General features: G+C 47.5%; 103 protein-coding genes, 1 pseudogene and 1 riboswitch (2 of these 105 running past the window's edge). Of the genes and pseudogenes, 70 read left to right on the forward strand and 34 right to left on the reverse strand.

Annotated elements, in window-relative coordinates; genetic code table 11:
• A protein-coding gene (locus AC3WT9_RS21745) for a BglG family transcription antiterminator (RefSeq protein WP_341380270.1) crosses the window boundary here: on the forward strand, positions 1 to 14 show its 3' end. It extends 1,921 nt beyond the left edge of the window; 14 of the gene's 1,935 nt are visible here — the last part of the coding sequence; the start codon falls outside the window, past its left edge; its stop codon occupies positions 12 to 14.
• Between the two features lie 305 nt (positions 15 to 319).
• Positions 320 to 2,302 carry a fructose-specific PTS transporter subunit EIIC gene (locus tag AC3WT9_RS21750; protein WP_341380269.1) on the forward strand — a complete coding sequence of 661 codons (1,983 nt, stop codon included), beginning with the start codon at positions 320 to 322 and terminating at the stop codon, positions 2,300 to 2,302.
• 257 nt (positions 2,303 to 2,559) lie between these two features.
• Here AC3WT9_RS21750 and AC3WT9_RS21755 read toward each other — a convergent pair whose 3' ends face one another.
• From AC3WT9_RS21755 to AC3WT9_RS21780, 6 genes are all read right to left on the reverse strand, one after another.
• Complete coding sequence (locus AC3WT9_RS21755; protein ID WP_341380267.1) at positions 2,560 to 5,184, reverse strand: family 16 glycosylhydrolase; 2,625 nt, start codon at positions 5,182 to 5,184, stop codon at positions 2,560 to 2,562.
• 176 nt (positions 5,185 to 5,360) lie between these two features.
• Entirely contained in the window at positions 5,361 to 6,887 is a 1,527-nt protein-coding gene (locus AC3WT9_RS21760; protein ID WP_492407966.1) for a response regulator, read from the reverse strand.
• Between the two features lie 12 nt (positions 6,888 to 6,899).
• On the reverse strand, positions 6,900 to 8,741 hold the full coding sequence (locus AC3WT9_RS21765) for a sensor histidine kinase (RefSeq protein WP_341380266.1): 1,842 nt from the start codon (positions 8,739 to 8,741) through the stop codon (positions 6,900 to 6,902).
• A gap of 135 nt (positions 8,742 to 8,876) precedes the next feature.
• Complete coding sequence (locus AC3WT9_RS21770) at positions 8,877 to 10,544, reverse strand: extracellular solute-binding protein (protein WP_341097380.1); 1,668 nt, start codon at positions 10,542 to 10,544, stop codon at positions 8,877 to 8,879.
• 50 nt (positions 10,545 to 10,594) lie between these two features.
• On the reverse strand, positions 10,595 to 11,479 hold the full coding sequence (locus tag AC3WT9_RS21775; protein ID WP_341097379.1) for a carbohydrate ABC transporter permease: 885 nt from the start codon (positions 11,477 to 11,479) through the stop codon (positions 10,595 to 10,597).
• A 15-nt stretch (positions 11,480 to 11,494) separates the two neighbouring features.
• Positions 11,495 to 12,415, reverse strand: a complete 921-nt coding sequence (locus tag AC3WT9_RS21780; RefSeq protein WP_341380265.1) for an ABC transporter permease — start codon at positions 12,413 to 12,415, stop codon at positions 11,495 to 11,497.
• Between the two features lie 153 nt (positions 12,416 to 12,568).
• Between AC3WT9_RS21780 and AC3WT9_RS21785 the strand changes: the two genes are divergently transcribed.
• Positions 12,569 to 13,309: a glycoside hydrolase family 16 protein gene (locus AC3WT9_RS21785; protein ID WP_341380264.1), complete on the forward strand. Its 741-nt coding sequence runs from the start codon at positions 12,569 to 12,571 to the stop codon at positions 13,307 to 13,309.
• 186 nt (positions 13,310 to 13,495) lie between these two features.
• Here AC3WT9_RS21785 and AC3WT9_RS21790 read toward each other — a convergent pair whose 3' ends face one another.
• Positions 13,496 to 14,641, reverse strand: a complete 1,146-nt coding sequence (locus AC3WT9_RS21790; protein ID WP_341380263.1) for a response regulator — start codon at positions 14,639 to 14,641, stop codon at positions 13,496 to 13,498.
• A gap of 445 nt (positions 14,642 to 15,086) precedes the next feature.
• Between AC3WT9_RS21790 and AC3WT9_RS21795 the strand changes: the two genes are divergently transcribed.
• The 3 genes from AC3WT9_RS21795 (at position 15,087) to AC3WT9_RS21805 (ending at position 22,262) form a co-directional block, all read left to right on the forward strand.
• Complete coding sequence (locus tag AC3WT9_RS21795; RefSeq protein WP_492407947.1) at positions 15,087 to 18,740, forward strand: S-layer homology domain-containing protein; 3,654 nt, start codon at positions 15,087 to 15,089, stop codon at positions 18,738 to 18,740.
• A gap of 202 nt (positions 18,741 to 18,942) precedes the next feature.
• A complete protein-coding gene (locus AC3WT9_RS21800; RefSeq protein ID WP_341380261.1) occupies positions 18,943 to 22,059 on the forward strand; it encodes a hybrid sensor histidine kinase/response regulator in 3,117 nt (1,038 codons plus the stop codon).
• Between the two features lie 53 nt (positions 22,060 to 22,112).
• Positions 22,113 to 22,262 (forward strand): hypothetical protein, encoded by a 150-nt coding sequence (locus tag AC3WT9_RS21805; RefSeq protein WP_341380260.1) that lies wholly within the window; start codon positions 22,113 to 22,115, stop codon positions 22,260 to 22,262.
• 86 nt (positions 22,263 to 22,348) lie between these two features.
• Here the strand turns inward: AC3WT9_RS21805 and AC3WT9_RS21810 are convergent, their stop codons facing one another.
• Positions 22,349 to 22,588 (reverse strand): hypothetical protein, encoded by a 240-nt coding sequence (locus AC3WT9_RS21810; RefSeq protein ID WP_341380259.1) that lies wholly within the window; start codon positions 22,586 to 22,588, stop codon positions 22,349 to 22,351.
• A 267-nt stretch (positions 22,589 to 22,855) separates the two neighbouring features.
• Between AC3WT9_RS21810 and AC3WT9_RS21815 the strand changes: the two genes are divergently transcribed.
• The gene (locus AC3WT9_RS21815; protein ID WP_341380258.1) at positions 22,856 to 23,755 is read left to right on the forward strand and encodes a hypothetical protein; all 900 of its coding nucleotides are present in this window, start codon (positions 22,856 to 22,858) and stop codon (positions 23,753 to 23,755) included.
• A gap of 26 nt (positions 23,756 to 23,781) precedes the next feature.
• Here AC3WT9_RS21815 and pdxR read toward each other — a convergent pair whose 3' ends face one another.
• Positions 23,782 to 25,212: a MocR-like pyridoxine biosynthesis transcription factor PdxR gene (gene pdxR, locus AC3WT9_RS21820; RefSeq protein ID WP_341380257.1), complete on the reverse strand. Its 1,431-nt coding sequence runs from the start codon at positions 25,210 to 25,212 to the stop codon at positions 23,782 to 23,784.
• A 223-nt stretch (positions 25,213 to 25,435) separates the two neighbouring features.
• Here pdxR and AC3WT9_RS21825 point away from each other — a divergent pair, with 223 nt between their 5' ends.
• On the forward strand, positions 25,436 to 25,984 hold the full coding sequence (locus tag AC3WT9_RS21825; protein WP_341380256.1) for a pyridoxamine 5'-phosphate oxidase family protein: 549 nt from the start codon (positions 25,436 to 25,438) through the stop codon (positions 25,982 to 25,984).
• 200 nt (positions 25,985 to 26,184) lie between these two features.
• Complete coding sequence (locus AC3WT9_RS21830) at positions 26,185 to 26,946, forward strand: leucine-rich repeat domain-containing protein (protein ID WP_341380255.1); 762 nt, start codon at positions 26,185 to 26,187, stop codon at positions 26,944 to 26,946.
• 173 nt (positions 26,947 to 27,119) lie between these two features.
• Here AC3WT9_RS21830 and AC3WT9_RS21835 read toward each other — a convergent pair whose 3' ends face one another.
• Positions 27,120 to 27,866, reverse strand: a complete 747-nt coding sequence (locus tag AC3WT9_RS21835; RefSeq protein ID WP_341380254.1) for an SDR family oxidoreductase — start codon at positions 27,864 to 27,866, stop codon at positions 27,120 to 27,122.
• A gap of 155 nt (positions 27,867 to 28,021) precedes the next feature.
• Between AC3WT9_RS21835 and AC3WT9_RS21840 the strand changes: the two genes are divergently transcribed.
• The 4 genes from AC3WT9_RS21840 (at position 28,022) to AC3WT9_RS21855 (ending at position 31,127) form a co-directional block, all read left to right on the forward strand.
• The gene (locus AC3WT9_RS21840; RefSeq protein ID WP_341380253.1) at positions 28,022 to 28,945 is read left to right on the forward strand and encodes an AraC family transcriptional regulator; all 924 of its coding nucleotides are present in this window, start codon (positions 28,022 to 28,024) and stop codon (positions 28,943 to 28,945) included.
• Positions 28,946 to 29,161: 216 nt separating this feature from the next.
• Entirely contained in the window at positions 29,162 to 30,133 is a 972-nt protein-coding gene (locus AC3WT9_RS21845) for a helix-turn-helix transcriptional regulator (RefSeq protein WP_341380252.1), read from the forward strand.
• 101 nt (positions 30,134 to 30,234) lie between these two features.
• Positions 30,235 to 30,753 (forward strand): DinB family protein, encoded by a 519-nt coding sequence (locus AC3WT9_RS21850; protein WP_341380251.1) that lies wholly within the window; start codon positions 30,235 to 30,237, stop codon positions 30,751 to 30,753.
• Positions 30,754 to 30,824: 71 nt separating this feature from the next.
• Positions 30,825 to 31,127, forward strand: a complete 303-nt coding sequence (locus AC3WT9_RS21855; RefSeq protein ID WP_341380250.1) for a hypothetical protein — start codon at positions 30,825 to 30,827, stop codon at positions 31,125 to 31,127.
• A gap of 83 nt (positions 31,128 to 31,210) precedes the next feature.
• On the opposite strand, the gene AC3WT9_RS21860 is transcribed toward AC3WT9_RS21855, so the two are convergent.
• Positions 31,211 to 32,395: an MFS transporter gene (locus AC3WT9_RS21860; RefSeq protein ID WP_341380249.1), complete on the reverse strand. Its 1,185-nt coding sequence runs from the start codon at positions 32,393 to 32,395 to the stop codon at positions 31,211 to 31,213.
• Between the two features lie 22 nt (positions 32,396 to 32,417).
• Positions 32,418 to 33,428 carry an alpha/beta fold hydrolase gene (locus tag AC3WT9_RS21865; RefSeq protein WP_341380248.1) on the reverse strand — a complete coding sequence of 337 codons (1,011 nt, stop codon included), beginning with the start codon at positions 33,426 to 33,428 and terminating at the stop codon, positions 32,418 to 32,420.
• A gap of 133 nt (positions 33,429 to 33,561) precedes the next feature.
• On the opposite strand from AC3WT9_RS21865, the gene AC3WT9_RS21870 reads away from it, so the two are divergent.
• Together AC3WT9_RS21870 and AC3WT9_RS21875 are read left to right on the forward strand one after the other, a co-directional pair.
• Positions 33,562 to 34,488 carry a LysR family transcriptional regulator gene (locus tag AC3WT9_RS21870; RefSeq protein WP_341380247.1) on the forward strand — a complete coding sequence of 309 codons (927 nt, stop codon included), beginning with the start codon at positions 33,562 to 33,564 and terminating at the stop codon, positions 34,486 to 34,488.
• A gap of 148 nt (positions 34,489 to 34,636) precedes the next feature.
• Positions 34,637 to 35,515, forward strand: coding sequence for a MerR family transcriptional regulator (locus AC3WT9_RS21875; RefSeq protein ID WP_341380246.1), 879 nt, complete (start codon positions 34,637 to 34,639; stop codon positions 35,513 to 35,515).
• 25 nt (positions 35,516 to 35,540) lie between these two features.
• Here the strand turns inward: AC3WT9_RS21875 and AC3WT9_RS21880 are convergent, their stop codons facing one another.
• Genes AC3WT9_RS21880 through AC3WT9_RS21900 form a run of 5 tightly spaced genes read right to left on the reverse strand, consistent with a single transcriptional unit; the run spans position 35,541 to position 39,818 of the window.
• The gene (locus AC3WT9_RS21880) at positions 35,541 to 36,941 is read right to left on the reverse strand and encodes a HAMP domain-containing sensor histidine kinase (RefSeq protein ID WP_341380245.1); all 1,401 of its coding nucleotides are present in this window, start codon (positions 36,939 to 36,941) and stop codon (positions 35,541 to 35,543) included.
• Complete coding sequence (locus AC3WT9_RS21885; protein WP_038598089.1) at positions 36,929 to 37,591, reverse strand: response regulator transcription factor; 663 nt, start codon at positions 37,589 to 37,591, stop codon at positions 36,929 to 36,931. Before AC3WT9_RS21885 ends, AC3WT9_RS21880 begins: the two co-directional genes overlap by 13 nt.
• Before the next feature lie 29 nt (positions 37,592 to 37,620).
• On the reverse strand, positions 37,621 to 38,379 hold the full coding sequence (locus AC3WT9_RS21890) for a lantibiotic immunity ABC transporter MutG family permease subunit (RefSeq protein WP_341097352.1): 759 nt from the start codon (positions 38,377 to 38,379) through the stop codon (positions 37,621 to 37,623).
• A 1-nt stretch (position 38,380) separates the two neighbouring features.
• Positions 38,381 to 39,109 (reverse strand): lantibiotic immunity ABC transporter MutE/EpiE family permease subunit, encoded by a 729-nt coding sequence (locus AC3WT9_RS21895; protein ID WP_341097350.1) that lies wholly within the window; start codon positions 39,107 to 39,109, stop codon positions 38,381 to 38,383.
• A gap of 1 nt (position 39,110) precedes the next feature.
• Positions 39,111 to 39,818 (reverse strand): lantibiotic protection ABC transporter ATP-binding protein, encoded by a 708-nt coding sequence (locus tag AC3WT9_RS21900; RefSeq protein ID WP_341380244.1) that lies wholly within the window; start codon positions 39,816 to 39,818, stop codon positions 39,111 to 39,113.
• A gap of 136 nt (positions 39,819 to 39,954) precedes the next feature.
• Here AC3WT9_RS21900 and AC3WT9_RS21905 point away from each other — a divergent pair, with 136 nt between their 5' ends.
• The 8 genes from AC3WT9_RS21905 (at position 39,955) to AC3WT9_RS21940 (ending at position 46,464) form a co-directional block, all read left to right on the forward strand.
• Entirely contained in the window at positions 39,955 to 40,287 is a 333-nt protein-coding gene (locus AC3WT9_RS21905) for a helix-turn-helix domain-containing protein (RefSeq protein ID WP_341380242.1), read from the forward strand.
• 67 nt (positions 40,288 to 40,354) lie between these two features.
• Positions 40,355 to 41,026, forward strand: coding sequence for a hypothetical protein (locus AC3WT9_RS21910; RefSeq protein WP_341097344.1), 672 nt, complete (start codon positions 40,355 to 40,357; stop codon positions 41,024 to 41,026).
• A 21-nt stretch (positions 41,027 to 41,047) separates the two neighbouring features.
• Positions 41,048 to 42,025 (forward strand): phosphotransferase enzyme family protein, encoded by a 978-nt coding sequence (locus tag AC3WT9_RS21915; RefSeq protein WP_341097342.1) that lies wholly within the window; start codon positions 41,048 to 41,050, stop codon positions 42,023 to 42,025.
• Positions 42,026 to 42,109: 84 nt separating this feature from the next.
• Positions 42,110 to 42,841 carry an SMI1/KNR4 family protein gene (locus AC3WT9_RS21920; protein ID WP_341380239.1) on the forward strand — a complete coding sequence of 244 codons (732 nt, stop codon included), beginning with the start codon at positions 42,110 to 42,112 and terminating at the stop codon, positions 42,839 to 42,841.
• Between the two features lie 250 nt (positions 42,842 to 43,091).
• On the forward strand, positions 43,092 to 43,784 hold the full coding sequence (locus AC3WT9_RS21925; protein ID WP_341097340.1) for a response regulator transcription factor: 693 nt from the start codon (positions 43,092 to 43,094) through the stop codon (positions 43,782 to 43,784).
• A gap of 83 nt (positions 43,785 to 43,867) precedes the next feature.
• Complete coding sequence (locus tag AC3WT9_RS21930; protein WP_341380236.1) at positions 43,868 to 44,791, forward strand: ATP-binding cassette domain-containing protein; 924 nt, start codon at positions 43,868 to 43,870, stop codon at positions 44,789 to 44,791.
• Entirely contained in the window at positions 44,784 to 45,545 is a 762-nt protein-coding gene (locus tag AC3WT9_RS21935) for an ABC transporter permease (protein WP_341380234.1), read from the forward strand. The genes AC3WT9_RS21930 and AC3WT9_RS21935 overlap by 8 nt, the downstream gene beginning before the upstream one ends.
• 22 nt (positions 45,546 to 45,567) lie before the next feature.
• Positions 45,568 to 46,464, forward strand: coding sequence for a sensor histidine kinase (locus AC3WT9_RS21940; RefSeq protein ID WP_341380232.1), 897 nt, complete (start codon positions 45,568 to 45,570; stop codon positions 46,462 to 46,464).
• 135 nt (positions 46,465 to 46,599) lie between these two features.
• Here AC3WT9_RS21940 and AC3WT9_RS21945 read toward each other — a convergent pair whose 3' ends face one another.
• Positions 46,600 to 47,628 carry a helix-turn-helix domain-containing protein gene (locus AC3WT9_RS21945; protein WP_341380231.1) on the reverse strand — a complete coding sequence of 343 codons (1,029 nt, stop codon included), beginning with the start codon at positions 47,626 to 47,628 and terminating at the stop codon, positions 46,600 to 46,602.
• Positions 47,629 to 47,897: 269 nt separating this feature from the next.
• Here AC3WT9_RS21945 and pnuC point away from each other — a divergent pair, with 269 nt between their 5' ends.
• The 5 genes from pnuC (at position 47,898) to AC3WT9_RS21970 (ending at position 53,855) form a co-directional block, all read left to right on the forward strand.
• Positions 47,898 to 48,575, forward strand: a complete 678-nt coding sequence (gene pnuC / locus AC3WT9_RS21950) for a nicotinamide riboside transporter PnuC (protein WP_341097331.1) — start codon at positions 47,898 to 47,900, stop codon at positions 48,573 to 48,575.
• A complete protein-coding gene (locus AC3WT9_RS21955) occupies positions 48,572 to 49,582 on the forward strand; it encodes an AAA family ATPase (RefSeq protein ID WP_341380229.1) in 1,011 nt (336 codons plus the stop codon). Before pnuC ends, AC3WT9_RS21955 begins: the two co-directional genes overlap by 4 nt.
• Positions 49,583 to 49,699: 117 nt before the next feature.
• Positions 49,700 to 49,780, forward strand: a riboswitch (glycine riboswitch).
• A 163-nt stretch (positions 49,781 to 49,943) separates the two neighbouring features.
• Positions 49,944 to 51,335, forward strand: a complete 1,392-nt coding sequence (locus AC3WT9_RS21960) for an amino acid permease (protein ID WP_341380227.1) — start codon at positions 49,944 to 49,946, stop codon at positions 51,333 to 51,335.
• Positions 51,336 to 51,650: 315 nt separating this feature from the next.
• Positions 51,651 to 53,054 carry a phytase gene (locus AC3WT9_RS21965; protein WP_341380225.1) on the forward strand — a complete coding sequence of 468 codons (1,404 nt, stop codon included), beginning with the start codon at positions 51,651 to 51,653 and terminating at the stop codon, positions 53,052 to 53,054.
• A 129-nt stretch (positions 53,055 to 53,183) separates the two neighbouring features.
• Positions 53,184 to 53,855, forward strand: a complete 672-nt coding sequence (locus AC3WT9_RS21970; protein ID WP_492407948.1) for a YdeI/OmpD-associated family protein — start codon at positions 53,184 to 53,186, stop codon at positions 53,853 to 53,855.
• Positions 53,856 to 54,022: 167 nt separating this feature from the next.
• Here AC3WT9_RS21970 and AC3WT9_RS21975 read toward each other — a convergent pair whose 3' ends face one another.
• The gene (locus AC3WT9_RS21975; RefSeq protein WP_341380223.1) at positions 54,023 to 55,498 is read right to left on the reverse strand and encodes a DHA2 family efflux MFS transporter permease subunit; all 1,476 of its coding nucleotides are present in this window, start codon (positions 55,496 to 55,498) and stop codon (positions 54,023 to 54,025) included.
• A gap of 166 nt (positions 55,499 to 55,664) precedes the next feature.
• Between AC3WT9_RS21975 and AC3WT9_RS21980 the strand changes: the two genes are divergently transcribed.
• Positions 55,665 to 56,219: a TetR/AcrR family transcriptional regulator gene (locus AC3WT9_RS21980; protein ID WP_341380220.1), complete on the forward strand. Its 555-nt coding sequence runs from the start codon at positions 55,665 to 55,667 to the stop codon at positions 56,217 to 56,219.
• A gap of 37 nt (positions 56,220 to 56,256) precedes the next feature.
• On the opposite strand, the gene AC3WT9_RS21985 is transcribed toward AC3WT9_RS21980, so the two are convergent.
• The gene (locus AC3WT9_RS21985; RefSeq protein WP_076113772.1) at positions 56,257 to 56,688 is read right to left on the reverse strand and encodes a MarR family winged helix-turn-helix transcriptional regulator; all 432 of its coding nucleotides are present in this window, start codon (positions 56,686 to 56,688) and stop codon (positions 56,257 to 56,259) included.
• A 180-nt stretch (positions 56,689 to 56,868) separates the two neighbouring features.
• On the opposite strand from AC3WT9_RS21985, the gene AC3WT9_RS21990 reads away from it, so the two are divergent.
• The 3 genes from AC3WT9_RS21990 to AC3WT9_RS22000 all read left to right on the forward strand — a co-directional run bounded on the left by AC3WT9_RS21990 (position 56,869) and on the right by AC3WT9_RS22000 (position 60,622).
• A complete protein-coding gene (locus tag AC3WT9_RS21990; RefSeq protein WP_341380218.1) occupies positions 56,869 to 58,149 on the forward strand; it encodes an amidohydrolase family protein in 1,281 nt (426 codons plus the stop codon).
• Between the two features lie 168 nt (positions 58,150 to 58,317).
• Entirely contained in the window at positions 58,318 to 59,031 is a 714-nt protein-coding gene (locus AC3WT9_RS21995) for an ABC transporter ATP-binding protein (RefSeq protein ID WP_340895930.1), read from the forward strand.
• Entirely contained in the window at positions 59,024 to 60,622 is a 1,599-nt protein-coding gene (locus tag AC3WT9_RS22000) for a permease-like membrane multi-spanning protein (protein ID WP_341097318.1), read from the forward strand. The genes AC3WT9_RS21995 and AC3WT9_RS22000 overlap by 8 nt, the downstream gene beginning before the upstream one ends.
• Before the next feature lie 129 nt (positions 60,623 to 60,751).
• Here AC3WT9_RS22000 and AC3WT9_RS22005 read toward each other — a convergent pair.
• Positions 60,752 to 61,330, reverse strand: a pseudogene (locus AC3WT9_RS22005) (dehydroquinate synthase/iron-containing alcohol dehydrogenase family protein); the annotation flags it as partial.
• Positions 61,331 to 61,631: 301 nt separating this feature from the next.
• Between AC3WT9_RS22005 and helD the strand changes: the two are divergent.
• The 20 genes from helD to AC3WT9_RS22105 all read left to right on the forward strand — a co-directional run bounded on the left by helD (position 61,632) and on the right by AC3WT9_RS22105 (position 84,034).
• Positions 61,632 to 64,055, forward strand: a complete 2,424-nt coding sequence (gene helD / locus AC3WT9_RS22010; RefSeq protein WP_341097317.1) for an RNA polymerase recycling motor HelD — start codon at positions 61,632 to 61,634, stop codon at positions 64,053 to 64,055.
• Positions 64,056 to 64,146: 91 nt separating this feature from the next.
• Entirely contained in the window at positions 64,147 to 64,629 is a 483-nt protein-coding gene (locus tag AC3WT9_RS22015; protein ID WP_341097316.1) for a GyrI-like domain-containing protein, read from the forward strand.
• 373 nt (positions 64,630 to 65,002) lie between these two features.
• Complete coding sequence (locus tag AC3WT9_RS22020) at positions 65,003 to 65,587, forward strand: response regulator transcription factor (RefSeq protein ID WP_492407949.1); 585 nt, start codon at positions 65,003 to 65,005, stop codon at positions 65,585 to 65,587.
• 186 nt (positions 65,588 to 65,773) lie between these two features.
• On the forward strand, positions 65,774 to 66,808 hold the full coding sequence (locus AC3WT9_RS22025; RefSeq protein ID WP_341380214.1) for a radical SAM/SPASM domain-containing protein: 1,035 nt from the start codon (positions 65,774 to 65,776) through the stop codon (positions 66,806 to 66,808).
• 14 nt (positions 66,809 to 66,822) lie between these two features.
• Positions 66,823 to 67,110, forward strand: a complete 288-nt coding sequence (locus AC3WT9_RS22030) for a PqqD family protein (protein WP_038598046.1) — start codon at positions 66,823 to 66,825, stop codon at positions 67,108 to 67,110.
• A gap of 27 nt (positions 67,111 to 67,137) precedes the next feature.
• Entirely contained in the window at positions 67,138 to 67,281 is a 144-nt protein-coding gene (locus AC3WT9_RS22035; RefSeq protein ID WP_156130981.1) for a hypothetical protein, read from the forward strand.
• Positions 67,282 to 67,334: 53 nt separating this feature from the next.
• Complete coding sequence (locus AC3WT9_RS22040; RefSeq protein ID WP_341097310.1) at positions 67,335 to 68,594, forward strand: M16 family metallopeptidase; 1,260 nt, start codon at positions 67,335 to 67,337, stop codon at positions 68,592 to 68,594.
• A gap of 9 nt (positions 68,595 to 68,603) precedes the next feature.
• Positions 68,604 to 69,824: a M16 family metallopeptidase gene (locus tag AC3WT9_RS22045; RefSeq protein ID WP_341380210.1), complete on the forward strand. Its 1,221-nt coding sequence runs from the start codon at positions 68,604 to 68,606 to the stop codon at positions 69,822 to 69,824.
• A 26-nt stretch (positions 69,825 to 69,850) separates the two neighbouring features.
• Complete coding sequence (locus AC3WT9_RS22050) at positions 69,851 to 70,882, forward strand: radical SAM/SPASM domain-containing protein (protein WP_341097308.1); 1,032 nt, start codon at positions 69,851 to 69,853, stop codon at positions 70,880 to 70,882.
• Positions 70,883 to 70,902: 20 nt separating this feature from the next.
• Positions 70,903 to 71,220: a YciI family protein gene (locus AC3WT9_RS22055; RefSeq protein ID WP_052092395.1), complete on the forward strand. Its 318-nt coding sequence runs from the start codon at positions 70,903 to 70,905 to the stop codon at positions 71,218 to 71,220.
• A 23-nt stretch (positions 71,221 to 71,243) separates the two neighbouring features.
• Positions 71,244 to 72,482: an MDR family MFS transporter gene (locus AC3WT9_RS22060; protein WP_341380207.1), complete on the forward strand. Its 1,239-nt coding sequence runs from the start codon at positions 71,244 to 71,246 to the stop codon at positions 72,480 to 72,482.
• Between the two features lie 16 nt (positions 72,483 to 72,498).
• On the forward strand, positions 72,499 to 73,170 hold the full coding sequence (locus AC3WT9_RS22065; protein WP_341380206.1) for an MOSC domain-containing protein: 672 nt from the start codon (positions 72,499 to 72,501) through the stop codon (positions 73,168 to 73,170).
• A gap of 168 nt (positions 73,171 to 73,338) precedes the next feature.
• Positions 73,339 to 74,286 carry a helix-turn-helix transcriptional regulator gene (locus tag AC3WT9_RS22070; protein WP_341380204.1) on the forward strand — a complete coding sequence of 316 codons (948 nt, stop codon included), beginning with the start codon at positions 73,339 to 73,341 and terminating at the stop codon, positions 74,284 to 74,286.
• 66 nt (positions 74,287 to 74,352) lie between these two features.
• Positions 74,353 to 74,898, forward strand: a complete 546-nt coding sequence (locus AC3WT9_RS22075; RefSeq protein WP_341097823.1) for a DinB family protein — start codon at positions 74,353 to 74,355, stop codon at positions 74,896 to 74,898.
• 248 nt (positions 74,899 to 75,146) lie between these two features.
• A complete protein-coding gene (locus AC3WT9_RS22080; RefSeq protein ID WP_492407950.1) occupies positions 75,147 to 76,880 on the forward strand; it encodes a histidine kinase in 1,734 nt (577 codons plus the stop codon).
• A 13-nt stretch (positions 76,881 to 76,893) separates the two neighbouring features.
• Positions 76,894 to 78,468 carry a response regulator gene (locus AC3WT9_RS22085; RefSeq protein WP_341097301.1) on the forward strand — a complete coding sequence of 525 codons (1,575 nt, stop codon included), beginning with the start codon at positions 76,894 to 76,896 and terminating at the stop codon, positions 78,466 to 78,468.
• 149 nt (positions 78,469 to 78,617) lie between these two features.
• Positions 78,618 to 79,538 carry an ABC transporter permease gene (locus AC3WT9_RS22090; protein ID WP_341097300.1) on the forward strand — a complete coding sequence of 307 codons (921 nt, stop codon included), beginning with the start codon at positions 78,618 to 78,620 and terminating at the stop codon, positions 79,536 to 79,538.
• A gap of 40 nt (positions 79,539 to 79,578) precedes the next feature.
• On the forward strand, positions 79,579 to 80,460 hold the full coding sequence (locus AC3WT9_RS22095; protein WP_341097299.1) for a carbohydrate ABC transporter permease: 882 nt from the start codon (positions 79,579 to 79,581) through the stop codon (positions 80,458 to 80,460).
• Between the two features lie 54 nt (positions 80,461 to 80,514).
• The gene (locus AC3WT9_RS22100) at positions 80,515 to 82,104 is read left to right on the forward strand and encodes an ABC transporter substrate-binding protein (RefSeq protein WP_341380199.1); all 1,590 of its coding nucleotides are present in this window, start codon (positions 80,515 to 80,517) and stop codon (positions 82,102 to 82,104) included.
• A 415-nt stretch (positions 82,105 to 82,519) separates the two neighbouring features.
• Positions 82,520 to 84,034, forward strand: coding sequence for a hypothetical protein (locus tag AC3WT9_RS22105; RefSeq protein ID WP_341380197.1), 1,515 nt, complete (start codon positions 82,520 to 82,522; stop codon positions 84,032 to 84,034).
• A 117-nt stretch (positions 84,035 to 84,151) separates the two neighbouring features.
• On the opposite strand, the gene AC3WT9_RS22110 is transcribed toward AC3WT9_RS22105, so the two are convergent.
• Both AC3WT9_RS22110 and AC3WT9_RS22115 read right to left on the reverse strand, forming a co-directional pair.
• A complete protein-coding gene (locus tag AC3WT9_RS22110) occupies positions 84,152 to 86,389 on the reverse strand; it encodes a M56 family metallopeptidase (RefSeq protein ID WP_341380195.1) in 2,238 nt (745 codons plus the stop codon).
• Positions 86,386 to 86,763 carry a BlaI/MecI/CopY family transcriptional regulator gene (locus AC3WT9_RS22115; RefSeq protein ID WP_038598023.1) on the reverse strand — a complete coding sequence of 126 codons (378 nt, stop codon included), beginning with the start codon at positions 86,761 to 86,763 and terminating at the stop codon, positions 86,386 to 86,388. The genes AC3WT9_RS22110 and AC3WT9_RS22115 overlap by 4 nt, the downstream gene beginning before the upstream one ends.
• 308 nt (positions 86,764 to 87,071) lie before the next feature.
• Here AC3WT9_RS22115 and AC3WT9_RS22120 point away from each other — a divergent pair, with 308 nt between their 5' ends.
• Positions 87,072 to 88,574 (forward strand): malate:quinone oxidoreductase, encoded by a 1,503-nt coding sequence (locus AC3WT9_RS22120; protein ID WP_341097292.1) that lies wholly within the window; start codon positions 87,072 to 87,074, stop codon positions 88,572 to 88,574.
• A 64-nt stretch (positions 88,575 to 88,638) separates the two neighbouring features.
• Here AC3WT9_RS22120 and AC3WT9_RS22125 read toward each other — a convergent pair whose 3' ends face one another.
• Positions 88,639 to 90,306 (reverse strand): histidine kinase N-terminal 7TM domain-containing diguanylate cyclase, encoded by a 1,668-nt coding sequence (locus AC3WT9_RS22125; RefSeq protein ID WP_341097290.1) that lies wholly within the window; start codon positions 90,304 to 90,306, stop codon positions 88,639 to 88,641.
• 198 nt (positions 90,307 to 90,504) lie between these two features.
• Between AC3WT9_RS22125 and hprK the strand changes: the two genes are divergently transcribed.
• On the forward strand, positions 90,505 to 91,422 hold the full coding sequence (gene hprK, locus AC3WT9_RS22130) for an HPr(Ser) kinase/phosphatase (protein ID WP_341097287.1): 918 nt from the start codon (positions 90,505 to 90,507) through the stop codon (positions 91,420 to 91,422).
• 79 nt (positions 91,423 to 91,501) lie between these two features.
• Here the strand turns inward: hprK and AC3WT9_RS22135 are convergent, their stop codons facing one another.
• Positions 91,502 to 92,122 (reverse strand): flavin reductase family protein, encoded by a 621-nt coding sequence (locus tag AC3WT9_RS22135; protein ID WP_341380192.1) that lies wholly within the window; start codon positions 92,120 to 92,122, stop codon positions 91,502 to 91,504.
• 99 nt (positions 92,123 to 92,221) lie between these two features.
• On the opposite strand from AC3WT9_RS22135, the gene AC3WT9_RS22140 reads away from it, so the two are divergent.
• On the forward strand, positions 92,222 to 92,923 hold the full coding sequence (locus AC3WT9_RS22140; RefSeq protein WP_341380190.1) for an ArsR/SmtB family transcription factor: 702 nt from the start codon (positions 92,222 to 92,224) through the stop codon (positions 92,921 to 92,923).
• 53 nt (positions 92,924 to 92,976) lie between these two features.
• Positions 92,977 to 93,261, forward strand: coding sequence for an alpha/beta-type small acid-soluble spore protein (locus AC3WT9_RS22145; protein WP_341097283.1), 285 nt, complete (start codon positions 92,977 to 92,979; stop codon positions 93,259 to 93,261).
• Between the two features lie 160 nt (positions 93,262 to 93,421).
• Here the strand turns inward: AC3WT9_RS22145 and AC3WT9_RS22150 are convergent, their stop codons facing one another.
• Positions 93,422 to 93,961, reverse strand: a complete 540-nt coding sequence (locus tag AC3WT9_RS22150; RefSeq protein ID WP_341097282.1) for a MerR family transcriptional regulator — start codon at positions 93,959 to 93,961, stop codon at positions 93,422 to 93,424.
• A 306-nt stretch (positions 93,962 to 94,267) separates the two neighbouring features.
• On the opposite strand from AC3WT9_RS22150, the gene AC3WT9_RS22155 reads away from it, so the two are divergent.
• From AC3WT9_RS22155 to AC3WT9_RS22165, 3 genes are all read left to right on the forward strand, one after another.
• Positions 94,268 to 95,311: a sugar phosphate nucleotidyltransferase gene (locus AC3WT9_RS22155; RefSeq protein ID WP_341380187.1), complete on the forward strand. Its 1,044-nt coding sequence runs from the start codon at positions 94,268 to 94,270 to the stop codon at positions 95,309 to 95,311.
• Positions 95,312 to 95,431: 120 nt separating this feature from the next.
• A complete protein-coding gene (locus AC3WT9_RS22160) occupies positions 95,432 to 96,661 on the forward strand; it encodes a glycosyltransferase family 8 protein (RefSeq protein WP_341097278.1) in 1,230 nt (409 codons plus the stop codon).
• 139 nt (positions 96,662 to 96,800) lie between these two features.
• Positions 96,801 to 97,142, forward strand: coding sequence for a zinc ribbon domain-containing protein YjdM (locus AC3WT9_RS22165; protein ID WP_341097822.1), 342 nt, complete (start codon positions 96,801 to 96,803; stop codon positions 97,140 to 97,142).
• A 60-nt stretch (positions 97,143 to 97,202) separates the two neighbouring features.
• Here the strand turns inward: AC3WT9_RS22165 and AC3WT9_RS22170 are convergent, their stop codons facing one another.
• Both AC3WT9_RS22170 and AC3WT9_RS22175 read right to left on the reverse strand, forming a co-directional pair.
• Positions 97,203 to 97,871 (reverse strand): HAD family hydrolase, encoded by a 669-nt coding sequence (locus AC3WT9_RS22170; RefSeq protein WP_341380186.1) that lies wholly within the window; start codon positions 97,869 to 97,871, stop codon positions 97,203 to 97,205.
• Between the two features lie 52 nt (positions 97,872 to 97,923).
• The gene (locus tag AC3WT9_RS22175) at positions 97,924 to 98,139 is read right to left on the reverse strand and encodes a hypothetical protein (RefSeq protein ID WP_341380185.1); all 216 of its coding nucleotides are present in this window, start codon (positions 98,137 to 98,139) and stop codon (positions 97,924 to 97,926) included.
• A 194-nt stretch (positions 98,140 to 98,333) separates the two neighbouring features.
• Here AC3WT9_RS22175 and AC3WT9_RS22180 point away from each other — a divergent pair, with 194 nt between their 5' ends.
• The 3 genes from AC3WT9_RS22180 to AC3WT9_RS22190 are packed head-to-tail and all read left to right on the forward strand — an operon-like array spanning position 98,334 to position 100,596.
• Complete coding sequence (locus AC3WT9_RS22180; protein ID WP_341380184.1) at positions 98,334 to 99,164, forward strand: sugar phosphate isomerase/epimerase family protein; 831 nt, start codon at positions 98,334 to 98,336, stop codon at positions 99,162 to 99,164.
• A 54-nt stretch (positions 99,165 to 99,218) separates the two neighbouring features.
• Positions 99,219 to 99,797: an RNA polymerase sigma factor gene (locus AC3WT9_RS22185; RefSeq protein WP_341380183.1), complete on the forward strand. Its 579-nt coding sequence runs from the start codon at positions 99,219 to 99,221 to the stop codon at positions 99,795 to 99,797.
• The gene (locus tag AC3WT9_RS22190) at positions 99,790 to 100,596 is read left to right on the forward strand and encodes an anti-sigma factor (protein WP_341380182.1); all 807 of its coding nucleotides are present in this window, start codon (positions 99,790 to 99,792) and stop codon (positions 100,594 to 100,596) included. The genes AC3WT9_RS22185 and AC3WT9_RS22190 overlap by 8 nt, the downstream gene beginning before the upstream one ends.
• A 91-nt stretch (positions 100,597 to 100,687) precedes the next feature.
• Here the strand turns inward: AC3WT9_RS22190 and AC3WT9_RS22195 are convergent, their stop codons facing one another.
• Entirely contained in the window at positions 100,688 to 101,485 is a 798-nt protein-coding gene (locus tag AC3WT9_RS22195) for an AIM24 family protein (RefSeq protein ID WP_341097264.1), read from the reverse strand.
• Positions 101,486 to 101,904: 419 nt separating this feature from the next.
• On the opposite strand from AC3WT9_RS22195, the gene AC3WT9_RS22200 reads away from it, so the two are divergent.
• Positions 101,905 to 103,632, forward strand: a complete 1,728-nt coding sequence (locus tag AC3WT9_RS22200) for an ABC transporter ATP-binding protein (RefSeq protein WP_341097262.1) — start codon at positions 101,905 to 101,907, stop codon at positions 103,630 to 103,632.
• On the opposite strand, the gene AC3WT9_RS22205 is transcribed toward AC3WT9_RS22200, so the two are convergent.
• A complete protein-coding gene (locus AC3WT9_RS22205) occupies positions 103,601 to 104,158 on the reverse strand; it encodes a DUF5823 family protein (protein ID WP_341097261.1) in 558 nt (185 codons plus the stop codon). The two genes, AC3WT9_RS22200 and AC3WT9_RS22205, sit on opposite strands and share 32 nt — an antisense overlap.
• A 35-nt stretch (positions 104,159 to 104,193) precedes the next feature.
• On the reverse strand, positions 104,194 to 105,081 hold the full coding sequence (locus AC3WT9_RS22210; RefSeq protein ID WP_341380181.1) for a helix-turn-helix transcriptional regulator: 888 nt from the start codon (positions 105,079 to 105,081) through the stop codon (positions 104,194 to 104,196).
• Between the two features lie 189 nt (positions 105,082 to 105,270).
• On the opposite strand from AC3WT9_RS22210, the gene AC3WT9_RS22215 reads away from it, so the two are divergent.
• Together AC3WT9_RS22215 and AC3WT9_RS22220 are read left to right on the forward strand one after the other, a co-directional pair.
• Positions 105,271 to 106,140 (forward strand): SMI1/KNR4 family protein, encoded by an 870-nt coding sequence (locus AC3WT9_RS22215; RefSeq protein ID WP_341097257.1) that lies wholly within the window; start codon positions 105,271 to 105,273, stop codon positions 106,138 to 106,140.
• A gap of 220 nt (positions 106,141 to 106,360) precedes the next feature.
• Complete coding sequence (locus AC3WT9_RS22220) at positions 106,361 to 107,488, forward strand: kanamycin nucleotidyltransferase C-terminal domain-containing protein (RefSeq protein ID WP_341097255.1); 1,128 nt, start codon at positions 106,361 to 106,363, stop codon at positions 107,486 to 107,488.
• Between the two features lie 135 nt (positions 107,489 to 107,623).
• Here AC3WT9_RS22220 and AC3WT9_RS22225 read toward each other — a convergent pair whose 3' ends face one another.
• Together AC3WT9_RS22225 and AC3WT9_RS22230 are read right to left on the reverse strand one after the other, a co-directional pair.
• Positions 107,624 to 108,487, reverse strand: a complete 864-nt coding sequence (locus AC3WT9_RS22225; protein ID WP_341097254.1) for a CPBP family glutamic-type intramembrane protease — start codon at positions 108,485 to 108,487, stop codon at positions 107,624 to 107,626.
• A 204-nt stretch (positions 108,488 to 108,691) separates the two neighbouring features.
• The gene (locus AC3WT9_RS22230; protein WP_341097821.1) at positions 108,692 to 109,846 is read right to left on the reverse strand and encodes an MFS transporter; all 1,155 of its coding nucleotides are present in this window, start codon (positions 109,844 to 109,846) and stop codon (positions 108,692 to 108,694) included.
• A gap of 310 nt (positions 109,847 to 110,156) precedes the next feature.
• Between AC3WT9_RS22230 and AC3WT9_RS22235 the strand changes: the two genes are divergently transcribed.
• From AC3WT9_RS22235 to AC3WT9_RS22245, 3 genes are all read left to right on the forward strand, one after another.
• Positions 110,157 to 110,738, forward strand: coding sequence for a TetR/AcrR family transcriptional regulator (locus AC3WT9_RS22235; protein ID WP_341380178.1), 582 nt, complete (start codon positions 110,157 to 110,159; stop codon positions 110,736 to 110,738).
• A gap of 98 nt (positions 110,739 to 110,836) precedes the next feature.
• Positions 110,837 to 111,547, forward strand: coding sequence for a DUF421 domain-containing protein (locus tag AC3WT9_RS22240; protein ID WP_341097249.1), 711 nt, complete (start codon positions 110,837 to 110,839; stop codon positions 111,545 to 111,547).
• Between the two features lie 174 nt (positions 111,548 to 111,721).
• On the forward strand, positions 111,722 to 113,131 hold the full coding sequence (locus AC3WT9_RS22245; RefSeq protein ID WP_341097248.1) for an alanine/glycine:cation symporter family protein: 1,410 nt from the start codon (positions 111,722 to 111,724) through the stop codon (positions 113,129 to 113,131).
• 91 nt (positions 113,132 to 113,222) lie between these two features.
• Here the strand turns inward: AC3WT9_RS22245 and AC3WT9_RS22250 are convergent, their stop codons facing one another.
• A complete protein-coding gene (locus AC3WT9_RS22250; RefSeq protein WP_341097247.1) occupies positions 113,223 to 113,933 on the reverse strand; it encodes an SDR family NAD(P)-dependent oxidoreductase in 711 nt (236 codons plus the stop codon).
• Between the two features lie 109 nt (positions 113,934 to 114,042).
• On the opposite strand from AC3WT9_RS22250, the gene AC3WT9_RS22255 reads away from it, so the two are divergent.
• Together AC3WT9_RS22255 and AC3WT9_RS22260 are read left to right on the forward strand one after the other, a co-directional pair.
• Positions 114,043 to 114,393 (forward strand): MerR family transcriptional regulator, encoded by a 351-nt coding sequence (locus tag AC3WT9_RS22255; RefSeq protein WP_492407967.1) that lies wholly within the window; start codon positions 114,043 to 114,045, stop codon positions 114,391 to 114,393.
• Between the two features lie 483 nt (positions 114,394 to 114,876).
• Positions 114,877 to 115,343, forward strand: partial view of a hypothetical protein gene (locus AC3WT9_RS22260; protein WP_341097244.1) — the beginning only. Its footprint extends 1,117 nt past the window's final position; 467 of the gene's 1,584 nt are visible here — the first part of the coding sequence; the start codon lies at positions 114,877 to 114,879; its stop codon lies beyond the right edge, outside the window.

Genomic DNA, 115,343 nt, shown 5'->3' on the forward strand with positions numbered 1-115,343 from the left:
AACTGAAAGGGTAAATAATAAATGAATCCGAGACGGCGATAAAAATGTGCAACGAAGAGATTGAACGGTTGAATACAGCAATCTACACTGGTGGCGGAATAGATTAAACGGGAATTTGACGTCAGCATGAGTGTACGTGGAATTAGTGCGATGCTAAAACGGATGAAATAAGGATCATGAGCCATGAATAGCTCTTTATTTTATGGAACATTAAACTAGGTTTTGCCGGAAATAACGGTAAAACTTCAGTCCGATAATAGTTTATTTGCCGTTTATACTATGAATGTAACGGGAATAACTATTGTAAAGGAGAATGATCATGAAAATATTAGCGATTACCTCATGTCCAAATGGAATTGCACATACCTATATGGCGGCTGAGAACCTTCAGAAGGCTGCTGATAAACTGGGAATAGAGATGAAGGTTGAAACTCAGGGTTCCATTGGAGTGGAGAATGAGCTGACCGAAAAGGATATCCGTGAAGCAGACGGCATCATTATCGCGGCGGATAAAACGGTGATCAAAGATCGTTTCGTCGGCAAAAAGCTACTCGTCGTTGGGGTACAGGAAGGGATTCGCCATCCGGAGAATCTGATTAGACAGATAATGAGCGGTGATGTGGCGGTCCATCGGGCACAATTACGGTCGGCTGATGATATCAAGAAAGAGAAGAAGTCGAAACAGAATTCATTTTACCGCCATATGATGAACGGTGTGTCTTATATGGTGCCGTTTATCGTGGTCGGCGGATTGCTGATTGCTATAGCGGTGTCCCTAGGCGGAGTGAAAACCCCAGGGGGGCTATTAATTCCAGATGATTCATTCTGGAAGACGATACAGGATATTGGATCGGCATCATTTACTTTCATGGTACCAATATTGGCCGGATTTATAGCAATGAGTATTGCGGACAGGCCTGGTCTTGCTCCAGGTATGGTCGGTGGGTTCATCGCTGCTAACGGAAGTTTCTATGGTAGTGAAGCAGGAGCCGGATTTATTGGCGGGATTATCGCCGGTTTCCTTGCAGGGTATATAGCGCTCGGAATTAAGAAGATTAAGGTCCCTAAGGCGTTGAAGCCTATTATGCCAATCATTATTATACCCGTATTGACCTCTTTGATTGTAGGGCTGATTTTTGTGTTCGTTATAGGTTCTCCAATCGCACAGGTGTTTGAATCCCTGACGGTATGGCTCGTAGGTATGCAAGGTACAAGTTCGATTCTGTTAGCTCTCATCCTAGGTGCGATGATCTCCTTCGATATGGGCGGGCCAGTGAACAAGGTTGCCTTCCTATTCGGATCGGCCATGATCGGTGAAGGAAACTATGAAATAATGGGTCCAATTGCTGCTGCTATTTGTATCCCGCCTATTGGTACGGGACTTGCAACGATGATTCGCAAGCGTAAATTCGAACCTTCGGAACAAGAAGCAGGTAAAGCATCATTTACAATGGGCTTATTTGGTATCACAGAAGGTGCGATTCCGTTTGCTGCACAAGATCCACTACGTGTCATTCCAAGTGTCGTGGTAGGTTCGATGGTAGGTTCGGTGATTGCGATGGTTGGCCATGTTGGTGATAGAGTTGCCCATGGTGGACCTATTGTAGCTGTTCTTGGTGCTGTTGACAATGTTTTGATGTTTTTTATTGCTATTATTGTCGGCTCAATAGTAACAGCTCTTATGATCAGTATGTTGAAAAAGGATGTTGTAACGGGGACTCTGGATATCGCGGGAGAAGCGGATCTTGAACATTCAGTTGTGACTGGCGGGAGAACTGCTACAGCTGTGTCAGCATCTGTACAGATAAAGGATCAGATTATTGAAGAAGTGCCAGTCTTCCACATTGAGAAATTAACCGATATCCTTACGCCCGATTTAATTGATTTAGATCTGGACGGGGATACTCAGGATGCGATTATCGACGAAATGATTGGAACATTGGATAGCGTCGGAGCGGTAAGTTCAACCCGTGATTTTAAAGAGGCTATATGGGCTCGGGAAGAAGAAAGCTCGACAGGCATAGGTATGAATATTGCCATTCCGCACGGCAAATCGGACGCTGTACTGAAGCCAAGTGTTGTCTTTGGCATCAAGCAGAACGGAGTAGACTGGAAGAGCCTGGACGGAAGTGAAGCCAAACTGATCTTTATGATTGCAGTGCCACGCAACAGTAAAGGAAACGCTCATCTGAAAGTCTTACAAATGCTGTCCCGAAAGCTGATGGATGATGACTTCAGGGAAAAACTGTTGGCGGTAAAAACGAAGGCAGAAGCCTATCAATTGCTAGATCAGGTGCGTTGATTCATTGCACTGAGTAGTAAAGAAATGACGATCAATTTGCCTTTGACTTTTCCAGCAACAGTGAACATTCAGTCATGGAAAAAGCACAGGAACACACGGCTAGAGTGTATAGTGAATTAAACTTGGACGCACAAAAGGAATTTGCAAGAGGATTAGCTAACCGATTAGGTCTACAAGTAAAAAAACAACCAAGCATTGCCCCAGGGGCATTGCTTGGTTATTTGCATTCCGCTTAATCACTCATTCCGCCATAATCCCTACTCCGGAACTCCCTGTGTCAATCCATGCACATACGTCTGCCAAGGCGTGTCGAGCGCTCCCTGACCTGGGTTGTAGGTGAAGGAGTATTCCACTGTATCTCCTTGCTGCAGGTTGAGGAGCGGGTAGGTGAAGTTGCCGTTCCCTGTAGAGGTCATGGCGACGTTGATCTGGCCGCCGCCATTGATCTTGTAATGCAGGTCGGCGAAGGTCGCGCCGTTAACGTAGAATTGCAGGTTGTTGGCGGTCTTCTTCAGGCCGCGCACGCTGTCACCGATGACGACGGTGCCGGGTGACGGCGTGACGACAGTGATAGTGCTGGCAGCCGTTTTGCTGCCGTCAGCGGTTGTGGCTGTTACGGTGACAACGCCCGGCGCGAGGCCGGCTACGCTGCCGGTTGCGTTGACGGAGGCGATGCCGGGACTAGAGACCGACCAGTTGACTACTTTGTTGGTAGCATTCGAAGGCGCTACGCCCGCAGTTAACTGGACGCTCTTGCCTACCTCTACTTGGGAAGAGGACGGTGTGACGGTGACGCCGCTAACTGGAACGTTGCCGGGATTTTCGCCGCCCGTGCCTTCTTTGTATACCCGCACATAGTCTAGCTGCATTGTAGCCGGGATACTGGATGGGTCCGGTATGCGGCCCCCGTCGAAATGGCCGCCGACTGCCAGGTTCATGATGAGGTAGAACGGCTGATCGAACGGTGCGTCGGGATTGTTCGGCGCGGCGACAGAATACCATTGCTGACGGCTTACTTTGAAGAAGAATTTGCCGTCTACATACCATTTGATGTTGTCATCTTCCCACACCATAGAATAGACGTGGTAATCGTTCGCGAACGTTTGCCCTTGCGGGAAGTGATACTCACCGGCGATATAGCGGTTCACCGGCCATTGGCCGCCGAAGTGGATAGCCCCGCTGGTGGTGCCGGGCAGCCGCCCTTTGGCTTCCATGATGTCGATTTCGCCGGATGCAGCCCAGGCTCCGTACACGGAATTCTCCGGCAGCATCCAGAGCGCCGGCCAGATACCGTCGCCGGTAGGCAGCTTGGCGCGGATGTCCACCCGTCCGTACTCAAGGGACATATGATTCTTGGTGTTGATTTTGCCGGAGGAATACTCTGCGTACCGGTTCGGGTCCTGCGGGAACGAACGGTGATCGTTCAAGGCCCGGATGTTCAGCTGTCCGCCAGTCACGAATACGTTCTGTGTGCTGTTCGTGTAGTGCTGCATCTCTGCATTGCCCCAGCCCCAGCTGTTGGGATCATCGCTGATGTAATAGCCTGTTTCATAATTCCATTTGCTTGTATCGAGTTCGGTGCCGCTGAATTCATCCTGCCAGATGAGGTTCATGCCGGCGATGGCTGGATCACTTGGCGTCCCGATCACAATGTCTCCATGGTCGGTTTCATCGGGACGCGGCGCATTGGGGTTGCCGATGAAGTTGTAATACACATAGTTGCTGCCGACGTTTCCGCCGGACTGCCCGTTTAACGGGTAGCCGATACGGATTTCCATGTTCTCCTGAATCGGCTGGAACCAGAGGCCGTAGACGTAGTCTGCCCAGTATCCCCACTGGTTGGCGGCGGACATGTTATTGTATCCGTTGCCCGAGTAGACGAATCTGCTCTGGCCGGAGCTGCTGAGATCGACCCATTGCCCGCCTATTTTAATCTGATACACGAAGTTGCCTAGTTCGCTGCCAATCGGCGCGCCTCCGTCAATCTTAGGTAACGGGAAGCCGATGGCGCCGCTCTTGTCCGCTGTGTAGGTGGTGCCGTCGTAAGCGGAGAGGACGAACGAATTGCGGACAGGCTGATTGAAGGTAATGGTGTAGATGAGGCTGGCGGAAGAGGTCTTCGACTCCAGCTTGACGTTGATTGATTCTGTTACCTTAAACCAGTAACCTCCGCCCCCTTCATTAAACTGGCCGAAATTGCTGTCATAGATCCAGCCGCTGGCCGCATTGTTGTCGATGTTAACCCACTGGGTGCTGCCAACAGGCTTGACGGACAGCTTGAGATCGTGAGCTACCGCATCATAGATGAGGCCCGGATTGTTGTTGAAGACGGGATACGTAAAACCTGCGCTGCCGGTGAAGCCCGCCGTAAGTGCCGGTCCTTGCGTCGGCGTCATTGACGTGATGGTAGTGGTGTTAACGTTCTGGAACACAAGCGTGTAATCCAGTGTAACTCCGCTATTGGCTTTGGAGTATAGCTGAATTTCTGTGGTAGCAGTTAGCGTAAACCAGTAGCCATTCGCGCCGCCGTCGCTCCAGTGTCCCCAGTTCTGGTTATAGACATAACCGCCTGCGCTGTCGATGTCTACCCAATTGCCACTTTTCTTCACCTTAACGCCTACATCGCCGGAAACGTCGTTCCAGCTGGCGGAACCTCCATTAAAGACCGGCATAACAAACCCAAAGCTGGCTTGCCCCACTCCGGATTTGGAGATGACCGGCCCGTCTGCCGCTGAGAAATAAGCCATGGACGTTACAGTACTGCCTGCCGCCTGAACCCTGGAAGCTGGTAACAATCCGATGCCCGACAACATCACCAGCGCGAGGAACAGGCCCCATACTTTGCGTGTAAACCTAACCTCAGCTTTGTACATTCGTTTCATACTTGCCCTCCTTTAGAATCGTTTGGCACAATAGAAAACGCTTTCAGATTAATACATCTATATTCTAACCAATGGAATAATTCGGTTAAAGGTACAGGATTTTATATGAAGTCCCATTATTTTAGTTTTAGACAGGATGAACCCCAAAAATCCCCCATAAAGGGGGATCGGTACACTTATTTCCGCCGGATCATCTGTCTGTATTCCGTGGGCTGCATGCCCATCACTTCGCGGAAGGCCCGGGTGAAGCTTTTGTAGCTTTCATACCCGACCAGCGGCGTGATCTCGACGATTTTATATTCCGTCTCGGCCAGCAGCCGCCGGGCTTTATCCAGCCGCACATCACGCAAGTATTCGGCAAATCCTTTACCGACATTCTTTTTGAACAGGTTGGAGAAATAAGCGTAGTTCAGCGATACATGGTTGGAAACCATGGCGAGATCAAGCGGCTTGTGGTAATTTTCGTGGATGAAGCGGATCGCTTCGTTCAGGTCCTGTGAGGTACGGTAGCTGCACTTAAACTCGTAATAGAAATGGTTGAGACGCAGCATCTGATGCTGCAGCGCCTGAATATAATCACGGATACCAGGATAGTCATACAGGTTACGCAGCGATTCAATATCGAGCACATCCTCCCCCATGTAAGGGCGTATCACCCACTCGTACTCCTCCAGCATCTGCACCACAGCCCGGCATAACCGGTCGGTATATTGAATGTGATAACGCTGCAGCACATCTTTGTGAAAAAGCATCGAAATGCCCTCGGCGATTTTGCCGTCGTTGTTAGCTCCAATGAAACGGAACAAAGCGTACAGCTCTTCATGGGGAAGCTGCCACTGCTGCATAAGCCCCGCGATGTTCTCCGGCAGCATGCAGCGCAGCTCGGGGAATAAATAGCTGTGCCGGTATAACTCCTGGACCTCGGTGTAGGCGCAGGGAAGCGTCTTTAACCCTTGCTGCGGCCCGGTCATGACGGCTGTAGCGCCAATCTGTGCGGTCTTGAGAGCGGCGGGCAGCTTGCCGGTAGGAACAGAGGCATCAACGGCTAATATCAGGTGCGGCCGGTGCTGAAGGCAGATGCAGCCCTCACTGCCATACACGCGGTAGGCGTTGGATTCCATGCTGTGGGCGCTGCTTACACACGGCTGGTTAATCCGCCGCTCCTCGCGCAGCAGGCAGAGCCGGTAGCTGCGCCATAGCTCCGCATTTTGCTGCTCCGTCTCGCCCACCCACACTTCATCGCTTGCCGAGCCCTGCATGTATAGGCTGAGTTCCTTGCGGTCCGTCTCCCGGGCGAGCCGGGATAGCTGCTCCATGTTGTGCGAAAGCGTCTGCCGGGTCCGGATTTCCTGCCACACATGCTCAACCGAGGCTTGCAGATCCTCGCGGTTCACCGGCTTGAGCAAATAGCCCTTCGCCCCCAGTTCGATCGCCTTCTGGGCGTAAGCGAAATCGCCGTATCCGCTAATGATCAGGTAATCAGCTGTGATGTGCTCTTCCCGTGCGTGCGCCATCAGCGTCAGTCCGTCCATATCGGGCATGCGGATATCGGTAATGACGAGCTGGATGCTGTTCTGGCGAAGCAGCTGCAGCGCTTCAATGCCATTCCCTGCGCAGTAAATGCTGTCCGGCTGGATCGGGAATTGGCGCACCATAGCCTGCAGGCCGTCGCGGATATGCTTCTGATCGTCCACAATCAGCATATTGATCAACTTTTACCATCCCCCCAGATTGACTTGTTCCCAAGGCAACCGTATCGTGACGCATGTATAGGCGCCCGGTATGCTATCAATGGAAAGGCCGCTGCCCTTGCCGTAGTGCAGCTGCAGCCGTTTGTGCACATTCTCTAATCCTAGGCCATTTTGGCTGGCGACAATCGGGTTATCCGACTCATCCTCCAGCGCCTCTTGCAGAGTGCTGAGCGTCTGAGAATTGATGCCGGCTCCGTTGTCGCGGATTTCGATCAGAAGCATGAGGTTGTTCTCTACGGTTACGTTAATTTCGATGCTCACGCTGCCTCCCGGGGGTGCCGCATGATGCACGGCGTTCTCCACAATGGGCTGCATGCACATTTTCGGAATGGGGTAGCGCAGCACTTCAGGCAGAAGGTCCGCCTGCAGCTCGAAGCTGCTGCCTTCCATAAAGTTAATGAAGCGGATATAGCTCTGAATATTGGCTAACTCATCCCCGAGACTGACGGTATCGCCCCGCCACTGCATGCTGTAACGCAGCAGCGAACCGAGTGACACCAACGCCCCGGCGATAGCCGGCTGCCGCTCCACTTCCGCATGCATCCGGATCGACTCCAGTGCGTTGTACAGGAAGTGGGAATTAATCTGCGAATGGAGTGAATGGAGCTGTGCGTTTTTGGCGATCAGCTGCTTATCAATGACCTGGGTCATCAGGCGCTGGATTTCATCAAGCATGTTGTTGTAGCTGACGGCGACATAGTCGATTTCATCACCGGGTTCATTGTCTCCAAGACCTGTATGAATCTTGGCATCAAGCTGGCCTCTGCGCACCTTGCGCATGGAAGCCAGTACCATCTCCAGACGGCGGAAAATGCGCCGGGTCATATATGAAACTAACAGCAGCATCATCAGCAGCACGCAGGATGTAATGGCCACGACGAGCAGGTACCAGCTTCGCGGCCCCTTCATCAGATCATGGCGGGAAGCGATATCAATGACATAGGCATCCAGCGGCGCGATGTAACGGTATAGCGCATAGTAGGTCTGATCACCGGCCCGGACCTCGACGGGATTGTTATGCTGCAGTACATCGAGTTGCCCGTGAACGCGGGTAAGGATCTCATTCAGCTGCCCGCCTGCGTCCAGGGCAAAAGCATGAGAGGTATTATAAATATGGCGTGAAGGAATGGTTCCATCCATTACAACGGAGAAGAAATTACCACCTGTCTCCTCCTCCAAAAGATTGCTGAAAAAGACGCTGTGCCGGGTCCGGATTTCCATGAGGGTAGGCCGCTTGTACTGTTGTCCCTGAAGGCGCACCAATCTATAGTAGGATAACGTATGCTCCCCGTCCTGAAGGGAGAACAAGCGGTAAGCGGCTCCGTTCTCTTCACGCAGTGACATCCAGTAGTCCTGTGGCCAGAACCGGTCGTAATGATAGATTTCCGGCCAGATCTCGTACAGGTTCGGGTTATCGACATAGAAGCTTAGCTCGCTTACCATGTCGTAGCTTTGAATAATATTATGCATTTGCTCGTATTGATTCTGCCTGAACTTGACGAGCCGCAGACCATCGGTCCGCATATCGGAATGAATGAAGTCGACAAATGCTTTCTGTGTAAGAGCTGTTGAGGAAGCGTTCTCAAGTATATCCATGCGGCTGCGCAGCTGTTCCTCCAGGCGCGAGACGTGGCTGCTGCCGGTGGCCATGGCGTCCTTGTAGAGCTGGGTTTCCTGCGCCCGGATAAACAGGAAGGATACCACAATGGCAGGGATGGCAATCATCAGGCTGAAAGCCAGAAATAATTTTTGCGATATACGGGAATTGCGGTAAAGCTTCCTTATTTTCATCCATACAGCCTTCATTCCCATACCTCCCTACATTTGTAATATACCATGGATTACAAACCCTCAGGCAGGTAAACAGGAGAATGAGCGAACTTGCTGAAACCCCTGCGTAAGCAGGCAAGACCGGCTGCCCTCAGGCAGCCGGCAGTGCTGTTAATCGGCCATTTTCGCTTTCCGCACATCCAGCTCGGCCTGGCGGAACTCCATTACCTGCTGGAAGCCGTAACTGTCACGGCGCTCAAGGAAGCTTGCGAAGATTTTGTCAAACGCAGCCTCATCCTTGGCTGTAATCAGCTCCGGCAGCACTTCCTCCCAGTTCTGTGAAATCCGTGACCAGGCTACTGCCACCTCGGAATCACCCAGCGGGTCCAGCCCCTTGTAAATGCCGCTGTCAATATCGGCCTGAGCGTTGGCGAAGTCCTCCATCTGCTTGATTACAGGTGCTTTCTCCGGTCTCCACTGGTTAACGATAACCGGGTTACGCATCATCCAGTACGTATCGAGCACGCCATACTGCTTCTCCAGCGTCTCAATATCGCTCTCAATCAGGTTCAGCATATCAGCCTTGAGCTGAGGCTTGCCGTCCACCGTCTCCCATGTTTCGCCTTCTTTGCCGAGGAACAGATCGTGCTGCCCTTCTTCGCTGGAGAGATAGGTCAGGAAGCGGATGGCCCGTTCCGGATTTTTGGTCGACTTGCTGATCATTGTCACCATCCAGCCGTCCATATTGCCGGGGAACAGCTTGGCGCTGTCGCCGCTGCTGTTCTGCGGTCCATCCACAGCGATATAATACGAATCGGGATTGGTGCCGGCAGCCAGCATCGGATTCACGGCCGTCATGCCGGACCATTCGCGGATCATCATGAAATAGCGCGCGTTATTCGTTTTCTCCTCCACCTGCGTATCGGAATCCACCAGGAAGTCTACGTTGATCAGCCCGCGCTCGTAAGCGGTGCGGAAGGTTTTCAGCCAGGCAATATATTCGGGATCGGTTACGCGGTCATATACTTTTCCGTCCTTCTCGTGCGGTATAGCTAACAGATTATGCAGATATTCAGTCATGCCGTATGGCACATTGCCTTGGGCGAAGAAGGGGCTCATCGGCTGGCCCTTATATTTGGAATATTTATCTTTAAACAGTTGCAGCGCGTTCAGAAAGCCCTCCGGGGTGCTGAGGTCTGGACTGCCCATTTCTTCATACAGGTCCTTCCGTACAAGGAACGTCTGATTGGCCGCCGTCATACCCGTTTCATGCATCAGATTCGGGCTGTAGGAGTCGTTCGGAATGCCATAGGTGTTGCCGTTTTCCTGCCGGTACCATTTCAGGGTCCCGTCGCCCGCCACCTTGTAGAAGTAAGGGTCATACTGATCTGCCAGTTCGTTTAAGGCATAGACATGGTCGCCTTCCCACAGTTTTTTGACAGCGGTTTCCCATGATCCCATGGAGATAAGGTCCGGCAGCTGGCCGGAGGTCATCATTAAGGTGATATGCTCGTTCGCTTCGCCGGAAGGGACTTCGAGCTTAACATTGACGCCTGTTTTCTCTGTAATGTACTTAGAGGTCAAGCTTTCGCCCCAGGAGTGGGCGTACCAGTTGGCACCAACGAACCAGGTTAAATCGATTGGACTCGTGTCCAGTTTCCATGCGGGCTCATCGGGATTCAGCGTTGCTTCGTTCTGCGGCGCTTGTGTGGAGTCTGCCGGCTGCGCAGTCGGGGCACTTTCATTATTGCCGGAATTGCCGCTGCACGCAGCCAGAGCCAGCGACAGCATCAAGGTCAGCATTATAGTCAGACTTCTTTTAACGGGTTTATGCTTCATAAGAAGATCATCCTTTCAGTTTTTGTAGGTTACTGATTAGGGAATCCGGTTTACCCCTTGATAGCGCCGATCATGACCCCTTTGACCAGATAACGCTGAATGAAGGGATAGAACACCAGAATCGGCAGGGTAGCCACCATCATGGAGGCGAACTTTATGGAGTTGCCGGGCAGCCTTGCCCCGAACTGGGCCATTGCCTGCTGCTGCATGAAGGACATGGAATTTTCGGCAATGATTTTGTACAAAATGGTCTGCAAAGGCAGAATCTCCTGCGAGCGGATATAGATAACGCCCTGATAATAATCGTTCCAGTGATAAACTGCGGAGAACAGCGAGATAGTAGCAATTACAGCCATGCTGTTAGGCAGTACAATCCGGAACAGCACGCCGTAATCTGATGCCCCGTCCACCTTGGCCGATTCCTCAAGACTATCCGGGATGGTGCGGAAAAAGCTCATAAAGATGACCATATTGAAAAAGCTGTACATGCCGGGAATGACAAATACCCAGAAGTTGTCGTACAGGCCCAGCTTCGTCATCAGGATAAACGTTGGAATGAGTCCGCCTGAGAAGAGCATGGTAATCAGGGCAATTTTCATATACAGCTTGCGGCCGATCAGCGTTGTCTTGCTCATGCCGTAAGCTATTATGGCGGTAAAAAAGACATGCGCAGCCGACCCGATTACGGTACGCAGGGTCGTAATTACGAACCCGTTCATCATTGTCTTGTCGTTAAATACGACGCTGTAGCTGGCCAGCGAGAACTGCTCCGGGAACCAGTTGACGGTGCCCAGCAACGCCTGCTCCGGCGCGTTAAGCGAGTTAATAAGCACGAACCACATCGGGTACAGCGTCAGAAAGCATACCCCCAGCATCAGGAGGGTGTTGCAGACCTCAAATACTCCGATGCCCCTTAGTCCTGAGCGTCTTTTCACCGGTTGGCCCCCTTTCTAGAAAATGCCGTCGCCAGTCAATTTTTTGGATGTCTGGTTCGCCATAAACAGCAGCCCCAGCGCCACGATGGAACGGGCAAATAAAACGGCTGTTGAGAAAGAATGGCGCCCCGACACAAGTCCCATGTTATAGATATAGAGATCGAGACTCTCGGCCATCTTCATGTTCATATTGTTTTTTAACATAAAGATCTGCTCAAAGTTACTGCCGAGAATGCCGCTGACGGCGAGGATGAACAGAATAGCGATGGTCGGACGGATGCTCTGCACGGTAATGTGCCACATGCGCTGCCAGCGTCCCGCTCCGTCAAGCTCCGCGGCCTCGTACAGACCAGGATCGATGCCGGATATAGCCGCGATATAGATGATGGCGCTCCAGCCTGTTTCCTTCAGCGTATCGGTAAAAAAGGTAATCCACCAGAAATATTTCGGGTCGCTGTTAAAGAGAATTTCGCGGTTCTGCAGTCCGAGTGTCATCATCAGCTGGTTGACCACACCGCCTTCACCCAGCCAGTTGAGCGCGATGCCGCCGAAGATCGTCCAGGCGATAAAGTGCGGCAGGTACGAAATGGTCTGCACGGTGCGCTTAAAGCGCAGGCTGCGGATTTCGCCCAGCAGCAGAGCAAACAAAATCGGAACCGGAAATCCCAGCACAAGCTTGATGCTGCTCATCCCCAGCGTATTGCGGATCGAACGCCAGAACCGGTCGTCCGTCACAAAATCCTGAAAGTGCTTCAGCCCGACAAACGGCGACTCCAGCATAGGCTTCGCGATACTATAGTCCATAAAGCCGATAATGAGCCACAGCATCGGAAAATAACAAAAGATCAACATCCAGATGATTCCCGGAATGACCATACTTTGCATCTGCCACTGTCTAAAAAACGCTTTCATTTGTTTCGTTTGGAATTGAAACATGTCTCGTGTCCCCCCTTTCCTCTTCATCGTAAGAAAAAAGACCCAGGAAAAAAAGGGGCATGATTTTTGACCCTATCCCATTTTTTTGGATTCATTCGGACCGGGCGCTGAAATGCATTATGCTGTGATTAAATGGAAAGGAGCGTGTCATGGATGAGTAAGCTGATATGGGAGCAGGATTTTGTGAACGGCGGAGGTGATTTGAGTCTCTGGAACATCCGTATAGGCAACGATCTGCTTGATGATAACGACAATCCCATCTATGCCGGCTGGGGAAACGGCGAGCAGCAGTTCTATACGGATCACCCGAACAATCTCTATTTCGATGAGTACGGCTTAAACCTGCGAGCGTGCCCTGAAAAAGCCCAGCAGGAGGGGCGGAGCTTTGCGTATACGTCGGCCCGTTTGGATACAAGGAATCACTTCTCTTTCTGCTACGGTAAGCTTGTCATACGCGCCAAGCTGCCGGTAGGGCAAGGTCTATGGCCTGCCATCTGGCTGCTGCCGCAGAATCTGGCATACGGGCCTTGGCCAGCCTCGGGAGAGCTCGACATTCTGGAGGCCAAGGGCCGCCTGCCCCGGCAGATTGCCGGCACGCTGCACTACGGAAAGGACCTTGACAGCAAAGTGGTTGAGGAATTCACCCACGAGCTTGAAGACGGAACCATTAATGAGTTCCGCGATTATACGCTGGAATGGGATGCGGGTTCTATTCGCTGGCTGGTAGACGGGTACTGCTTCGCGCAGCGCCAGCTGGAGCCGGGTATGCCGTTCGACCAGCCCTTTTATCTGCTGCTTAACTTGGCCGTGGGCGGATGGTACGACAACGTGGAGGTGGACGAGGCGGCGCTGCCCGGGCTGATGACGGTGGCGGGGATTTGGCTGTATGCGTAGGATTGGAGCATCATTTTATAATTCTCTGGGCGGAAGAAAGGGCCATACGCCTCGTGCAGATTATGAAAATAAAAACATAAGAACATCAACAAAGGAGCATGCCGAGGCATGCTCCTTAAGCATTTTTTGCCGGTAGACTCGTTGAGGTGAACCGTATTATAAGTGAGATGATCAATTTCTGTTTCCTCATTGTGCTAAGGGGGGCAATTTCTTTCTTGCTTGTTCGAACCAGTCTACCAGCTTATCGGTCAAGCCGATCCGCAGCTCGTTTGAAAACAGATGATCCAGCTTATGGTAGTGCTTCTCCGCTTCTTTGTGCCTTCCGCTTGCCGTATACAGCTTCATCAGCGCAAGTCCGTCTTCTTCATTATACGGGTCCACATCCTGAATCCGTTCGTACATCGCCAGCGCTTCCTCCTGCATCATGGCTTTCTCATAGAACCGGGCTAACGAACGGGCATTCTGATACCATAGCTTCCGTAGTCTTTCGCGTTCGTCCTCCACCCACCCATAACCAACTTCCGGTAAATAGTCCCCTTCATAAAGCGAAAGCAACCGCCGCAGCTCGGAGTGATTATCAGTCAAATTTACGCCGCTCACCTGCCGCAAGCCGTTTTCCCATTCATCTACGTCAATCCGAATGCGGCTGGTGTCGAGTATGTAGCCTTCTCGAATAGTAATATTTTGGATGGGGGCATCGATGCCCATTTGCTTCAAGCACTTTCTAATGTGATAAATCGATGTGTACAATTGATTCGCCGCCTGTTTCACATCAAGCTCCGGCCACAGCAGCTCCAAAAGCGTCTCCTTGAGGACGATATTCCCGCGTTGGTGCAGCAGGTAAGCAAACAGAGCCTGTGTTTTTGCCGTCCGCCATTTCGGAATTTCCGGAGACCCGCCGCTGCGCTGAAAACGGAGAGACCGAAAACACAGAATGCGAGAAGGCACTGTTGAGAGCGCTTCTTCTTTATGCATTCTTCTTTGCATCAACCTCTTTATTGTTTGATCCAAACGTGCTTGATGCAACGGCTTAAGCAAATAATCGGCCGCATTCAGCTCAAAGGCTTGGACAGCATACTCGCTATATGCCGTTATAAATACAATATCCGCTTCCGGACAAGCCTCCTGTGCTAACTCTACCGCTTTGATTCCCGATAGTTCCGGCAAGTGAATATCGAAAAATACGACGTCCGGCTGAAGCTCCGGCATTTGCATAATAGCCTCTCGCGCATTCCCAAACGCGCCGACCACCGAAATACCGGGATACCCCGATAGCATTCGCCGGATCTGGTTTAATACCAGCGTTTCGTCATCCACCAGCATGATCTTCATGTATTTTCACGCTCCATAAAATGTAGGCATTGTTTTTGACATGATTCGACTTGTCACACCAATACTATCGGAATTTTGGGAATGGATGATTAGAGCTTATCCGAGCATCTGTATCCAATTCAATTACTTCATTTCCACGTGAGCTAAACAGCATGTAAAGCAGTTGTAGAGATTTTGTAAAGTTCCTTTTGTTATGATCACACCAGTCGAAGAAAAGTGGATTATATAGAGATATGGAGTCAAGGGACTTTGATTTCTTATGGGACAGGGGGGAGTACGAAAGCGGAATAGAATAAGAACGATCGTTTTACTCCAGCGACAGCAGAATCGCTTGAGTTAGAAGTAATATACAAATTTTACAAGAAGAAGGGAGAGGCCTGCAAACAGAAAGAAATCTGCAAATATAGAAATTCTATATGCTTTCGTTAGCAGGTATGAATAAAAAATGAAATTAAAAAATCGAAGAATGTTATCTTTTCTAATGGCAATCGTTATGGTATTGACGATGATGCCTTTTTATCCGTTAGAAGTAAGAGCTGCAGTAACACCAACACTTGATCTTGGTAATCCTGTTAGAGTGACCGGAACAACCTATCAGCTATCCAATGCTACATTTGGAAGTACGGGGGTCGTGAATGGAGCGGGAGGGTATTTTACTGTGGCGGTAAATAATGGATCAACTGCTGTTGGAACTCTTCCAAGTGGTATTACCGAGTTGATTAATGGCATAAAAATTAGTAACATCGTTACTGACAAATCTACATCTGCAAATAGAGTGTTCAATTTTTCAAATAGTAATACTTATGAGGAAATTCTGACTGTTATCCGAAATATGACATTTACTCAAGCTGTGGGGCAAACCCAAAAAGTCACAGTAAATGTAGCGCCAGGGGCCCCATTGACCGATGGGAAAACATCTGTGCGTACCTACAATGGACGCTATTTTGTATACGTGCAAAGACAGGGTACCATGACTTTTAAAGATGCAGTGACTATAGCAACGAACAATCATGGACATCTCCTAGAGCCAAAATCAAATAATCCGCAGGAGATTTTTACGATTGCTAGTATGTTTGAAGAATTTACAACTCCCTTTGGGGGGAATTGGAGCTTTCTAACCTTTATAGGCGCTACTAAAACTACAGCACCTAATTGGAACACTTCTATTTATGGCGATACAAAATATGTATCAAATGGTCTGTCAACAGGTCTTGAGGCATCGAAAGATTTTGTGCCTAATGGAGCGTATGACCATCTTACACTTCTGCTAGATACGACAAATAATAAAGTGGGTTACTTAGCCGTAAATAATACACATGGTGGTAGCAGCGTATATTTTGATCCGGGAGTGATTGTCGAGTATAATTCCGGTGTCATTAGCAACAGTATCACTGCCACCAAAACTATTGTGCTTCCGGAGATGGGAGGCAGCGTGGGGATCAGCGGTGTTGCCAAGGTTGGTCAAACGTTGACTGCGGACCTATCGGGAGTCACTTACACGCCTGGCACAACGGACAACGTGCCGACTTACCAATGGTACCGGAATGGAGTCGCCATCACGAATGCGAAGGGCTCAAGCTACACCTTAACCGCTGACGACTTCGGCGCAGCCATCACCGTGATGGTCGCCGCTGACGATACGCATGCAACAGGGAGCGTGACGAGCGCAGCAACGGGGGCGGTAACGGCAGCAGACGGTGCGGCAGCTCCGGCAGCACCGGTAGAAGTAAGCAAAACAGCAACGAGCATTGTGTTGCAAGCTGTCACCGGTCAGGAATACAGCATAGACGGCGGCGTGACGTGGCAGGATAGCCCGACGTTCAGCGGGCTGACGCCGGATACGGACTATACGATTGTAACCCGTGTGAAAGCGACAGCGACACAGCAGGCGTCTGCTTCCAGCACAGGAACATCGATTCGTACAGCGGCTAAAGCTATTGTGCTTCCGGAGATGGGAGGCAGCGTGGGGATCAGCGGTGTTGCCAAGGTTGGTCAAACGTTGACTGCGGACCTGTCAGGAGTCACTTATACGCCTGGCACAACGGACAACGTGCCGACTTACCAATGGTACCGGAACGGAGTCGCCATCACGAATGCAAAGGGCTCAAGCTACACCTTAACCGCTGACGACTTCGGCGCAGCCATCACCGTGATGGTCGCCGCTGACGATACGCATGCGACAGGGAGCTTGACGAGCGCGGCAACGGGGGCGGTAACGGCAGCGGACAGCGCGGCGGCTCCGGCAGCACCGGTAGAAGTAAGCAAAACAGCAACGAGCATTACGTTGAAAGCCGTCACCGGTCAGGAATACAGCATTGACGGCGGCGTGACGTGGCAGGATAGCCCGACGTTCAGCGGACTGACGCCGGATACGGACTATACGATTGTAACCCGTGTGAAAGCGACAGCGACACAGCAGGCGTCTGCTGCCAGCACAGGAACATCGATTCGTACAGCGGCTGACAACGCAGACCTGAACGGTTTGATGCTGTCGAGCGGCACGTTAAGCCCGGTGTTTGCAGCAGGCACGACAAACTATACAACAAGCGTGCCGAACGGCGTGAGCGACACGACAGTGACGGCGACAGTAGTAGATTCTGTTTATGCTACGGTGACGGCGAGCGTGTACAATAGCGAAGGCACGTTGGTAAAAGGCCCGATTACGTTGACAAGTGGCGTCGCTTCCGATTCGCTGCCGCTGAGTGTAGGCATTAACACGATCAAGACGGTCGTGACGGCGCAGGACGGCACGACGCAAACGTACATCGTAACGGTGACGCGCGACCCTCGTGATGACTCCGGCACGAACGGAGGTCCTATTCCTACACCTGCACCTACATCTGCTCCTGCTACGGCATCGGGCGTGAAAACAACCGTGAACAATGAGGACAGCGGCTTTGCTACTGGCACAACGGCAAACAACTTAACGGCCGTTGTGATTGATCCAGGTAAACTATCAGCTCATCTCTCCAAAGGCAATGGACAGCAATTGAATATACTTGTGCCTGGTGACGGTGAAATTAAGGTTGCGGGTTTGACCGCAGCCACCCTGAAGCAGTTATCCGATACCGGCTCCACACTGAATATTGAGAACCTGCTTGCTATTTATCCGATGCCAAGCACACAATTGGATCTGGATTCGATCACCAAACAATGGAACGGCGCGCCGCTAGGCCAAATTGCAGTCGATATTAATATCAAGAGATCGTCTGACGCATTGAAAGCAGCAGCAAAAGATCAGGCGGCCAAAGGTGGCTACGATCTGCTCGTCAATCCGGTCGATTTATCGCTTAACTTCACGTACCAAAACCAATCCGTTAAGCCGGATCAACTGACGGATTACGCGCCTCGCTATATCGCATTGCCTGAAGGCATTGATCCGAACAAAATTACGACCGGTGTCATTGTTAATCCGGACGGTACCGTGTTCCATGTGCCGACAGTCGTAACGAAAATCAACAACCGTTACTTTGCACTGATCAACGACCTGCGCAGCCAGGGCAGCTACTCGGTCATATGGAATCCGCAAAATTTCGATGATGTGAAGAGCCACTGGGCACAGGAGAGTGTAAATAATATTGCAGCCAGACTGCAGCTTGAAGGTACAGGCAACAATACCTTCTCCCCGAATCGCAGTATCGACCGTTCGGAATTTGCCACGATTGTGGCAAGCGGACTTGGCTTAATGCGACAAGGTGTATCCGGCACGCCGTATAGCGACGTAGCACCGTCGAGCTGGTACCACGATGCCGTAAAGATTGCCAGCGAATTTGGCATTATCAAAGGCTTTGAAGACGGTGGTTTCCATGGCAGCGAACAGATTACAAGAGAGCAAGGCATCGCCATGATCGCCCGCTCCCTTCAGGTCGTTCAGCCCCAAGAGGCGCTGAGCACATTGGAAATCAATCAGATTCTGGCTCCTTACAGCGATATGGATCAAATCTCCGGGTATGCCCGGGAGTCCGTTGCTCAACTGATTAAGGCTGGCATCCTGCAAGGGATCGGCAAACAGCAGTTGAACCCGAAAGCGGCGATGACGCGCGCGGAAACAGCGGCTATGATTGAAAGATTGCTGAAAGCTACGAAGTTGATCGACTAGTATTAATGATTAAGAGGGGGCTAACTGCCTCCTCTTTTTTTTTGGTGCGCCTATACAACCTGGCTAATATGCCTAATCACCCGTTCTATGGAACAAGGGATTCCCGCTTTTCTTGTCGAAATATGAAAGCTACCGGACTGGGCCTTAGCATTTTCAAGCAATTGGCAGAACTGAACGGCGAAACGTTGGGAGTGAGCCCTGTATGATTTGGATAAAAAACAAAACCGCCCTGAAATATGCTATGACGTTCATCCTGTTTCTCTCCATACTTCTCGGCGTCCGGTGGCTTTGGTCGGGGATTTTTCTTACGCCTGAACATCCTCGTGCGGTTCAAGGTGTGCTCGATCTGCGCGGCTGGGATTTCGCGAACTCCCGCTCCATTACGCTGAATGGCGAGTGGGACTTTTATCCGGAAGCATTCGTCACGCAGAAAGACAAGGACTGGAAATCCCTGGACAAGCGTTATATTCAGGTTCCGGGAGATTGGCGAAGTGCTTTGCCGGCAGGGTCAAAATCGTCGTTCGGATACGGGACGTACCGGCTGCGTATTCTGGTCGATCCTTTACCGCAACAGTCGTTCGAATTCTGGATTCAGGAAATTCAGGCCTCTTCAGTTGTTGAATTCAACGGTCAGATAGCAGGAGCCGGCCAGCCGACGGAGCACGCAAATACGTATAAACCCCGCCGGATTTCTTATACCCCGCTTTATAAGGCAAACGGAGTGAATGAGATCGAGTTGCTCGTACGCGTGGCCAATTTTGATAATCCGCTTAATGGCGGCATTGTCAGAGCCATCCGCTTCGGGTCGGATACGGCCATCAATACCGAACGATGGATCTCCATTGGCTTTCAGATTGTGACCTTCGTGGTACTAATGTTTCTTAGCTTGTACGCCGTGATGTTATACTTGTTCAGTCGGCAAAAAGGGTTGCTTGCCTTTTTCATGCTGCTTTTGACCGCCGGGCTTACGATTGTGTCTGATAACGACAGCCTGCTGCTGGTATGCATGCCTTTCATCAACTATGCATGGGCACTGAAAATCAAGATACTCTCGTACTCTTTACTTCCCTTTTTCTTCCTGCTGATTGCCGGAATATTTGCCAAGATCCGAACAAACACGGCTTTGTTCCGTACGTACGCCATTACTCTGGCTTTATATTCAGGATTTGTGTTGGTCATGCCGCCTCCGTTCATTTACTATATAATCGAGTTTAAATTATTCAGACTGCTTTATTGGTTTCCAATGGCTTGGATTATCTATCTGATTGGCAAACTGATAGCCAGAAGTCAGCCCGGTGCCACCTTCCTGCTGCTTGCCACCATGAGCATATTATCCAGCTCCGCCTGGGGACTGATTAATGCCCGTTTGGAAGTGATAAACATTTACTTTCCGTTTGACGTGCTGGTGGCCATCATCAGTTTTTCCGCTTACTGGTTTAAGCAGTACTTCCGGAATTACCAAGAAAATGCCAAATTAAATGAGCAGTTAAGAATGGCAGACAAGCAGAAGGACGATTTTCTGGCGAACACATCCCATGAATTGCGAAATCCGCTGCACGGGATGCTGAATATGGCGCAAACCGTCCTTGACAGCGAAAAACATTCTTTGAGCAGCAAGAGCGTCCAAAATTTGGAGTTGGTGATAACGGTTGGTCGGCGCATGTCGTTTATGTTAAACGACCTGCTTGATTTGACTCGTCTTAAGGAGGGTAACGTCCGCCTGAATGTGCAGAGCGTTCAGGTGCAGGCAGTCGCTTCCGGCGTCCTCGACATGCTTCGCTTCATGACTGAAAGTAAACCGGTCCGGCTGGTCAATGAGATTCCGAATGCGTTTCCTCCTGTGATGGCTGACGAGAATCGGCTCGTTCAAATTTTGTTTAATCTGGTTCATAATTCCATCAAATTTACCAACGAAGGAACTGTCGCCATCCGGGTGGTCGCACAAGATGGGAAGGCGTACATTAGCGTTGCGGATACGGGCGTCGGCATAGACGAGGAAACGCTGCAAAGAATCTTTAACCCTTACGAGCAAGGCGACTCCGGCATGACGGCGGCGCCTGGGGGCGGCATCGGACTGGGCCTCGGCATTTGCAAGCAGTTAGTGGAGCTGCACGGCGAAACGCTGGAAGTGACATCTGCCTCTGGCCAAGGATCGTCATTCACCTTTGCTTTGGCGCTGTCCGATTCGCACGTTCAACGGGAAGCGGATTTTGCAGTAGGTCTGCCGCCTGTCTATGCAGAAACAGCCGCCGCTGCCGACTTGAACATCGGTTACGGTACTGTTGACGATTCTGCTGTTGTGGAGAGATCGGTGCGTCCTGCGGTATTGGCTGTGGACGATGATCCGCTCAACTTGAAAATACTGGCGAACATTCTGGCTGGGGAATCTTTCGACATCGTTGCTGTTACGAGCGGCAATGATGCCTTGTCACATCTGAACACAAGAGTATGGGATCTTGTTATTGCTGACGTCATGATGCCTCACATGTCGGGGTATGAGTTAACGAGAGCTATTCGTGAACGCTATTCAAGCTCGGAACTGCCCATTCTGCTTCTGACCGCGCGCAACAAGCCTGAGGACATCGCCGCCGGGTTTTTGGCTGGGGCTAACGATTACATTGTGAAGCCTGCGGATGCGATGGAGTTAAAGGTTCGGGTGCGGGCATTAACGGATCTGAACCGTTCCGTGCGTGAACGCTTGCGTATGGAAGCGGCATGGTTGCAGGCGCAAATACAGCCGCACTTTTTATTCAACGCCCTCAATGCGATAGCTGCGCTTAGCGACGTCAATCTGAACAGAATGCGCTTACTGCTCGACGAGTTCGGCAGTTATCTACGGGCCAGCTTTAACTTCCAAAATTCCGAGCTGCTTGTTCCGCTTGGACAGGAGCTTGCTCTCGTACGTTCTTATTTATATATCGAGAATGAACGCTTCGAAGGCAGGCTGAATACGGTTTGGGAAGTCGAAGCGAACATGGAGCTAAGGATTCCCCCGCTTTCCATTCAACCGCTTGTCGAAAACGCAGTGCGGCACGGCATCATGAGTCGTTCGTCGGGCGGAATGATTCATATTCATATCGCCGAATATGAGGATCGTACAGAAGTAACCGTTGCCGATAACGGCGTGGGGATGGATACAAAAACACGGCAACATATATTCGACAAACGTTCGAACCAAAGGCAGGGAGTCGGTTTGTTCAATATTAATCAACGGTTGAAACAATTATATGGAAAGGGGCTACACATTCAGAGTGATCCGGGTCAAGGGACGATAGTCGTTTTTGTCGTGCCGAATAATGCGGTGAACCGCCTGATTTAGCGGCTCGCCGCATTATTCAGCAAAAAAGACGAAAGACGGGATGAGGTATTTTGGTGAGTCAATCCGACCCTCCGTTGCAGTATCAGAAGGCTATCCGAGAGCAGCAGACAGCACGCCGCCTGCTGCTCTCGGAGGGAGTAGAAGCCGTTGATGCGGTTTTTCGCGGTGGCTGCAACCTTCAGGCCCAAGAGAGACACTGCTGAAGCCATAGGTGACGCAGCCGAATGCATAATAATTGAAAACAGTGCGACAGGAATCACCGTGTAGAACAGCCAGCCTGCCGTGCAGATTATCCCACACCATCACTTTCTAACAAGGAGTAAAAATTATCGCGGTCTTCGTTATCGAATTTGCCAAGCGTCCGCACCCTGACAAATTCATGTCCGCCATACATGTCTATTTCCTCGCCATACCTATTGTAGAGCGCGATCATATGACCATCCCGATTCAACTCCATGTATCCGTCACAATTTGCTTCAGGCGCATCACCGTAAAGGAGCGTGAATTTAATTTTAATCACTTTGTGCATGCAGATCCTCCTTTTCCCCGTTAACCTGAAGAAAATTTTACGTGAAACCGGATGAATTGGAAAAAGCGATATCGCTCTTCATACTCGGAAATTCATTCATATTTCGAATGCATGAGGGGGAATTCCCCGCTACGCCGCTAATTCACACATTATCTCTTGACGGGACGAGATTAGGGGAGTATTATAACGTGCCAGTTAACTCTGCAAGATAGATAACTGAAAGAGTATGCTGCGGCCGCTCATTTAGCATGGAGAGGAGAGTAGAACATGTTCTTTTTTAAGAAAAATAAAGACATCACACAAGAGGAGCTACAGGCCATGGTTAAAGGCTTGGAGCAGGCTTATATGGATAAGGATGAACAAGGTTTGATCAATAGATTTCATCCGGATAAGAGGGGGATGTCCTTCTTAAATCACTTTCAACTGATGCTGACATTTCAAATCTATAATATAAAATCTGAAATTCTCGAATTTGAATTACTGTCGATAGACGCCAATAAAGCAGTCTTTACTTACACCCGGAAGCACATGCATACCTGTGTCAATCCCGCCGATGAACGAGAGGAAAAAAGAAATCAAATTAACAGTTATTACGTTGAGGCTGTGAAGGAGAACGGTTCAATTTGGATTACGAGGTACAGCGCTTATAGCACAATTTATGTAGATAAGCAGGGGGAACCCCTTATGGGCGTGGATGCGGTCATTCCTCCTGGTGAAGAGCTTGACCTGGGCATTGCCCGGTTCATCCCGTATTTTCAGCTTGATAGCTACGTGCCTGCAACATTCCATGTTTACAACAACAGTCAATTTATCGGATATTATCCGCTAGGCGAATACCACCGTTACCAGCCTTCGTGTACGTTCACGATTAATTATTTTGATGAGATGGAGGCTGCTTCTGTAGAAAAGCATACAGCGGATTATGTCTCCCATGAGACCATAGTGGCTGCTCAAATACTGCATCAGACGGATTGCAGCTCTATAGTTGAGACGCAGATCATGAAAAATAATGTATTAGAGCATGAGCTTGTTACCAGCCTGCTTACCAAGGAGGGATTCTACATGGCTAGATTTCTGTATGATAAAGGGGAGCCGATGCCATCGGAGGAGCGGGACAAGTGGAAGCGGGAGATGCTCGCTTTAACAGAAAAAGAGCACGGAAGATAACCCCAAAACTTCTTGTGAACATGACCCTATAAGATCAGCTCCGCAAGACGATGGATTCCCTGCTCAATCGATGCTTCATCTACTTTTGCAAACCCCAACACCCATCCCTTCCTTTTGCTTTCCAGACAATAAGGTCCAAGAGGGTATACACGCATTCCCTGTTGAAGGGCTAACTTTGTCACGGTTTCTTCGTCGTATGATTCTTCAGCTTCAAGTAACATATGCAATCCCGTTTCTACTCCACTTAGTGTGAAGCGTTCCCCTAAACCGCTAGCCATAATAGCCTTTGTCATAGCTTCGTGTCTTCGCCGGTACACATTTCTGACTCTTCGCATATGGCGCATAAAATGTCCATTCTTAATGAAGTGGGTTAGTGTTAGCTGATCCATAATCGGAAGATGACGGTAAGTCAGCTCCTGTACCCTGGCTAGTTGAGCAATTGCCCGGGCAGATCCTACGATAGCCGAAATACGAATGCCTGGAGCAATCATTTTAGAAAAACTCATGAGGTACAAGGTGTTATTAGATGCCTGACTAAAGAGCGTAGGAAGCGGGTCCCCACGATATCGAAATTCACTGTCATAATCGTCCTCAATGATCCAAAATTGTTCTTGCGCGGCCTTATGCAGCAGTTGTTGCCTGCGCGGCTCCGACATAACAACCCCGGCTGCGCATTGGTGCGAAGGAGTCGTAAAGATCAGTTTGGATTGTGGATGAATACGGTCAACCACAAGACCGTGCGCATCAACGGGGACGGGCACCACATTCATACGCCGATAGTTCATCGCCATCCAGGAAGCTGGAAAACCGGGATCTTCTACACAGACAGTGTCCCCATCAGATAAAAGCGATTGTGCGATTAAGTCAATGCTATGCTGAGCTCCAGAGGTCAACAGAATCTGATTTGTTTGGATATGGATCCCTCGTTCAAGTGATAAATAACGCTGAATTTGCTCACGTAATGGTGTGAAACCATAGGGGTTGCCGTAAGCCCAGCTTGATAAGTCCATTGCAGCGGATGCGTGGAGAAACGATTGCCGCCAGTTCTTCTGAAAATGTCCATCCAAATAAGGTTCGTGGGGACTAAAATCAATATCCGCTTCTCCATGTTCTTTGCCTCTGAACCAGTCCTGTAATTGATCGACCGCCGAGTTCAACAAGGGAAGTGAGGGAGGCAGAGGGCCATTTGCTATGATTTCCTTCGTTGACCCAGTGATTTGATTCCATTTACTAACCCGCGTTCCTCCTCTTCGGGATGTAACCGTATAGCCTCGGCTTAGCAATTCCTCATAAACGATCTGTATAGTTGAGCGAGAAACGCCTATCTGGTGAGCGAGTTCGCGGGAAGGAATCAGCAGTTCTCCTGGAGCCCAGATTCCACTTGTAATATTATGAATGGCTTGATCAAGCAATTGCTGCCAGATCGGTCTCTTATCATTACGAATTACTTTCATCATCGTGTATACCTCCAAATAGTAGCTCCAATCATAAAATATTAAGTAGTTATGGATTGCTTATAATCTTAATATTTGGATCTTAAAAGGCACTCCATTCACTGATATACTACCGTAATAACGCTGGTATTTGCAATCTGAGTCGTTGCCGCACTCTAGAAGAGTATCGGAGTTCAAACTATTGGAGTGGGATGAATATCTCATGAGTGAAAGGAGAGGTTTCGAAATGGATCCAGTTCGTTACAAGACCAGGGAATGCAAGGATCAGGAGAAAATTGAAAGCTTCCTGCAGCAAGCGAGAATAGGATATCTTGGGTTGGTTGATGGGCACCTCCCCTATGTTGTACCGCTAAATTATGTATGGTCTGAGGGGAAGCTCTATGTTCACGGGGCTGGCGATGGAAGACGTAATCAGGTCATGAGCAAAAATCCAGAGGTGTGTTTTACAGTCTGTGAGGAATACGGGACCATTACGGATCCGGTACCTGCTAAAACGGATACGGCTTATATGAGCGTAATGATATTTGGACAAGCAGAGCCGATCACAGATTTGGACGAAGCCACTCATGTACTTCAGGAGTTGATCAATAAATACGTACCCGGCTATTATAACCGCCCCTTGTCCAAGCAGCATGTAGACAAGTATAGGTCGGCTGTATTCGGCGGACCGGTTCAAGTTTACCGGGTAATCCCGCATCATATGACAGCAAAAGAAAGTCCTATTGAAGCAGGGAAAATGTATAGAACGGACACCAATGTCGGACGAGAGATTTAATGACAAGATAAGCTTTCATATTTCTTCAAAATTTAGCGGGAATGCCCTATGACTATTTGATATAGTTTTAGGGCGTTTTTTCGGTGTTGATTTTAATTATTTTGATTGAATTCAACAGGTTAAGCTGAACATTTCTGCAGTGAAATCCGATAAAGGTAAGGAATGGCACTTATTCAATGTGCTTGAAAAGGAGAATGTATATGCCTACTAAGCTAATGAAAAATATCATCGTGATTTGTTTGGTTCTCGTATTCTTACCGTCAACATCCATTTGGGCCGCATCCGTCATTACGGACCCGGTTTTGGCGAAAGCCGTTCGCGCGGAATTAGAGCTGCCGGCTAAGAAAGAGCTGAAGGCAGCTGATTTGAAGAAGTTGGAATCTTTGTATCCTAGCGAATCTAAGGCTAAAATCACCAGTTTACAAGGTCTTGAATATGCGGTTAACATGGAGAGCTTATTTCTGCCCGGCCAAAAGATAAAGAATATTAAACCGCTAAGCAAGTTGAAAAAGTTAACGTTCTTAGCAGTTGAGGAGAATCAGATTACTGATCTTTCACCGATTTCCGGGTTAAGTTCTCTAGAGAAGCTGGTTGTTGACGGTAACATGATAAAAAGTCTAGTGCCGTTAAAAAATCTAAATAAGCTGACCGATCTTCTTGCCAGCAACAATCAGGTGGAAGACCTAAGTCCCATTAAGAAATTGAAGTTAGAATGGCTCTTACTGAGCGGAAATAAAATTCAAGATTTGACGCCGTTACGAAATCATCCAACATTGGAACATCTCTATCTAGACGATAACCTCATCCAGGATATTGAAGTGCTCGAAACGTTGCCCCAATTACAAGAAGTATCTTTGGCAAACAACCCGCTGAATGAGCAAGCGGAGCAGGTTATCCAAGAGCTGGAGAACAATGGTGTCATAGTAAATTTGGAAGATAACGGGGATACTCAGCCGGAATAGCTACTTCGATCTGAACCGTATTTGCCTGAACCCGCAATGCGGCGTTGAAAATTCCACCGAAGAGATTTGGAAGTAATCGGGAACTTAAAGGGGGTGTACCAAGCCATTTGATGGCTTCTGGGACACCCCCTTCGTATTGAAACCAGGGGAACAGGTACCCATATCTATTTGCGTTACACTTGGGCGGTGGGACGGAGCACGATCTCGTTCACATCGATATCATCCGGTTGTTCTATTGCGTATGCAATTGCGCGGGCTACCGCGTCTGGCGTCATCGCCATTTTATCCCGGATGGCGGCGAGTTGGTCTCTCAATGCCGGGTCTGTCATGCCCTCCGTGAAATTAGTCTGTACAATACCGGGCGAAATGATGGTTACACGCAGCTTATCGCCAGCCTCTTGGCGCAGTCCCTCCGAGATGGCGCGTACGGCGAATTTTGTTCCGGAGTAGACCGACTGGTTCGGCACGGTCTTATGTCCTGCTGTAGAAGCAGTGTTCACGAAATGCCCGAAGCCTTGTTTGCGAAAAACAGGCAACGCTGCTGCAATGCCATACAAAACGCCTTTAATGTTGACGTCAATCATGTCCTCCCAATCTTCGACGCGCAGATCATCGAGAGGGGAAATAGGCATAACGCCAGCATTGCTGACGAGAACATCAAGCTTCCCGAACCGTTCGCAAGCCAATGTAACAAGTCTGCACAGATCCTCGCGCCGTCTCACGTCAGTGCTTGCATAAATAGCTTCGCCGCCTCTATTCGTAATGTTTGTCACCAATGCTTCAAGGCGATCAACTCCGCGCGCCCCAAGCACGACCTTTGCTCCGCGCCCGGCAAGCAACAGTGCTGTCGCTTCTCCAATTCCGCTACTTGCACCCGTGATGACGACGACTTTGTTCTCCATTCTTCCTTCCAAGCTCATAGCTCAATCCTTCTTTCTTTGATCTATTGGCCTTGCAAGTACATTTTAAGTAAAATTCGATGGAAGCAGGTAGACTAATCCCGTCCAATTCTTGCCTAATCCTATTCGGTGTGGATATAATTAGCCATCAGCGTTGTGGAAAGGAAAGGTGAAGCATGCCCGATTTCGTCTCTCCCTCTAAGATTTCTGCTCATCTGCAAGAACTGATTCTTCTTATTCAACGTCACGCGCCTTCGGACGGAACACATGCTTCAGCGGTACCGGAACTTTGTTTCAGGCGCGCAAGCCAGGTGTCGGAGCCGAAGCATACGGTCAATATGCCCTCTCTGTACGTGGTCGCACAAGGTTCAAAGACAGCAACGCTGGCAGGGGAAAATTACGTGTACGATCCGACCACTTACATGGTCACCTCGGTGCATCTGCCTGTAATCGGAAAAATCACTCAAGCCTCGCCGCTGCTTCCTTACCTAAGCCTTCAATTATCCATTAGTCCAGATGTCATTCTGGATATAATTCAGATGAGCAGCCCCCAATGGAACGGAAAGACGGGACGGGGTATACTGGTGAGCCAATCGGACCCGCCGCTGCTTGATGGGCTGCTTCGGCTTGTCCGGCTTCTGGACACCCCTGAGGATATTGAGTTCCTTGCGCCGCTTATCACCCGCGAGATTCTTTATCGTGTGCTGAAAGGTGAGCAGGGAGCTTTAATCAGGCAATTTGCCATAGCCGGCAGCTATGCGTATAACATTTCCAAAGTGATCCATCTGATTAACCGCGATTACTCCAAGCCTCTTGTGATCGAAGAATTGGCGAACGAAGCGAACATGAGCCCTTCTTCTTTGCACAAGCATTTTAAAAAGGTAACGGCGATAAGCCCACTTCAGTATCAGAAGGCCATCCGGCTGCAGACAGCACGCCGCTTGCTGCTCTCAGAGGGATTAGAAGCCGCTGCTGCGGGCTTTCTCGTTGGTTACGAGAGCCCTTCGCAGTTCAGCCGGGAGTATAGCCGCATGTTTGGACGTTCCCCAATGAACGACGTTAAGCATCTGCGCAAGATCTTAAATGTTCCGGTTGATTGATATGCAACTTCACTCTTTAACTTTGGTGAGAATGTTGGTGATCATATTGCCAGGTCTTTACGGATATTTGTGAAATATGATCTGAGTGAGACCGTCTTATCCGAAGCTGGATATTTTGATGAACAGACTGAAGTTATCCATCCGTAGATCGTAAAGAATTACTTCCAAATATGATGATATAACATTGAATTTTCGCGAGGAAAGAAGGTGCTACCGTTGGCAAAATGGGATAATATGCTTTCGATGCTCTGGATGCTACGCTCCGGAAGGAAACTCACCGCCGCGCAGATCGCGGACAGTTTGGAGATCAGCATCCGCACCGTGTACCGGTACATCGACGCATTATGCGCCAGCGGTGTGCCAGTCGTTGCGGAATCGGGCCATGACGGCGGCATTCACATTCTGGAAAGCTTCAGGGAGACGCCATTATTCTTCAATTCCGTAGAGCTGAAGGCGCTTGTGGACGCGTTTAAATTTGCGCAAGGCGCTGGCTATCCATATACGGAAGAGCTGGAAAGTGCATTGGAGAAAGTGAAGAATGGGCTGCACGAAGAGCAGCGCGACGATCTGTCCCGCCAGACGAGTGGCTTGGATGTGATTTCTCCGGTGCGTCCGCCTTCCGGCGTTCTGTTGTTGCGGGACCTGGAGCAGGCGGCGAAGGATGGGCGAACGGTCTGCATAGCTTATCGTAAAGAGAATGCGGGGCAGGCCGACGAACGTGAAGTCGATCCATATGGGCTAGCTTACGACCGGAACGAATGGTACGTCGTCGCGTTTTGCCATCGGTCGCTGGCAATGCGGACGTTCCGCGTAGATCGTATCGCGCGGCTGGAGCCAACCGAAGCGCGGTTCGAAAAGCCGGAGCATTTCTCCGCGTCCGCCTATTTCCGCGACCAGTCTAAACGGGAACGGGAGGCGGACGGACCGCTGACGGTTATCCGTATCGAGGGAGAGCCCGACACCCTGAACGCGGTTTGCCGCCACTGGCATCTACGCCACTATCTGACGGAACGGACCGATCGCGAGGCGAGGTTTCTGCTGGACGTTCCTACGATGAACAAGTACCTTCCGATGTATCTGCTGACGTTTGGTCCGGCCATTTATATACGGGAGCCGCTGGAGCTGAAGCGTCGGATTCAGGAAATGGCCTACGGAATCGCAAAACATTACGAAGACGATTCCGATTGACTTCGCTGACAACGGTTGTCAGCGAACCCGGTATACGATAGAGATAAGGCTGCGGCATTGGCAGCCAAACGACGATGAATAAAGGAAAGGTGGATTCATACATGCTTCAACATCCGCAGCAATTGTACGAATATCATGTTTGGGCGAATGACCAGCTATTCACTCATCTGCAGCAGCTTCCGAAGGATGTCTTCCATGCGGAAGTGACGAGTGTATTCCCGTCCGTGTCGACAACGTTTGGGCACATGTACTTGTACGAAAAGCTCTATATGTCCGTACTGGCGGAAGCTCCGAACGAGGAGGTTTTCCCGAAAATCCCGGGCTGGGCGGAGGAAGCGCAGGGCAAAACCGTGGACGAGATGCGGCGGCTGTTCGCTGGCGTCGCCGAACAGTTTCATGATTTGCTGCGGCGTACGCCCGACCCGGACAAGGCGATGACGATCGAGCATCCGAAGTACGGTCGTCTCGATACGCATTTCTCCGGCATCCTGCAGCATGTGGTCAACCATGGGACATATCACCGGGGCAATGTGACCGCGATGCTGAGGCAGCAAGGATACGCCGGGGTTCCGACCGATTATTTGTTCTATTTGATAGAACGGCAGGAAGGTCAGCGGTAAACGGGGAGGAGCAAACGGCGGAGCCATTATGAAATAAAACAGGATTTTGAGAGTGGAGGCGGGGCTGCGGCATGGACATCAATGATCTTATGGTTTTTTGGAATCACGCGAATTGCAAAGTCATCGATATTCGCCGCACCACGATTAGAGCTGGCGAATCCATTCGTTCCTATTCTCTACCCTCCAACCTGCTTCTCATGTCGGTTCGCGGCAAGGCTACAGCTAATCTGGGAGAGCAATTTCATCGCCTGCAGCGGTTCACAGTGCTTCATGCAGGTAAAGGTGATGTACTCAACATAGTCGTGGGCAGCGAAGGCATGGATTATTATTGCCAGCCAATGTCTCCCGCTCCACACTCCTGTTCCAAACATTAGGGCAACCAATCGGGTGTCCTATGCAAGGAAAGGATTGGGCGATCTTCCGCATTTCAACCCTGATTTTAGAAAGAGGGAGCTATTTAATATTTTTCTATAGTAACAGTAGACGTTCCAATCTCACTGCTCTTTTTGTTGAATAGCAAGATGGCAAGAAGTAGTGCAACGCTTACAGCAGCCAGACCTACCCAATTCAAATTCAGAACAGAGGTACGACTGATGACAAGGCCGCCTAATCCAGATCCTAGCGCAAAACCAAATTGGATGAAGGAAGTATTTACGCTCAGGGCAATGTCTGGATTTCTAGGTACCAGAGTGACCAGAAATAGCTGCTGAGCAGGGGAAATGCTCCAGGTTGCTAACATAAAGATCATTAAAACTAAGATTAGTACAATGATATTGGCACCAGCTAGAGTGAATAAAAGGAGCATTGCTCCCTGTAACAGGAGTCCCATACAAATTGTGAATTTCGATCCCTTTGTATCTGCCAATTGTCCACCCACTTTGGATCCGATGAAGCTGCAAATTCCCGCTAGGAATAAAACACCGCTAATTTCGGTTATGGAAAGAGAGGATGCGGCTTGCAAGAAAGGTGTAATATAAGTAAAAAGCGTAGAGTAACCACCAATATAAAATAAAGTAATAGCCAAGGCAGTTACAATTTTTGAATCTTTTAAAATAGAGAGCTGCATCCTGAGGGTAACAACTTCTTCTTCTCTGATGGCAGGAACCTTTTTATAGATGATAAACAATGGAAGAACGCTTATGATACCGATCAAAATAAACAAAACTCTCCATCCAAACCTCTCGCTAAAAAATGTGCCAGCTGGAACACCCAGAACTAACGAACTACTGAGCCCCATCAAAATAATACCGATGGCATTGCCCCTTCTTTCCTTTTCGACGAGTCGTGTCGCTACTGCCATGGCTACCACCGTAGCGATTCCTCCGCTAGCCCCTTGAATAATTCGTACCCATAGTAATGGTTCGTAAGAAAGGTGTACGAGCATAAGCCCGTTGCTGATAATAAACACACTGAGGGCAGCCATCAGTAGCTTCTTGCGATCCATATTGATTGTTAATGCAATTAGAATCGGAGTAACAATGGCTGCTGCCAGAGCAAATACAGTCACCAGTAAACCAGCTTCGGAAGTAGATACTCTTAAATCCACGGCGATCATTTCAATGACTCCTGTAATAATGTATTCAATGGTTCCGATTAGAAAAACAGCAAGTGCTAGGACATATATAATCAACTTATTTTTCAATTTAATCCGCTCCTCCTCAGTTTCATTCAAGCAAGAAACTCTTTAGACTTTTATCTATAAATACGGAATCTGGTTCATGCTGTCCAATGCCTGCGCAATGCCCCCACTTGGATTCAATAGGGAGGAAGAATGCATTTGGTATCTGTTGTGCTTCAACTTTGCTATCCTGGGGAGTGAAGAAAAGGTCTGTACTTCCCGGCATAACCAGGGCCCGTGCGGTTATCCTGCTTAATGCAAGGTGAAAATCACCGTTATACATCGGATTAGCGCTAATGTCACCTGTAATGCCGGTTCGTAACATGGTGATCAGGTCATTAGCGTCAAAGGTCAAAAATACTTGATCCCAGTAATCTACGAGATATTCCTCCAGTGTGTGGTAGCCCTCCTGCTGATAGAGCTGCTCTTGATAATAAGCCTGAGAGAACCCCCAAGCTGCGTAGACTCGACCCATGGCTGCCAATCCCGTTTTAGGTTTCTGTGTGTAAAAACCATTTTTCCAGGCAGAATCAGCCTGAAGGGCAGCGATCATTCCTTCAAATACAACCTTTGTATGTGGCCGGGTCATGGCAGTTCCGCCGAATGGAGCGATTCGTTTTACCATATCGGGATAGCTTGCCCCCCACTGAAAGGTCTGCACAGCGCCTAGTGACCAACCTACAACGAGGGCGATTTCTGTAATACCGAACTTTTGATTCACCAGTTGATGCTGCAGCCGCACATTATCATAAATTGAGATCAGTGGAAAATTTGCTTGTTGATAGGGCGATGGCGTATTGCTTGGCGAGGAGGAGAGTCCATTGCCCAACATATTAGGGATGATAATAAAATATTTTTCTGGATCCAGTGCCTTGCCAGGTCCGATTAACCATTCGTTATCAGTATGCAAGCCGGCAAACCAGGTGGGATATACAATCACATTATTTTTGGCTGCATTTAACATGCCGTATGTTTTGTAGGCGAGAATGGCATTAGGCAGAGTGTTACCGGATTGCAGCAGAACATCTCCTAGTTCATAAATATCATAATCTCTCATATAAAAACTCCTTCTCATAGCTAAAGTAGGGACTGCCTTCCTTGTCATCACTCTACGATGCCGCTATTGTTAAGTCAAAGAAACGTTCATGAATATAACGTTCATTTTTTTTGAATTAAGGAGCGGAAATGTGATGGAATTGCGCCAATTAAAAACCTTTTATACGCTTGCTTCCACACTCAACTTTACCCGAGCTGCAGAAGTGCAGAACTATGTCCCTTCAACGGTTACGATGCAAATGAAGGCCTTAGAGGAAGAATTGGGTGTCAAGTTGGTGGACAGATTGGGTAAAAATGTGACTTTGACCGATGCAGGGAGAAAGTTCCTGCGCTATGCAGATAACATATTGAGTGTGGTTGAAGAAGCACAGCATGCCGTTAAGCAATCCGGCGAATTGACGGGTACGGTAGTCATAAGTGCCGATGAAACGTTATGTACGTACCGGCTGCCGGCTGTATTGCGCCAGTTTCGTTTGTGCTATCCAGGGATTCGGTTAATGTTTCGTCCGCTGGCTAATTCGAACCTCAAACAGAGCTTGCGTGAAGGGGACGCTGACATTATTTTTATGCTGGATGAGGACAAGGGCGAGACAGGATTTTGCGGTGAAAAAATGCTGGATGAGCCCTTTTATCTATTGGTATCACCAGATCATCCTTTGGCTGCACGTACTGCACTGGCCATTGAAGATTTTCATGGCGGGACCTTTTTGTTAACGGAAAAGGGATGTTCCTATCGCACTTTTTTTGATCGAAGTCTTTCACAGAAGGGCATGGGGGGAATTACTGAATTGGAGTTTAACAGTGCTGAGGCTATTAAACAATGCGCGAAAATAGGAATGGGCATTGCCATATTGCCTGAAATGGCCGTGATAGGAGAAATGGATCGGGGAGAACTGGTTCCATTGCCGTGGGATTTGACCGCCACATCGTTTGCAACCCAAATGTTTTGGCATGAAGAGAAGTGGATCTCGCCTGTAATCGAAGCCTTTTTGAGCTTGACCAGAGAAACATTTTTGAAATCCTCGGGTGGATTTGAAACCTTATCTTCAAAAGGAAGGTGATTTAGAATCTTTCATTCCTGTATGGGTGGTTGTGAACATGACTCAATGGAGCGTTTTTCACTTCACTGTGCTTAGAGAAGGAACACTCTTGAAATTGTCGCAGCGTCAAGTGCTATTATAACTTTGAGAGCTCGGAAAGGAGATCAGGATGAACAGATCTGTTGCAATCAATAAATTGTCGGAGCAGATGGGACTGACGAGTCGCACCTTGCGCCACTGGGAATCAGAAGGACTCTTTAAGAGTTCAAGGGATACCTCCTCTGGCTGGAGAATTTATGATGAAAATGCACTCTTATGTATACGAATTACTGCAGTACTTCGCAAAATGGATATTCCGATAAAGGATATAAAATCTGTTATCGCAAACAAGTCCCCTTCACAGCTTAGCACGGTTATTGCAAATAAAATCTCCACTCTAAAGGTGCAGAGAGCAGAAGTACTCCTTTTTGAACAGCAATTAGACCGGGTCTTGAAACTGCTTCAAAAGCAAAACGCAGACTGTTTGTCTAGTCTGGATGAGATTCTTACTGAAACGGAGGATTTGTTAATGAGCAATTTGAAAGAAGCCAACATAATCAAAATTATTACCCTTCCTCCTATGAGGGTGGCCTACAATATTGCTATAGGTGTATCCCCGGAAGATGAAGCAATGGCACCGGTGCTGGATTGGATTAAGTCGGCAAACTTACTGGGCACAGCACGTTTATTTGGTGGTAATGTGAAGCCAATGCCAAGTCATCTGGGTACCCCATATGGATATGGCATGTGTGCTACCATCCCAGATGGTACGGATGTTCCAAAACATTTAAAAGAAATGATGTTACCCGGGGGCCAATACGCTATGCTTGAAAGCAGTGACGATATAGGTGATTCATGGAAAACGTTAATGCGTCACTTGTCCAAGCATAATAAGTACAAATCTGACCGTTCAAGAGTATGCTTGGAAGAACACATTCGTAATGATAATCCAGATGGTTGCGGAAGCAAATATTATCTGAATTTATTCGAACCTGTAAAACTGAAATAATCTAGGGACACCACAAGAGCGCTCGTTACTCCTGCCCATAACCATCCCAGCCTCCCGCAGAAACAGGAATGCTCATAGTCACCTTCCCTCCGCCGGAGGATGGCATATTGGCTATAGCTAAGCTCCCTCCATGCTGCTGGGCGGCGGACTCGGCAATGTACAGCCCCATCCCGTGATGATTGCCGGAACTTCGGCTCTGGTCCCCTCTATAGAACTGGGTGGCGGCTTCTTTCAGATCGGTTGGCGAGAAGCCGTTGCCCGTATCCGTGACCGTGAAATGGACAGCAGCGTCATCCCCCCGCACCAGCAAAGCAACGCTCCCCTGGGGAGGCGTATGCTCGACCGCATTGGCGATAACATTGACGATTCCCCGCTGAAACAGTTCCTTATCTAAGAGGAGAAATGCAGGAAGCTTATCCTTCTGGATATGCGTATGCAGGTCCTTGCCGGAGGACAGAGCCTTCATCTGCAGCTCTAATTCCCCAATAATCTCCGCTGTACGTACCAGCGATTTCTGACGAACAAAACTGGCCTGCAGGCTGGACAGATCAATAACTTCTTGTACGAAGGCTTCAATATCCTCGGCGCTGCGAAGAATGTAACCGTTATATTCCAGCTGGGCAGCATTCTGTGTCGTCTCCTGCAGCAGCTCCGCATTTCCCCGAATGACGGTAAGCGGGGTTTTGATATCGTGGGCCAGCGCGGAAATCTGCTCTCTGCGGGAACTCTCCAGCTCCCACTGCCGCTTAAGTGAAGTATGCAGGGCTTCTTTCATCCGGTCCAGTGAGACCAGCATATCGTCGATTTCGCGGATACCGCTGGGCTTCACGGTAAACTCAAGATTCTCGCGCTGGATGTTCTCGGTCGCTTCCTGTAATCCTGCCATTTTCTCCGTGAGTTTTCTGCCGAACCGGGCGGCAAGCACGGCTGCTTGGAGCAAAATGCCCAAGATGAAGAGCAGCACTCCCAGCAACTGAGGATTCGGCAGATAGCTGCGCAGCAAGGGGGATGCATACTGCGGCGTTAAGCTATACCGGAATATCCAGAGCTCCTGTCCGTGCCGGGCGGTTGTATAGAAATAAGAGTCCTGAGTATTACCCTGCTGTATAATCCCCCAGGCATGTGTTGCTTCACTCCGGCTCAGATTACCGGCGAGAAACTTTCCTTCCCCGGTGAAAACCGTATAATCCACCATTCCCGGAACGCTATCGGGCGTTACTGTTCTGCTTGAGGCAAGACGCTCCTTGAACGCAGCAATCTCCTTCTCGGCATAGTTAGCAGGCAGTATAATATTGGAGGAAAACGCCAATGTGAACAATCCAAGCACAAGTACCAGCAGCAGAATCGTCCCCGTGCTTAAGAACAGGAGGTATTGCAGGAAAAAGGTGCGAAGGCGCACTGTTTTGATTCGTTTCACAGATTCCATTTATATCCAATCCCCCAGATAGTCTCAATCGCGTCGATCCCGTATTTGCTCAGCTTGGCGCGGATGTTCTTGATATGCTCCGTAATGGCGCTGCGGTCGCTTTCTCCGTCAAACCCGAAGACCGCTTCATAAATATGTTCTTTGGAGAAGACCTGTCCGCGGCTGCGGGCCAGAAATTCGCAAATTTCATATTCGCTTTTGGTCAGAGGCACCTTGTCCTCTTGGACCAACAGTTCTTTACCGGAGAGGTTGAAGTGTACATTCTCCAGATAGAGAACATTCCGCCGCTCTCTGCTTTCCCGCCTGAGGTGGGCGCCAATCCGTGCCCGCAGCGCGCCTATGCCAAAAGGTTTCACAATATAATCATCTGCCCCCAGTCCGAGGCCGTACATCAGATCGCTTTCCAGTGTTTTGGCCGTTAAAAAAAGGATCGGGCAATCCACCGCCGCGCGTATTTCCCGGCAGAGTGTAAAGCCGTCCACACCCGGCATCATCACATCCAGCAAAATAAGATCATACGCGCCAAGGTCATTCCGGCACACCTGTGTAGAATCAGAGATCGTTGTCACCAGATGATTGTCAGTAATAAGCGCGTTGCGGATCAGCGACAGGATGGCGGGTTCATCGTCTACCACGAGTATTTTTGCCATATTCGTTCCCTCGATTGTAAGTTGTATGTCTAATTATCGGTTGACCGTCCCTCCCACCGCTGGAACCATGCAGCGCATAGAAGAGCAGCCATTATCGTTCCCAGTACACAGACCGTAATTCCGGCGCTCAGCCCTGATACAGTGGGGGATAGCGTGGTACCGGAAGCGTGGATTGTCCATAGAGAGATGAAGCGGACGCCCCATGCGAAGGGAATATACGGCCAGATGGCATCGCCTAGCCCGGTGAGCATTAAGGCGGCGACCAGACTCCCTACAATCCCCACCCCGATGGAAGCGCCTCTTCCGAAGCGCAGACTGGCTGTCAGATGAAGAAGGTAGAGAAACATATTGCTCCCGAACAGAATAACCGCCCCGGTGATGTAAAAGGGCATTCCCAATCTGTCTTGCTGGAGAATTCCGCCGAACCCCAGGCCAAAAAGGGTGTAAGCAAACAGGACGGCTCCAAAGCCAAACAACAGCAGGAGAAGCAGCTTGCTTATATAGGCAGTAATTTTGTTTGCGGGTATAGCAAGCATGCTTTGAAACTGTCCTGCAGCCGCTTCCTGTTCCACCGCCATGGAGCAGACTAGCCCGATCAGGGTAGGAAATGCGCATCCTAGAGACTGCATAAACGCCAGAGCTTTGTCGGTTGCACTCCATGGGGAGTACGAATAGTACGCTAAGAATACGCCAACTCCGATAAGAGGAACCAGCAGATGAATTAGCAGAAACGGCGTATGCCGGCTTTTGAGCAGATCCGCTCTCAGCAATCCCGGTAGTGAAGCCATGTTACTTCGCCTCCTGCTTACGAAACCATAGCGCAGTAAGGAGGGAGAGTAATCCGAACCAGGCCAGGGAGATCAGGACATCCGGAAGAATCATTTCCGTGCTTCTCAGCGGACTGTCCACCGGTACGGGGAGACCGTTCGGCAGGATGGACAGAACCGGGCACATGAGCCTGGGAGTAATAGTATAAGGCATGAAATCCCACAGTCCTCCGGTATCGAAGGCAACGACACCCATAACATTACCGAATATATTAAGCAGAACAGCAGCGAATAATCCGAGCCGTGCGGTCAGGAACAGACACAGCGGAATCTGCCACAGAAACGTGACGAAGATCAGGAGGCTCCCGGCCATGCTGTTCATCAGCGGAATGGTTTGGCCGAACAGTATTCCCCCTGACGTAACGGCAACCAGGAACAGGAGGATGGCGACTAATAGCCATTCTGCACAGGCTATTATTTTCCCGGTCCAGAGGGTCCTCAGATCAACGGGCAGAGCCAGCAGTCCACGGTATTTCATCTTGGCATCCTTATGCAGAGCCAGTGAACAGGTTAGGGTCAGCGCCCCGGGCAAGAGCATCGTGTACCACCAGTTGTACGCCCCGCTTTGAAATAAGCGTCCGCCCATTAAGATGGCGCAAAGGAGCAGCGTGAACACAGGTGCTAGCCAGACAAGCTTAGGAATAAAGGTGCCCCGCCATTTTAAACGTTCAGCCCTAATATGACGAAGCATGTTATTCACCAGCCCTTCGGTTGGCTGCGGCGACCTGCATGAACAAGGCTTCGAGCTCTTGCCCGTGGGGAACGGCTCCCTGATATCCCAGAACTCCCCCGGCTATAATTCCGATCTGATCCACTACCTGTTCGACTTCAGAGAGAATATGACTCGACAGAATGACGGTGATTCCTTGCCCGGGAAAAGAACGGATCAGCTCCCGCAGCTCCTGAATCCCGATGGGGTCCAGCCCGTTGGTCGGTTCGTCCAGAATCAGCAGCTTGGGCTGGTTCAAGAGCGCAATCGCGATTCCCAGCCGCTGCTTCATGCCCATGGAGAACTGTCCGGCACGTTTCTTTCCGGTATGGGTTAAATCCACGACAGCGAGCGTTTCCTCGATGCGGGACTGCGGCAGTCCGAGGGCAAGCGTGCGCACCTTAAGATTCTCTCTGGCAGTCAGATTCTCATAGAGCGGTGGCGCCTCAATTAATACGCCAATCTCGCTTAAATCCTTCCGGGTCCATTCATGTCCATGAATGCGAATACTCCCGGAATCGGGGCGCAGCATGCCTGCGATCATTTTGAGCGTTGTTGATTTACCTGCGCCATTCGGCCCTAAGAGCCCATAGATCGAGTTACGGGGTACTGCTAACGTTACTTTGTTGACGGCTGGTTGATGTTTGAAGCTCTTGCAAAGATTCTGAGTTTCTAAAATAATGTCCCGCATATTATATCATCCTTTCCACTTCCACAGTGTAAGGGGAGATTCTAAGGATTCTGTAAGGATAATGGGGGATACACCCGAAGAATTAAGAGGTAATCTATAAATAGTGCAGGATTGACATGGAGAGGTGAATACCGTAATGGATAAGGAAATCTTAAAGCTCGTTGGAACCCGTATTCGTGCTCTTCGGAAAGAGCTGGGCTTGTCTCAGGAAGCTCTTGGTGAGAAAGGCGGATTTCATTTTTCATACATAGGGCAGATTGAACGTGGGGAGAAAAACGTATCTTTACTGAATTTAAATAAGATTGCGGAATCCCTTGAAGTGAATTTAATACAGTTGTTTGCATATCTGGATGAAGATTTCATCGTTACATCAGCAGAGAGCGATATTCAAGACATTGTGGCTTTACTTCGTGATGCCAATGATGAGAAGATACGGCTGGCTAAAAATGTACTAAAAGAATTATTATGAAACAAAAGTATGGCCGCGGCCTAACCAGCTGTTAAATTACGAATAAGGAAAGGGTGACGATATGGTTTTGTCAAAAAGAGCTTGTGATTATCTTGCACACTCCGAATGGAAAGACTCTGTTAAGGATGAGAAGGAGATAATCAATGCCTTTCAAGCGGCAAGAATCATGCCTACAGATCCGTTAATAGATTTCCAAACAAGATTCGGCGGATTTACACTCTATGCTTACTTGGAGCCTATCGTATATGGAATTCTTCATAAGGTGCCTTGCCGGGGCGATTTTAAACATGAGAGCGGATTAATCGTAATGGAACCGGAGGATGATATCGTCATACGCCACTTTAATTGTGCAGATACGTTGTATCAAGAGATATTTTCAATTGATGAGCAAGGCAGATATTATGAGGGATACGACTTGAAATGCAACAATTTTGAGACCCATATAGAGAGTTCAGCCATGCTGAATCAGGTCAACAAAGGGAAATGGCAGACCGTTTATAAATATGAGTTAGACGCATATAGAGACTACTATGAGATTGTGGATGAGAACAAGTATGGTGAATTAGTCAAACTGCTGGGGCTAAAAAAGGTGGAAGATTTCCCTGAGGATATTATTAGTTGGGATACGAACGGAGAAATTCTTGTCTGGAAAAGGGCCGATTCCGTGGTTGTACTTAGTGAGAACGGAATTAAGCCCCGGGAATTAGAGGGAATTAAGGAGATTTTCCAAGAAGAGTAGGGTAACTAGGGGGGATATTCTATGGATTATACGAAGTGTTTTAAGGAAGTCTTACTGAAGTATTCTTTTATTGACCCTTTCGTGGAATTGATCCGTCATAACGAGAACATCACATACAAGGTCACAGAAAAGTATTCTGGAGACACTTACTTGTTGCGGATGCATAAACCCATTACAAAAAACATGCAGGGTGTACATAATACGCGTGAGGCTGTTCAATCGGAGTTGGAATATCTGTTAGCTTGGTCTTCTCATTCCGAATTACCTGTTCAAATCCCTGTTCCGAATTTAAACGGTGAACTGGTAACAACTGTTGTTATTGAACACGAAGAAGTGCACTGTTCCGTCTTAAAATGGATTTTTGGGGAAATCATGTCCAAGCAAGATTTGAACAGTGAGGGAACAGTTCGTACCTTTGGGACGCGTATTGCCCATTTGCATCAGTTTTCAATGCGCTATCAACAGGGTTCAAGTTTTATTAGGCCCGAATATGAAATAGAGTGGACAAATACCATGCTGGCCAAATTGCGATCCGGTGAAGAAATGGGGATTATCACTACCAAGGATTTTTATATTCTTGAAAATACATTTTCGTTGATCAATGATCGTGTTAAAGTATTGAGCAAAACGATGGAGACATGGGGATTCATCCATGCAGACATTAACTATAGTAACCTAATCCGCACACCAAAGGGGATTTCATTCATTGACTTTGGCTTGTCGGGTTTTGGATATTACGCGATGGATATCGCTATGGGCGCCCTTTTGACTGAAGGAGAATTGCGAGACGCTCTACTATCCGGCTACACAACTGTCATTTCCAGAAAAATAGACACTGAACAATTAGAGGGTTTCATATTTTTGGTGATATTTTCCTACTACTCTTTTCTGATAAGTAACCAAGATAAGCATATGTGGATACGTAAACAAATGCCGGATTTGATTGAGAATTACTGCAAACCCTTCCTAAACGGTGAAACTGTTTTCTACAGTTTTTGATTCCTTCGAAGCAATCCAATCTTAATTAAAGTGGTGATCTTAATGCAGAACGTTTATCAAGGAATAGACAACGTTTTGGAGAAAATGCAATCAGCTTTAGAGAAGACAAGGCAGCAAAACCCTGATTTTTACGCGAAGTATCCAATGCAGCTGCTAACCGAGGCGGAAGAGCAGGCAATACGCACCGTCTCCGGTGAATGGAATCTGCCCGATGAGTACATTTACTTTCTGAAGCACTATGTTCCCGAATCAGTCTCCTGGAGCACGGATGAATATATCAATTTATTTATTTACGGCGCCAAGGACTTGGTTGAAGGCCAATCGGGTTACAATTATAATCCCGTTACGGAAGAGGTCATTACCGATTGGCCGCGCGATTATCTCGTTATTGCGTCGGATGAAGGTGACCCGTATTGCCTGGATCTCTCCAGAGGAGATACCGTGATTTATACTGCAAGGCATGGAGAGGGTTCTTGGGATTTCTCTGTTGCTTATGATAATCTTATCGAATTTCTTCACAGCGTCTTACTTCCTAGGGGGATTGAGGAGGAATGGGAGATGGGCGAAGACGGGCAGTTGGATTACTACAAAGTATTCATTACAGGCCCGGGCACCGACAAAATAAAAACATTGGTGTTCATCAAAAAGATACTCTCCTGCGATTATGCGCTGGCCAAAACTTATCTGGAGGCGGCACCTCTACTGGTGTATAAGGGCATTGATCGGGTTGCGGCTAACATAGAGGACCAATTAAAAGCCATCGGTGCGGATTATGAATTACAGCAAATCAGTGTGGATGAATTTTTGAAGCAATAGATTGATGAGACGGGGAGATAGTATTTGTGGTCGAAAAAACCGGGCTCGGTTGATCTTTTTCATGTTCATCACAGCGGATTCGAATTTCCACGTGGAACATTTGAATAGCATAAAAAACCACCGGATTCCAGCGAACACCGAAAGGGCCGCATCAGGAAGGCTATTCTGGAAATAGAGGTAAAAATCGTCTATCATATAGGCTATAGAACATCTAAATGACAGCTGATTAAGGATAATACAAGGAGAAAAGATGGATAATTCAATAAATATTCTCGTGGCCGAGGACGACAATGACATCAGCCGGCTGCTGTGCAGCATTATTCGAAAAAGCGGTTATGTGCCACAGCCTGCCTTTTCCGGAACAGAGGCGCTACTCTATCTGGAGCAGCGGGAATGGAGCATGGTACTGCTAGATTTGATGCTGCCGGGAATGACGGGCGAGGAGCTGCTTAAATGGATCCGCTTGCGGGGAGGCGTGCCAGTCATTATCATTTCGGCCAAGGGTGAGCAGCAGACCAAGGTGTCAGCGCTGCGCGGGGGTGCGGATGACTTCATTACGAAACCTTTCGATATCGAGGAAGTCTCGGCGCGAATCGATTCCCATCTGCGCCGGTTTGCGCAGATTGCTCCGCCGGCTGTGAAGAGCGTGCTGCAGCATAAGGGACTTGTGCTCGATCACGATTCCAAAACGGTGACGGCAGAGGGAGCGGAGGTTGCGCTGACCGCCCGGGAGTATGAGATTCTCACATTGCTTCTATCAGCACCGAAAAAGGTATTCACGAAAGCAAATTTATACGAAAGCGTATGGGATGAGCCATACTACGGAGACGACAATACGGTCAACGTCCATATGAGCAATTTGCGGAGCAAGCTTGCGAAGGCTGCGCCCGGCAGCGAATTTATTGAGACGGTATGGGGCATGGGCTATCGGCTAAAGCCTTAAGACATTCTTAAGGATTGGCTTTAGCTCCTCTTAAGTTTTCGTTTCTATACTTGGTCTATCACATAAGGGAGGCCAAGACTACAATGAGCGAATATGTATTGCAGACGAATCAATTGTCTAAGAAGTTCAAAGGCAGCGTAGCGCTGGATAAAGTGAATTTATCTATCCGTAAAGGCTCCATATATGGCTTTATTGGGCAGAATGGAGCCGGAAAATCGACGCTGATGCGCATCGTTACCGGACTTGCTTTTCCGTCCGAAGGAAATATCGCGCTGTTCGGCGCGAGCGACGAGCGGGCGTTGACCCAGGCCCGTAAGCGGATGGGTCTGATTATCGAGAGCCCCTCGCTCTTCCCCCACATGACCGCCGCCGAGAATCTGGAGGTGAACCGGCTCCTCCGGGGCATCCCCGGCAAAGACTGCGTCCCAAGGATGCTGGAATTGGTCAGACTGCAGGAAACAGGCAGGAAAAAAGTGAAGAATTTCTCGCTTGGAATGAAGCAGCGGCTGGGTCTGGCAATCGCCATGCTAAGCGATCCGGAATTTCTAATTCTGGACGAGCCGACCAATGGGCTCGATCCGATGAGCGTCATCGAAATGCGCGAGCTGCTCAAGCAGCTCAACCACGAACGAGGGATAACGATTCTGATCTCCAGCCACATTCTGAGCGAACTGCATTTGCTGGCAAGCCATTACGGCATTATTCATAACGGCAAGCTGCTGGAGCAGCTCACTGCTCAGGAATTGAATGATAAATGTCAGCAATATGTGTTTATTAAAGCGGATGATCCGGACAAAGCGGCAACGGTTATTCAGAACGAACTCCACACCAACGATTTCGAAGTGATGCCCGACGGCGCGATTAAGCTGTTTGGCCGCATCGAACAGCCAGGTAAAGTATCTTCGACGCTATTCTCCGCAGGTCTGGAAATTGAGCAGTTTATGCCGATGGGCGAAGACCTGGAGAGCTATTTCATGAAGCGGATCGGGGGTGCCCGGCATGTATAATCTGATTAGATCCGAGCTGTTCAAGCTGCGTAAGGACAGGTCATTCCGCGTGCTGCTGCTAATATCCGCCATTCTTTCACTGGTCTATCCACTGCTCTACTACTTTGACCATAAGTCGAATGGAGAGCCGCAGTTCACGGGAGCCGAATTTCTGATTCAATTTATTGCAAGCAATGCCTATCTGATCAAATTCGGCGTTGCAGCGCTGGCCGGATTCTTCATCGCCAATGAATATGCGACGGGTGTCATGAAGACGATCGCATCGTCGGGCAACGATAGAGGGCGGCTGTTCACCGCCAAACTGATCGGCTTCTCGGTCGGAGCCATGGCTATCTCTCTGGTATTCCCGATCGTAAGCACGACCGAGGTTTCCCTGCTTTCAGGTTTCGGCCATTTGCCGGAGGGGTTTGACGCGTCCTTCATACCGCGGGTCCTAGGACTGACACTGCTGTACACTGCAGGCTATGCGGCGATCGGGGCGCTGTTCACTGCCGTGTTCACCGAAAGCGGTAAAACGATCGGCTTCTCGATGATTTTCTTCCTAATGATTGATACGATTTTGGGGGGCTTAGGTGAGTACATCCCTTTCTTTACTACAGTGTATGATTATTCTATCTTCAAGCTGATGAACGATATCGGCAAGCCCAGTATTGCCAGCGGCGATCTGCCAGCGCTCCTGCTCGTGCCAGTGCTGACGATTGTCGTATCCGCGCTACTCGGTATTCTCGTGTTCCGCAGAAAAGAAATTAAATAATAATGAGAGGGGCGGGAGAGTCTTGCTTATCATAACGCTCATATCGGTTACGGTGGCGGCTCTCCTGCTTACCCATCTGCTGCTGATGAGGCGGGAGCTGGGGCGGATGACAGAGCAGCTGCGTCACTATAATGAACGGACAACCGGTAAAAAAATAGACGTGACTCTATTCGACCATAGGCTCGAAACGCTTGCAGGTCAAATTAACCGCCAGTCCGATCTCGTAGTCGACGCGGAGGCCCGCAGAAGACGAACCGAGAATGAGCTGCGGCAGGCGATTGCGAACATTTCCCATGATATCCGTACTCCGCTCACCTCCATATTTGGCTATATTCAACTGCTGGAAGCGGAGCCTATTACGCCTGAGGAGAAGCACGAATACCTCACCATCGTTAAGAATCGTACAAAACGGCTGCAAGCTCTATTGAACGATTTCTTCGAGTTATCCCTAATCGAATCTTCCGATTATCAGCTTAAGACCGAGCGGATCGGAATGACTGTCCTCTTGTCAGACATTCTGGTCGGTTTCTACGACCGGTTTAACGAACGGGATATTACGCCGGATATCCGGATGCCGGAGGGAGAGGTAGCCGTATATGCCGACGAATCAGCCGTGCGGAGGGTTATTGAGAATTTGCTTACCAATACTATCAAGCATGCGACCGGTCATGTAAAAATTTGCTTCCAGCAACAGCCTGAGATTGCCGAGTTCACGATCATTAACGAAGCGAAGGAATTATCCGATATTGATGTGAGGCTGCTATTTGACCGCTTCTACACGGTCGACCGCACCCGATCCGGCCAAGGATCGGGACTTGGTCTTTCTATCGCCAAAAGTCTAATGGACAAGATGAACGGTACGCTGACCGCGGAGCTGCGCGGGGGCAACTTAAAGATGACCTGCCATTGGAAGCTGTGATCACGGGACACCGAATTAGCCAATCAATGGAGCGTGCTCCATTGATTGGCTTTTCGTGAACAGAACTGAAATCCACCCCATAATATAGCAGGGGAAGCGGTGTAATTGATGGGCTAGTCGTTTATGCCACTTTACTTACAGCTTCTTGAAATATTCTATTTCTCTTGCATAAAAATCAACTGCCTTACCCTCTGTGATTTCCCAATTACTTTCCAATTGTTCGATGATTTCTTGAAGCTTCTCAATAGCTTTATCATATTCTCCTTGAATCTCATATATATGTGAAATTGCTATCAATGCATCTATATATTTGGGATTGGGTTGTAGTTCGTATCCTTTGGTGTAATATTCGATGGCTTCGTCGTATTTGCACAGTTTCGCCATGCAGTCTCCCCTAAAGGACCACGTTCGCCATTCATCAGGATACAGATCCGTCATCTGCTCCCAAAGAACTAATGCCTGAGAAAGGTTGCCTTCTTCCTTGCAGATCAGTCCTCCATATAATTGATATAAATAACCTGGATGGATTTTGTTCAATCCTTCTAGAGTTTCTTTAGCTTCAGCGCATCTGCCATCTGCAAGTAAGTGGTTCATAAGCCATACATAACCCTGCCAGTAATCTGGATGTTTTGGCACGAAATTTTTATAATACTCTATAAGTTTATGGTGATTTGAATAGTTCCAGTCAAAAATGACTCCATTCTCCGCATCCCGTAAAGCATTATGATTACTTTTTTTATGTGGATCTAATAACAGGGCCTCCTTGGCATAATGGGAAGCTAATTCACGGTGCTCCTCTGAACGATGAATGTGTAACTGAGCCAGCAATGTGAGACATGGGGCCTTATTTTCGTCATTAGTTAGCCTTTCTTTGAGAAATTGTTCAGCATAATTAAAATCATCTTTGGAAATAAAATGTTCGGTACTAATCATATTTTCAATACGCTCTAGATGTGTGTCATCAGATAATGCAAATAGCTCATCAATTGTAACCCCTAAAATCACAGATAACTCAGGGAGAATTTGAATATCTGGCATGGTTACGTTGTTTTCCCACTTGGATATGGCTTGGGATGACATATTCAATTTTGTTGCAAGCTCTTCCTGAGTCATTCCTTTTTGTAAACGTAGGGTTTTGATTTTTTTTCCGATCTCAATATTCATTTGAATACCCTCCAATTTTTATCAGTTCGACTAGTCCCTTGAATTATAACTTGTGGTTTAAAATCTCCTCAATGACCGCGTGGTTAAACGAATTAACTTATCAGTTACATTAGCGGCCACAAGGCACGAAGCCTCTCTTTGGATCATTCGATTCATCAAGTGTACATTTTTTGCTTTCAATGATATTAACAATATGTTATTATCAAATTGAAAGTAAGAACGAACTAACCTTATGGTGCACAAATCGGATGAAAGCAGAGGGGATGCAAGTGAATAAATCATGGGGCGGCTGGAACCTGTTTGAATTGACCTGGCTGGTTTTGTTTACCTCAATTGCTGTTGGATTTACGGTGATTTCTAAGGATTCTTTATTCGGATTTACGGTCTTTATCACCGGGGTGCTGTGCGTGGTGCTCGCGGCGAAGGGAAATCTGATGAGTTATGTGTTTGGGATGTACAATACCGTTGGTTATGCATACTTGGCTTACGTCAACGGTTTGTTTGGAGAGGTTATGCTAAATCTGCTTTTCTTTGTTCCTATGAATGTGGTTGGCTTCTACATGTGGAAAAATAACCAGACTAACGGCAAGCTGTCCATGCGTCAGCTGGAGCTCAAGCGTCTGCTCCTTGTGGGGGCGTTCTGCGTATTAGGCAGCCTGTTGCTGGGCCTGGGTCTATCGTTCATACCGGGGCAGAATTCGCCTTATATTGATGCGATTACGACGGTGTTATCCGTTGTCGCCACGCTTTTAATGGTTCGAAGATTCAAGGAACAATGGCTGGTCTATATGGTCCTCAATATGTTCACGGTGCTGCTGTGGGTGATTCGAATGCTGGAGGGGAGCGGTGAAGGCCTGCTGATGATCGTCATGTGGAGTGCGTATCTGGTTAACGCTGTATACGGCTACTACAATTGGAACAAGGGAGCTAGGGAGGTATCAGCATGAAGAGACTTGGCTTGACGCTCGGGAAGTTTGCCCCGCTGCATAAAGGGCATCAGTTTATGTTCGAGACGGCGCTGCAAGAGGTCGATGAACTGATTGTAGTGATCTATGAGACGACGGTGACCCCGATCCCGCTGCATATCCGGGCCAACTGGATTCGCAAGCTCTACCCGGCGGTACGGGTGATTGAAGCCTGGGACGGTCCCGATGGGTATTCTAACAACCGGGAGCATGAGATAAGGGAAGAGCAATATATTCTGGGGTTACTGAAAGGCGAGCAAGTGACACATTTCTACTCCAGCGAGTTTTACGGAGAGCATATGAGCATCGCTTTGGGCGCAGTAGACCGGAGGGTGGATCAAGCCCGCGGGCAGGTACCGATTTCAGCTACTATGGTCCGTTCGGATCCTTACAAGTACCGGGAATATGTGAGCGATAGCGTATATCGGGATTTAATAACAAAAGTGGTTTTTGTGGGAGCGATGTCTACCGGCAAATCCACGATCACCGAAGCGTTGGCCCGGCGGTATCGTACAACCTATGCGAGCGAATACGGGCGCGATTATTGGACGGAGCATCAGGTGGACCGCCGAATTGGCTTGGAGGCGTTCGATGAAATTGCTGTCGGCCATATGGAGCGGGAAGAGCGGGCTTTACTGCAAGCGGATAAATATCTTTTTGTCGATACCAATGCGATCACCACTTATATGTTTGCCCTGGATTACCACGGCCGGGCCCCTGAACGCTTAACCCGGATCGCCCTGGAAAATGCACAGCGGTATGACCTTTTTTTCCTGTGTGAAGACGATATTCCTTACGAGGATACATGGGACCGCAGCGGGAATCAGAAGCGGCATATTTTCCATAAGCAAATTATTGCGGATTTGAAGGCGCGGCGGATTCCGTACATCACGCTTCGGGGAAGCCTGGAGGAACGAATGGGCAAGGTAGACGAAGTACTGGCAACGTTCAAGCCCTATCATAATTATTTTGGCGAAGCACGGTGGTAATTAATGTTATTGACAAAACTTTTGACTATGATTAGTATTGAAAAATATTTAAAAGAAGTTATGATCCTATAATCAAATAATTTCTAAGCTATGAATGCTATGGATCACACTATAGCAGGAGCAGCTTCTGGAGAGACCGTGGGGATTCCCCGGCGCCGAAGGGTTCACAATCTCAGGCAAAAGGACAGAAGAGTACTGGATATTTCATTTGTTATTCTGATAATCGTCAGAATAATGAGTGTATTTTATTTAATATTCTTATGACCGTGAGATTGGAGCGCATCCAGTCTCTTTTTTATTGTCATTTTTACTTGTTCATTATTTCACAAAGAATTATTAAATTTAGAGGGGGGAGTTTCACATGGCACCACAAGAACTAAAGAGAGATTTAGAGAATCGGCATGTTCAGCTCATTGCAATTGGGGGGACCATCGGGACCGGATTGTTTTTAGGATCAGGTAAAGCTATACAACTCGCAGGACCATCCATCATCTTTGCTTATTTAATCGTCGGTATTGCCGTGTTTTTTGTTATGAGGGCGTTGGGAGAACTTCTGTTGTCAAAAGCGGGTTATCAATCTTTTACAGACATCGCCGAAGATTATCTTGGACCGCGCGCAGCATTTGTAACCGGATGGACCTATTGGTTTTGTTGGATCATGACGGCTATGGCGGATATTATAGCTGTTGGCGTATATGTACAATATTGGTTTGATATCCCGCAATGGATTCCTGCCGTCATTTGTTTGATCATTTTATTAGGGCTCAATTTATTAACTGTAAAAAGTTTTGGCGAATTAGAGTTTTGGTTTGCATTAATCAAGGTAGTGACTATTCTCGCGTTGATTGTTATCGGGGCAATCCTGCTCGTGATTGGATTCAAAACAGCTAACGGAACGGTTACTGTCAGTAATATTTGGGCGCATGGGGGAGTATTCCCGAACGGGATTTCAGGGTTCTTACTTTCCTTTCAAATGGTTGTGTTTGCCTTTGTAGGTGTGGAATTGGTGGGGGTATCGGCAGCAGAAACATCTAATCCAGAAAAAACCATCCCATCAGCGATTAATAAAATCCCTTTGAGAATTCTATTTTTCTACGTGGGTGCCATTATTGCCTTATTATCCATCAACGCATGGACAGAACTAAATCCGGCAGAAAGTCCTTTTGTTAAAACGTTTAGTTTAGTCGGGATACCGATTGCTGCTGGAATTATTAACTTTGTCGTATTAACTTCAGCCGCGTCTGCCTGTAACAGCGGAATGTTCTCAACAAGCCGGATTCTATATAATTTAAGCAGGAATGAACAGGCTCCAGCTAATTTTGCAAAGCTGAATCGAAATCACGTCCCTAGCAATGCGCTCTTCATCTCCACGCTTGTGTTATCCGTGGGAGCTCTTTTGAGTAAGCTGATTCCGGAGACTGCTTTTGGGATCGTGACAACCATCAGTGCCATTTGTTTCATTTGGGTTTGGGGTATCGTCCTGATCTGCCATGTGCGGTATAAGAAAACAAAGCCCGAATTGCAGGCGAAGTCAAAATTCAAAGCCCCGTTCACCCCATTTATTAATTATGTAGTCTTAGCGTTGTTTGCAATCATACTCATTATTATGCTGTTTGCTGAAGAAACACGTCCGGCCTTATTATTGACGCCGTTATGGTTTATTTTATTATTTGTTTTGTATTCGGCGAATCGGAGAAAGCGGGAAAGAAGCAGCAAAATAATCAGTACAGAATCACATCCCATGGATGCCTGACCGAGGTCGCTCTTTTAATAGATCCAATTTATATGCTCCGGCCGGGTGAGTCGTCCCGAACAATAAATCTTCAGAAGTAGTATCCTGGGTAATTGCAACAGTGTCCCTCGCAATCGAGTTTAACTCATTTCCCAGATTATCATAAATGTCGTATCCTATATCATATGAGCAAATTCCCTGCTGAGAAATAATCAAATACTATCTTGAATTTACATTGTAAATTTTACAAAGGCCTAGTTGTCCGTTAATACGTCTTTTACACTCATCTTCTATAGTTAAGCAATTACTAACAATAGAGGGGAACATTGAACATCAATGAAAACATGGGAAACTGTACTATCTACGCTACTCCTTGCAGGCGCTCTACTTCCTGCCGCAACAACTAATGCAGCATCCGCCTCAGACCTAAAAGGATATGAACCTCTGCGCAAGCATATGGATGGGATCGGAGCAACTATCACTTGGGATAGCGACGATAAGTCGGCACTGGTCAAGCTGAAGAACGGATTCGCAGGCACGTTCACGGCAGGCGATAAGGAATATCGTCTAGCGGGTAAAGCAGGCGAGCTTCCAGCGGAGGTCAAATTAGTCGATGGCACGATGTACATTCCTTCCAAGCTGCTTCAAGCAATTCTGGCGGAAAATGCAAAGTTCATCAATTCCGCGGATATCATCACCCCGTATCCGGTAACCGCCCAGGTGGAGACGGCAGCCGTTGAAGATGGCGAGGATGCAGCCGATGACCCGGCCATTTGGCTCGATTCTGCGAACCCGGCGAATTCCAAAATCATTGCAACGAACAAAGGCGGAGGCATTCTCGTCTATGATTTGAACGGCAAAGAGCTTCAGAATTATAAAGTAGGAAAAATGAATAATATTGATATACGTTATAATTTTCTGCTTGGCGATAAAAAAGTAGATATTGTTGGCGCGACGAACCGTTCTACGAACACGATCGATATTTTTGCCATGGATGGGGCAACCGGGAAGTTGACTGACATCGCAGCAGAGCCCATTAAAGCGAAGATGGAAGAGGTATACGGCTTCAGCCTTTACCATAGCCTGAAATCGGATAAGTATTACGCTCTGGTTCTGGGTAAAGCAGGCGAATTTGAGCAATATGAGCTGACTGAGAACGGGAAGGGCAAAGTTTCAGGTAAGCTCGTTCGCGAGTTTAAGCTTTCTACGCAATCAGAAGGAATGGTAGCCGATGATGAGTATGGCATGATGTATATAGCGGAAGAGGATTACGCGATATACAAATATAATGCAGAGCCTGACAGCGGCACAAAACCTCTATCCACTGTCGATATTGCGGACGGACGCCGATTGCAGGATGATATTGAAGGGTTGACTCTCTATTACGGTGCCGACGGCAACGGTTATTTAATCGCCTCCAGCCAAGGCAGTGACAGCTACGCGATATATGACCGTGAAGGCAATAACGCTTACCTCACTAGCTTTAATATCGCCGATGGCGCATTGACCGATGGCACCTCAGTGACTGATGGTATTGATGTACTCGGGTTCGGACTGGGCGAACAGTTCCCTTATGGCATTTTCATCGCACAGGATGATTCCAACATTAACAATGGCAAAGAGCTTAACCAAAACTTTAAAGTGGTAGCCTGGGATCAAATTGCTAAAGGTGCAAAGACCCCGCTATTAATGGACAATAAAGTTGATCCTCATAAACTCGTGGACCGCAGCGCGAAGTGATAGTTGTTAACAGCTAACGTTCAAGTTTTAAAGCAAAGAACATTTTCTCACAAGTAGCCTCCAATCCCACGTTTTAGGGATCTTGGGGGCTGTTTTATGATAAAGACAACATATAACGGGGGTCCGTACATGGCTAAAACAATTGTAGAAAAGCTAAATATGCACAAATTCAAAAAGGTTGCTGTATTGTACAGACCAGAGGATGACGACAGTTTAGCGGGATTAGCAGAGCATGACACTGAATTAACAGCCAGCAGTTATGATCTGATTTTTGCTTATGTGCTCAATATGGAATCGCTACAGAATCTCGTCCAGAAAGTGATTGATCACAACTATTTAAATACAGGCGGCTATTTGTTCGCCGCTTATCCCAAAAAGGGGAATAAGGTTTATCCGACCTATATTCACAGAGACAGTCTTTTTGAAGGGGTAGGAGCCGATGAGGACGGTTATATTGGCACGGGCAACCTGAAGTTTGCACGTATGGTGGGCTTAAATGATGTGTTTACCGTAGTTGGATTCAAAGAGGAGGCGCGGAAGAACAAGGAAGCATCCTCAAAGCCAAGTCAACGTGTGGACGATTACACCTCTATGATCCCCGCTGTGGAGCAAGATCTGACGGATAGTGCGGAGACACTGGATTTTTACCAGTCCCTTACGCCCGGCTACCGAAAGGATTGGGCCCGTTATGTATACAGCGCCGTACAAGAGGAGACTAGAGAAAAACGGCGGGCGGAAATGAAGAGGATTCTGAGTGAAGGGTATAAAAGCATTGATATTTACCGGAGAGACAAGCCGTAAATGGAACTGCAGGATTAATTTATCTTGATTTGCATGACGGATTAACTCAATTCACAGTCGAATGCGCTATGCGTATTTTTGGTTTGCGAACATAATAAAAGAAAAGCCACTCCGCATAAAGAGTGGCTTTTCTTCTTCATATACTTAATATTGCTAGCTCATGCGTGTTACAACAGAGGTTCTTCCTTGCTGACTGCGTTTGCTTTTTTTTCAATTATGATCTTCTTTTTCGTAGGCATAAATAATGTGATAACAAATGCGGCAATGGATAAAATCATCATGAAGTAATAGGCGTCACTTGCCCCTAAAATCGATGTAAGGGATTTAAGGAGCTCAGCAGTAGTAGAAGGATTCTGCTGGATCACTGTAGCTGCATGGCTTGTTGCCTGCACTGTATAAATTGTAATCACGACAGCCGTACCAATCGCCCCGGCAATTTGGCGGACGGTATTATTCACTGCTGTACCATGTGTACCGAGTTGCTTGGGCAGCGCATTTAGTCCCGCCGTATTAAGTGGCATGGTAATGAAGCTTAATCCAATTCGCAGGCAGATCGTACGAATCATTAAATACATATACGTTGTCGATTCAGATAAATCTGTTACCGCCCACATGGATGGAATAACAAACAGTAAACCGATGATGAACAATGGCTTCGCACCGAAACGGTCGTATAATTTACCGGTGACGGGTGACATCAAAGCATTTACAAGCGCACCCGGCAATAATAGAAGCCCTGCATCAAATGCTGTGAATCCACGGCCATTCTGCAGATAAATAGGCAATAGAATCATATCTGCGTACATCATCATCGTGACTAGCACGTTAATTAGAGACGTTAAGGTAAAGATTTTATTTTTGAAGACAGACAGGTTTAACAGCGGGTCATCGGACTTGATCTGCCGAATACAGAATAGGGCCGTTACAACGATCCCAATCCCTATGGAGAGGATCACTAGTGCATCGTCCCAGCCTTTACTGCCTGCGCTGCTGAAGCCGTATAAGATTAAGCCAAATCCGATGGTTGATAAAAGAACGCTCACTACATCGAGCTTCGACTTAGACGTTTCGGATACATTCACTAAATATTTGAAGGCCAGCACTATGACAATGACGACAAGGGGGATGAGGCCAATAAATAACCAGCGCCAAGAATGATATTCGACGATAAATCCCGAGAGCGTCGGTCCAATGGCAGGAGCGAAAATCATCGCCAGTCCAAGCAGCCCCATAGTGCTGCCGCGTTTCTCAATAGGGAAGATAGCGAGCACAACACTCATCATGAGCGGCATAATAATGCCTGCGCCGGCCGCTTGGATCATACGTCCTATTAAGAGCACAATAAAGCTTGGTGCCGCTGCACAAATGATTGAGCCCATTAATAGAAATAACATGGCGCTTAGAAATAATTGCCGCGTTGTAAAGCGCTTCATTAAATAGGCTGTAATCGGAATTAATATCCCGTTAACCAGCATAAAGCCCGTTGAAATCCATTGTACGGTCGTTGCCGTGACATGAAATACATCCATTAAATTACTTAAGGCGACATTTAATAACGTCTGATTGAGTGTGGATAAGAAACAACCCAAAATTAAGATGGTTAGTAAGATTCCTTTATTTATTTTCTTAATGTCTTCTTGCACAGTGTAATCCCCTCTTCATTGCTTTTTCGACACAGTGTCAATAAAATGAATCATATCAGTAATTAAGAATTATTCCTATTTACAATTTTATTGAAAATGTTGACTAATCGACAGAACGGGTGGATTAGTAGATGAAGTGACAAATAAACGATAATCGAGGGATGAAATGTCTGCACAAAAGAGAGTAGATCCACGAGTCATTCGCTCGAAAAAGATGCTGAAGACTGCCGTCTTTTCATTATTGGAAGAAAACCCGGATATTTCGCAGCTGACCGTCCAAAAAATCGCCAGCCGGGCAGAACTGAATCGGGCAACGTTTTATTTGCATTATGAGGATATTAACGATTTGTTGCGCCAGATCGTACATGAAATCTTTGATGACCTGTCCATGAAAGTTGAACCGCTATTACAAGTGAAGAGCAGCAACGAACAGGAGCAGTTGGTTACATTCTTAAATTATTTTTATGAATACCGGAAGATCTTTGCTGTATTCGTTGAGCATAAAGGCTTCAAAAATCACTTGTCCAACCTATTGAAAAATACGATAGAAACACGAAGAAACGCGAGAAGAATAGATTCCACAAAGGAGGTAGTCTCAGTCGATATTGTGGTATCATCACTGCTGGGGATTATTATGTGGTGGATTAAGGAGGGCATCCAATATAACTCTGAATACATAGCAGCGCAAATTACCTTGATGCATAGAAGAAGGTTTTTGTAAAAAAACCACTCACATGGGCAGGAGTGGCTTTGTCTTGCTACAAGGTCTCTTTCACTTTGATTAATAACTTCAAGAAGGCCGCGCTTTCTTCTTCGGTAAGGCCCTGGGTAACACATCGTTCTACTTCCATGAATATATCGTGGAATTCTTCGACGAGGTCGGCCCCTTTTTGCAATAAATATATTTTTTTCTGCCGTTCATTATCTTCCGGAATCACCCGCTTGATATACCCTTTTTTCTCCAACCCCTGAAGCATGCTGGTGATGGTGGCTCCCTTACGGTTGAAACGCTCGGCCAAATCCTTCTGGATCACACCTTTGTCCTGATGTTCAAAAATATAGCCCATCATCTGTCCTTGCTGCGCATTCAGTCCCAGTTCCGATAATCTGACATTGGCCATACCTCTGATTTTCAATCCAATCTCCCGGATTAAATCGGAGTAGGGGGTAAGCAAAGCTTGCTTCGTCATCCTGTGCCGGACTCCCTTGCTATAGTTTGAATTCTAATTATAAGAACATCTTAATTTTCGGTCCCTTAATTGTCAAATTCAAATGGTTAGACTTCATTTAATTTTATGATTGACAGTTAGAAGTCTAACTGTTATATTTCAATCAATAACAAACACTATCCCATTATAGGAGGTATCACAATGATTACAGCAATCACCAATGCGCGCATATTTGACGGCGAGAACGTGATCAGAGCCACGACGGTCCTGATTGAAGGCGAACAGATCCTATCGGTAGGCGGTGAAGTACCGGCACATGCGGTCACCATTGATGCGAAAGGAGGGACTTTATTGCCGGGTCTGATCGATGCCCACGTTCACACTTCCGTAGAGGGCCTGCGTGACGCACTGAAATTCGGTGTGACGACTGAACTGGAAATGATGGGCGGGTTTACGAAAAACGGCCGCGAGGCACAGCTCCAGGGGATTGAGGATATTGCCGACGTACGGTCTGCCGGAATGGGGGTCACACCTCCTGGAGGGCATCCCGATGAACTTATGCCTGGGGATGGGGAAATCCCGGATTTTGTACTGAAGGAAATGGAGAAAATGAGCGAGGATGACCGCAACGCTATACTGGCTGCTCATGCCCATGATCACGGAGAAGCGGCTGCAGTATCGAACACGGACGAGGCGCTGGTATTTGTGGGCGAACAAGTCAGGGAGGGAGCCGACTATATTAAGATTATGATTGAGGAAGGGACGGTACTGGCCGCCCCCGGATTGCCTGTCTTAAGCCAAGATATTCTAAGTGCAGCCGTAGGGGAAGCGCACCGGTACGGCAAGATTGCGATTGCCCATGTGTTGACTGCGGACTCCTCCCGGCAAGCCATCGAAGTCGGGGTCGATGGTCTGGCCCATTTATTCATCGACCGCCCGGACAATACTTCGGATCTGGTGAGAATGATCGCTGAGGCCGGTGCTTTCGTTACACCGTGTCTGGTCTTGAACTCCTCCATTATCGGTAACTCCGCGGCGGAATTGGCCAAGGATCACCGTGTGAGTTCCAGGCTCAGTCCGGAATGGGTGGATACGCTGAATGCTAGCTTCCATACCTACCCGCAAGGCAGCATGGAAGACAACTACCGGAATGTGATGGACCTTCATCATGCAGGTGTAGATATCCTTGTGGGTACGGATGTCTCCGTGCCGGTTCCTTCGCTTGGCGGGCTTGCCCATGGGGCCAGTGTACACCATGAAATGCAGCTATTGGTGGAAGCGGGATTTACGCCCGTAGAAGCTCTTCAGTCCGCTACTTCAAAAACAGCCCGCCGGTTCGGCCTGAATGACCGCGGGCGTATCATTCAGGGGGCAAGGGCAGACTTAGTTTTGGTCGACGGCGACCCGACCACGACTATTTCCGATACGTTATCCATCCGTGGAATATGGCTGCGCGGCATTCAGAAAGCAGAAGAAGTGTGAAGCCACGCTGGCGCTTGATTTTTTAATAATGAGAAAGTCCATCCTAAGAGGGATGGGCTTTTTTTAATATTCCTGCAGACAAATGAACGTTCGAGCGGTGCTATTCGTACTATAGTTATTCTACGGGAAGAGCGTATGGGAAGAAACGGATTGAAAGGGTGAAGGGGAATGCTTACAATCAAACATTTTACCAAAAGCTATAAGGGTGGTAAAAAGGCAGTAAATGACTTGAATTTGGTGGTGGAGCAAGGCGATATCTACGGCTTTATCGGACATAACGGAGCAGGTAAAACAACAACCATTCGGGCAGTAGTGGGCGTGCTTGATTTTGAAGAAGGGGATATTGAAATAGACGGTATCTCCATTAAAAAAGATCCGGTAGCGTGCAAGGCGAGGATTGCGTATATTCCGGATAACCCGGATCTGTATGATCATCTTACCGGCATTCAGTACTTGAATTTTATCGGTGATCTCTTTAGTGTATCCAAAGCGGATCGTGAGCAGCTTATTAAAAAATACAGCGATGCTTTTCAAATTACGGTCCATTTGGGTGATATGATCTCATCGTATTCCCATGGGATGAAGCAGAAGCTTGCGATTATCTCTGCACTTATTCATAAACCAAAGTTGTTGGTGTTAGACGAACCCTTTGTTGGCCTTGATCCAAAAGCGGCTCACATGCTAAAGACAATTATGGTAGAGCTGTGCAGCAACGGCAGTGCCATCTTTTTCTCCACGCATGTGCTGGATGTGGCAGAGAAGCTCTGCAATAAGATAGCGATCATAAAGGGGGGCCAATTAATAGTCCATGGCAAGACAGAAGAAGTAAAGGGCGAAAATAGCCTGGAAGCATTATTCATGGAGCTGATCGACAATGATTAATATCTGGAGATTAACGAAGCTGCAGTTGTTTTCTTCATTTGGGTTGAATAAAGCTTTACATACAAAAGATGTTAAAGAAAAACGCAAATCGCTTCTACTCGCCTTTGGTATTCTTGTGGGAGTGCTTATGATAGCAGTAGTTTCATTTGGATACAGCTTCATGTTGGCAGTGACTTTTGAACAAATGGGGCGAATGGATCTATTGCTGGCCATTATGATGGCTGTTACTTCTATTGTAGGGTTCTTCACCACGGTCTATAAGGCAAGCGGTGTATTATTCAGCTATAAGGACTACGATTTGGTGATGTCACTGCCGGTCAAGACGAGTCATGTTGTGGCAAGCCGTGTTCTTCAGCTCTATGTGCTGAATTTGTTCTTTTCTTTGATGGTCATGCTGCCAGCAGGTGTGGTATATGCTATAAAAGTGAATCCGGGGACGTTATTTTATCTGTTTTTTCTAATGACCCTTTTATTTATCCCATTACTGCCGATTATTGCGGCAACGATTATTGGTTCATGCATTAGCTGGATCTCTTCCCGGTTTAAAGCGAGCAGGCTGATCAGTCTTGTATTAACTTTTGCCATTGTGATTGTACTTATGGTCGGTTCATTTACACTCAATGGAAACGAGCAGGCACTTGCTGATATGGGGACTGAGCTGGCCGATATGATATTTAAGCTGTATCCTCTTGCAGCGATGTATGTCGATGCGGTCTGCTCGTATCAGGTAGGATCATTGTTATTATTTATTGCGTTATCCGTACTTTCCTTTATTATATTTGCCACTGTGTTAAGTACAAGATATAAAGCGATTCATACCGGTCTAATGACCAGCCATGCAGGCAGCAAATATACCATGAAGCCGTTAGAATCCTCCTCTCCATTTCGTGCACTGTATAAGAAGGAGTTGCGCCGATATTTTGGATCTTCTGTTTATGTGCTGAATACAAGTATAGGCATGATTCTATTACTGGTGATGTCGGTTGCCTTATTGTTTGTCAGTTCGGAGAAGCTGGGGGAAATGATTGAAATTCCGCAATTATCCCATTACCTGAGTACGCTGGCTCCCATCCTACTATCCTTATTTGTAGTGTTAAGCTGCACAACATCAAGTTCCATTTCGCTTGAAGGCAATAATTTATGGATACTAAAAAGCTCACCCGTATCGAAACAAGCGATATGGCTTAGCAAAGTTGCCGTGAATCTCACCATCACATTACCGGTCCTGAGTATAAGTAGTGTAATGCTTATGATATCGTTGCGCACGGGATGGATAGAAAGCTTATTATTGCTTGTTATCCCTTTGATCTACGCTTGTTATTCCGCGCTGATGGGCATTATTGTTAACCTGAAATTACCTAACCTGGAGTGGAAAAGTGAAGTTACGGCAATCAAACAAAGTGCAGCAGTTCTTGTATCTATGCTCATAGGGTTCATCAGTTTATTAGTTCCCGTGGGACTATCCCTTCTTCTGACGCAGGTAAATGCAAATCTCCTCTTGTTAGGGGTTGGCATGATTATGATAGCGGCATGCCTGGCAATGTATAGATATATGCAGACAAAAGGGGAGCAGTTGTTTCAGCGGCTTTAACCCAGCGTTGCTTAGAAAAAGAGCGGCGGAAGGAGATACGATTTCAGGAATGGCATATCTTACAAAACAGCCAGCTGTCGGTTCCATCCCGGCAACTGGCTGCTTAGCGTTTCAATAGGTCATGAGATTTTAATTATGGTAATATTCTGCCAATGCATTTGCCGCAATGATGGCCTGGAATACATCATCAGGAGTTACGGGATGTGGCATATTGCCCATCGTGTCTCCTTCAGCACATGCATCTTCCGCCACTTTCCGCCATTCGTCCTCTCTAAACTGATCCAGACCGAGATCTTTTAATGTTAAGGGTAAGCCCACTTCTTTGATGAAGTTGATTACCGTTTCCAGTTCTTCCTTGGGTGCACTTTCTAAAATAAGCTGTGTTAATAAACCAAACACTACTTTTTCGCCATGCTGTGCATGATGCAGTGAGGGAACAGCGGTCATTCCATTATGAATGGCATGTGCAGCGGCTAAACCGCCGGATTCAGCCCCCACGCCACTTAAATAGATGGTGGCTTCAATTGTTTTTTCAACCGCAGGTGTGGAAACTTTATGATCAACAGCAATTTTCGCTTGAAGGCCATATTCCAGAACAGTGTCATAGCACATCTTGGCGATACCTAATCCGGCAAGTGAGGGTTTCAAATTGACCAGATTATCACCATTTTTCTGGTAGCAGGCGCGTGCTTCAAAATAGGTGGCGAGAATTTAACCACTCTCCTTGTTTTAGAAATTATCTACTGCAGGTGAGCGCATTACGCATTCAATGGTTGGGTTTGTTCCCTAAAAAAGAAAAAGGCCCTCCAATTGAAGGGCCTTCATAAGAATCATGTTCGATTAAGTTGTGCACACAGAAATAGTATGATATGATTGGAGAATTACTGATCATTTATTTGATGAATAGCCTAATAATCCTATCTTATTTACAACTTAATCTTACCACACAGTAATACGGGTTGTCAAACTTTCATTTTACAAATTCGAATGAAGGAGTGTATGCAGGAAGATGATAAGTGCAGAGGATTGGAAGCAAGAACAGGAACGGCTGAAGCAGGTTATGGAAAAACTGCAAGCGAAGATCACCGAACTGGAGCCGGAGGTGGCCGGGCTGCATGACCAAGTGGTGGACATCCGCAAGCTTTTTTGGGAAGAAGTGACTGTGAACACAAGCACTAGTGAAGATTTTGAAGAGACTTTCTACAGTATCAGACAGCAAGAAGCATTATTGTCCGAACGGGAGCGAAGCCAGCGGTTGCGCGCACAGCAATGGAAAAATATGAAACGGCTGCTGTCCTCTCCTTACTTCGGACGCATCGATTTTCATGAGGATGGCTTGAACACTGCCGAGCAGGTCTACATCGGTGTATCATCCTTCATTGACTCAGATGGCATGAGTTTTCTGGTGTATGACTGGCGTACTCCGATTGCTAGTATGTATTACGATTATTCACCGGGCACGGCCGGATATGATACGCCGGGTGGAGCTATCGCTGGAACGATGCAGCTGAAGCGGCAGTATCAGATTCGCGGAGATCAACTGCAGAACGTATTCGACACGAGCTTAACGATTGGCGATGAATTGCTGCAGCAGGTGCTTGGCAAGGGTGCCGACAATCAGATGAAGAGCATCGTCGCGACGATCCAGAAGGAACAGAATGCCATTATCCGCGATGACAACAGCCGGATGCTCATCGTGCAGGGGGCGGCTGGCAGCGGGAAAACCTCGGCGGCCCTGCAGCGGGTGGCGTACCTGCTGTATAAACACCGCGAACGGCTGAGGGCTGACCAAATTGTGTTATTCTCGCCTAATCCGATGTTTAACAGTTATGTATCTACCGTACTTCCTGAACTCGGTGAAGAGAACATGCAGCAGACGACCTTCCATGAATATCTCGATTACTGGCTTGGCAGGACGTTTCGCTTAGAGGATCCCTTCGACCAGATAGAATACGTGCTGGAAGAACAATCTGACCGCGGGTATGAAGCCCGGCTGAAAGGAATCCAATACAAGGCATCTGTGGACTTTCTTCAAGCGCTCCAGAAGTATGCGCAGGGGTTGGAAGGGAAGGGCATGCGATTCATAAGCATACGCTTCCGGGATCGCGATTTGATCACAGCTAAGCAAATGGAATCGAAATTCTACAGCTATGATTCTTCCATTCGCTTATCCAACCGCATCGCTTTGCTGCAGGAATGGCTACTGCGTGAAATTTCTCTGTTGGAGGACAAGGAACGTGAGGCGTTCTGGGTGCAGGAGGAGCTTGATTATCTTGACAATGATCAGTACGCCGAAGCGTTTAATGAACTGCATAAAGACAGGGGTGTGTTTGACTTTGCCGAACAATATGAAGAAGCCCGCGAAATGCAGCGCGGCAATCGGAGGCTGGACGAGGGCGATTTCGATTATGCTGAGCGGGAGGAAGCACTGCTGCGCCGGATGGTCGTGAAGGAGCAATTTAAACCGCTGAAGCGAAGTGTGAAGCGGATGTTGTTCATAGACATGATTGGGCTGTACATCCAGTTCTTTGAAGAAGAGAATGTTTTGGCGGAGATGACGAATGAAGCTGGAATTCCCCCGCTCTGGCCGGAAATCTGTCAGCAAACCAAGGAGAAGCTTAGCCGGTCCGAGCTCTTCTATGAAGATGCGACACCGTACCTGTACCTGAAGGAGCTCATCGAGGGCGTTCGGGTGAACACGGAGATCCGGCATGTATTCGTCGATGAGGGTCAGGATTATTCGATGTTTCAGTATGAGTTCCTCAAAAAAATGTTTCCCCGTGCCCGCATGACGGTGCTTGGCGATTTCGGACAGGCTATCTTTGCTCAGGCCACAGAACTGTACGGCGAAGAATCACCGCTCATCGGATTGTATGGCAAATCTGAAACGAGCGTATTCCGTCTGGTTCGCAGTTACCGGTCAACGCGTGAGATTGTGGAATTCACGAAGTCTTTATTGCCTAACGCCAAGGAGATTGTAGCCTTTGAACGCAGTGGCAGGAAACCGCTCCTCTCTCAGATGGGCAGTGGCGGGCAGCGGGCAGCAAGAATAGCTGAGCATCTTGCGGCGCTTCGGGCGGAAGGCTTGGTCTCCATCGGGATCATCACCAAGACAGCGGCCGAAAGCAAAGCTGCTTATGATCTCCTTACAGCTCAGGGCTGCCAGGGGTTGAAGCTTGTGACGAAGAGTACGCCCAACTTTGAGAAGGGAACCCTGATCCTTCCCGTATATCTTGCCAAGGGCGTTGAATTTGATGCCGTTCTAATCTACGACGCATCTTCGCAGACGTATCATTTGGAGAGCGAGCGCAAGCTATTCTATACCGCATGCACGCGTGCCATGCACCGGCTTCTGATCTGTACAACGGGAGAGTGGACCCCATTCCTTCCGGCATCGGATAAGTCCTTGTATGAGGTAGAGCAAATTCAGTGATGAATACTAACCAAGGATCTCTCTTCATAAACATGACAGTCAGATGTCGAGTTTCTCCATGTATACTTTGGAGAAAGGAGAGGATTCAACCATGAACACTTATACGACCCACAAGCCCAAGCTGATCCTTACTGGAGTGGCTGTACGTACAACAAACGCTGAAGAAACGGGACCGGACGGACGATTGCCACAGCTTTGGGACACCTACTTTCAGAGTAATCTTGTTTCTGCGGAGGGGATCAGAAATCCTCAATTCCTATACTCGTTGTATACGGATTATGAAAGCGACGTGAACGGAGCTTATACCGTTGTAATTGGACATGAAACAGACAATGAATTCGTCCAGGATGATGATAATCATGCGGTTGTGGAAATACCCGAAAGTAAGTACATCGTATTCACGTCAAAGAAGGGACCTATGTATGAAGTGGTGCCTGAGGCGTGGCGGGAGATATGGGCCTATTTCAAGCAATCGCCGGAAGTGAGAACCTATACGGGCGATTTTGAGCTTTATGATTCCAGGAATTCGGATCCAGCAAACACTGAAGTGCAGATTTATATAGCCATTAAATAGCTGGAGAGCATGTTAAAACGCTACTGACATAAGGCTGTCAGTAGCGTTTTTGTATCCTTATATAGAATGAATTTAATAACTACACAAAAGGGAAAAAGTAACGGAGGGGAAATTTGGAACTGTAGGAGCGATAGTGCCGGGAGGTACAGATTAGAGATCTTTTAGAACAGCTTAGCTTCACGCAGGGGAATCCCAAGTGGGGGTATTTCCTCCGCTTCGGTCATTTGGAGATATCTTTGTAGATGAAGAATTGACAGTCTCGAAAGCAATGCTATAATCAAATAAATAGAAAATAATGCAATTATTTTTTCTTTTTGGAACCTGCATCCAGACAAACTTCACTAATCACTGTTTGGAAAATGGGGGTAAAGAGATGGGAGAGCTCAAAGCGCCTTTCGTAACCAATGTAGAGGATATGAGTTGGATCAGGCGCACTTCTGACTGCTATTTTATCATCGATGAGACGGGGAAAGTCTTACAATGGAGTGCGGAGCTTGGTGCGCTGCTTGGTATTTCGGCCACAGAAGCGGTCGGCAAGGCCTGCCGTTCCCTTGATCTCTTCAGTGATTCTACCGGGAACAGCCTCTGTAAAACCTGCCAGGTTCTAAGTGCTACGCAACATATGAACAATTGCAACGGATCACGCAGGGTATTTGTTCAACGTGGTTCGGTCCGGGTTCCTTTCCTGAAGAATATACGGGCCAGCAGCTACGATAAACGGTTAATCTGGGTGACCCTCGAACAGGCCGCGATCTTTTCCCTCATGGAAAAGCTAACTTCTCAAGAAAATAAAGTGCTGGGCCTATTATCCAGAGGCCATACAACTCAGCAGATTGCTATAGAGCTACACATTTCTTATACAACGGTACGAACCCATATCCGTAATCTTTTGAGCAAGCTTGGGGTACACAACCAAAAGGAAGCCGTTTCTCTCTTTTTTGCCGAGCTGCTTAAATAATAATTAGTGAGTAATAGAAAAGGATCATCTCCCGGTTGACTGAGGAGGTGATCCTTTTTGCGGCTTAATATCCAAATTATATTATAAAAATACCTCAAATGTACGATCCTCCCGCTTCTAATATATGTTAATTTAGTAGCACATATTGAAAGCCGGGAGCAAACGGTCCCGGTGAGGGAGGGAAATATGAGTAATATTGCAGCAATACAGGATCAGTTCAAAGCTCCGTTCTACCTGGTCTGGGAGATTACACTTTTGTGCAACGCCAGTTGTGTACATTGCTATTCAGGCGCAGGCCGCAGGCATCCCGACGAATTAGACGCAGAAGAGGCGCTTTCTGTAGTCGATCAATTAGCTGAGGCCGGTGTTCTCCTGCTTGGACTCTCCGGGGGAGAAGCTCTGCTCAGGCCCGATTGGATGGACATAGCCTCCCGTGCTTCGTCGAAGGGGATGATGGTTTCGATCGGCACCAATGGAGCTGTGATTGATGATGAGATGTGCCGCCGGATCATCGAGGCAGGGGTGTCTGGAATTTGTGTCAGTATTGATGGAGCAACCGCAGAAGTACATGAGCAGGTGCGCGGTGTCAAAGGACTGTATGACAAAGCTGTTAGCGCTATAGAAACATTAGTGAAGCATGGGATTAATGTAACTGTTGGGTATACGCCGACCCGGCTAAATTTCAGGGATGGCCGTAGGGTCGTAGAATTGGCCGCCCGGCTCGGTGCAAATGGAGTGAATTTATCTGAGTTCATTCCCACAGGACGGGGAGATCAGGCATTGGCGCTTACGCCAAATGAGCTTCGCGATGTGATTGTGGAGTGGATCTCTATGCAGCAGGAGTACGCCGGAAAGCTGAAGATATACTGGCATGACTGCCGTGTTGCACTGATGCTGCCGCCAGAGCAGGCAGCACAATATATAGGCTGTGGTGCAGGTTATGTTACCGCCCGTATCACGGTTAACGGTGATGTCACCCCTTGTGTGACTTTACCGCTCACAGCAGGCAATTTGCGTGAGCAGAGCTTTCAGGACATCTGGAGCTACTCGCCGGTCCTAGCGAATATTCGGGACAGGACGACAAGAAACGAAGGAAATTGTGGCACTTGTGAGCATAAGTTCATCTGCGGAGGATGCCGCTCTGCGGCATTAGCCTATCATAACGATGCTTCAATGGGCGATCCTTATTGCTGGGTGGTTCCTGAAGCAGTTCAAGTGTAGAAGGAGAGGATAAGATGCCAAATTTAACTTCGGATACGGTACTAACACTCGCATCCAATATTGTTACCCGCAAAGAGGAAAATAGCAAGTACGTGGTGTACAACCCGGCTACGGACGAGCTTCATGTGTTATCACGTCTGGCCTATACCATATTGAAGCTATGTGAGCAGCCCGCCCGGGTTGCCGAGATTACGGGGCTTGTTGAGGAATCCATTCCAGCCTTCCAGTGTGACCAGGGACGCGGGGAAGTGAACGGATTACTTCAGAAGCTATTGAAACGAGGCTTGCTCCAGGCAGCCTGACCAGCCCTATAGAGAGGAGGTGAGGAAATGGAAGCAACCAGAGAACTGCTGTGGGACATCGCCCGTGACAATATGGCGGAAATGGAAGACGCTGATTTGCTGGCAGCCATTCAAGAACTGGATATTGTAGATTTAGGGGAATTATCTGTTATTGCCTGGAGAGTAATTTAGCAAGCAAGGAGCCTCGGGCGCTGCCGGAGGTTCTTTTTACAAGGAGGCAGCCAATGGGTCGGAGCAGAACAACCTTCCGGAGGTTAAGCAGTGGATTGGGAATTATTCATCTTCCGTTAGCCGGTATGAACACGGTATCGCTGGGCCTGCTATCGGGTGCGGGTGCAAGGCTGGAAGCGGAAGATGAAATAGGCAGTTCGCGGATTCTCGAACATTGGATATGGCGAAGAGAACAGAAGGAAGAGGATCTCAATGATATTTTGGCGGATTTCGGAGCTAATTTGAAAACCTCATCCAATATAGAATGGACACGCCACTGGACTACAGTGCTTTGTGATCAATTTGAGCCGGTCTTCAAACTGTTTTTGCATGATATTCTGGAGTTTGATTTGTGCCCTGAGACCTTTGCGGCCAGCAAGGAGTATGCAGCAGTTCTTTCCAGTAAACGCCGGAAGGAACCAAATGCGTACGTAATGGATGTATTGCGTGAGAAAATGTCCGGGGGTAAAACGATCGGACGGTCAGCTGTAGGCCGGGTTGAAGATATAGCGAGGCTGGATTTCCCCAAGGTGAAGAGCGTCTATGAACGTCTTTATGTTCCAAATAATTGTGTGGTTGCTGTGGTTGGAGGCATTTCAAAGGAACGACTGGAGAAGCTGCTGGATGAAATCGGTGAAGCCGGCGTTGTACAGGATTCACTGATCGTTCCTCGGGAAGAATCCCCTTATTGGCAATCCTGTACGTATTCCATCGAACAGGAAGGCAGACTCGTTCATCTGGCAGCAGCGTTGCCCTGTGTATCCTGCAGACATCCTGATTTTTTCGCATTTGCTGTGTTGTCACAGGCGCTGGGTGGAGGAGACGGTTCCAGACTTTTTGAAAGTATCCGGCAGAGAAAAGGGTTGGCCTATCAAGTACGGAGCAGCTTGATGTCCTTCAGGGACACGGGACTCATGACCTTTTATCTGGCCACCGGACCGAATTCCGTATCCTGGGCGGCATCTGCCATTGTTCAAGAAATGGAGCAAATCAGGAATAACGGAATGAGCAGAGAGGAGGTCAAGGCCGCCCAAAACCAGCTTTTAAACCAGATGGTCCTAAGGTCAGAGAGTACAGCTTCCAGAATGAACACGCTGTTGACCGCCTCATGGTATCCGGGATACCCAGGGACGTTAACGGTCATGAAAGAAGCCATAAGTTCGGTTACTCCGGAGGCGATTCAGTCCGCTTTACAGAACGCCGCCCCGACTGCAGAAATGGGTGTGGTGACGTTGGGTCCGGTATCCGCTTCAGCGCTAGTATTGAATCATTAGGAGGACGTTATGGCCTACTCGCAGTGGAAGTATCCAAATGGTCTGAACGTAATCACGGAGGATATGCCTTCAATGGCAAGTGTGACGGCCGGATTTTTTGTACTGAGCGGGGCAAGACATGAGTCCCCGAAACAGACAGGTATAGCACACGCGCTGGAGCATCTGCTTTTTCGGGGATCGCTGCTTTATCCAAAGGGAGCCATGAGTCCCGAATTCACTCAAATGACAGGGACTATGAATGCTTTTACCACCTGGGAATATACTTGCTTCTACAGCCGTTCCATCCCTGAAGAATTGCCCGGAATCTTTTTTCCATTAATGGATATGATTCGTCAGCCTCTATTGCGGGAAGAAGATTTTGGTCTGGAACAGAATATTATCCGCAAAGAATTATCAAGACAATTAGAGGAACCGCGGAGCAGACTCACTCATGCGCTCCATCAATACGTGTATCCGGGACGTCTCGGCAAGCTGCTGATTGGTCTCGATGAAGATATTCTTAAATTGAGCGCTCTGGAGCTTAGAGAATTTCACCGGCGGCATTATATTCCCTCCAATATTCTGCTGGTGATTTCCGGCAGCCTTGGGAAGTGCAGCGGACTGGAGTCCTGCCTGCAAGCTTTACAGGATTGGGAGGAGCCTATGCTTCCGGTCGGGCTTGAACAGCCTCTAATGGCACAACCTGCGGTTGTCAACCTACCGCAAACGCGTACAGAGCTATGTTACTCAGTATGGGCCTGGAGTCTCCCGCCGCTTGAGGATAAAGAACATTACGCAGTCCATCTGCTATGCACCTTGCTGGGCGACGATAATTACATCGGCTCAAGGCTCTATAATGTGATCGTTGCCCCTGGATTAGCCCAGCAGATCACCTGTGTATACTCCGTATTGGGCGGCAAAGGACTGTTCAAAATCTATAGTTTGGCAAGTGCAGCTCAACTGGAGGGGGTTCGAGAAAAGATGCTGGGCGAGCTGCGCCAGATGGGGGCTGGAAGGATCACATCACGCGAATACAACCGTGCCAAGCAAAAGGTAAAAACACAAATGGCCCTGGATGCTTCCGTATCCCACAGCCGTTCGGTCTCAATTGCCCAGGCCTGGATGCGGCATAGACGTATGGTTCCTCTGGACGAACTCCTGACATTCATTGATCAGATCAGTATAGGTGACCTTCAAAATATAATTGCCCAGTACTTTAACAACCAGGAGTGCTTTGAAATATACGGATAATCACAAGAAACGGAGCTGGTCTAAACATGGTGGAGGAATGGTTCCGCTATCCTGTACATATGGTCTGGTCGGTTACTAATTTGTGTAATGCCCACTGCATACATTGCTCGTCAAGCTCTGGAACCTGTCTTCCGGGAGAACTGGATCAGGCGCGGGCTTTGCAGTTAATTGACGAACTGGCGGATATGGGTTGTATTGATTTGGCCTTATCCGGCGGGGAGCCGCTGCTTCGGGCGGATATCGAACAGATCATCGAACATGCCGTTCATCATCATATGCAGGTGGGTCTGGGAACCAACGGCTGGGGTCTGAATCTGAAAAGAGCGAAGGAACTGAGAGCATTAGGACTTCAGCGCATCCAGATCAGCCTCGATGGCATAGGCCAGACACATGATGAAGTGAGAGGGCTGAAGGGGCTGTTTAATCGTGTAGAACGTGCTATTGATGCTTCTCTGGAGTCAGGACTCCAGACACATATCTGCTTTACTCCTCACAAGGAAAATGTGCATCATACCGAGCAGGTCATTCAATATGCCTTATCCAAAGGAGTCCATCTATTCAATCTGTCCCAGTTCGTGCCTGTAGGCCGGGGAAGTCAAAGTATGGACTTGCTTCCCGGGCAATGGAGATCTTTGGCGATGCTGTGGGTGAACAAGAGGGAGCAGCTTAAAGGGCGTATGAAGTTCAGCAGCCACTTGGCGCAAATGGCTTTGGTTGATCCCACTTTAGCCTGCCAGGAGGGCTTCAGAGGCTGCCAAGCCGGTATGGCGCAAGGGTATATTTCTGCAGATGGCTGGGTCACTCCCTGTGTTATGCTTCCGGTACATTTAGGCAATGTCCATGAGCGCCCCTTAAAAGAGATTTGGGACAGCTCGCCTGTTATCCAGCAATTGCGTGACCGGAGCAACCTGGGCGGAAACTGCGGGCAATGCGGAATTCGGGAAAAATGCGGGGGCTGCCGCGGGGTTGCTTATGGCCTGTATCACGACTATTTAGCTGATGATACACACTGCTGGCTGCATTCCGCACCGGAGTCTGCAGACCGGATCACAGTCTAATAAAAAAGGGGAATGTACAAATGAGCTATGTTACCAGAGATGAAGATATTCGTTATGTTATTTTGCTCAGCCATGCAACGAATGAAAAAATGAGTCTTGAACTCATTCGCGCCCATGTGAACCATTTACGTGAGCTTGACCGGGAGGGGAAGCTGGTATTGTGCGGGCCGTTTACGGATTATGCCGGCGGTATGGTCATTATCCGCGCTGCGTCCAGAGAAGAGGCCGTGCAGATAGCAGAGCGTGATCCTTATGTCCTTTCGGGCAAAGAGAATTATGAATTGCGCACCTGGGAGTTGTCGCTTGAGAGTAACGGGCATATGGGCATTGTTGAATAGAATGAAGAGAGGTTGATTCTTTCATGCGGCTTACGTTTTCTTATTTTAGACGACATGACCCCGTACTATGGATTCGGGTGTTTGGAACCGGATTATGTGCATTAACTACATTTATGATCCGGCCTTTTCTCATTTTTTATATTTCGGATAAGCTTGGTGGAACTGTGCTGATGCCTCTGCTGGTTGTAGGTCTTCAACCGCTGGCGGGAATTATGCTCAGCTTCTGGGGCGGGGGGCTGGCTGACCGTTACGGGCGCAAGCCGGTTATGCTTGTATCCTTGGTTATTCAGGCTTTGTCCATGCTTGGTTTTATATTTGCCGATACCCTGTGGATGCTGATTCTGATTTCTGTACTTGGGGGCATGGGGATGCCGATGTTTCTGCCGGCAGCCAATGCCCAGATTTCTGACATTGTTCCCGAGGAGAAACGTGCGGAAGCCTTTGCCCTTATTCATGGTGCAGTCAATGTTGGCGGTGCGCTGGGGCCCTTGCTGGGCTTGGCCGTGTATCTATTGAACCAGAGTGTTATCTTTGTGATTTGTTCGGCTTCTTTTGTTTTGTTCGCTTTGCTTATTTGGTGGAAGGTGCCGGAAACACGACCGGAAGAGATCCTGCAGCCTGATAAGCCTGCGGCCCATTCGACCAGACTTCCATACCGGGAACATAGATTGCTGTACCTGTTGACCTTGTTCGCGCTTCCTGTGGGATTATTGTACTCACAGGTGGAAACCACTCTTCCGCTGCATCTGAAAACTAACTTTTCTAATGCCTCCTCCATCTTTGCCGGACTTATGACAATTAACTCTATTGTTGTGATTCTGCTCATGGTCTGGCTGCCAAAGAAGACGGAAAACAGATCACCGCAGTCCATGATATTGATAAGTTATGTGCTGTTTGCCATCGTAAGTCTGGGTTATGGATTTGCTGCATCTTTCCTCGTATTAGTGGTCACGGAGCTGATTTTTACCGTAGGCGAAATTATAGGCATCATCCATTTGCAAAAATATGTTTCCATTGCTGCACCTGCAGGCATGAGAGGAAGATATAACTCTATCTTTGGCTTATATATGCAAATCCCCAAAATCCTCGGCCCCATTTGCTTCGGACTGATCTTTGAGTATTTTGGCGGGGGAATGATGTTTTCGCTTGTCGCTGGTCTGCTGGTTCTCTGTGGCGTGGCCATCTATCAACTAATCCGTAATGCACAGAATCAGAAAGTCGCTCTAATGCAAAAGGAGCTGCAGACGGATACAGCGGTTTAAGGAGAGTGGAATCAGAATGCAAATCTGTTCTGTGAACATCGGAAAAGCCGGATGGATTGAATGTGAAGGGAAACGCGTATTGTCTGCGATCACGAAGATACCAACAAAAGACCAGGTGTTCTTATCCGTTCTAGGTTTGCAAGGAGATGAACAGGCGAACAAAATCAGACATGGTGGACTAGACAAAGCGGTTTGCGCTTATCCTGAAGAATATTACGATGACTGGGAACAGGAGCTATGCATGGAGCTTCCCTTTGGTTCCTTCGGAGAAAATCTAACAGTACAGGGTATGAGGGAACCGGAAGTACATATCGGCGATATTTTTATGTGGGGGGAGGCGTTGCTTGAGATTACCCAGCCCCGCCCCCCATGTCATAAGCTGGCTAAAAAGTTTGGCAACCCTCAGCTGCCGCTTCTTTTTCAAAATCTGGGGAGAACCGGTTTTCTCATGCGTGTTCTGAAGGAAGGGTGGGTTAGCATGGATAGCCCTTTCTTTTGCTCCAAAACTCATCCCTCTCAAATTTCCATTGCAAGGGTCAATGATGTTATGTATAAGGATATACGGAATAAAGAGCTGCTCACGGCCATTTTACAGGTGGAGGCCTTGTCGCCAAGCGTTAGGACCACTTTCAAGCTAAGGCTGGCAGGGCATTATGAGGATTCTACGAACAGGCTGCAAGGGATGTAAATGGAGAAGCTGCTTCGATCGCACAAGAGACGGGAATTCCATTTCACCCCCCCTGAGTTTATGATTCAAAGTAAATATGCTTTGGGTTTCCTGTAAATTTTGCTCTATAGATGATATAGTGATCCGTATTGTAAGTAACGGTAAACAGCCGGGAAAGGGTGCAGCCGCATGAACAAAACGGATCGTTTGTTAGCTATAGTGCTTGAGCTGCAGCGTAATAAGGTGCTGCGGGCCGAGGATTTGGCCGCTACCTTTGAAACAAGCGTGAGAACCATTTATAGGGATATTCAGGCTTTGAGTGAAGCCGGTGTATCCGTGATAGGGGCGCCAGGACAGGGATACTCCTTAATGGAGGGGTATTTCCTGCCGCCAGTCAGCTTTACGGTAGAAGAAGCTGTGACGTTACTTATCGGGACGGATTTTATCGAGCAGTGGTTTGATGTCCACTATGGCCGTAAGTCCCGTACTTCCAGAGGAAAGATTGAAGCCATCCTCCCGGAACCGGTCCGCAGTGAGGCTGCCCGGATACGTAAGAGCATTCGGTTGCGTACGTCCGCTGAAGATGTATCACGAATACAAGAGAAGGCATACCTGGAAGCGATTCGTCAGGCGATCCTGGAGGAAAGAAAAATAAGCTTCCACTATTCCAAAAAAATTGCCGAAGCTGATGGAAACCGTCAAAGCGTTCGTACGGTTGCTCCTTATGGGCTTGTGCTCCTTCATGGGGCATGGGTACTCATCGCATGGTGTGAATTGCGTCAAGACATCCGTCATTTCCGGTTGTCCCGGATGACGGAGCTTATTGAACTGGAAGCTGGATTCAAGCTTCCAGCAGATTTTAATTTGGATGCATACCGGCCTCCAGATGACCGTAACATCCGTGTGCGCATCCGGGTCCAGCCTGACATTGCCGATAAGGTAAGGGAGTCAAACAACTTCTATATAGATACGATAGAGGATCAACCGGAAGGCTTGCTGGTAACCTTTCGTGTTAGGCAGGCGGAGGAATTGCTGCAATCCGTGCTCGGCTGGGGAGCCGGAGTGGTTGTACTGGAGCCGGAATCCTTCCGATATCGGGTAAGAGACGAACTGGAGAACATGTTGAAACGCTACTGACATAAGGGTGTCAGTAGCGTTTTTGTATACTTAGAACAAAAAGATGATTAAAGGAGCTAATACATGATGGTTACAACTAAGGAAGCCTTACAACGTTTTGAGGAAACTGTCGCACATTATATTCATGAACTGGAACCATTCAGTATGGAGCAGCTGAAGCAAAAGCCAAGCGACAACGAGTGGTCTATCGGACAGATGGTTCAACATCTCATTAACTCAGCGCTGTATATGCAGCTTCGCAATGTAGACCAATGCCTGGTGCCAAGCGAAGACTCCCTGGTATCTCAAGCGGGAAAAACCGAAGCAGGTGAGGCAATATTCGCTCAAGGAAGTTTCCCGCCCGTTCGTGTTCAGGTTCCGCCTTCCCCTCAATATACGCCGCAGCAGCCGGAAAGCAAAGAGCAGCTAATTCAAGGGCTGCACGCGGTCATCCAGAGAATGAAGGAGATTGAACCGACCCTTGGGGAAGCGTCCAAACAAAATACAGTGCCTCATCCGCGATTCGGTGGATTGTGCGCAGAGGAATGGTTTCTGCTAGTTGAAATGCACTACCGTCATCATCTTCTGCAGCTGGACCGCTTAAAACAAGGTTTGGTTCATGCTCATGAATGAACAAGCTAACGTTGCCTCTTCTGAATAGGTAGAAAGGTATGGAGTTGAAGCTCGCACAGCCTGTTTTATCATCATTCCGGCCATGGTAGGAACACACCATGGAGAGGGTGCTGATTATAGTGCTGCGGGCTTTTTTTGTCGTTAAAAGTCGAATTTCCAAATGCATTCTCTAGTAACCGCTTTCAGTTCATTGTAGAATGGATAAAAACAAAGGTATATCATTGACACGGTTACAAGGGAGCATGCCCATGAAGAGGTTCTGGTTCAGGAAAAAGTATATTCCGTTCACCTACAAGATGATGATTCCATATCTCATTCTTGTATTGCTGACAGATGTGCTGGTCGGCTATATCGCATATACGATGCTTATTCAATCCAGGACAGAGATGGCGGAAACGAATATCAGGACCGCTCTGAAGCAGACAAGGAACAACATCGAATACCAGACGGATGAAATCAAACGAATGAGTAATTCGCTGTTTCTCAATTCGAACTTTCAAAATGCTCTTCAGTTTAGGGGGGAGCCTTTAGATAACATGCTTAAGATGAGAGACGATATCGTTCCTTATATGAAGGCCCCTCTGCAATTGTACGGGAACAAGCTAAGACTTGCGCTCTATACCGTGAATGAGACGATGCTTGAAATAACCGGTGACGATATGTCGATGCCGATCGGTAGAAGCGATTATTATGTTCTTCCTTACCGGACGATCGAAAATGCGGAGTGGTTTCAGTCGATCGTCACGGATAGCAAAGACAGCGTGTGGCTTCAGGCAGACACCGATCGCGAGCTGGGCAACATTTCGTATGTCCGTAAGCTCGTTTCTTCAAATGGTCCGGCCGTTATCGGTTATATTCGTGTCACGGCGAGAATTGACGAGCTTTTTGGCAATTTCGATACCTTTCCGGTTGAACAGGGGCTTGACCTTCGTTTGATTGACAGGATGCAAGGATCGACTATATATGAACAGGGTATTGTAGATGAGCATGCGAAGCAAGATTCTTATTTGATTATTAGCGAAGATGTTCCGATACCGGGATATGCCATCGAGGCAAGGGTACCGCACACTTATTTGAACAAAGACGCGAGCAGAATGCAGAAGGTGATTGGCACCGTCTGTTCCATCAGCTTTTTGGTTATGGCTGTTATTGGCTTCCTGGTTGCCCGAATCTCCGGCAAAAAAATTAAACGGATCGTATATTTAGTCCAGTCGTTTCGGGAAGGGAATTTTTATAAAAGAATTGGCTTTTCAGGAAACGATGAATTTGTCTACATTGCCAATAGCTTTAATCAAATGGCCACGAGCATCCAGGAACTGATCCGCGACGTCTACGAGCAGGGCATCCAGAAAAAACAAGCTGAACTGGATGTGCTGCAAGCCCAAATCAGTCCGCATTTCTTGTACAACACACTGTCGACGATTGGCAGTCTGGCCAATTTGGGCGAAGTTGAGAAGGTAACGGGGATGGTACAAGGCCTTTCCAAATTTTACCGGCTCACCTTAAACGAAGGACATGTGTATATCTCTCTGGAAAAAGAGTTGGAGCAGGTAAGGACCTATCTTGAAATTCAGAGAGTAAAGTATGCGGATGCCTTCAAGGTTTATTATGATATCGATCCGGAAATTTTACGGATTCCCATTATTAAGCTGATTTTGCAGCCGTTTGTCGAGAATATATTCAAGCACGCCTGGTTCGGTGAGACGATTGCGATCCGTATTACCGGAAAGCGGCTTGGTGACCGGATTGAACTTAAGGTCATTGATAACGGGATCGGTATGCGGCCGGATACCCTTAGAACAATGCGGTCGAACCCGCTTCATTCTGACAGCTATGGTCTGAGAAACGTGGAAGAACGAATTAAACTGAGATACGGCAATGATTTCGGCATTCAGATTGGCAGCCATTTTGGGGCGGGAACGACAGTTCAAATTATTTTACCGGTCGATAATGCAGAAATCCGGGAAGTTATGGGGGAGTAGGAGGGTCATGGTGATGGAGATTAACGTTCTGCTGGTGGATGACGAAGTGGTCGATTTGGAATGGCTCAGACGGCGTGTGGCGGGCAATGAGCATTTGCCTTTGCATAACGTTAGAACGGCCGCGAGCGGGTTTGCCGCTCTCAAAGTGATGGAGCAGTATCCTGTTGACATCATTCTCTCCGATATCCGTATGCCCATTATGTCAGGAGTGGAATTTGCGCGGAAAGCGAAGGAGATCAACCCTGAGGTCCATATTGTTTTTATTAGCGGACATCAGGATTTCAGCTATGCCAAAGAAGCGATTCAATTGAGCGCATCCGGTTATTTGCTTAAGCCCGTCGATGACGATGAGCTAAACGATATGCTGAGCGGACTCTGCGCCAAAATTGAGAAAGCCCGGAAGCAGCATATCTCCTTGTCGGAGACGCTGACGCTTGTCAATCAGGAGCTGCTGCTGCGCTGGTTTAACGAGTCCACTCCGGGGCAGGTCGAGACGCATATTCAGAGTTTCCTTGAGCCCTATTTACAAGATGCGTCCGCGGTCGCCATCGTTGAGATCGACGACATGGCGTGGAAAATCCAGTCATGGACGGAAGAGAAACGAAGTATATGGAGCAGCAGCGCCAATCATTTCATCCGGAAGTTCGCTCACGATCAAAATTTAGGCATGGTCATCACCACCTATGACTATCACTTTGTGATATTGGCTGCGGTTCAGGAACAACATTTCACAGCTTTGATGGAAGAGCTGATTCGGGCGTTCTATCAGGAATTTTCCTTTTCCATTACCATCGGCCGGGGGATGTACACAACCGAACTCGACAAGCTGCATAAGTCCTACCGGCAGGCTCAGGCCGCTTTAAGCATCAAATGGATTGTCGGGAAGAACAGGCTCATCCAAGACGCCTCCGAGTGGCATCCAAAGGAAAAGATCGCTGCGGATGTAGAGGTTATTGTTGACCGGATGCTTAAGGCTATGCTCGACTACGACCTTACAACCATTGACGATTGCTTGCTGCAGCTGTTTGCCGGAGACAGCCCGATCTCCCAGAAAAACGACATTTACGACATCATTATTCGGATTACCTCCAAGCTTCATGCCGATCTGCGGCAAATGAATGAGCATTTGTACGAGATTTTGAATTGGGATTCCCATCATCCTTTTGTGCTGTTTCAGTTCGAAACGGTGCATGATATCCTTTCGTGGCTGAGAAGAAGGTTCTTTGAACTGTCGGAGCTGCTGTATTTGAAGCGGCAAAGACAAAAGCGGAAGCTAATTGATGAAATTACGGAATATGTGAAAGGAAGATTGGAGCAAAAAGTAACGCTGAACGAGGTTGCCGCTCATTTCGATTTTACGCCCAACTATCTGGGTCATCTGTTTAAAGTCGAAACCAACAGTCTATTCAGCGATTTCCTGGGCGAATTGCGAATGAAGCGGGTATGCGAGCTGCTCGAAGATCCGACGAAGAAAATATATGAAATTGCAGAACAGGCCGGATATAAAAATATTATTTATTTCAATAGGCAGTTCAAGCAGTACATGGGCATGTCCCCCGGCGAGTACCGGAAGAGAAACAAAATTTGAATCTATTCGTGAGGCTCTTGTTCCGGACGGGACAGGGCTTATTTTTTGTCGAATCGTTGAATTAGTATTAGGTTTAGTTGTTTCGCTGAATTATGCCGCTGCACCCGCCCTATTATAATCAGAGATATAGAGAAGAGAGGGGTGCAAAGATGAAAGGGCATACATTTTGGAGCGATTTGAAAAACTATAGGGTTCTCTTATTGATGCTGGCACCAGCGGTTGCATTTTTTCTTCTGTTTGCCTATGTCCCGATGGCAGGCATCATTATTGCCTTCAAGCATTATGACTACGCTGGCGGTATTTTTGGGAGTGCCTGGAACGGACTTGACAACTTCCGCTTTTTCTTTGAATCGGGAGATGCCTGGCGGGTCACGCGAAATACAGCATTGTACAACATTGCGTTTATTATTGTGAACAACTCGTTGCAAATATTTGCAGCAATCATGTTGTTTGAGGTCGGCGGCAAATGGTTCCGGAAAATTACACAATCGGCGCTGTTTCTTCCTTACTTTATCTCATGGGTCGTTGTCGGGGCGATTGCCTATAACCTGCTCAACTATGATATCGGCACTGTGAATGCGCTGCTTAGAGGCTTAGGACTGGAGCCTGTCGATATTTACAATACACCTTCCTACTGGCCGTATATCCTGGTTCTCGTTTCTGCCTGGAAAGGTCTTGGATACGGAACGGTGATGTACCTGGCCGCGATTACGGGCATAGATACCGAGATGTATGAAGCGGCTGAAATTGATGGTGCCAATATTTTTCAGCGGATCATGAAAGTGACGATTCCCAATCTTTATCCGACGATTATTATTCTGGTGCTGCTGGCGGTCGGGAATATCTTCCGGGGTGACTTCGGGATGTTCTATAACATGATCGGCAACAACGGTTTGTTGTTCTCTTCGACAGATGTTATCGACACTTTTGTTTTCAGATCGCTGATTACTTCTAATGACATCGGCATGTCGGCTGCGGCTGGCGTTTTCCAATCTGTTCTTGGATTCGTGACGATCATGACCGTGAACTTTGCTGTCCGTAAATACGACAAAGACCGCGCCCTGTTCTAAGCGCAGTAGGAGTTTAGTTTTTCAAAATGGAGGTAACGATATGAAGCAGCTCGATCGTAAAATATTCTCAGGTATTGGTTATGTATCCCTGATTTTTCTCGCGATATTATGTATTTTTCCCTTTGTGCTTGTCGTATCGTCATCCTTTACGGAAGAAAATAAAATCATTACGGAAGGCTATCAATTTATACCGACTGCATTTTCTACGGAAGCCTACAGCATTTTGTTTAAGTATCCCGAGCAAATGATTCAGGCCTACCTGGTGACGATAGGTGTTACGATAATAGGCACGCTGCTGGGCTTGTTTCTGACCTCGATGACCGCTTACGCGCTGTCCAGAAAAGATTTCAAGTGGCGCAACAAGTTTTCCTTCTTCTTCTTCTTTACGACTTTGTTTAGTGGCGGGCTGGTCCCGTGGTATCTGCTTATGGTCAACTACCTGGATATGAAGGATACTCTGGCGGCCTTAGTGATTCCAATGATGCTCAACGTCTTTTATATCATTGTCATGAAGTCTTTTATGGGCAGCATTCCGGAAGCAATTGTCGAATCGGCCAAAATTGACGGCGCAGGCGACTTCAAGATCTATGCCCGTCTAATCCTGCCGCTCTCTAAACCGGCGCTCGCTACAATCGGATTGTTCCTTGCACTTGCCTATTGGAACGACTGGTACAACGCGCTGCTATTTATATCCAATGAAAACCTGATGCCGCTCCAATATTATTTATATAAAATGCTTGGCAATATGGATGGCATGCGAAAAGCTATGATGGGTGCGGGAGCCGTCGTAACTACTTCGATTCCGACCGAAAGCTTGAAGATGGCGATGACGGTTGTAGCGACCGGGCCAATTCTGCTAGCTTATCCGTTCGTACAGAAGTACTTCGTCCAAGGCTTGACGATTGGCGCTGTGAAAGGGTGAACCCGGGGAAACCCGGTTAATCAATATATTTAAACATAAGGGGGAAGGTTTGAAATGCTGAAGAAAAATAGATTGATCATGTTGGCGCTCGTTTTAACCTTCGTAATGATTTTGAGTGCATGCGGCGGCGGAAAGAACAATACCAATGCACCTGCTCAGGCTACTAACAATGCATCAGAGTCAGCAGAGCCAGGCAGCGATACGACAGGCGGCTCAGACACCTCAGGCGCCATTGATACCTCCAAAGAAGTGAAGCTGAAAATGATTTTTGTGGGTCCCAAGCCTGTAGACTATGATATCGTTTTTGCTGAAATTAATAAAAAGCTGAAAGAAAAAATCAATGCCACGGTCGAAGGCGAGTTCCTGGACTGGTCTGACTGGGCGCAAAAATATCCACTGAAGCTGGCGGCGGATGAAGATTTTGACCTCATCTATTCAGCAAACTGGGCCGGCTACAATGATCAGGCGCTGAAAGGCGGATTCCTGGAATTGACCGATGAGCTGCTTACCAAATATATGCCGCAAACGATGGCTGCGATGTCTGATGTGGGCTGGGATCAGGCGAAAGTAAACGGAAAACTGTACATGGTTCCGCAGAACAGAGGGGAGTCCGTCGAAAAGCTGATTCTGTATCGTGAAGATTTGCGTAAGAAACACAATCTGCCAGAAATCAACAGCCCGGAAACCTATGCTACTTATTTGAAAGCAATAGCTCAAAAGGAGAAGGGCGTATCGCCTTTCACTCCGGAAACAGGGGACTGGAAATTTCATAATTTGGACCGTGTCTTGCTGAAGCAGCAAAATGAATGGAATATGTTTGATCTCGACCTTCCGTTTGCCTTTAAATTGACGGATGAAAAAGGGCAAATCTTTAACGTATATGAAACGCAGGAGTTCAAAGATCTGCTCGTGTATTACAAGGATCTTGCCGATAACAATGCATGGTCGAAGAACGTTCTGAACAGCAAAAACGATCATCAGGCGGATTTCAAAGCAGGCAAAACGGCATCGATTACGCACAACAACGGAACGCTTGGAGCACTCATGGCTTTAATGCGCCAAGAAAATTCTCCTTATGAAGTAGCGCTGGCCGACATCAACCAAGGCAAGAAAAAATCGGTAGCTATTTCTACACAAAACGGTACGTCGGTCCATGCAACTTCCGAGAATCCGGAACGTTCCCTGATGTTAATCGATCTGATGCAAAATGATAAAGAGCTGCATGATCTGATGATGTACGGCGTAAGCGGTGTACACTATGAAGCGGTGGGCGACGACAAATATAAAGCAACCGCTAAAAATGCGAACTTTACCGGCTTCTCGAACTGGAGCTTCAACTCACCGCTCAACCGTGACAATGAAGCCTTCCCGCAAGAAATTTCCGATCTGGTGAATGGCTGGGAAGCAAAAGAAGTCTACCATTATCCGCTTGAAACGTTTGTATTCGACAACAGCAAAGTGAAAACGCAAATCGCCAATATAGGCAATGTGATGCTCCGCTATGCGGTTCCGCTTGAGTACGGGGTAATTGATGACATCGACAAAGGCCTTGCAGAGCTGAACAAGCAACTGAAATCGGCTGGCATTGATAAAATCCAGGCTGAACTGCAAGCTCAAATTGATGCTTTCTTGGCAAACAAGTAAACAACTCTAATGAGCAAAACCTCCACCCAAAAGGGAGGCCGCTGAAAAAGTCCATTAAAATCTCAAAAAGACATTCTCCTCATTTTTCTGAAGAGAATGTCTTTTTTGATCGGTATAAAAAGGCAGGTGGTCCCAATCTCTCTGAGCAGCCTGATCATTAAAATAGCACTTTCACTTAATCCCTTCATTCGCAGCAGCTTTTTACTAGTATTATATTCCCATATGGTCATATAAATGGTATGCTATTGTAAAGTTGTGCAAACGATTTCCTAAATTGAGTAGGAGGTATTGAATGGTATTAATTGAAATTGAGTTTGCTATTGAATTTAATGATGAAGCTTTAGATATTATAATCTTTAAAAACCGTTGAAGATCTGTGTAACTCATTATTCTAATCAGATTGGAGATTATGAGTATGACTTTAATTTTACCTTTTATTCATCCAAACAAAGATAATTATTTACTTGATCAGGTGAATTGTCTAGAAAAAACGTTATTAATTGTTGCAGAGGGGAAAAGGAGTTACTTTTCAAACTATTATCTAATTCTTCAGAAGTGTTTTGAATTATACCATAGTTCGAATTTAAAAATTGATTTCAGCCAGTTTTGTAAGAACACTGAAAAAGTTATGAGTCTTTTAGGTCTAAAGGTACATTATTTCCCCCTGTGCAAAGATATACATACGATTATTAGGGAACAAATAAATCTCCAAAGACCAGTTCTTGTCTCCGGCAACTTGAAAGCGCTCTATTACAGTCATCATTATAATGTATCTGATTGGATGCATTTATTTTTAATTAAAGGGTACAATGCCACAACAGGGGTTTATTATATTATGGACAGTGCACAAAAGAAAAATGAAGGTTATAAGTATGATGAATTTGTTATCACTACGGAAATGTTAGAAAGTTTGGCGACATCCTCTCATGAAACATATAATACAGAATACTTTTTCTCAATTGAAAGCTTACATGTAGAACCACTAGAATCAGAATTACTTATTACCTGCATAAACGAGATTCTAAATGCACCGATATATAATGAGATTATAGCCATGGAACAGCACCAAGAGAACAATAGCGGATTAACTACTGAATACATTGGCACCAAGTTATTAGGAATGGTTAAATCAAAGGAAGTCCTTAACGCAGAATTAGTGATACAATTTAAGCGTTTTTCAATAAATAGTACCTTAATAGAGAAAATAGAGGAGACATCCGCGCAACTTATTAAAGAATGGAAAACAGTTATTTCGGTTTATTTAAAAAGCTTAATTACAGAAAACCGATCCTTTAGTGTACAAGTGAACTCAGAAAAAGCAATAATATTAGAGAATTCCTTAAAAACTTATTTAAAAGAAGTTTTAATTATGCTTTATTCATTACGGGAAATACAACAGAAAGAAATGCCTGAAATGAAATGGAACACAGAAAACAATGAAGAAGGTATTATACAGTCTGACGAAGATATGATTAAGTTTTGTATTCAAACTGATAAAGAATATGATTACAATAATTCTCCTAAATTTATGTATCATATAAAGCCTAATCAAAATTTTATATATAATGTACAGATTTCTATTGCACAAGAACCTAAAGTGTCTGCATATCAAGCGGGTATTATCTTTAGGACAAAACTTGGTGAGACATATATTTGGGGTATTTTTAACAATGAAAAAGTTGTTTTATCCAAATCTATTGATCCGATATTTAGTTATAATGTAGCTCGGAATGTTGAGATATTACAAGTGAGACTTGAGAATAATGGAGATTATGTATTTTCTGTTGCTGATCAAGATACATCCATTGTAGAAGTTTACAGAACAAATATGCTTTCTGATTTAAGTGCGATTGGAATTGGATTCAGGAATTGGTATTCTGTAAATTCGTTGCAACTAGACTTGAAATCACATATTGAACTAATAGAGTAACAGTGGTACCTCCTAAAAGACGACATTCATTCGCCAAGCTGCGAATGAATGTCGTCTTTTTCTGATGTTCTTGCTTTCCGCCAATCCGATATAACAACAAGGAGAAGCTACTCAGACCTATTGAACAGGGGCGAGAACTAAAGCCTTCAGGTTTAGTTCCTGGTCTTTATCCATACCCAGGAAGTTGGCAGCATAGTACAGACCGTTCTGCTCCCAGAAGTAATAAGTTTGAGTTTTTATCTTTGTTTTGTCCGAGCTGTTGTAAAAAGGTTCAGAGTATACGTGTGCGTTATCGGCATAAGCTGAAATTTCGATGCCGTTAATCTCCAGCTTCCGAATGAACGAGAGCTTGGACGTATTGAACAGTGGAGCTTTACTCTGATAAAGCGAAAGTACATCATTCATATCATAGATTTTGGAATCGTGAGGTGCCCGATAGTCATTCCACAGGGCATCCGAGGTCTGGCTGAACGAGAACCCTGTGTTCTGGTCTCCGGCTTTCAGCAATACCGAGTCGGCCAGCGTAAGCTGGGTGTCGGGCAAGCCGAACGGGAACTTCACGTTAAAGCCGAGAATATTCTTCGCTTCGAGCAAATCTTTTTCGTCGTATAGAGGAAAAGAATTTCCCTCCCCATCGTAGCGGACATGCTGAACCTGCTGCGGAGAAACAAAGGATTGCACGACTTTCGATAGCTCCTTTTGTGTGAACTGGCTATAGGAATTGACCGCATATACTATATCCTTGTCTTGCCAGATGTAGCTTATGCCCGTCCCCGGCTTACGCCCGTTGACTTGTGTTGCCGTGAATAGAGTGCCTTGGATATTGCCCATCGCAACCACATCCTGCCGGTAAGAAGGAGAGGTTGTGTCCTCTTGGGAATATGGAGCGCCCCACAATAAATTGTGCTCCAGCATATTGCCCTTGCCCTTGGAGGCGAGCATCTCGAACTGCTTCTCGTCTTCTTGTCCGAAATGGGATACATAAGTAATGGTTACTGTATCAATGAGGTCAGCTTTGTTCGGATTGGAGAATAGCTTACTCAATGTCACATTCTCAAGCTGGTAACCTTCGGGCAGATAGTCAGGTACTTTAAAGTCGAATTTGGAAAAAACGATCGCCCGGTCTAGACGGTTAAACCATTTGAACGAGTCCATCGGTCTGACGATCCTGAATGAAGAAACAGTTTGCTTCTGGGAGTCTGTTGCATGGGTATTCACATCCGGCTGGGTGCCATTTGTATCTTGCGCTCCATTGGTGAGCAAGACGATGCTCAAGGCAAGAACCAAGAGAATAGCAGCAGCGGATAGCTTGTACGAACCTTTTTTGAACTTGGCGATCATCGTCACTCTCCGTTTCGTTTCATTCTGGTGCTCAAAGAAATGCGAAAGATTGACCCGCGGGGCAGAGGTTCTGGAAAATAAGCGCGACAGCATAAGAAGTGTCATACCGTACGACGCAGCTTCCTTTTCACCCAGCACCTCGAGCGCGCCTGCGTCGCAGGCGACCTCACGATCGGCATTCATTTTTTTCATGGTCAGCCGAACCAGCGGATTGTACCAATGGAGCCAGACCGCTAACGTCCACAGGGAATTGAACCATAAGTCTTTGCGTTGATAGTGGGTCAGCTCATGCAGCAGAATATGTGTGAGCTGCCTTGTATCGGCAATTGCGACGATATCTTCGGGCAAATAATTTCTCGGCTTCATTAAGCCATAGAGACATGGGCTGCAAAGGCTGCTCGTTTCATAGACGGGAATGGTTTGGCGAATGCCTAATTTCTCTAGGCACGCCGCGAGAACGGAGAGCACCTCCGGGTTGTCTGACTTGCGGGAGGTTCCGGCCCTGCTTCTGAATTTGAGCGTGAAGAACAGGGAGTATGAACCGAAAAAAAGGAGTCCTCCAAGCCAAACAAGCGTGCTTACTGCTAACCCGCTCAGCCCATCGCAAACTTTCTCATAGATGTTCTCTTGAGGGGGCGGCTGTGCAATAGACGAGCTTTGTTCTCCCGAACGGATCGGGACAGTGTCTGGACGCAAGGTTTTTTCTCCACTATCCGTTACTGTCACCTTCGTACTGGAGTCGGATTCGGAGGAAAGCATCGGTAGGGTATTCTTTTGATTCAGACTCCATTCAACAGGCAACGCTTGCGGTATTAGATTGAATAGGCTGACAGGGCTTTGCGGAGCGAAGGGAACCAGCAGCTTAATCAAAACGATAAACCACAATGCATGCAGGATTCTAGGGCTAAGGCGCTTGAGGAACAGCTTCCGGGCCAAGAGCAACAATAGCAGGATGACCGTTGAAGCCAGGGACGCGGCCAGGAAGAGGAGGAACAGGGTGTCGATAGACTTCATGAGTTCTTCTTTTTCTCCAAAAGTTGTTGAAGCTCCTCAATTTCTTTCTCAGAGAGGTTCTCTTCTTCGAGAAATTTCGCGCATAACATACCGACGGCCCCTTTATAAACCCTGTCCAGGAAAGAACGATTTTCAGTTTTTAAGTATTCATCGTGTGAAACCAGCGGGTAGTAGAGATAGTTCCGGCCGGACTTCTCGAATGCAATCGCCTTTTTCTTATGCAGCCGGTTCAGAAAGGTTTTAATCGTCTGATCCGACCACTGCATCTGCTGCGTCAGCTTGGAAATAATCTCATTAGCGGACAAAGGCTCTTTTTGCCAGAGGAGCTTCATCACTTCGCTTTCGGCCTCGGTAATGCGTGGGGATTCCTGCATTGTCTTCACCTGTTTTCAATAATTTTTGTTTACGTCTGTAAACGATAGTTATAGTTTACAAGTGTAAACGTAACGAGTCAAGCCGAAAGCGAATCATCCGGTATTCCCATATCAAACATCTGCATATAAATGTCATACGGATTGTGTAAACTTTTGATTTTTTATTTGCTTCAAATTGTATATAATTATCTGATAACAGCCGATAACGTTTTTAATAGTATTCCTGAGTGGAGCCTTGCCTCTTACAGCCCCTAAGCAGTCGGTCTGGCTCTTTTTTGCAAATATAAAAGAGATAAGGAAGGTTTTTTATGAGCAGCGAACAGAAAAAAACAGACATTATCTTAATTGGTGCCGGAGTCATGAGTGCGACTTTGGGAGCTTTGCTGAAAGAGTTAGCACCGGAATGGGAAATTAAAGTGTTTGAGAAGCTTGCAGGCGCGGGAGAAGAAAGCTCTAACGAATGGAACAATGCAGGTACGGGCCATGCGGCACTGTGTGAGCTCAACTATACTTCCGAGAAGTACGACGGATCCATAGATATCAGTAAAGCTGTAAAAATCAATGAACAGTTCCAGCTTTCCAGACAGTTCTGGTCTTATCTGGTGGAACGCAACCTGATTCGTCATCCGCAGGACTTCATTATGCCGCTTCCGCACATGAGTTGGGTGCAAGGGGAAAAGGACGTCTCTTATTTGAACAGGCGATTTAAAGCGCTATCAAAAAATCCTCTGTTTCAGGGGATGGAGTATTCCGATGACCCTGCGAAGCTGAAGGAATGGATTCCGCTGATGATGGAAGGCCGTACATCGAATGAACCGGTAGCTGCAACCAAGATCGACTCGGGAACAGATGTCAACTTTGGCGCCTTGACGCGCCTGTTGTTTGATCATCTAAAAAGCCAAAACGTCGAAATCAACTATAAGCATGGGATCAAGGATATTAAACGGACCAGCGACGGTATGTGGAAAGTTAAAGTGCATAATCTGGATAACGGTAAAATTGAGTACCATACCGCCAAATTCGTCTTTATCGGGGCTGGAGGCGGCAGCTTATCCTTACTGCAAAAAACCGGCATTCCAGAGTCCAAACATATTGGCGGATTTCCGGTAAGCGGATTATTTATGGTCTGCCACAATCCGGAAGTCGTCGCACAGCATCATGCGAAAGTATACGGTAAAGCCAAGCTTGGGGCTCCGCCAATGTCTGTCCCGCATCTGGATACCCGTTATATCGGCAACAAAAAGGCACTGCTGTTCGGACCGTTTGCCGGTTTCTCGCCAAAGTTCCTGAAAACGGGTTCGAATTTGGATTTGATCGGTTCGGTAAAACCGAATAATCTCCTCACCATGCTGGCGGCTGGTGTAAAAGAAATGTCTTTGACCAAATATCTGATCCAGCAGCTAATGTTATCGAATGAACAACGTATGGATGAAATACGCGAGTTTATTCCCAACGCCAAAAGTGCAGACTGGAGTATGGTGGCAGCAGGCCAACGTGTGCAGGTGATCAAAGATACGGAGGGTGGTAAAGGAACGCTCCAATTTGGTACCGAAGTAGTGAGTGCCGCCGATGGGTCGGTAGCTGCGCTGTTGGGCGCTTCTCCAGGTGCTTCTACTGCCGTTCACGTGATGCTGGAAGTACTTGAGAAATGCTTCCCGCAGCATATCAGGCAATGGGAGCCGAAAATAAAAGAAATGATTCCTTCTTACGGCATTTCACTGGAGGACAACCCGGAATTGCTCCAGGAGATTCTGGCTTCCCTAACGCAGACACTTGGTCTAAGTGAAAAAGAACCGCAAACGACCCCATAAACCATCCTTGAGTTGAACCGTTTCGTACGGTTCAACTTTTTTGTAGCGCTCCGGCTATAAGTCCTTATCCTCGAATGGAAACAATCCGGTTGCGGCCTTGATCTTTAGCTTCGTATAAGGCTTCGTCCACCGATTTGAACAAATCACTTAAGTAGGCAGCCGCGTCCCTTGGCTGCCGGGCCGTGAAATCACTGATACTTAGAAGACCCATACTAATGGTGACCGACACAGGCTGGTCCACATTCTCGATACTCATCTTATTGAATTCTATGTTCGCTTTGAGCTGTTCGGCCAGGAGCAGTGCCTGTGACTCATCCGTATCCGGTAAATAAATAATGAATTCCTCTCCACCATAACGGGCTAAGATGTCATCCTGCCGAATCGTTTGCTGCAGGATATCCACCGTACCGCAAATCACCGCATCTCCGGCCAAATGACCGTAACGATCATTGACCGCTTTGAAGAAATCAATATCTATCAGGATAAGTGTGGACGGGGCCCGGTATTCCCGGTTCTTGGTCACTTCACTCTCCAGCTGTTGGGTTAAATAGTGACGATTATAGCATCCTGTCAAGCTGTCGGTGATCGCCATCTTCGTAAGCTTGCGGTTGGTCTGAAACAACTCCTCCTGGACCTTGATTAAAGATTCGTTTCTTTCCTGGAGGATGCTGTTCTGATGATTAGTCTCCTCAATGAGCCGGCGAAGTTCGCTCATATCCTGGAACGTGATGATCCGCCCCACCCTGACAGCATTAACCATAATGGGCGCGGCATGAATGTGGATGTATAGCTGGATGTCAGGCTTCCAGAACTCAATCTCAGCCACCTCATCGGGACATTCCCGGTAACGAAGCAGGAAGTTTGCGTTCTCTACGGTGCTGCCGGGCAATATGCCGGATATGTCGAACAGGTCACCGGCTTCCATTAGCAGGAGGGGGTGCAGGGCCTGATTGATTTCCACCACCTTTTCATGATCATCAAGCACTAGAATCCCATACTCCAACGTATCTATAATATCCTGGTGGGCGATGGTCACAATATCAAACACTTTATCCTGATGAATTGTAATCACAAAGAAAATAGCTGAGATCACAATACCCAAAGAGGTGAACCCCGGGATGACGGGCAAATAATCATCTAGTACAACATTCAGGAAGATATCGAGCATAAGAAATACGGTCACCGCCAGTATCCCTTTCAGCATGTACATGACCTGGTTTTTAATCCGGGGCGCCTGACCGGAGACCAGGGCTACATAAATGATATATAAGGATACGATGGCATGGATAACGAGAATCGAAATATTGATCCAAAAAATAGGACCATAGATTCTTTCGACATATCCGCCGTTTACAGGGAGAACAAACCAGCCATTCGGATTCAGCACCACACCGAGCGATGAGATGATAGCCGGGATGAACAGGAGCATTAATATTTTCCGCTTGAGAAATTGCGATTGGCCTGAGAGAAGAATGGTGAAGAAGATCCAGCCGGCAGTCAGCAGAGAAGCATCCACAAAGGCAAGCTTCACATAAAACAATTGGTGAATGGGGTCCCGGGCGGATCTGATGGCGAACTGGCAGTAAGGCCATATCATCATGGAAAAATGAAATGCCAAATATACTTTATGCAGATTTGTAATTGTGACTGAAGTAAATATGTATACGAACAAAAGAAATAAAATGAAGCAAAGTATCAAATCAATCCACGACTCCAAAGCCAATTGGTGCACCCTCTTGCTATTATTAGTAATTTGAATCAATGTGGGTCTAGAGTCTTATATATTGATTTTAATATATAATCAGCATGGAAAGATTACAAGATATTAAGGGGATTAATACAGGAAAGTACCATTCGGCCGTTGAATATATCCGAAACCGCACTATTGAATAAGTAGGCGTATCCAGATAAGCCGCAGGAGGAGAACAATATGAAGTCGATCACCGTTCAAAGTCTTACGGAAAAGTTTCATTTGGAGGTGCTTGCGGGTTCCAGCCGTATGGACCGTTTAATTACCCGTCCGCGGACGCATAGACCGGGGCTTGAGTTTGTGGGGTATTTTGATTTCTTTCCCATGGAGCGGGTGCAAGTGCTCGGGCGCAAGGAAATTAATTATTTATTGACGCTAAGCGTAGAAGAACGCAGGCTGCATATCGGGAATATCGTCAAATATCATCCGCCGTGTTTCATTGTGACGACAGGCCAGCAGGAGATCCCTTATCTGACCCTGTTCTGCGACCAGGAGGGCATTCCCCTGCTGCGGACAGCAGAGACGACAACCGAGTTCATCGCCAAGCTGGACAGCTATCTGGTGAAGACACTTGCGCCCGAGCTGTCGATCCATGGCGTATGCGTCAACGTATCGGGCATAGGCATACTGCTCAGGGGCAAGTCCGGGATCGGCAAAAGCGAAACCGCACACACGCTTATTAGAAGAGGCCACCGGTTCGTGGCGGACGATATAGTGGTGCTTAAGAAGCTGGGGCCGGCTACGCTGCTCGGGACGCATAATGAGACAACACGCGAGTTCCTGGCGCTGCGGAGCATCGGGCTGATTAATGTCGTACGCCAATACGGGCGCAGGGCTTTTCAGGACGAGACACGAATCGTACTCGACATTGAGCTGTCCCCATGGCGGGAGAATTCTCTGAATAATGAGCTGGAGCTGGTACCTAAGTTCACCGAATATCTTGGCGTCCAAATTCCGCATATCGAGGTCCAGCTTCAGCCGGGTCGTGATGTCGCCGGTCTGATCGAGGCAGCCGCCAACAATTGGTACCTGAAGCAGCTCGGTTACAGCGCCGTTGAAGATTTCATGAAGCGGATCGAAGATGGGATGCAGCCGTGAGCGTAGGGAATAGGGTAGAAAGACAGACTGCGAAGGAACCCTAGGCAGTCTGTCTTCTTTTTTATGGAATGTCCGGGTTTTATGTTTCTGACCGAAAGGTTTTACCGAGCGGATGACCCAGGCCGAAATAATGACGGAAATTATAGATTAACGGACTCCATTTTTGCGGATCGATATGATCTCCTTCAAGGATAATTTCTTTATGCGCATGTACATGGACAGCTTGGGTCTCAATAATAGCAAAGTCCGGAGAATGCTCAGGAATCCGAATGTTTTTTACGCGGGCTTCAATTTGTAGCGGGCATTCCATAATTCGTGCAGGTTGTACCGCTATAGACTGGGCAGGAGTCAATCCACTTATAGCATATTTGTCTTTTTGATAGGAAAATCCATATTTCTGCTTATGCTCTGGAACGGGGTTTTTGCCGGTATAAGGCGCTAATTGTTCTACATTCTCCCAAAGGGAAGGGCCCGGAATATTAATTACACACTCAGGAAGCCGCTCTAAATTTTCAAGCGCTTTCCCCTCCAGTCCAACCCCTAGTACAATACAATCTCCCAATGCCCATGATGAAGAAATAGGACTAATATTTACTGTTCCATCTTCATTTAATGTATTTAGCAATATGACCGGAGTTCCATAATAGAGAATTTTAGGTTTAATCAATTCTGTCTGTGGCATCTGGTTCGTATTGTTCATTAGTCGTTCTCCTCCTATTTTGTATACATCCTCCCTAATTGTATAATATAAATAGTTCAATCATCATCGAAATGTGGAATGCAAAAATGGAGGGCGAAAATGAAAGCAAATTCGAATGTAGCTGTGATTGCTTCTCTGGTGAGCGAAACTTCCCGTGCAGCAATATTAACTGTTTTACTGGATGGAAGGTTTCATGCAGCAAGTGAGTTAGCCTATATGGCAGGCATCCAGCCTCAAACAGCAAGTTTCCATTTAGCAAAAATGGTCAATGCTAACGTAGTTGCCGTTGAGAAACAAGGGAGACACCGGTACTATGGGATTCGTAATCAGGAGGTAGCCCAGGTGATGGAATCCTTGTTATCACTCGCTCCACCCGTCCCAATTAAGTCTTTAAGACAAGCTTCAGAGGATAAAGCACTGCGTTACGCAAGAACTTGTTATGATCATCTCGCCGGGAGTATAGGAGTTCAATTAACCAATGCCCTCCTTAGAGCAGGTATTCTGCGTGAAGATAAGGAAGGGTTTGCTGTAACTGAAGAGGGGGAGGATTTTTTTGCAAGCTTTCAAATAGACGTTGAACAGGTTAAGAAAAAACGCCGCTCATTTTCACACAAATGTCTGGATTGGAGTGAAAGACGGCACCACCTTGCCGGAGCATTAGGGAGTGCTCTTCTGGAGAAGCTGTTAGAGGTGAATTGGGTGCAGCGTCTGCCTAACACACGAGCCATAAAGATTACTTCTGAGGGCAAAAGGGGCTTCAAGGAAGTTTTTTCATTGGATGTTGAGGATGAACAGGGATAACTCTCAAGCCTTCAGGGTATGTTAGGGAAAAGACATCAAGGGAGTGCATGAGGATGGCCAGAAGAAATAGAAGATATGCCGTGCCCGGGGCTGCACAGGGGATGCAGACGTTCAAAGCAGATGTGATGAAGAGCGAAGGTTATGCCGTTGATCCCAGCCACCCGGACAACGTAAAATACGAAGTGGCCAAGGAGCTGGGTATTCCTCTGCAGCCAGGCAACAATGGCGGTCTGACTACGGAATCAGCCGGACATATTGGCGGGAAAATCGGCGGTGCGATGGTCCGGGAAATGGTCCGTCTTGCCCAGGAGCAGCTTGCGAACAAAGACCAACCCTAAGCCATGAAGCTGCAGCAGCAGCTATACAGGCTTGCGTGCTTCTGCCGGATCAACTACATCATTCTTAATATAGCTAACTCCGTCCCTCTGGGGACGGTTTTTTGCGTTGACAAGCAGCAGCCCGAGTGCTGTATTCATCAGGACTCAGGCTGCATGTACCTTACAGTGAGAATAAAGTGCGCAAAAGGCCGCGCTTTTTGGGTGGAGCCTGAAGCTTGGCAGTGGCAATAGGGCGTATTTCTTCAGAGGACGATGTTTTGCTGTTTGGTTTCTGAATTGTTTCTATGGATACAGCCAATTGCTGGATCATCTGGCGCAGGTCCTCGAGTTCTTCACGCTGCCGGAGCAGTTGAACCGAGACCACTTCGTCGGCTTTCTGGTCAAGGGAGTGTTCAATATGAACGATGCGGGATAACAGCTCTTCCATAGGCTTATCCGGTGTGCGCAGGGGGCGCATATCTTGCAGCGGCTCTGCCGGCTCAGGTTGTTTGTTGCCCCCCAGATCAATACTATCCAAGGTCTCCCCATGCTCGATTCGCTCTTTAATAGATTGTAGCAGGCCGATTTCCTGCCCGGTGAAGATGTAGTGCCCAAATCGGTCCTTTGGAAAGAAATTAGGGAACATGGCGGCCCAACGTTTGATTGTCGTCTGGCTAACGGACAGCAGTTCTGCAGCTTCCTTTGTTTTTAACATTTCCATTTCGATTCCTCCGCTTCGGGGTGTTTGCTATAACCAATTCGTTGTCTTTAAGCGACTCCCTGCAAGGGTGACAAAGGAGGTGTCTATTCGCTAAACAAAGTGCTATTACGAGCAAACATACGGTTAGCTGAAGGATACTGTTCTACAAAAAAGGCCATTTCGTGCAGTCAAACCAGATAATAGATTAATAGGTTATTGCTGCTTATTATATACCCAAGCCCCTTCACAGTTTGTGCATAAAATATAAAGAGACTCCATTTCACTGAGTTTCAAAGATTGCAGATTTTAAGAGTAAGGAGGATGGTTATGAAAGGATTAATCTTATGCGCCGGTAAGGGAACAAGACTTCGGCCTTCGACTTATACCAAACCCAAATGCATGTTGCCTGTTAACGGGGAGTATATTCTTGTCTCCATCATTAAGAAGCTTGTTGCTGCCGGTATTACCGATATTGGAATCGTAGTGAACGCTACACAAGGGGAGATCCGGGAAACGATCGGGGACGGGGAGCGGTGGAACGCCTCTTTAACCTTTCTGCTGCAAGATGAAGCTAAGGGTCTGGCGGATGCGGTCAAAAGTGCAAAGTCTTTTATGGCGGATTCTCCTTTTGTATTAATGCTTGGCGATAATTTATATGAAGGTGACATAGAGCCCTTGATTGGCTCACTGGACGCGGATCATTCTAAGGCTTCGATATTGCTTCAGCGGGTCGAGGACCCCAGTCAATTTGGTGTTGCCGTGATTGAGGAACAGAAAATTGTCAGTCTGGAGGAGAAGCCGAAATCTCCGAAATCTAACTTGGCTATTGTCGGCGTATATGCTTTAACTGCGGCCATCTGGCCGGTCATTGAGAGACTTACGCCTTCTCCCCGCGGAGAATATGAGTTGACTGATGCCATTCAAATGCTCATCTCACAAGGCGGACATGTGGCGTACAGTGTGACGGAGGCGCCATTTTTTGATATCGGTACCCATGAACGCTGGCTTGAGGCGAATCGCTACAAGATGGATCATGATCCAAAGAACTTTGCAGACCGCTCTGATCAGGACAGTAAGGTTCAGTGGATTCCTCCCGTCATTGTTGATCCAACCGCCCTCGTAATGAACAGTGTGATTGGACCCCATGTGTATATTGGGCCGAATTGTGTCGTCGAAGATTGCATTATAACCAATAGTATTTTGACGGATGAGGTGCGGTTGTCCCATGTCCATGCGGCGGGAAGTGTGTTTGGATCACATGTTCATCTGGCCGAACAGGAAATTCACGAGCAGCCGGCCCGTCATATTCTGGGTGATCGTTCAACAGTCACAAGACTCCATTCTGACCCGCAGAACGGCGATTCAAAATAATTTAGATACGTACTGGGGATTAGTCCAATCCAGACACAGGGATAAACATACACTTAAAGTAGTCTAATGCATCAGACAAATGTGCAGGAGTATACTTTTAAGGGCAGGTGATCCTTGAGAATGATTGAGCTGGTTTTGACGATCAATGACAAAGACGGGAGCTATACCGAACATGCGGGTGTTGTACTTGCATCAATCTTTTCCAATACCCAGCAACCGATCAATGTGCACATTGTGCACGATGATACCTTAAGCGGAGAAAACAAGTGGAAGCTTACCCAGCTGGTGGAAACATTCTATCACAACATTTATTTTTATCATGTTACTGTTCCTGAGGACTTGAAAGAGGTTGCGTCCGGTGTGCAAAAAATAGACTATTGGACGATAGCCAGTATGTACCGTTTGTTGTTTCCGCTAATTCTTCAGGTTGACAGGGTTATTTATCTGGACTGCGACATTTTGGTCAATATGGATATTAACGAATTGTGGAGCATCGATCTGGGAGAACGCTATTTGGGCGCAGTATTGGATCAGGGCGAAAATATGCTGGAGTATTTTATTTCACTTGGATTAAATGCGGAGGTGTATTTCAACTCGGGAGTCATTCTGTTCCAACTGGATAATATTCGTAAGCATCCGAACTGGTATGGAGAAATGCTTCATTTCTTGCGCTATTATCCAACGATGACCATGCCTGATCAGGATGTTCTGAATGCCATATACAGCTCCAACTTTTTGCAGATGGATCTGCGGTTTAATACATTCGCCCATGATGAACTGGATTTAAATAATAAAATTGTTCATTTCGCCGGAGACACCAAATGGTGGGAGCCGGAGTCTCCCGCATCACCGCTGTACAATAGGTTCCTTTCCATGACTCCCTGGTCTAAAGAATTCACACCAGAGCCAGTTTATGAACCGGAGCCGGTCTACATCGCCCCTGAGCTACCCGCTCAGGAAATCCATCATGTAGAAGAGATACAGCATGTGGAAGAGGTGCATCAGCCTGCAGAAATACTGCTTCCGCCGCCACCGCCACCGCCACCGCCACCACCGCCACCACCACCACCACCGCCACTGGTCCCTGAGGTGGCCCCACCAGTTCCGGTGAAGCCTCCCGTAAAGCGGCACAGACTGAAACGCCGCAGAGTGTTGCGGTTAAAATTAAGACTGAGAAGAAAAAGATTGATCCGTCTCAAATTCCGCTCTCTCAAGCGGGTAAGGCTGATTAAAGGACATCGTGCAAAGAAGAGAAAAGTACGCAAATTGGCAATGAGAAGGCAACGTTTGGCCAGAAAAAAGAGAATTCATGTGGTAAGAAGAAAACATGCGTTAAAACGTACCTCATAAGGACCTATGCCAAGGATCTGTCCAGTGTTCCTGAATCTAAAGAAACCACTCCGCTCAGGAGTGGTTTCTTTAAGGATTGCCAATAGGTGAGGATTATGGGACTATAGTAGAAAAACAGCAAATGGGGAACAACAATACTATGTCGAATTTACCAAAATGTCCAAAATGTAATTCGGAATACACTTATGAGGATGGCAGCTTGCTCGTATGCCCGGAATGTGCCCATGAATGGAGTCTGGAAGCAGAGGCCGGGGACAGCGAAGATCAAAAGATTGTTAAAGACTCCAATGGAAATGTCCTGAACGATGGCGACACGATAACAGTGATTAAAGACCTGAAAGTTAAAGGAACGTCTTTGGTCGTGAAAATAGGCACAAAAGTAAAAAATATTCGTCTGATTGACGGAGATCATGATATTGACTGCAAAATTGACGGGTTTGGGGCCATGAAATTAAAATCAGAGTTTGTGAAAAAGGTATAAAAAGACAAAAGCGGCTTTAGCGATAACATTCGCTGGCCGCTTTTGTGCATCTTTCAACCCTTAATTTTTTTGAATGGGGATCTCTTTAGCAAGAAGTTCGCGGAATTCCGCTACATTGCTGAAAATTCCATCCGGCGAAACATCGTAGACCAGGCTCTGGTAAGTGGATAACCAGCGGACACCGTAAGTGCGCAGTCCGGCAGCCTTGCCTGCGAGGATGTCTGCATTGCTGTCACCTACGAATACAGCATCTGCCGGATCAAGGCCCAGTATGTTCAATGCTTTATGTATACCTTCGGGGTCTGGCTTGGGTCTATCCACGTCATCCCCTGTAATCGTGATATCAAAAAAGTCCGTCATGTTCAAAGCCCCGGTTGATATCTCAAACGCGCGTCTGCTTTTCCCCGTGATTACAGCAAGCTTCACACCTTGTCCCTTCAATAAATGAAGCAGATCCATAATTCCCTGGTCGGGTTGGAAATCTTCTTCAAAATGCCCCTGCTCATATAACGAGTAATAATCTTGAATACCTTGCAGAACGGAGGCTTTATCTTTGAAGTTGCCGCCAATGATGTCTTCCTCTGTCGGGCCAAACATGGCAACCAGTTCGTCATTCGTAACCTCTCGATTATCGTATTGCTTAAATACGGCTTTAAAGGCACTGAAGGATACCGGCAAAGTATCGGCAAGCGTCCCATCAAAATCAAATAATACGGCTTGAATTGACATATAAAGAGCACCCCATAAATTAGTATAGGAAATAAAATACATTATATCAGAATCAATCGCTCCTTTGGATATACTCCAGAAATTCAAGGATGATTTCAGAAACAGCATCTTCTTTGGGCATGTGAATGAACTTGCTTATATTTACTATATCTTCCTTATAGAGCTGAATAAGCTGCAGCATCGCTTCCGGGTCTTTTTGCCTGACAGCCTGCATTAATTCCAGGATCTGGCGGTCTGTGATCATTTCAGCATCATCTTTGTTTTCCATAGTGAATTGCCCCTCTAGTTGAGCTATTTGATAGGAACTTATGTTCGCATATTAACATAATTTAAATCATTATTCAATATTTTGGGTGGGGTGTGAACCGCTTCATCCTGTTCCTCGACCCATGTGATTTAGGGTGATCTAAAGTGATATAATAGTGCCAGCTTCTAGCCGAATGACATGAAAGGAGGTTTCTTGTGCACCTATCTGTGTTTTACAATCATATTGTAAGGGCAAGCGAGCAAACCGGGCTGACATTGGAGGAAGTACTGGATAAAGCACAGGAGTTTGGCATCAGTGCGGTAGAGCTGGATCTTGAAGAGGCCTTAGGCTGCGGCAAAGAGGTCATGAAGAAACGGCTGGAACAAGCGGGTATTTCGGTCGCGTCGATGTATGGCTTTTTTGATTTTGGGAATGACCCCGATACCAATCCAGGGTTTGAATTTATCGACACGGCGGAATATTTGGGAGCGGGGAAAGTGCTCATGATCCCCGGATTCATTGATGAATCTGCAAGTGCCGAGGAGCGCAATAAGGCGCTGCATAATATGGCCGGGGCTTTGAAAGCGATTTGTGATTATGCTGAACGTAAACGCATTCTTGTGACGATGGAGGACTTCGATGACCTTCGCGCGCCGTTCTCCGGCTCGGAGGAACTGCTCTGGTTCCTGGAGCATGCGCCTAAGCTGCACATCACTTTTGATACAGGGAATTTCGTTTACCGTGGTGAGGATGAACTGGAAGCCTTTGAGAAGCTTAAGCATAGAGTCGTCCATGTCCACTGCAAAGACCGCTCACTGGATGAACAGAATGGCGGCATGCCGAAGCTGGCCATGAGTGGAGCGCGGCTGTTCCCATCGCCCGCCGGGTATGGCTTCATCCCGATTGAAGAGATTCTGACCCGGCTGAAGGCGAGCGGTTACGATGATACGCTGGCTATTGAGCATTTTGATGCTGTGGACCAGTTGGGCTACATGGAACAATCGGCGGAGTGGCTTCGTTCCGGCTGGGCTAAGCAGCCGGTCTAAAAACTTAAACACACATAAGAATGGCCATTTTACTTTGTAAAAGGAGGACTGGAATTGTTTGATACAGCTGACGATGGGCAATTGATTGAGCGCATAATGCAAAAAGACCCGGATGCCCTCGAAAGGCTTTACGACCGATATGAACAAGTAATCTATAGCTTTGCCTACCGGATAGTAAAGGACTCGATGGCGGCCGAGGAAGTGATGCAGGAGCTGTTCCTGCGTATTTGGAAGAATGCGGAGCACTTTGATGCAGCCAAGGGGAAGCTCACCACCTGGATGTTCACGGTGACCCGCAATATTGCCATAGCCCATCTTCGCAAGCGGAGCACAAGGGTTCCGCAGCATGCCGGATCAGAGAGTCTGGAGCTGATCCAGGATCAGGCGACGATGACCGAGGAAACGGCCGAGCTGCTGATGGCCGGGGAGCAGGTAAGGGCAGCACTGAGAGAGTTGAGCAGGGATCAGCAGCAGGCTCTGGATATGATCTATTATCAGGGCTTAACCCAGCAGGAGGCAGCAGACCTTGCATCCATTCCGCCGGGCACGGTCAAGAGCAGGGTAAGATTGGCAATGAAACAGCTCCAGAAGCGATTGAGCCATTGGGGAAGGAGGGAGCATGTTCATGACTGAAGAGGCGAACGATAGATGTGAACGGGTTGAATTGTATGTTCTGGAAGCCTTGCCTGAAGATGAAATGCAGAAATTCGAGGCTCATTTAATGGAGTGCACAGATTGTAGCAAGCGGGTGAAGGAATATCGCAGCGTGATGGACCTGCTTCCTCTTGCCTCAGAGCCTGTTCAGCTGCCCTCGGGAATGAAGTCACGGATAATGTCCCGGGTACTGGTAACGGATGCTCCGGCACAGGTCAAACGTTCAATAGAAGAGGAGCCGGTCCAGGCACTTCCTGTAGAACGGGAAGTGAAGACAGTGCCCCCGGCTGCGCCCGCCAAAAAAATCCCATTCTGGCGGTACGTAAGCCTGGGTCTTGCCGCAGCGGTGCTGATTATGATGATTTATGCGGGACAGCTGCGTCAGGATGTGGACCAGCTCCAGCAGCAGATTGCCGGCGGCACGAAGCCGGCACAGGAGCTTAAGGTTGATGAGTCGGTCGCACTGAGTCCGGCGGCCAAGGATATTGTGGCCAGCGGTTTGGCGACGATCGTCGTTGACAGCAGCGGCACCCATCTTGTCGTTCAAGCGGAGAATCTGCCGGAGCTGACAGGAACGGAAGTGTTTCAGGTATGGCTGATCAAGGGAGATGCCCCGCAGAATGCAGGAACCTTTGTATCACGCGCGGGGAATGGCGCGCTCTATTATTCATTCAAACCGCAGGAATACGATACAGTGGCGATCAGCCTTGAGCCAGATGCCAGTGGAGAAGCACCACGGGGGCAGATGGTCCTTACCGCACCGATAAAAAAAGGGTAACAGGGCAGGGAATTAAATTCCCCGATACCGAAGAAGACAAAGGGCCATCCAAGCGGATGGCCCTTGTTCCAAATATAAGTTAGTTTACGGATTAAGATGTGGGATTCGCTTGGAACAGACTGTTTTTGTACTGAATCAGCGGTGCCAGCCACACCATACCCGTGCCCCGGTATACATTGACCAGTCCCTCACCGGAGGCCGCAGAGCCCATCCGGGTTTTGCCGGATTTCTCAACGGTGAAGTCCAGGGAATTGGACCACATTAACGCAAAGTTTCCATCCACCTTCAGTACATCATTCTGCAATTCGATGACGACGGCTTCTTCGGAAGGAATGGGGGCTTCCAGTGCCAGAATGCCTTTTCCTTTGGCACTTAGATTAAACAGTCCTTCTCCTCCCAGTACGGCAGAGGATGCATTCTTACGCGCAGTGACAGCAACGTCCAGTGTCGACTCGCAAGCCAGGAACATGCCATCGTCAATGACGATATGGTCGTTGTCGACGTCAATCAGCCACAAATATTTATAGGTGGTCTCCAGCAGAATCGTTCCCGTACCTTTGTAAAGCGGTTTGATTGCCGTGGTGCCGGTCACCGCACTGGAGACGATGTTTCTCATGAGCCCTCCAACACCCTTAACCCCGGAGGTCATTTCAATATTGCCAATCATATATTGCATCGCCCCTGCGCCCAGCATAACCTCGCTGTTGCTCAGTTCAATCATAAGCTGCTTGTTGCGCATATTGCTTTTGCTCATGAAGAAGTTGTTTTGGGCTTCCAGCAGTGTGGTGCTGCTCAGATCCTCCTTATATTCGATGACCGTAAATCCGCCAAGCTGCTCCTTAATCACTACATTGCTGTTATCTTTCAGATTATTAATCGTGTAAGCCATAAGATACACTCCTCCACCCTCGCAGATATTGTGACAATACGCAGTTGCCTTCAAGGCATAAGTATTCGACAAGAAAGGGCAGTATCCTTGCTTTTCACTCTTGAATAATAACAATACGAAATATATAATATGGAGAATCTGACAAATGAGGTGAATGGATGTCTTTCCGTATCGTTCCGAGGAACTAGTAATCGGGCTGGGTAACACGCGTACCAGCTATCAAGGGGGCAGTCTGTCTCTTTGATCGACTATTACTAGCATTCGGAATGGTGTCGGGCGGTCATTTTACGGAGCCGGGACACTAAGCGGTTTAACTTTGGGACACACATTTTTGAATTGTGGGGGTTCTCTGGAGTTGAACGGCGGAGGAAGTCCCGGCTTTTTTATATACTTCATTTGAAAGATTGGGGATATCTGTGATGTTGAGAAAATGTCTTGTCCATCTGAAAGGGTGGATTGTGCTGTATATCAGTTTAGGTTTTGCCATTCAATTCTTAAGCAGTCTGGGGATTGTGGTCTTTCAGAAGATCCTGGATAGGGCTGTGGAAGGAACATCTTTAGGAGAAATATCGGGTTTTATTGTGAGCTATGGGGTACTGCTGGGCCTGGTGGTCGTCCTTAACTATGTGGATGAATATCCAAGCGCCCATCTGTCGAACAGCATCACGGAGCGATTGAAGATCCTGGCGCTGTCCAAAATATCCAAAATCGATTATCTGGCCTATCAGGAGATGGGTACAGGCCAAATGATCAAAGTGATTGAGAACGGCGCAGCGGCCGGCAACAGCATTATTTACTCCTTTTTCCTCAAAACCCTGCATGAGCTGCTGCCCACGATAATCTTCAGCCTGATCTTCATCAGCTTCTACGATATGCGGATCATGCTGGTGATTGCTGCCGGCTATGTTGTGATCTTCCTGATCACAAACGTATTGCTCAAAGTTTTGTACCGGATCAAGTCAACCATACTTCAAGAGCAAGAAGCCATGTCCAGATATTCCATTCGTGGATTTATGGAGCTGGTCGTCTTCCGGACGAACAGAAAGTATGAGCAGGAGATCCGCAAAATAAGTGATACCGCAAGAAATATCATTCATAAAAGTGCTCAGCTGCAAATGATTCATGAGTCCTTTTTTGCAATCTTCGAACTGTTTATTACTGTCATCAAAGTGATTGTGCTGATCTACGGGGTGAGAAACGTGGTGTCAGGTCAGGCCTCTCTTGGGGTGATGGTCGCATTGTTTATGTTTATTGATAAAATATATACGCCGATTGCCATTTTCAATGTGCTGTTCGTGAATTATCGGCTGAATAAAGTAACCTACCAGCGGTTTGAGCAGTTCATCAATGCGCCGGAGGACCGGAATCTGGAAGCCGGAACAGCAGTTACAGAGCTGCGGGGTGCTTTTGAATTCAGAGATGTGTCTTTTAAATATGGAGAGGTTCCGGTTCTGCGTCAATTATCCTTTTCGATTGCGCCCGGAACGTCGGTTGCTCTGGTGGGACTGAGCGGAAGCGGGAAATCGACGATCATCAAATTAATGGCCGGACTGTTAAAAAAGAGCGGAGGCCAGCTGCTGCTCGACGGCGTGGAGTTGGATCAGATTTGCCTGAACAGCTATTACGAACATATCTCCTATCTCTCTCAGGACAGTCCGATTTTTGACGATTCCATCCGGGGGAATATGGTGTTCGAGCAGAGCCTTCCGGATGAAGAGCTGTATGCTGTGCTGGACAAGGTTCATTTGAAAGAGAAGGTGCTGCAGCTGCCGGAGCAGCTGGATACCCTGGTAGGGGAGAAAGGCCTCAAATTATCGGGAGGCGAAAGACAGCGTTTGGCCTTTGCCCGGGCTATTTTGCAGAAGCGAAATATTGTCATTCTGGATGAACCGGTATCAGCCCTCGATAATATTACGGAGAAAAGCATCATGGAAACGGTCTTCCGCGAATTTCAGCACAAAACGGTGATCATTATAGCCCATAGGCTGAATTTTATTAAAGAGGTCGACAAGATTCTTGTGATGGAGAACGGCTGTCTTGCGGGCGAAGGAGATTTCGAGTCCTTAATGGAACATTGCGCTCCTTTCAGGGCCTTGTGGAATAATGGCAGGGTATCTAACCAAACTCTTCCCTTTGCGAGATCTTGAACAGTGCAGCAAAAATGGCGGTGACAATGGATAAGGTGATCAGATAGGGCTGCGACATCGTCAACTCCGCAAACCAATACTCCCCGGCCAGCAGGAAGATGACATAAGCCAGACCCAGACCGAAGAGAAAGGAGCTTATTTCCCCGGCCTCTCTTTTTATGTTCAATTTCTGGGTAATCAGTGACAAAACTACGGACAGATCATACGCGATCACCATGAGCATGCCGGCAGTATAGTAGGTGCGGTCCTCCATCGGAGCAACCCCTTGGTCGATAATACCTGCAAAAAACTTTGCGATAAGCATGGCCACGATCCAGGCGATCAGATGGGAAGCTGTTTCTATAAGAACATTTTTTGAATAGCTTCCTGCAGTGGCCTGCGCCTGTTTCTCCCAATAGGAATAAATGAGGATATACAGGGTAAGTCCGATGCAGCATGTATAGAAATATCCGGGTAATTCCCCTGAAAACAGTTCTGTCAGAAGTTTAATACCTGTCTTTAATACTTCTCCGATGATGGAAAACAAAATTACGGCCTCCCCAAACCTATGTGGTATAAGAACTATTGGTCAAATTTCAGGTTTTGCGGTTCCGGCGGAAAGACTTCTGCATCCACCAGGCCATCCGTTACCGGGATATCCTTGCCTACTTCTTCAAATTCACAATCTCCCAGCCATACCTTCCCGGGGCCTGTCAACAGGATTCCGATATTGATACATACGGCTTCGGGAGGTACATCCAGCACACAAGCGTAATGGTTCCATTCCGTGGTCCCCCGAATGCTTCTGTGCTGCATGTTGTCGAAGGCTAACAGGTTCTGCAGCTTATCATCAATCCGCATCCATAAACCGCACCAGTCGGTGACATTCTCCGTACTGACAAAGCCGGCAAACCGCATCCGCTTTCCCGTATACGGCTGGGCCTGGAATTGCTGCATCACTGTACCGAAATCATTGAACTCGAATGTTTCTCCGGCCGTAGACTGTAGACAGACAGAGGGGGTGGTCTTATAGTGGATTCGGGTATCCAGCGTCACGTTATACTTCTCCGGAGTCGTTCCGGTAACTTTCCAGCCTTTAATTTCTGACATTGTGTAGACCTCTCTTTCTTGAATCAGCAGTTTCATCTGCGCTCTGTATTGGGCAGGCGGTAAAGCATAAATTTCCTTAAAAGCTCTGGTAAAGGCCTCCTGGCTCTCAAAGCCATATTGCAACGCAATATCAAGAATGCGCTCCTCCGAATACAGCAGGAGATTTGCCGCACAGCTCAGCCTGCGGCTGCGGATATGCTCATAGACACTTTTGCCGACATATTTACGAAAAATACGGTGGAAGTGATACTTGGAGAACCCCGCTTCCTGTGCAATCCGTTCCAGGCTGAGCTTCTCTTCGAGATGCTGTTCAATATACTCAATGCTCGTATGGATCAAATGGTAGTACAGTATGTTCACCCCTTCCGGCAAGTAATACTATATAACATACATCTGAACCGATTTTGATAAATCTTGCTGTGATTTAAACATCATCTTGTGCGTCTTCCGGTGCAGTATAAAGTCCACTTCGTCCTTGGTTGGCTGGAATCAGGCTGGAAATGGTATAATTCCTATAAGTAGTAGTTATCGAACTGGGAGGCATAAATAATGAGTGAAAATCTGTTGGAACAACTGGAATTGTGGCATGAAGAAGACGAGATTCAGGAGATCGTCGATGCGATTGAGGAGATTGATCCGGAGGAACGGGACTATGTGCTGAATAGCCACTTGGGCAGAGCGCTGAATAATCTCGGACGTTATGAAGAGGCACTGGAGCTTTTTGAGGAAATCGCCGAAGAGGGTGAAGAGGATCCGCTGTGGCATTTCCGCGTGGGCTTCTGCCATTACTATCTGAAGCAATATGATGAAGCCATCAGAGAGTTTGAAATCGCTGACAAGCTGGACCCTGAGGATGAAGATACCCTGGAGTTTCTGGCACTCAGCCGCCGTAAAGCCGCTAAGAAGAAGTCCACTGTCAAGAAGCCTGTACAAAAATTCGATTTCTCGAACTTTTGGGATGACAGCGAGTATGCGCTCGATACCTACGTATCAGCGCCGCCTTCGGATGAGCTGATTGCTTCCGTGGAGGAAGAGCTGGTCTTCAAACTGCCTGCGTTCTACACTTCCATGATGAAATTACATAACGGGGGGATTCCACACAGCACGCGTATTCCTTTAGGACAAGAGTCTCTCGAAATTTCCGGTTTTCTGGGCATTGGACGGGATAAGAGTCAATCACTGTGCGGAGCTGCGGGCAGCCGGGTTAGAATTGAAGAAGGCGGATACCCTGAGATTGGCGTAGTCATATGCGACACCCCTGCTGCAGAGCATGAAGTGGTAATGCTGGATTACCGCTCATCCGGCAATGACGGCGAACCGGAGGTTGTTCATGTGGACAAGGACAATAATTACAAGATCACGAAGCTGGCCAATAACTTTGAGGCCTTTATTCGCGGACTGGTGAGTGCGGAGAACTGAGTTGCCGCGGATAGAATCGTGCAGTTCAGTGTAATGACGTCATGCTGAATAGTTGGAATGCAAAGGCCCCCATTAGGAGGGCCTTTTTGCAACTGATAAGAAAGGACATAGCCGGTTCTTCTGCACAGTAGACAAAAATTATAGCTGAACTCTGCCTAAACGGGGGGATTAAACTTTGCTATGATGACGGGGCAAGGCTTACATAACGGGAGGAAATACAATGTTGAATGTGTTTGATGTTGCCAAGACGCTTGTAAATCATATTGAAAAAGTTTATTCCGAAGATATCGCGCTGGTTGCTTATTACGGGTCATATGCTCAAGGGACGGCTACTAAACGCTCGGACCTGGACTTCTTTTTCATTCCGGCTACGCCTAAAGGTTACGGGGCAAGCATTCAGTTTATTATTGATGACATCAGTTTCGACTTTTGGCCAATCAGTTGGGAACGTGCGGCAAGCATGGCCTCATTTGAGGAATTCAAAACTTCGATTATCGCTGACTGCAAGCTGCTGTACGTACGCTCAGAGGAAGACCGTGAAAGACTCATGAAGCTGCGTGAACCTATTTCCAGCATGCAATCCCCCGAAAACAGAAGCAACAGGGTCGGAAAAGCAGAAGCCGAGTTCTGCAATGTATACACACACCTGTATAACCTTTGCCGCGCCGGTGCATCCGGGAATATAGCTTATTACAGAACAGAAGCGTACGGCGTATTAACGAGGGGGCTGCAAAGCCTGGCGTTGCTGAATGGAACATATTATAAAAGCGGCTTCGGCAAAAACCGGGAGCAAGTTCTCAGTCTTCCGTTACAACCGCCCCGCCTGGAGCCGCTGATGGAAACCATTATGCGCAGCAGCGTAACAAGCGAGATTGTAGAAGCTTGTGAGGAACTGGTAGCGGGTATATTTGCTATTCTGTCAGCGGAGCAGGAAATGGGCTATGACGCACCTTCTTACCCCGACCGCATGAAGGGTTGTTATGAAGAGGTGAAGGGCGTTCTGGACAAAATCATTACCGCTTGCGAAAGGAATGATTATGATACGGCATTCTTTTCCGCCATACAGGCACAGGAGGAGATCGCCAGCTTTTTATTTCTTGCCGAGACGGGAATCTGGCCCAGCGATTTGATGCTTCATTCGGCTTATGAGGACGTATACCGGCGGTTGGGATTCCCGGAGCTGGCTGGATTGCTGAACCCGGATGACCTATCGCCGTTACAAACCGCTGTGGAACGGTTAAATGCTGATTTGGAAGGGCTTTTCCGCTCCAAGGGAGTGGAGATCAACCGCTTCGCGGATATTGAAGAATTTCAAGCATTTCTAAAGGGAAAATACGCAACAGCATAATTTATTCTGCGGGAGCAAAGCACTCACCCTTAAAGGGATGGGTGCTTTTTGTGTCTTTTTGAAATCATAATCAATTTCGCTATATATAGAAAATATGGTAATTATGGGATTTAATCCGCATCCGCATTTAAACCTTCACAGTCTTTTTACATTCATCGGTATGCGTGAAAGGATCAATGCCGCTACCAGCAGGGCAAGGGCCACGAATACGCCGGACTCACCCGTCCATAACAGCACTTGATCCCCTTCAGAAAAGGTATCAAAGACATTTTGGATCACAGCATTCCAAGAAGCATGCAGGAAGATAGCAGGCCAGACGCTGCCGGTAGTGAGGCGGAGACGTCCAATGATATATCCGAATGAGGTTACTGTAACCATAAACAATACGATGGAGAGAGCGAGATAGGGGCCGGAATAATAGAGTCCAGCAATTATTAAGGGAAGATGCCATAGTCCCCAGATGATCCCGCTCGTCAATATCGGGTAAGGAACATGCGCATCAATCAGCCGTGTCAGCATATAACCCCGCCAGCCCAATTCCTCGCCGAGGCTGCCGATCAGCCCCATTGCGGTACCGGCGACCATCTGCACCAGCAGAAGTGCCGTGAAGACTACAGCAGGGGGAGCCTTAATATAGGTTTCAGGCGTAACATATTGCACGAGTCCAGTGATCCAGGCAATACCGTAGGCTACGAAGCCAATAAAGACAGGAAACAGAAGTACAAAAGGTAGTTTCTTTAACGATCGGCGTCCACCCACTCTTAAGGAGATATCAGCGATCCCTTCGCGCAGGATCAAACGGGCGAAGATTGAGGCAAGGCCCGGCGCCCACATCAGGAGCAGTATAAAAGCGGGGTTTTTCATACCCAAAATATAGCCGATGACAGAGATGGGAATGAGCAGGGTGAAAAAAACGAGAAGTCCCCGACGGGCAAATCGCATTCGTTCTTCCTGTCCGCCCGTAGCGGAGGCAGGTGTGCTGGCCAGTTTAATTTTCATGATTAACCCCTCTTTTTCCAATGTATGTATATCCATGGAATAGTATAGCAATCCCTCCACCCTGATCTGAACTAACCTCCGCCCAGTCTTTCTACTGGTCTGAGGCCCAGTAGAAATGGGGGTAGGAGTCTGGGCAGGGCACGTCAATGTTGGTGTTGGAGAGCTTCTGCGAGCTATAGCAGGGTTAATTTTGTGATGTTGGAATCAGTACAATCGGCGGGTCAATGCCCAGAAGAGCAGGGCCAATGCACTGACAACTGCGCCCAGCAAGCATACTCCATTCCAGCCCATGTGTTCATAGATCGTAGTCGACGCAATGGACCCGGTGGCGCTGCCAATAGAATAAAAAATCATGTAACCGGCGGTAAGCCGGCTTCGCGCTTCAGGCCGCACAGAGAGAATCATGCTCTGGTTGGTGACATGTACCGCTTGCACTGCCAGATCAAGCAGGAGGATACCAGCGATTAAGGCCCAAAGTGAATGTTCGGTATAACTGATAGGCAGCCATGACACAAGCAGCAGAATCAGTGCCGCGCCAGTGGTCCGCTGTCCTAACCCCAGATCCGCAAGCCGCCCTGCCCGCGCTGCCGCTAACGCCCCGGCGGCTCCCGCAAGGCCAAACGCTCCAATCGCAGTGTGTGAAAGAGAAAGCGGCGGAGCACTAAGCGGCAGCACAAGCGAGGTCCATAAAATACTGAAAGCAGTGAAAATCATCAGGGCGAGGGCAGCGCGAATGCGCAGGACCCGTTCCTGTAAAAACAAGGTGAGTGTAGAGCGCAGCAGCTGCAAATAGGATAATGGCTCTCTTTCATGCTCATCATGAGGCAGTACCCGGAACAATACGCCAGCCATAAGCAGCGATAATCCGGCAGAGACTATGTAAACAGAGCGCCAGCCGGCTAAATCCGTCAATAGGCCGGCAAACGTCCGTGCAAGCAGAATGCCGATGACGATTCCACTGGTTACGAGACCGACGACACGTCCGCGCTCGGCTGGTGCCGCAAGGGTTGCCGCGAACGCAACGAGCGTCTGCGTCACTACGGCGAGCAGGCCAACAATGGCCATACCTATGAATAATACGATGCTGGAAGAGGCAGTCCCCACCACAATTAAAGCCAGGACGGATAAAAGCATCTGTCCGGCGATTAGTGAGCGGCGGTTCAGAAGATCACCGAGCGGCACCAGCAGCAGCAGCCCCAGGGCGTAACATGCTTGTGTGATTGTAATAACGATTCCGGCGGATGAATGGGGGATGCGGAACTCATCCGCAATAGCGTCAAGCAAAGGCTGTGCGTAGTAAATATTGGCAACTGCAAGCCCGCAGGCGATGGCAAACAAGAGCGGCACGTAACGGGGGATTGCAGAGCGGGGGGCTTCTGCTTGAGCTGGCTCCCATCCGGTGCCTGTATTCTCTACTGCAATCAACTTCGTTTCTGCATCAAGCTTCTTCAAAGCTTATACCTCCATGAATTTAGTATTGAGCAATTTAATAATAACATACTGATTGGTATGTAATTGGTCTTAGAAAATATACTGCTATAAAATGCTATTTGTCAAGGAATTAAACGGAAATTATGCGGGAGGCGAGCTAAAAAATGTGGATTATTGATAAGTAATCTATGGTATTATAGACGAATAACATACCGTTCGATATGTAAAGGGGTGCATTATGGCTAGGCTTCGCGAATTTAATGAGGAAAAGGCACTGGATGCAGCTATGCAGCTATTTTGGGAAAAGGGGTTCGAAGCGACCTCATTAAGCGATTTAACATCCGCTATGGGCATTCAGCGGCCAAGCATCTATTCGGCCTTTGGAGATAAAAAAGGACTATTTGAGGCAGCTTTGCGGAAATACACAAGTGCCCACGCTTCTGATGTTCGTGCCAGCCTTCAAAAGAATGTAACGGTTAGAGAGGCGTTCCGTGATTTTTTTGATGCTCTGGTGGCAAAAGAATATGGAAATGGTGCGAATTGGGGGTGTTTTTGCATCAATTCAATGGTGGAGCTTGCACCTCATGATGAGAAGTTTGAAATCCTGACGAGGGAGCACCAGATGTATCTTTCGGTAATATTTCAGGAAACGATTGAACGGGGTTTGCGTTCAGGCGAGCTGAATGCCTCTATTAACGCCAAAAGTTTGGCACAGACACTGGTCGTGTCACTGATAGGACTCACGGTAATGCTGAAATCCCGTCCTGAACGGTCATTCGCCGATAATTTTGTGAAGGAGATCCTTACATTGCTCAAATAATCATCTGGTCCGCAGCGCATCCCTACAGGGGAGGATTCTCAAGCCCTGCTGTTTCTTTTGAACCCGTTTGGAAATAATGGGGGGGAGGAGGATTGAAGATGAACTATGTAGAAATTCTAATGCGGACCATTCTCGCAGTGGGACTGCTGCTGCTCATTCCCCGAATCTTAGGGAAGCAGACCCTTTCGAGCATGACGTCGAACGATTTCGTGACCAGCATTACGCTGGGCTCCCTGGCGGCCAACCTGGCCTTCAATATTAGCCTGAAATCCTCATATCTTGTCCTGTCTCTGGTTGTTATTACAGCCATCTCGTTCCTGCTCTCCTTCATTGCGCTCAAAAGCCGCAGCCTGCGCAGCTGGATCTCCGGCTCCCCCACCGTGCTGATCGAGGACGGCAAAATCATGGAGGCCAACATGCGTAAGATCCACTATACGCTGGATTCGCTGGACCAGGCGCTGAGAGAGAAGGATATTTTTAATATCGAAGAGGTCGAATATGCGGTACTTGAGGATAACGGACAGGTCTCTGTTCTGAAGAAGGAAGCATATCAGTTCGTCACGAAGCAGGATCTGGGGCTGGCGCTGCAATCGCAGGTTTTTCCCGTGGAGCTGATTATGGATGGCGTGCTGGTGGAGGACAATCTGAAGCGGAACGGGCTGACCCGGGAGTGGCTGGAGAATGAGCTGAGGCAGAAGCGGAAAGGGAAGTCGCTGGCCGATGTGTTCTATGCGGTAAGAGGCACGCAGCAGCAGGTGGTGTTCGATTTCTATGAGGACGGGATACAGCAGCCGCTGGATCAGGAATAATCTCCTTCAGAAAAGCCATCAGCTTGTTCCATTCATCAGAGTGTGCTCATATGGAAGTATTTTGCATAACTTTTTTATTGGCTTTTGAAATTATGACTGCTATATTTGAAAATACTATGTTAGAGAGGGTAAGCAGCTGAGGTGTCGGCATAAAAGGATGAGAGGCGGAATTACATGCAACAAGTATTAGAGGGTATCAGTCTAACAAACGATTTTTTATGGTCTAAGCTTCTGATTGTTCTTCTTATTGGTTGTGGTTTTTATTTCACCATTCGATCGAGATTTGTACAATTGGGCATGTTCAAGGAAATGTTTGTTGTTCTAAAAGAGTCTAATGTTAAATCTAAAGACAGCATCTCATCGTTCCAGGCATTCTGTATCAGCATGGCAGCCAGGGTGGGGACAGGCAATATAACAGGAATTGCAATTGCAATTGCCTTAGGTGGGCCGGGCGCTGTCTTCTGGATGTGGGTTATTGCGATTATTGGTTCAGCATCCAGCTTTATTGAGAGTACTTTAGCACAGGTGTATAAAGTTAGAGATAAGACGGGATTTCGTGGGGGGCCTGCTTATTATATGGAGCAAGGCTTGAAGAAACGTTGGATGGGATCTTTATTTGCCGTGCTGATCACGTTGTCTTTCGGCCTCGTCTTTAACGCGGTCCAGTCCAATACGATTACCGTTGCTTTTGAAAATTCATTCGGCACCAATCGTTTTATTGTGGGGCTTCTAATGGCTGTTGCGTTTGCAAGTATTATCTTTGGCGGCATCAAACGTATTGCCAAATTGTCCGAGTATATTGTAGTCTTTATGGCCGTGATTTACATCGCTGTTGCCTTATGCATTGTGCTGATTAACATTACCAAAATGCCGGAGGTTCTGGCGCTTATTGTGAAGGGTGCATTCGGATTTGAGCAAGTCATAGGAGGGTCTCTTGGGGCGGTGATTCTGCAAGGGGTGAAGCGTGGTTTGTTCTCGAACGAAGCGGGAATGGGAAGTGCGCCGAATGCTGCAGCAACGGCAACGACAAGTCATCCCGTAAAACAAGGACTTATGCAAGCGTTCGGTGTGCTTACAGATACGTTGCTTATTTGTTCGAGCACCGCCTTCATTATTTTGCTATCCGATGCGTATAAGCAGCCTGGGCTGGATGGCATCAAGCTTACGCAAGCTGCACTAAGCGAGCATATCGGTTCTTGGGCATCTGGTTCTCTGGCTATCATGGTGTTCTTATTTGCGTTCAGCACGTTAATTGGAAATTATTATTACGGAGAAACGAATATAGAGTTCTTAAACTCAAAGAAATCAGTAGTCATATTCTACAGATACAGTGTTTTGGCCATGATTATATTCGGTTCGGTTGCCAAGGTTCAACTGGTATGGGATTTGGCTGACTTATTTATGGGGCTCATGGTGGTAGTTAATTTGATTGCCATCCTTCTCCTATCCAAAGTAGCCTTTGCTGCCCTTCATGATTACAAGCGGCAGAAACAGGCTGGGAAAAACCCGGTCTTTGTTAAAGATAGTATTAAAGGCCTGGATCACATTGAATGTTGGGAGAACACGTCAGGTATGGAAGGGTAATAGATGGTTAAAGCCCAGGGCTCCGGTAACGGAGCCTTTGTGTTATTGGGCATTAATAGCCAAGCAGGTTACAGCACGTTTATTACCAGCATTACCACGCGTAAACCCCATTCACATCCAAAAACTCTCCGTTATGGCGTTTGCCATCCGTGGCATAGCCCACAATAATGGACGCCCCAGCTTCTTTGGATTTCCCGCCTTCCGCATTACCATTCAGATCCGTCTTCGTGAAGCCGGGGGTTACTGCGAATACCTGAGCTTTGCTGTGTTGGAGTTCTATGGCCATGGCTACAGTCATCGCATTGTTTGCGGTTTTGGAGGAATTGTAGTCAAACGCATTCAGTGCGTATTCCGAATTCTGCATGAAGTGCAGTGACGCCATATCGGTGGAGACATTCACAATCGTTCCTTCATTCTCTTTAATTATGGAAAAAAGCCGTTGGTTCAAGCGGAAGGTGCCGAAGAAATTCACCTCAAAAGCGCTCCGCAAATGCTCCTCCCGGGTATCGCTGAATGAACCGGAGAACGCCCCCGGCATGCCGGCATTGTTAATGATAAGCGTCAGATCAGAATAATCGCTGCGAATCGTATCGGCTGCCTGCTCAATACTTTCGAGATTCGTCATGTCAATGGGTAAGAACTCCACATCCAGCCCTTGGCTGGTTAATTTAGAAGCTGCGTCCTTCCCCCGTTCGATGCTGCGTGCGCCAAGCAATATCCTCCATCCGGCTTCACCAAGCTGTCTTGCGATTTCAAAGCCGATCCCTTTATTGGCACCTGTTACAAAAGCGGTTTTTGTCATCTTCATCCTTCTTTCTGCAAGATATGATCTATCAACAATTTGTAGCTTACTATGCTACACTAAGTGTAGGTCAACACTAAAAGTCAGGAAGTGAGCAAAAATTTTCACCATTGGACAGGTTGCCAAAAAAGTAGGGATAAATATTGGAGCGATTCGCTTTTATGAACGAAAAGGTCTTCTGGAGCCCGTGGTCCGCAACGAGCAAAACAATCGCTTGTACACCGACAACGAGATTGATTGGCTGCTATTTCTGAAATGTCTGCGGGAAACGGGAATGAGTGTCGAGGAGATCAAAAAGTACTACGATATGGTCAAAGCCGGAACATCTACCTTGCCGGAGAGAACCAAACTCATCCAGGACCAGAAGCAAGCCCTTTTGGACGATATTGAAAAGAAAAAAGCTCAACTCATTCACTTGGAGCATAAGCTGGAGCGCTATTATCGCGGGGAGAATTATTAGTATTCTGAGTAAGATGTAAAATGTTAATCTCCATATCAAACCACGACACAGCTGTCCGATTTCCCCTCCTATAATAAACGTATCTTGAAATGATAAGGAGACGAGCACAGGTATGGGCGAGATCGTTAGGCATGATGTGAATGAGGAGTATGCATTCTCGTGATTGGTGGAGGCGGGGGACGTTATGTTTCTCAGCTTCTGTGTAGGCAATGTGGAGGATATCCGGGTGATTATGGATGATTTGCAGGACAATCCCAAAGGAAAGAATGATTAAAGGATGAGAGAGCGGCCCCTAGGCAATCGGAAGATTATTCGGGAGTAACTTTTACCTTTCATGAAAATATATGTTATCGCGTAGGGAATATCTAAGCATTGAGGGAATTATTTGGCATTTAGAAGTTGAATATATTGAATCGACATTTTTATTATTGAATTTTGGAAATACATATATACTTGTATTATTAAATGTCGAGGGTGATTTTGGTGGCTGTGAAAAAAAGTGAGGATATATTAAATAAACCAGAAATCGATGATTTAGTACGTGCAGTTGAAGAAGCAACCAGAGCGACTGTAATGAGTACTACAAGATTCATAGAACCAGCAGGGAGTACTTTGAGCAGGGCTATGTCAAAACGAAATCATATTGTATTTGGACGTAGGGGATCAGGTAAGACTAGTTTGCTTTTAAAGGCCAAACGAGACTTATCTCTAAAAAGAACACCTGTTGCTTTTGTCGATATGGAACAGTTTAAGAGTCATAGTTACCCAGATGTTTTAATTAGTGTATTAATAGCTACTCTCGAATCTTTTAAGGAGTGGGTTCAAGAAGTTGGTTTGAATTCTACGAATAAAATTTCATGGTGGAAGAAAGTTTTTGGAGCACAGCCTGAGCGATCTCCTCTAAATAAAACGAAAAGTGGACAATTAGTAATAAATTTAAATCAACAAAT

Source organism: Paenibacillus sp. EB106-06-01-XG199 (genome assembly GCF_058791575.1).

Bases quoted from the DNA above. Each gene is read 5' to 3' on its own strand.
- AC3WT9_RS21750 (WP_341380269.1), top strand. From the start codon at position 320: ATGAAAATATTAGCGATTACCTCATGTCCAAATGGAATTGCACATACC.
- AC3WT9_RS21755 (WP_341380267.1), bottom strand. From the start codon at position 5,184: ATGAAACGAATGTACAAAGCTGAGGTTAGGTTTACACGCAAAGTATGG.
- AC3WT9_RS21760 (WP_492407966.1), bottom strand. From the start codon at position 6,887: ATGCTGATTGTGGACGATCAGAAGCATATCCGCGACGGCCTGCAGGCT.
- AC3WT9_RS21765 (WP_341380266.1), bottom strand. From the start codon at position 8,741: ATGAAGGCTGTATGGATGAAAATAAGGAAGCTTTACCGCAATTCCCGT.
- AC3WT9_RS21770 (WP_341097380.1), bottom strand. From the start codon at position 10,544: ATGAAGCATAAACCCGTTAAAAGAAGTCTGACTATAATGCTGACCTTG.
- AC3WT9_RS21780 (WP_341380265.1), bottom strand. From the start codon at position 12,415: ATGTTTCAATTCCAAACGAAACAAATGAAAGCGTTTTTTAGACAGTGG.
- AC3WT9_RS21785 (WP_341380264.1), top strand. From the start codon at position 12,569: ATGAGTAAGCTGATATGGGAGCAGGATTTTGTGAACGGCGGAGGTGAT.
- AC3WT9_RS21790 (WP_341380263.1), bottom strand. From the start codon at position 14,641: ATGAAGATCATGCTGGTGGATGACGAAACGCTGGTATTAAACCAGATC.
- AC3WT9_RS21795 (WP_492407947.1), top strand. From the start codon at position 15,087: ATGAAATTAAAAAATCGAAGAATGTTATCTTTTCTAATGGCAATCGTT.
- AC3WT9_RS21800 (WP_341380261.1), top strand. From the start codon at position 18,943: ATGATTTGGATAAAAAACAAAACCGCCCTGAAATATGCTATGACGTTC.
- AC3WT9_RS21810 (WP_341380259.1), bottom strand. From the start codon at position 22,588: ATGCACAAAGTGATTAAAATTAAATTCACGCTCCTTTACGGTGATGCG.
- AC3WT9_RS21815 (WP_341380258.1), top strand. From the start codon at position 22,856: ATGTTCTTTTTTAAGAAAAATAAAGACATCACACAAGAGGAGCTACAG.
- pdxR (WP_341380257.1), bottom strand. From the start codon at position 25,212: ATGATGAAAGTAATTCGTAATGATAAGAGACCGATCTGGCAGCAATTG.
- AC3WT9_RS21825 (WP_341380256.1), top strand. From the start codon at position 25,436: ATGGATCCAGTTCGTTACAAGACCAGGGAATGCAAGGATCAGGAGAAA.
- AC3WT9_RS21830 (WP_341380255.1), top strand. From the start codon at position 26,185: ATGCCTACTAAGCTAATGAAAAATATCATCGTGATTTGTTTGGTTCTC.
- AC3WT9_RS21835 (WP_341380254.1), bottom strand. From the start codon at position 27,866: ATGAGCTTGGAAGGAAGAATGGAGAACAAAGTCGTCGTCATCACGGGT.
- AC3WT9_RS21840 (WP_341380253.1), top strand. From the start codon at position 28,022: ATGCCCGATTTCGTCTCTCCCTCTAAGATTTCTGCTCATCTGCAAGAA.
- AC3WT9_RS21850 (WP_341380251.1), top strand. From the start codon at position 30,235: ATGCTTCAACATCCGCAGCAATTGTACGAATATCATGTTTGGGCGAAT.
- AC3WT9_RS21855 (WP_341380250.1), top strand. From the start codon at position 30,825: ATGGACATCAATGATCTTATGGTTTTTTGGAATCACGCGAATTGCAAA.
- AC3WT9_RS21865 (WP_341380248.1), bottom strand. From the start codon at position 33,428: ATGAGAGATTATGATATTTATGAACTAGGAGATGTTCTGCTGCAATCC.
- AC3WT9_RS21870 (WP_341380247.1), top strand. From the start codon at position 33,562: ATGGAATTGCGCCAATTAAAAACCTTTTATACGCTTGCTTCCACACTC.
- AC3WT9_RS21875 (WP_341380246.1), top strand. From the start codon at position 34,637: ATGAACAGATCTGTTGCAATCAATAAATTGTCGGAGCAGATGGGACTG.
- AC3WT9_RS21880 (WP_341380245.1), bottom strand. From the start codon at position 36,941: ATGGAATCTGTGAAACGAATCAAAACAGTGCGCCTTCGCACCTTTTTC.
- AC3WT9_RS21885 (WP_038598089.1), bottom strand. From the start codon at position 37,591: ATGGCAAAAATACTCGTGGTAGACGATGAACCCGCCATCCTGTCGCTG.
- AC3WT9_RS21890 (WP_341097352.1), bottom strand. From the start codon at position 38,379: ATGGCTTCACTACCGGGATTGCTGAGAGCGGATCTGCTCAAAAGCCGG.
- AC3WT9_RS21895 (WP_341097350.1), bottom strand. From the start codon at position 39,109: ATGCTTCGTCATATTAGGGCTGAACGTTTAAAATGGCGGGGCACCTTT.
- AC3WT9_RS21900 (WP_341380244.1), bottom strand. From the start codon at position 39,818: ATGCGGGACATTATTTTAGAAACTCAGAATCTTTGCAAGAGCTTCAAA.
- AC3WT9_RS21905 (WP_341380242.1), top strand. From the start codon at position 39,955: ATGGATAAGGAAATCTTAAAGCTCGTTGGAACCCGTATTCGTGCTCTT.
- AC3WT9_RS21915 (WP_341097342.1), top strand. From the start codon at position 41,048: ATGGATTATACGAAGTGTTTTAAGGAAGTCTTACTGAAGTATTCTTTT.
- AC3WT9_RS21920 (WP_341380239.1), top strand. From the start codon at position 42,110: ATGCAATCAGCTTTAGAGAAGACAAGGCAGCAAAACCCTGATTTTTAC.
- AC3WT9_RS21925 (WP_341097340.1), top strand. From the start codon at position 43,092: ATGGATAATTCAATAAATATTCTCGTGGCCGAGGACGACAATGACATC.
- AC3WT9_RS21930 (WP_341380236.1), top strand. From the start codon at position 43,868: ATGAGCGAATATGTATTGCAGACGAATCAATTGTCTAAGAAGTTCAAA.
- AC3WT9_RS21935 (WP_341380234.1), top strand. From the start codon at position 44,784: ATGTATAATCTGATTAGATCCGAGCTGTTCAAGCTGCGTAAGGACAGG.
- AC3WT9_RS21945 (WP_341380231.1), bottom strand. From the start codon at position 47,628: ATGAATATTGAGATCGGAAAAAAAATCAAAACCCTACGTTTACAAAAA.
- AC3WT9_RS21955 (WP_341380229.1), top strand. From the start codon at position 48,572: ATGAAGAGACTTGGCTTGACGCTCGGGAAGTTTGCCCCGCTGCATAAA.
- AC3WT9_RS21960 (WP_341380227.1), top strand. From the start codon at position 49,944: ATGGCACCACAAGAACTAAAGAGAGATTTAGAGAATCGGCATGTTCAG.
- AC3WT9_RS21965 (WP_341380225.1), top strand. From the start codon at position 51,651: ATGAAAACATGGGAAACTGTACTATCTACGCTACTCCTTGCAGGCGCT.
- AC3WT9_RS21970 (WP_492407948.1), top strand. From the start codon at position 53,184: ATGGCTAAAACAATTGTAGAAAAGCTAAATATGCACAAATTCAAAAAG.
- AC3WT9_RS21980 (WP_341380220.1), top strand. From the start codon at position 55,665: ATGTCTGCACAAAAGAGAGTAGATCCACGAGTCATTCGCTCGAAAAAG.
- AC3WT9_RS21985 (WP_076113772.1), bottom strand. From the start codon at position 56,688: ATGACGAAGCAAGCTTTGCTTACCCCCTACTCCGATTTAATCCGGGAG.
- AC3WT9_RS21990 (WP_341380218.1), top strand. From the start codon at position 56,869: ATGATTACAGCAATCACCAATGCGCGCATATTTGACGGCGAGAACGTG.
- AC3WT9_RS21995 (WP_340895930.1), top strand. From the start codon at position 58,318: ATGCTTACAATCAAACATTTTACCAAAAGCTATAAGGGTGGTAAAAAG.
- AC3WT9_RS22000 (WP_341097318.1), top strand. From the start codon at position 59,024: ATGATTAATATCTGGAGATTAACGAAGCTGCAGTTGTTTTCTTCATTT.
- helD (WP_341097317.1), top strand. From the start codon at position 61,632: ATGATAAGTGCAGAGGATTGGAAGCAAGAACAGGAACGGCTGAAGCAG.
- AC3WT9_RS22015 (WP_341097316.1), top strand. From the start codon at position 64,147: ATGAACACTTATACGACCCACAAGCCCAAGCTGATCCTTACTGGAGTG.
- AC3WT9_RS22020 (WP_492407949.1), top strand. From the start codon at position 65,003: ATGGGAGAGCTCAAAGCGCCTTTCGTAACCAATGTAGAGGATATGAGT.
- AC3WT9_RS22025 (WP_341380214.1), top strand. From the start codon at position 65,774: ATGAGTAATATTGCAGCAATACAGGATCAGTTCAAAGCTCCGTTCTAC.
- AC3WT9_RS22030 (WP_038598046.1), top strand. From the start codon at position 66,823: ATGCCAAATTTAACTTCGGATACGGTACTAACACTCGCATCCAATATT.
- AC3WT9_RS22035 (WP_156130981.1), top strand. From the start codon at position 67,138: ATGGAAGCAACCAGAGAACTGCTGTGGGACATCGCCCGTGACAATATG.
- AC3WT9_RS22040 (WP_341097310.1), top strand. From the start codon at position 67,335: ATGGGTCGGAGCAGAACAACCTTCCGGAGGTTAAGCAGTGGATTGGGA.
- AC3WT9_RS22045 (WP_341380210.1), top strand. From the start codon at position 68,604: ATGGCCTACTCGCAGTGGAAGTATCCAAATGGTCTGAACGTAATCACG.
- AC3WT9_RS22050 (WP_341097308.1), top strand. From the start codon at position 69,851: ATGGTGGAGGAATGGTTCCGCTATCCTGTACATATGGTCTGGTCGGTT.
- AC3WT9_RS22055 (WP_052092395.1), top strand. From the start codon at position 70,903: ATGAGCTATGTTACCAGAGATGAAGATATTCGTTATGTTATTTTGCTC.
- AC3WT9_RS22060 (WP_341380207.1), top strand. From the start codon at position 71,244: ATGCGGCTTACGTTTTCTTATTTTAGACGACATGACCCCGTACTATGG.
- AC3WT9_RS22065 (WP_341380206.1), top strand. From the start codon at position 72,499: ATGCAAATCTGTTCTGTGAACATCGGAAAAGCCGGATGGATTGAATGT.
- AC3WT9_RS22070 (WP_341380204.1), top strand. From the start codon at position 73,339: ATGAACAAAACGGATCGTTTGTTAGCTATAGTGCTTGAGCTGCAGCGT.
- AC3WT9_RS22075 (WP_341097823.1), top strand. From the start codon at position 74,353: ATGGTTACAACTAAGGAAGCCTTACAACGTTTTGAGGAAACTGTCGCA.
- AC3WT9_RS22080 (WP_492407950.1), top strand. From the start codon at position 75,147: ATGAAGAGGTTCTGGTTCAGGAAAAAGTATATTCCGTTCACCTACAAG.
- AC3WT9_RS22085 (WP_341097301.1), top strand. From the start codon at position 76,894: ATGGAGATTAACGTTCTGCTGGTGGATGACGAAGTGGTCGATTTGGAA.
- AC3WT9_RS22090 (WP_341097300.1), top strand. From the start codon at position 78,618: ATGAAAGGGCATACATTTTGGAGCGATTTGAAAAACTATAGGGTTCTC.
- AC3WT9_RS22095 (WP_341097299.1), top strand. From the start codon at position 79,579: ATGAAGCAGCTCGATCGTAAAATATTCTCAGGTATTGGTTATGTATCC.
- AC3WT9_RS22100 (WP_341380199.1), top strand. From the start codon at position 80,515: ATGCTGAAGAAAAATAGATTGATCATGTTGGCGCTCGTTTTAACCTTC.
- AC3WT9_RS22105 (WP_341380197.1), top strand. From the start codon at position 82,520: ATGACTTTAATTTTACCTTTTATTCATCCAAACAAAGATAATTATTTA.
- AC3WT9_RS22110 (WP_341380195.1), bottom strand. From the start codon at position 86,389: ATGAAGTCTATCGACACCCTGTTCCTCCTCTTCCTGGCCGCGTCCCTG.
- AC3WT9_RS22115 (WP_038598023.1), bottom strand. From the start codon at position 86,763: ATGCAGGAATCCCCACGCATTACCGAGGCCGAAAGCGAAGTGATGAAG.
- AC3WT9_RS22120 (WP_341097292.1), top strand. From the start codon at position 87,072: ATGAGCAGCGAACAGAAAAAAACAGACATTATCTTAATTGGTGCCGGA.
- hprK (WP_341097287.1), top strand. From the start codon at position 90,505: ATGAAGTCGATCACCGTTCAAAGTCTTACGGAAAAGTTTCATTTGGAG.
- AC3WT9_RS22135 (WP_341380192.1), bottom strand. From the start codon at position 92,122: ATGAACAATACGAACCAGATGCCACAGACAGAATTGATTAAACCTAAA.
- AC3WT9_RS22140 (WP_341380190.1), top strand. From the start codon at position 92,222: ATGAAAGCAAATTCGAATGTAGCTGTGATTGCTTCTCTGGTGAGCGAA.
- AC3WT9_RS22145 (WP_341097283.1), top strand. From the start codon at position 92,977: ATGGCCAGAAGAAATAGAAGATATGCCGTGCCCGGGGCTGCACAGGGG.
- AC3WT9_RS22150 (WP_341097282.1), bottom strand. From the start codon at position 93,961: ATGGAAATGTTAAAAACAAAGGAAGCTGCAGAACTGCTGTCCGTTAGC.
- AC3WT9_RS22155 (WP_341380187.1), top strand. From the start codon at position 94,268: ATGAAAGGATTAATCTTATGCGCCGGTAAGGGAACAAGACTTCGGCCT.
- AC3WT9_RS22160 (WP_341097278.1), top strand. From the start codon at position 95,432: ATGATTGAGCTGGTTTTGACGATCAATGACAAAGACGGGAGCTATACC.
- AC3WT9_RS22165 (WP_341097822.1), top strand. From the start codon at position 96,801: ATGTCGAATTTACCAAAATGTCCAAAATGTAATTCGGAATACACTTAT.
- AC3WT9_RS22170 (WP_341380186.1), bottom strand. From the start codon at position 97,871: ATGTCAATTCAAGCCGTATTATTTGATTTTGATGGGACGCTTGCCGAT.
- AC3WT9_RS22175 (WP_341380185.1), bottom strand. From the start codon at position 98,139: ATGGAAAACAAAGATGATGCTGAAATGATCACAGACCGCCAGATCCTG.
- AC3WT9_RS22190 (WP_341380182.1), top strand. From the start codon at position 99,790: ATGACTGAAGAGGCGAACGATAGATGTGAACGGGTTGAATTGTATGTT.
- AC3WT9_RS22195 (WP_341097264.1), bottom strand. From the start codon at position 101,485: ATGGCTTACACGATTAATAATCTGAAAGATAACAGCAATGTAGTGATT.
- AC3WT9_RS22200 (WP_341097262.1), top strand. From the start codon at position 101,905: ATGTTGAGAAAATGTCTTGTCCATCTGAAAGGGTGGATTGTGCTGTAT.
- AC3WT9_RS22215 (WP_341097257.1), top strand. From the start codon at position 105,271: ATGAGTGAAAATCTGTTGGAACAACTGGAATTGTGGCATGAAGAAGAC.
- AC3WT9_RS22220 (WP_341097255.1), top strand. From the start codon at position 106,361: ATGTTGAATGTGTTTGATGTTGCCAAGACGCTTGTAAATCATATTGAA.
- AC3WT9_RS22225 (WP_341097254.1), bottom strand. From the start codon at position 108,487: ATGAAAATTAAACTGGCCAGCACACCTGCCTCCGCTACGGGCGGACAG.
- AC3WT9_RS22235 (WP_341380178.1), top strand. From the start codon at position 110,157: ATGGCTAGGCTTCGCGAATTTAATGAGGAAAAGGCACTGGATGCAGCT.
- AC3WT9_RS22240 (WP_341097249.1), top strand. From the start codon at position 110,837: ATGAACTATGTAGAAATTCTAATGCGGACCATTCTCGCAGTGGGACTG.
- AC3WT9_RS22245 (WP_341097248.1), top strand. From the start codon at position 111,722: ATGCAACAAGTATTAGAGGGTATCAGTCTAACAAACGATTTTTTATGG.
- AC3WT9_RS22250 (WP_341097247.1), bottom strand. From the start codon at position 113,933: ATGACAAAAACCGCTTTTGTAACAGGTGCCAATAAAGGGATCGGCTTT.